The following is a 112,032-nucleotide window of genomic DNA, read 5'->3' as shown; positions in this document are numbered from 1 at the left end:
CCGCCCCCGCCGGCTGCTGCTGGCCAGCGGGTACTGGTGGGGCGAGGGCGTCAAGCGGGCCCGCGGCCCGTCGGTGTTTCTGGAGGAGATCCGTGCGCGCTGCCTGGCCGGCGCCGGGGTGGTCGACGGGTGGGCGCCGCAGCCGGAGGCCGACGCGCAGAACCCGACCGCGGCCGACGTGTCCGGCGCGAGCTGGCCGGCCGACCCGCTCGGCCCGCGCCGGCCGCTGCTGGAGGCGGCCGCCGCCCTGGTCCGCGCCGCCCCGGCGTACGACGTCCCGGCCTCCGGTGCCCCCGCCCACGGCGCCCCGGCCGACGACGTCCGGGCTGACGTCCCGGCGCCCGACGCGCCGGAGGCGGCCGATCCGGTGGTGGCGCGCTGGGTCGCGGAGACCGGGCTGCTCCTGGCCGAGCGGGCGCGGCTCGGCCCCCGTGCGGGCGCCGCGGTCGAGGTGTCGCTGCCCGGGCACCTGTCGGTGTCGCAGCTCGTGGCGCTGCGCCGCGACCCGCAGCGGCTGGCCCGCTCGCTGCGCCGCCCGCTGCCGGCCCGCCCCGACCCGTACGCCCGCCGCGGCACGGCCTTCCACCACTGGCTGGAGCAGCGCTTCCGGGCGGAGCGGCTGCTGGACCTCGACGAGCTGCCCGGCGCCGCGGACGAGGGCGCCGCACCGGACGCCGCCCTGAGCGACCTGCAGGCGCGCTTCCTGGCCAGCGAGTGGGCCGACCGGGTGCCGGTCGACGTGGAGGTACCGTTCGCGTCGGTCGTCGCGGGCGTCGTGGTCCGCGGCCGGATGGACGCCGTGTACCGCTACCCGGACGGCCGCTACGACGTCGTGGACTGGAAGACCGGCGGCCGCCCGGGCGGCGCTGACGCCACGGCCGCGGCGGTGCAGCTGGCCGCGTACCGGCTGGCCTGGGCCGAGCTGCGGGGCGTGCCCCTCGACACGGTGGGCGCCGCGTTCTTCTACGTCCGCAGCGGCGAGACGGTCCGCCCGGCCGACCTGCTCGACGAGGACGGCCTGCTCGCCCTGATCGCCGCGCTGCCCTCTCCCCGATAGCCGCAAGCCCGGTGACCGGAAAGCTCAATGAACTGGCAAGGTTCCGACAGCTCGCTGTCGGTGGAACCGGCTCCTCCTCGAAGCTGTCCAAGAGGGCATGCGAGGGGGAGTGCTCAGGATGCAGGCACCGCACGTTCGCGAGGTTGCCCTGGTGGTCGGGGTCGCCATCGCCGGGGTGCTCACCGTCGCGCTCATCGTCCTCGGGCCCGTCGCCGTGCCGGACGGGCCACGGTATCCGCAGGTCAGCCAGGTCCAAACGCCGCCGCAGCCGCAGCCCTGAGCCGCCTTGAGCAAACCCTGATCCGGCCGCCGGCGGGGGTTGCTGGCCGTCGTCGCGTCCGGCTGCGACACTTGGGCGTGAGATGACCGAGCAGCGTTCGCCCTGGGCCGTGCCGGACACGCAGACCGTGATCGAACCGGTCCCGAGCGAGTCCGCTCCGCCGCCTCCGACCCGGCCGATCACCGGCGGACCGGGCGGTTCTCCGCGTGTCGCGCCAGGGTACGCCGCCGGGCGCGTCTCGCGACTGGGCGCGCCGCCGGTCGGGCCGCCGCCGGACGTGATCAGCTCAGGGCCGCACGATGACGACGACCCGGTCCGGCGCAACCAGCGGATCATGAAGTGGCTCGGCGGGGGCGCCGTCCTGATCGTCGCGATCGGGCTGATCGTGATCCTGGTGTCGGTGCTGACGAACAACGCGACGACGCCGGGCGGCCTGTTCAACCGGCATGCGCAGGGGCCCAGCGACACGCGGCCCGAGCTGGCGCGGCGCTGCCCGCCGCCGAGCATCCCGCCGGACAACCCCAACCGGGGCGGCGGCGAGGTCCCGCCGGGGCCGCGGACCGTCGACAGTGAGTCGGGGATCAGCTACAAGGAGTACGGATCACCCTGGCGGCCGCTCCAGGAGAACTGGCAGGAGCAGGGCGAACTCAGGATCACATACCGGATCGGGCAGGACTTCGTCACCGAGCCGAACTACGACGGCAACGGCAACGACTACCACGCGACGATCCTGTCCGGGCACGTGCCGGCCGCGGTCAACGACGGTATGGTGCTCGACCTGCACTGCGTCGGCGACCAGATCGCCGCGGACGTGCGGGTCAGCTTCTACCCCAAGGGCAACCAGCTCGAGCAGATCGAGGCCAAGGACCTCACGCTCGGCGGGCGCCCGGCCCGGCTGCTGAAGTTCCGGCTGCACTTCAACCAGGCCGGGCTGCGGGCCAGGAGCGAGCTGGTGTCGATCGCGCTGGTCGACCTCGGCAAGCCCGACGCGGCAATCCTCTACGTATCGATCCCCGACACGCACCGCCAGTACGACTACGTCGCCGACGAGGTCCCCGCCAGCATCCGCCCGGCATAAGCATCGCTCAGTTGGCGCGGGTTGCGCCCATCCGGCACGCTATCGCCCATGAAGCAGCGGCTCGCCCTCGCCGTCGCCCTCGGATTCGCCGTGGCCGCCGTGCCGGCCCTCCCCGCCCGGGCGGACGTCATCCGTGACGACGAATGGCACCTGCGGTACCTCAACGTCGCCGAGGCCAACCAGAGCACCCGCGGCGAGGGCGTCACCGTCGCGATCGTCGACCGCGGCGTCGACCCCACCCACGACGACCTGGCCGGCGCCGTGCTCGACCCGGTCTTCGTCGCCCGGGGCGACCAGCCCTCGCCCAGCGGCGCGCCGACGCCGGGCGAGGTCCTCGCCGCCGACCCCGACGGCCACGGCACCGCGCTGGCGGGCACCATCGCCGGGCACGGCCATGGCGACGGCCGCGGCGACGGCGTGATCGGCGTGGCGCCTGGCGCCAAGGTACTGCCGGTGGTGCTCGACACGCCGGTCGATCGCCGGCCCGGCCCGGACGACCTGGCCGCCGGCATCGAGTTGGCGATCTCGCATCGGGCCGCCGTGATCGTGGTCGGGTATTCGGTCGCCGCCAGTGATCGGCTCGCCCAGGCGATCCGCGACGCGCGGGCCGCCGACGCGATCGTGGTGGCCGCCGACGGCGACCAGCCCAGCCGGGAGTTCGAGCCCTACCCGGCCTCCTACGACGGGGTGCTCGCCGCGATCCCGCTCACCCGGGCGGGCGACGTACGCGTGCAGTCGACCAGCGGCCGGCGGCTCGGCCTGGGCGTGCCCGGATTCCAGATCATGACCACCAACAGCGGCAACCGGTATCGGGTCGACGACGGCAGCGCCTCGCCCGGGCTGCTCGCCGGCGCGGTCGCGCTGGTGCGCTCGGCGTATCCGGACGCCCGGGCGGGCGAGATCGTCCGCCGGCTGGCGCTGACCGCGGTCGACGCCGGGGCGAAGGGGGTCGACCCGGAGTACGGCCTCGGTCGTCTCGACCTGGTCCAGGCCCTCACCCGGCGGCTGCCGGTACCCTCGCCATCACCCTCGGTGAGCGTGCCGTCCGCCAGCGCGTCGCCGTCCGCCGCGCCGGTAGCGACGCCGCTGCGCCACCGTTCGCGGGGCGAGTACGGCTGGCTGCTCGGCCTGCCGCTACTGGCCGTGATCGCGGGGCTGGCCTGCTACGCCGGCCTGGCCGAACGCCGAATCCGGCTTTCCTCGCGGGACGAAGTAGATTCGGTGGGTGTCCAGTCGTAGCCCCGCTGTGCGGATCCCGGCTTCCAAGTACCCCGTCGAGCGCTTCACCCTGCCCAACGGCCTGCGGGTGGTGCTGACCCCAGACCGCGCCGCCCCGGTCGTCGGTGTGGCGGTCGTCTATGACGTCGGCATCAGATCCGAGCCGCAAGGGCGCACGGGCTTCGCTCACCTGTTCGAGCACCTGATGTTCCAGGGCTCGGAAAATCTCGAGAAGCTCGCGCACTTCCGGCACGTGCAGGGCTCGGGCGGCACGTTCAACGGCTCGACGCACTTCGACTACACCGACTATTACGAGACGCTGCCCGCCAACGCGCTGGAGCGCGCGCTGTTCCTCGAGGCCGACCGCATGCGCGCGCCCCGGCTCAACGAGGAAAACCTCCGCAACCAGATCGACGTGGTCAAGGAGGAGATCCGGGTCAACGTCCTCAACCGGCCGTATGGCGGGTTCCCCTGGCTGCGCGTGCCCCCGGTCATGTTCGACACGTTCGCCAACGCGCACGACGGCTACGGCTCCTTCGAGGACCTCGAGTCGGCCACCGTCGCGGACGCCGCGGACTTCTTCGACCGGTACTACGCCTGCGGCAACGCGGTGCTCGCGGTCTCCGGCGACTTCGACGTGGCCATCGCGACCGAGCTCGTCGAGCGGCACTTCGGCGATGTGCCGGCCCGGCCCGCCCCGCAGCGGCCGGACTTCGCCGAGCCCGACCTGACCGCGGAGCGCCGCTCCTCGTACACCGACCGCCTGGCGCCCATGCCGGCGGTCGCGGCCGCGTGGCGGGTGCCCGATCCGATCAGCGATCTCTCCGCGTATCTGCCGTATGTGGTACTCGCCGAGGTGCTCACCGACGGAGACGCCTCCCGCCTCGTCGAGCGGCTGGTGCTGCGCGACCGGTCGGTGACGAGCATCGGCGGGTACATCGGGTTCATGGGGGAGCCGTTCGCCGTACGGGATCCGACGGCCCTGGTCCTGCAGGCGTTCCTCCCGCCGGGCGGGGACGTGGACAAGGTCCTGCGCAGCGTCGAGGAGGAGTGCGCGCGCATCGCGAGCGACGGCCTGAGCCCCGACGAGCTCAGCCGCACGCAGGCGCGCATGGCGACCCACCTGCTGCGCGACACCGACGCGGTGCTGGGCCGCGCGCTGCAGATGGCCGTGCTGGAGCAGCAGCGCGGCGAGCCGGAGCTGCTCAACCGGCTGCATACGCTGATCGGTGAGGTCACCGAGGAGCAGGTCGTCGCGGCCGCGGGGCAGCTGGTCCCGTCGCGCCGCGCCGCGGTCGAGGTCATCGCCGGAGGAGCCAAGTGACTGTGACAATCCCGCCGCGCGCCCTGCCGGTGCTCGGGCCCAACCGCCCGATGAAGCTGCCCACCACCGTCGAGCAGACCCTGGACAACGGCCTGACCGTGATCGCGCTGCGCCGCGCGTCGGTGCCGCTGGTGGAGGTACGGCTGCGGGTGCCGTTCGCGCAGGCGGACCTGGCGCGGGCCGCGCTGCTGACCCAGACGGTGCTGTCCGGCACCTCGACCATGTCGACCGTCGACATCGCCGCCGAGCTGCAGAAGGTCGGCGGCGGGCTGTCGGCCGGCGCCGACCCCGACCGCCTGCTGGTCTCCGGCAACGCCCTCGTCGACGGCCTCGACCGGCTGCTGGACATCCTCGCCGAGGTGCTGACCGACGCGGCGTACCCGGCCGAGGAGGTCGACACCGAGCGGTCCCGGCTGGTCGACCGGATCCGGGTGGCGCAGAGCCAGCCCAGCCACCTGGCCCGGGTGGCGCTGCTCAAGCGGATGTACGACACCCACCCGTACGCCGTGCAGACGCCCTCGCCCGAGCAGGTCGAGGCGGTCGTTCCCGACGAGCTGCGCGCGCTGCACGCCGATCGCCTGCACCCTGCCGGCGCCACGCTCGTGGTCGTCGGCGACCTCGAGCCGGAGCAGGCGATCGCCGCCGCCGAGCGGATGCTCGGCAAGTGGAACGGCGGCGGCGTCGCGGCCGAGCTGCCGCCCGTCCCCGCGCTGGAGCCCGGGCCGCTGACCCTGGTCGACCGGCCCGACTCGGTGCAGTCCTCGCTGCGCGTGGCCCTGCCGGCGGTGACGCGCAAGCACCCGGACCACGCCGCGCTGCAGCTGGCCAACCTGGTCTTCGGCGGCTACTTCTCCTCCCGGTGGGTCGAGAACATCCGCGAGGACAAGGGGTACACCTACGGCCCGCACTCGCTCATCGAGCACGCGGCCGCCGGCTCGGCGCTGGTGCTCTCCGCCGAGGTGGCCACCGAGGTGACCGGCCCCGCGCTGCTGGAGACGCTCTACGAGCTCGGGCGGATCGCCAGCCTGCCGCCGAAGGACGAGGAGCTGGAGCAGGCCCGGCAATACGCGCTCGGCACGCTGCAGCTGGGCATGTCCACGCAGGCCGGGCTCGCCGGCCTGGTCTCCACCTACGCCGGCTTCGGCCTGCGGCTGGACTACCTGGCCGAGCACGCGGCGCGGCTGGCCCGGGCGGGCAAGGACGAGGTGGCCGCGGCCGCCGCGCGGTACCTCGCCCCGACCGGGGCCGCCGCGGTGGTCCTCGGTGACGCCGCCAAGGTCGAGGGTTCGCTGGCCGCCCTGACGCCGGTCGTCCGGGCCGAAGCGTCGTGACGGCCGTGCGGCCGGGCGCCGTCGGCGCGCGGGCCCGGCCCGGCCCGCCGCTCGCGCGCGGGCCGCTGGACCGGGCGGCGCACCGGCGTAGCGACGAGGCTTGGCTCTCGGCCGCATGGGACCGGTCCCGGGTCGTGGTCGTCGACGACGGCCACGTGCTGGTCCGCCCGGGCGATCCGCCGGAGCTGGTGCTGATCGACCCGGCCGGCGCGCCGGCCGGGGAGCGCTTCTTCCTCGGCGAGGAGGAGGACGGGACCGTGTACTTCGCGGTCGCCGCCGACGCCGCGCCGATCGACGGCACCAGCCGGGTCAACCTGCGCCAGGTCGGGCACTCGCTGCCCGACCTGGCGGCGGGGCTGTTCATCACCGCGGTCGGGCTCGCCAACTGGCACGCCCGGCACCCGTACAGCCCGCTGAGCGGCAAGCTGACCGTCGCGGCGCAGGGCGGCTGGGTCCGGATGACGCAGGACGGCGAGGAGACGCTCTGGCCGCGCACCGATCCGGCGGTGATCATGCTGGTGCACGACGGCGTGGCCGGACCCGACGGGCGCTGCCTGCTCGGCTTCAACGCGCAGTGGAAGGCGCTTGGCGCCACGGTCCCGCGCTTCTCGACGCTGGCCGGGTTCGTCGAGCCCGGCGAGTCGGCCGAGATGGCGGTCGCCCGGGAGGTGCTCGAGGAGGTCGGGGTCCGCGTCGGCGAGGTCAGCTATGTGGCGAGCCAGCCGTGGCCGTTTCCCGGCTCGCTGATGCTCGGCTTCCACGCGCTCGCCCCGGCCGGCGCCGCGATCACGGTCGACGTCGAGGAGATCGTCGAGGCACGCTGGCTGACCCGCACCGAGATCGCCGCGGTGCTCGACGGCGAGTCAAAGGAGTTCGGGCTGCCGTTCCCCGCGTCGATTGCGCACTATCTGATCACCGAGTGGCTGCACGGCTGAGCGCCTCGGCGTGCCACGCGGCGCACCACAGGTCCAGCACGGCGGCGGCCCGCGCGGGCTCGACCTCGCGCAGCTCGTCGTCGATGCGCTGGCTGACGAAGGCGTTGGTCGGGTGCCACGCCAGGTCCCGCCACACCGCCTCCTCGGTCACCCCGCCCGTCGGGGTGACCGTGCGGCGCAGCAGCGACAGCGGCCGTTCGGCCGTGGTCTCCGCGTCGACGCGCACGAAGTAGGTGACGAGCAGCCGTGGGTCCCGTGGCGGCCCGGTCCGCCACGCCCGCAGCGCTTCGTCGGTGAGCCGCTCGCCGGGCGCCGGCGCGGGGGCCCGGTAGGCGTGTGCGTGCATGCGCGCGAGCAGGTCCGGCTCGGGCGCGAGGCCCGACTCGAGGATTTCGCCCACGAACCGCTCGGGCCACAGCCACAGCCCGTCGGTGTGCAGCACCGAGGGGCCGTGGCCGCGTCCGATGGTGGTGCCGCCGGCGAGGTAGTCCGCGATCCGGCGGCGACGCTCGGGATCAGCCACCCTCGGTCGCTCCGGCGCGTTGCGCACGGCGGCGTACAGACGAGCGACCCGCATGGTGGCCGGCCTCCCCAGGCATCCCGGCTTTCTCGCCAGCCACCGTAACGGATTTGCGCCTGTTCAGCTACTGACAGTTTCCAGATGCTTCTTGACCTGCACGATCGACGGGTTCGTCATGGCCGTCCCGTCGTCGAAGCGCAGCGTGGGGACGGTCTGGTTGCCGCCGTTGACGCTCTCGACGAACTTGGCCGCCTCCGGGTCCCGCTCGATGTCGACGACCTGGTACTGGATGCCCTCGCGGTCCATCTGGGTCTTGAGGCGGTGGCAGTAGCCGCACCAGGTGGTCGAGTACATGGTCAGCATGGGGTTTCCTCCAAGAAGCATCGGCGGGGTCACAGAACGCAAAACCGCATAACGTCACACCCGGCTGGAATGATGTCCAGCTGTGGCGGACTCCTCAGAGATTCTCGCTGGGCCCATCTTGGACGGCTTGGACCCGGACCAGTCGGTCGCGGTGACCGCCCCGGCGGGGCCGCTGTGCATCCTGGCCGGCGCGGGCACCGGCAAGACCCGGGCGATCACCCACCGCATCGCCCATCGCGTCCGGGCCGGGCAGGTCCGCGCCCAGCACGTCCTCGCCGTGACGTTTACCGCCCGGGCCGCGGCCGAGATGCGCGAGCGGCTCGGCCGCCTCGGCGCCGAGGGCGTGCAGGCGCGCACGTTCCACGCGGCGGCGCTGCGGCAGGTGCGGTACTTCGCGCCCCGCCTCTTCTCCGGCCGCGACATGCCCGAGCTGCTGGACAGCAAGGCCCGGCTGGTCGCCCTCGCCGCCACCCGGGCCGGGCTGAAGACCGACCGCGAGGCCTCCCGCGACCTGGCGAGCGAGATCGAGTGGGCCAAGGCCTCGCTGATCGAGCCCGACGACTACGCGGCCGCGGCGGCCAAGGCTATGCGCGAGCCGCCGTTCGACGCGGCCAAGGTCGCCCAGGTGTACGCGCACTACGAGCGGGTCAAGCGCGCCCAGGGCGTGATCGACTTCGAGGACATGATCCGCGCCGCGATCTGGGCCGTCGAGGAGCACCCGGACGTGGCCGAGCAGGTCCGGGCGCAGTATCGGCACTTCGTCGTCGACGAGTACCAGGACGTCAACCCGATGCAGCAGCGGCTGCTGGAGGCCTGGCTCGGCGACCGCGACGACCTGACCGTGGTCGGCGACGCCAGCCAGACGATCTACTCGTTCACCGGCGCCAGCGCGTCGTACCTCGTCGACTTCAAGCGCCGCCACCCGGCGGCCACGGTGGTCCGGCTGGTCCGCGACTACCGCTCCACCCCGCAGGTGGTCGGCCTGGCCAACGCGGTCATCTCGCGCGCCCGCGGCGACCTGTCCCGGCTGCGCCTGGAGCTCGTCGGCCAGCGCCCGGCCGGCCCGGAGCCGACCGTGCACACGTTCGCCGACGAGCCGGAGGAGGCCGCCGCGGTGGCCGCCCGGTGCGCGGAGCTGATCGCCGCCGGCACCCCGGCCCGCGAGATCGCCGTGCTGTTCCGGGTCAACGCCCAGTCCGAGGTCTATCAGGAGGCCCTCGCCGAGGCGGGCGTCCCCTACGTGCTGCACGGCACCGAGCGCTTCTTCGACCGGGTCGAGGTCCGCGAGGCCATGATCGCCCTGCGCTCCTACCGCGGCGAGGCCGGCGACGGCCTGGTGGAGACCGTGCACACGGCGTTGGAGCGGGTCGGCTGGCGGCCTGACGTCCCGCCCGCCGGCGGCGCGCAGCGCGAGCGCTGGGAGGCGGTCGCCGCGCTGGTCAACCTGGCCGAGGGCAGGCCCGCACTGTCGCTGGAGGACTTCAACGCCGAGCTGTCCCGGCGCGCGGCGCTGCAGCACGTGCCGACCGTCGAGGGCGTCACGCTGTCCTCGCTGCACTCGGCCAAGGGCCTGGAGTGGGACGCGGTGTTCCTGGTCGGCCTCGCCGAGGGCACGCTGCCGGTCATCCACGCCCGCACGCCCGACGCGGTGGAGGAGGAGCGGCGGCTGCTGTACGTCGGCGTCACCCGGGCCCGGCACACGCTGTGGCTCTCCCACGCCGCCGCCCGCACGCCCGGCGGCCGCCCGCGGCGCCCGAGCCGCTTCGTGCCCACCACCCGGGACCAATCCGCCGCGTCCGGCGCCGACGCCCGCTACCCGCGCCGCCCGCTCGACAAGGCCGCCGTGGCCGGCCGGGCCCGCCGGGTCATGGCCGTCTCCTGCCGGGTGTGCGGCACCGGGCTGTTCAACGGCGCCGACCGCAAGCTCGGCCGCTGCGCCACCTGCCCGTCGGACCTCGACGAGGAGCTGCTCGCCCGGCTCGTCGACTGGCGCGCCCGGCTGGCCGCGATCCAGAAGGTCCCGGCGTTCGTCATCTTCACCGACGTCACCCTCTCGGCGATCGCCGAGCGCCGCCCCGGCCGCCGCGAGGAACTCGCGGCGATCGCCGGCATCGGCCCGCGCAAGCTGACGTTGTACGGCGACGACGTCCTCGCATTGATCGGCGGCGCCACCGTCGACGCCCTCGCCGACGGGCACGCGTAGCTCTCCCCGCCCCCGCCGCGCTCCGGCCCCGGCTCCGGCAGGTCACCCGGACGTGCCGGCTTTCGCGGCCCGCGTAACGACCGCCGGGCGCCCCGCTCCGCCGTCGCGGTGCCCTCTCGGCGCCGTTGAGCTGCGCGAACGCGGCGGACCACGAAGCGGTTCGACCGGTTGCCGGGCAGGTGGAAATGTGACAAGGACTTTCTCCGGAAATTCGATTGCCCTACCGTTGAGGCACGGCATAGCCTGCGAACACGACGCCGGAAGACCGGCGACGACCCACCACGAGTCTGCGGAGAGAAGGTGGCACCCGTGAAGCTCTATTCAACCTTGGAGCGGCACTCGCTGCCGCCTGCCGTCTGCCCGCCGGCCGTGTCGGCCCGTCGTGTCTCGCCGCCGTCCGTCTCGCTGCAATGGCAGGAGTCCGCCCTGGCTCAGGACCCGGTCCTGATTCCGGCTGCAGTCGAGGCTCTCGTTCCGGCCGCCGTCAAGGCTGCCCCGGCGCCGTCCGCGCTCGTCGCGGCGGTCGCTACCGGGTCGGTCCGGGTGGACCTGACGGTTCGGGGCACCGAGCCGAGAGGCACAGAGGAGACCCGCACCGACGTCACCAATATCGATGAGATCCACGTCGCTTCGGCGGCTCAGCTCGACCAGCGCGAAATCCGGGTTCAGGGGACCACTGGGTTCAGCGCGAAGCACGACATGACGGCTCCGAAGCCCAATGGCGGAGTCCGCGGCATACCACCTCGAGGCAGGCCGGTCTAACAAGACCGACTCACCGGCTCACCTCGAGGCCGCGGAACCCGACACCGGGATCCGCGGCCTCATTCATTTGCACCTGACGATCACACCAAACGATCGACAAACAGAAAGGGGTGACCGGGATGAGCCTGGCCTTGGCATCGATCGACGTGCGCGTCGAGTCGGCCGTGGACGAGCGCCTCCGCGTCGCTGCGCGAGGCGTCAAGTCCGACCTGCCGTGCCGCACCTTCGACCCGGACCTGTGGTTCGCCGACTCGCCGGCGGAGCTCGAGCTCGCGAAGTCGCTCTGCGTGGAGTGCCCGCTCCGCGCCGAGTGCCTGGCGGGCGCGATCGAGCGCGCCGAGCCCTGGGGTGTCTGGGGTGGCGAGATCTTCGAGCGCGGCGCAGTCGTGCCGCGCAAGCGTCCGCGGGGCCGCCCGCGCAAGGAGGACGTCGCTCGCGACGCCGTCCTGCGGGTCGAGGTCGCTGCTCGCACCGCGGCGGTCACCGCCGGGGTGGCGGCCTGACATGAACGCACATCGCCTGCCGGCCAGCCGAGCGTCGCGCGCCGCGCGACCGACCCGGCTTCGTCACACCGAGATCAGCACCGATGTACGCACCAACCGACCCAGGAGTTTCGCAATGTCCTTGCAACTACTTCATGAAGCACTATCGCGCGCGCGAATGCGTGGGCCTCAGGCTGTGGGGCGCTCTGAGGCTTACCCGTCCGCTCGTCAGGTCGCGATGCGCGCCAAGCGCGAGCAGGAGCAGCACCTGACCCGACACTGAGATCGGCAAACGGGCCCCTCGCCGCGAGGGGCCCGTTTCCGCGTCTCTGTTGTTCTCCGTGCGATCTTTGGCCGCTACTTGCGGCGCCGGGCCTTCTTCGCCGCCGGCTTTGCCTCCGGATCGGCGAAGCCCGGCAGCCACTCGGTCAGGATCGCCCGGTAGCCGGCCCGCGCCTGCAGCTGGCACAGCACGCCGATCGAGCCCAGCGTCACGCGGTGCACCATCATGTACGACGGCGGCAGGTTGAGCTGGCGGCTCAGCGCATAGGCCGGGCTCTTCGGGTTGGCCAGCCGCCCCGCCTCGGCGCGCAGCCAGGCGCGGGTGAACTGGAACTCTTCCTCGGCGATCGGGTCGAGCATCGGCCGGATGTAGCTGAGCACCGCCGGCGCGTCGACCTTCGCGTCGTTCTTGATGAACCCCTCCTGCTGCAGCCCCTCGAGCACGGCCTGCGAGTCGCCGGCCAGGGCCAGCCGGGTCAGCCGGCCGATCACCTCGGGGTGACCGCCGGGCAGGTGGGCGACCGCGCCGAAGTCGAGCACGCCGAGCCTGCCGTCGGCGAGGAGGCGGTAGTTGCCCGGGTGCGGGTCGGCGTGCAGCATCTCGGTCCGGGCCGGCGCCGAGAAGTGCAGCAGCGCCATGAGGTGCCCGGCGCGGTCGCGTTCCTCTTCGGTACCCCCGGAGATGATGGCCGACAGCGGCTTGCCCTCGACCCATTCGGTCACCAGCACCCGCGGCGACGTGGCGAGCACCGGCGGCACGTAGATGTCCGGGTCGCCGTCGAACGCCTCGGCGAACGTGGTCTGCGACCGGGCCTCGAGCTCGTAGTCGAGCTCTTCGGTCACGCGGTCGCGGATCTCCTGCACCAGCGGCTTGACGTCGAGGCCCGGCTGGATCGCCTTGAACAGCCCGGCGAAGCGGGCCAGCTGGTTGAGGTCGGCGCGCAGCGCTTCGCCGGCGCCCGGGTACTGCACCTTGACGGCCACCAGCCGCCCGTCGGCCCAGACCGCCCGGTGCACCTGCCCGATGCTGGCCGCGGCGGCCGGCTTGTCGTCGAACTCCGTGAACATCGAGCGCCAGTCCGCGCCCAGCGACTCGGACAGCACCTTGTGCACGCTGGCGGCCGGCAGCGGCGGGGCGGCCTCCTGCAGCTTCGTCAGGGCCGCCCGGTAGGGCCCGGCGAGCTCCTCGGGCAGGGCGGCCTCAAACACGGAGAGCGCCTGCCCCATCTTCATCGCGCCGCCCTTGAGCTGCCCGAGGACGCTGAAGAGGTGCTCGGCGGTGCGGCGCTGGACGTCGGCGGAGACCACGTCGGCGGCCATGCCCGTGACGCGCTTGCCAAGGCCGAGCGCGGCCCGGCCGGCCAGCCCGAGGGGCAGCGACGCCAGCCGTGCGGTGCGGGCGACTGCGCCCCTAGGGATCTCGGTCACAAGTCATTCTTACCCGGTCGGCGCACCTCGACGACGGCGACGGCAGTCACAACGTGGATGGGCGCCCCATTCGCGACGGCGGAACTCGCCGGGACGGGCTATCTCGACGATCGCCGCCTCGGTACGTGGCGACGCCCCGTCGAGATACGAGAGCACCTCGTCGGCGGCGAATGCGGCCCCGGCCATCGCCGTCGTGAGCGTGCACGGCTCGCCGACGCCGGGCGGCGCGGTGGCCAGCTGGGCGGCCAGCACGGGCCACGCCGGGTCCCGGTCGCGCCGGTGCAGATCCAGGCAGAGCCGGCAGGGGGAGCCGGCCGGGCGGACCAGCGGGCCGACGAGGACGGTGCCCAGCCGTACGGTGACCTCCAGCCGCGGCAGCGTGTGCAGCCGGATGCCGCGGCGGGCCAGCGCGGGCGGGTGCCGGTCGCCGACCCTGACGACGAAGTCGACGTTGTCCGACCGTACCGATGAAACATCCACGCCCGGCGCGAACCGCACGATCGCCGTGCATGTCGCGATCGCCCGCGATGCGGCGACGTCCTCACAGGCGAGCCCGCCGACGGCCACGTCCGCGTGGGTCGCGGTGCCCTCGACGACCGGGTGTACGTGCCCGACGCCGGCCCCGGCCAGCGCCGTGGCCAGCGGCGCGACCAGCGGTCCGTCCCCGGCCACCACGACCCGCGAGGCGGTGCGCCGGCGCAGCACGTCGGCCGGGGTCCGGGCCTCGTCGCCGGCGCGCAGCCGTAGCCCGATCGCGGCCGCCTCGACGGCGAGCCGGGCGCCGACCGGCCCCGGCAGGCCGGTGGGCACCAGCGCGTGCGCGCCCACCACCAGCCCCGCCGAGCGCAGGGCCTGCACCAGATCGAGGACGTCGGCGCCGTCGAGCCCGAGCGACTCCGCGGCGGTGAGCAGCGCCTGCAGCGTGTGCGAGCCGTCGAGCAGGTCGAGCACGCGGGCCAGCTCCGGCCGGCGTAGCTCCAGCACGATGGCGGCGGAGGGGTCGGTGCCCAGCTGGACCGTGCGCTCGTCCCGCCAGAGGCGCCGCAGTCCGGGTAGCAACGTCGGTCGCATGCCGGAACGCTCGCACGCCCGGCCCCCGCCCGCGTCGGTTATCCACAGGACGATCCACCGTCGGCCGGGGTTATCCACAGCAGGTGGCGGGTTTATCCACAGGATGGGGGCGTAAAGGCCACATTTCCACACATCGGGCGTGGGCGGGCGCCCACCGGGCCGGGCGGCCCGGTGGGCGGCAGCGCAAGCGCGCCGTTGCGCTGGGGGTCCGCGCGACGATTCTGGGGGCTCACGGGCAATGCCGCATAACCGAAATGTCGGATATGTCCGTCACGAAGTGGCGGACATATCCGGGCCGAACGGCCGGGCGGGGAGGTGGGTCCTCCCGGGCGGGGCTTCCGGCGTGCTCTGCGCCGTGCGGCCCGGTTCGGGGCTTGCCAGGGACGCCGGGCCGGGAACTCCGGGTCCGGGCACCGCCGAGGACGCTGAGCTCAGGCCTTGCCGAGAATCCGGTTGACCGTGGTGCCGCAGACCGGGCAGGCGCCCTTCGCCATCTTCATGCCGGTCTTCGAGATGGCGATCTCGCCCTCGAAGTCCCGCTTCTCCTTGCACTTGACGCAGTAGCCGTTGTAAGTCTCGGCCACGATGCCCTCCTCATCTCGGTCCGGCACGTCCCGCGCACCGGTGCTGACCAGCTAGGCCAACGTGGTGAGTGTGCCTTGTCGGACACTCGGGGAAAGTGCGGTTAGACGGGACACGCCGAGCGTAATCGGAAGATCTTCCTCCAACCGCACCGTACACACTATGCACAGCCTGGGGATAACCGTGTGGGCAACGGTGTGGGTTGCTGTGGATGAAATCCGCTCGGGGGCCCTCGCGGCCCCGGAACAGCCCGGTCATCCGGTGGAATCTTTCCGACGAGCTACCACGAATGGGTGACTTACGGGCGCGCTCCGCGAGATTGGCCCTTGCGAAGGGATGGCCGCGTCCGGCTAGCGTTCCCCCGTGAGCGGTACCCGAGGGGGGCCGGCATGACGCGCAAGCCGGTCATCGAGGTGCGGCGCAGCAAGCGCCGCCGACGCACGGTTTCTGCCTACCGCGACGGCGAGCGGGTGGTCGTGCTGATACCGGCCCAGTTCTCCCGTGCGGAGGAGCGCGAATGGGTCGACCGCATGCTGGAGCGCCTCGCCGTCCGTGAGCAGCGCGCCCGCCGGACCGACACGGAGCTCGCCACCCGCGCGCAGCGCCTCGCCGCCCGCTACCTGCCCGATCACCCCGCGGCCGCCCGCCCGGCGAGCGTTCGGTGGGTGCAGAACCAGAACGGTCGCTGGGGATCTTGCACGCCGGCAGACGGTAGCATCCGGATCTCGCACCGCGTGCAGGAGATGCCGGACTGGGTGATCGACTACGTATTGCTGCACGAGCTGTCACACCTGGTGATCCCGAGCCACAGCAGCTCGTTCTGGGCGCTCGTGGCCCGCTATCCGAAGGCGGAGCGGGCCCGGGGGTATCTTGAGGGGGTGTCAGCGGCGGCCGGTCTCGGGATCACTGAATGACGGTTGCCGCAGTCGTCGCCCTGCTCGCTCCGGTCGCCTGGTCCCCGCCGGGCACCGACCTGGACTCGTGGCGCGCCGCGATGGCCGAGGACCTCGTCGACCTGCTGACCCCGCTGCCGCGCGTCCAGACGGCCATCGCCGCCGTCGCGGCGGACCTTCCGCTGGCCGCCAAGATTGCCTGGCCGACGACCCGGATCTACGAGGTCGAGGCCCCCACGATCCGCGCCGCGCTCGCCGCGGCGGCCGCCGACGGCCACGACAAGGCCGCGGTGGTGCTCGCCGACGCGCCCGACCTGCCGAGCATGCTCATCGGCAAGCTGCTGCGACCCCTGTCGACCCGCGCGGTCGCGATCGCGCCCGCCCACGACGGCGGGCTGCTGGGCGCCGCCGCCCGCCTGCCGCTGCCGGAGTGGCTGCCCGAGCTGGACGCGGAGACGGGCGACGTGGTCACGGCCCGCCGCCCGGCCCCGGAGCCCACGCTGGTCGCCGCGGCGCCCGGCTGGCACCGCCTGCGCGGCCCGTCCGACCTGCGCCGCCTGGACCCCGCACTGGACGGCTGGGAAGCCACCAGAGCGATCCTGACCTGACCGCGACCTCGCCACTGGCGACGTCCCGGTCTGACCCGGCCCGATCGTGACCCGAGCCTGGGCTCGGGGTCCTCGCTACTCCTTCGGCTCCTCGCCCGGCTCGTCGCCGAAGCCGAGGTCGCTCAGGTCGAGCTGGGTGCGGGCGAACATGTCCGGGTCGGCGAACGCCTCCTCGTCCGGCAGCAGGTCGGGGTGGCCCCACAGGGCGTCCCGGCCGCTGATGCCGCGGTGCTCGGCCAGCGCGTTCCACAGCGCGGTGGCCTCGCGCAGCCGCCGCGGGCGCAGCTCCAGGCCGACCAGCGCGGCGAAGGTCTGCTCCGCCGGGCCGCCCGCGGCGCGCCGGCGCCGGAACGCCTCGGAGAGCCGCACGACGTCGGGCAGCCGATCGCCGGCCGCGCGGTCGACCACGTGGCAGACCCAGCCCTCGACCAGCGCGAGCGCGGTCTCGAGCCGGGCCAGCGCGGCCCGCTGCTGCGGGGTGTCCTCGGGCGTGAAGATGCCCTCGAGCACGAGCTCCTGCGGGTCGCTGCCCAGCGTGGACGGGTCGATGCGGCTCATCGCCTCCTCGATCGCGTCCCGGTCGACGTGGATGCCGGCCGCATAGGCCTCGACCGCGGCGAACACGTGGCCGCGCAGCCACGGGACGTGGCCGAAGAGGCGCTGGTGGGCGGCCTCGCGCAGGGCTACGTAGAGGCGGACCTGGTCGTCGGGGATCTCCAGGCCTTTGCCGTATTCCGCGATGTTCGCCGGCACCATCGCGGCGGTGCCGGCCGGACCCAGCGGCAGGCCGATGTCGCCGGCGGAGAGCACCTCCGCGGCGAGCGAGCCGAGCGCGGTGCCCAGCTGGCCGCCGAGCAGCGCGCCGCCGAGCGAGGCGACCATCGAGGTCATCGGGCCCATCTGGGCGCGCATCTCCTCGGGGACCAGCTCGGTCATCGCGGAGACCATCCGCGCCGCGACCGGGTCGCAGAGCTTGCGCCAGACGGGCAGGGTCTGGTTGAGCCACTCGCCGCGGCTCCAGGCGGCGGTCGCGTGCACGCCGGAGGGGAGCGAGGACTCCGGTTCGAGCCAAAGATCGGCCAGGCGCAGCGCCTCGATGACCGTGGCGCGCTCAACGGCGGTGACCGCCGGGTCGCCGACCGGTTTGGCCGCATCGGTGTCGGCGTCATCGCCGGCCGTCGGCACGGGCGCGCCGGGCATCGCGAAGCCGACCGGGAACTGCGACATGCCGGCCGCCGGACCGCCGCCGGTCAGGTGGGCCTGGGCCAGCTGCCGAGCCAGATCCCAGTTGACCGGACCGCCGCCGGGGGTGGCGAACAGCTGCTGCAGCTGGCTCAGAAATTGCTGCATCTGGCGCGGATCGTTGGGATCCGGCACGTCGCCGCCGGACGGACCAAAGCCGAACGGGATATCTGCGGGCATTCCACAACGGTACTCGCTTCCAGGTGCACTGGGCCGGGAGCGCTAGGCTCGCCGCCATGAGACGTCGTGGGCTCACCGTGCTGTTCGGCGCGTTGCTGCTATTGGTGTTGGCCTGGCAGGCGACTGTGGTCCAAGTGCCGTATGTCGAAATGGGTCCTGGCCCGACGTACGACACCCTCGGAACAGACACGGGCAAGCCCGGCGGCCGTCCGATCATCAGCGTCGAGGGCGCGGAGGTCACGAAGTCCAAGGGCCAGCTGCGCATGACGACCGTCTCGGTACAGCCGGAGCTGACCCTCTTCGACGCGATGCTCGGCTGGTGGCAGAGCGACCACGCGGTCGTACCGCGCGAACTGATCTACCCGCCCGACCGTTCCCAGCAGCAGGTCGACGAGGACAACGCCCGCGACTTCCAGCAGTCCCAGACCTCGGCGGAGACCGTGGCGCTGCGCAAGCTCGGCTACCCGGTCCTGGTGACGGTCGGCGAGGTCTCCGCCGGTTTCCCCGCCGAGGGCAAGCTGCAGAAGGACGACGTCATCAAGGCCGTCGACGGCACCGCGGTCGACTCGCCGGACAAGCTCACCGAGCTGGTGCGGGCGAAGCCGGCCGGCACCGCGCGCCAGGTTGAGATCGTCCGCAGCGGCCAGACGCAGACGGTCGAGATCGCCACCAAGGCCGGCGACGACGGCAACCCGCGCCTCGGGGTGCAGGTGACCACGACCCAGCCGCACCCGTTCAAGCTGAGCATCCAGCTGGACAAGATCGGCGGCCCGTCGGCGGGCCTGATGTTCACGCTCGGCATCATCGACACGATCGAGCCCGAAGACCTGACCGGCGGGATGATCATCGCCGGCACCGGCACGATCGACGACGCCGGCAACGTCGGGCCGATCGGCGGCATCCCGCAGAAGCTGGTCGCCGCGAAGGCCGCCGGGGCCAAGGTGTTCCTGACGCCCGCGAGCAACTGCGCCGAGGCGATGGCCAACCCGCAGCCCGGCCTGCCATTGATCAAGGTGAACAACGTGGACGATGCGCTGGCCGCGCTGGATGCGCTGCGGGCTGGTCGGACACCGACGCTATGTAGCCGATGACTAGGCTGGACGAGTTTCTGGTGGCGCGCGCGGCGCGGCATCGGGGGTTCGGGGAGGGGACCCTCGCCATGCCTCGCGGAGCGGCGCAGACCAGAAACAGTTGTTTCCATACGCGAACGGGCGGAGCCGACCGTGGTAATGCGTAATCCGATGACCAGGGTGAGCCGGCGTGGCCGGGTCACGATCGCCGTGCTGGTGGTCGTCTTCCTGCTGTTCACGCTGTTCGACCGGGTGGTCGGGGCGTGGGCGGACTACCTGTGGTTCTCCGAGGTCAAGTACCCTCAGGTCTTCACCGGGGTGCTCACGACCCGGATCTGGATGTTCCTGATCTTCGGCGTGGCGGTCGGGCTGGTCATCGCCAGCAACCTGTACCTCGCCTATCGCACCCGCCCGCTGCTGCGGCCGCACTCGGCCGAGCAGCACGCGCTGGACCGCTACCGGCTCTTCCTCCTGCCGCACATGACCGGCTGGATCATCCTGGTGGCCGGCCTGATCGGGCTGTTCTCCGGCCTCTCGGCGCAGGGGCACTGGCAGGAGTGGATGCTGTTCAGCAACAGCACCCCGTTCGGCCAGACCGACCCGCAGTTCCACGTCGACCTGTCGTTCTACGTCTTCGAGTACCCGTTCTGGCGGTACCTGCTCGGCGTCGCCTTCACGGCCGTGGTCTTCTCCCTGATCGGCGCGCTGGCGCTGCACTACCTGTTCGGCGGGGTCCGGCTGCAGGGCGCCGGCGAGCGGATGACCGCCGCGGCCCGCGCCCACCTCACCTCCCTGGTCGCGGTCTTCGTGCTGCTCAAGGCGGCCGCCTACTTCCTCGACCGGCGTGGCCTGCTGCTGGACAAGTTCCCCACCCAGGAGCTCTACGGCGCGGGGTACACCAACGTCAACGCCCTGCTGCCGGCCAAGGAGATCCTGGCCTGGATCTCGATCGTCGTGGCGATCGCGATCCTGGTCTTCTCCAACGCCTTCATGCGCAACCTGGTCTGGCCCGGCATGGCGCTGGGCCTGCTCGCGCTGTCCGCGGTCGCGGTCGGCGGCATCTACCCGGCGGCGGTGCAGTCCTTCACGGTCAAGCCGAGCCAGTTGCAGAAGGAGTCGCTGTACTTCCAGCGGGCGATCGACGCCACGCGTGAGGCGTACGGGCTGCGTGACGTCAAGATCCAGCCGTACGCGGGGGACAACACCAACCCGCCGAGCAGCCTGGTCGACGGCAAGGATGCCACGGTCAACAACATCCGGCTGCTCGACCCGGCCGTCGTCGGCGACACGTACACCCAGCAGCAGCAGGTCCGCGGCTTCTACGAGTTCAACCCGAAGCTCGACATCGACCGCTACACGATCAACGGCAAGACGCAGGACTACGTCGTCGGCGTCCGGGAGATCCGCTACGACCAGTTGCAGCAGAACAACTGGCAGAACCGGCACAGCGTGTACACGCACGGCTACGGCTTCGTCGCCGCGCCGGCCAACCAGGTGGTTTGCAGCGGCCAGCCGTTCTATGTCTCAGGCTTCCTGAGCGAGGCCAGCAAGCCGGACAACAAGGCCGGTGAGCGGTGCTCCTCCGACGTCGACGAGATCCCCGTCCAGCGCCCGCAGATCTACTACGGCGAGCAGACGGGCGACGTCTACGCGATCGTCGGCAAGTCCAAGCCCGGCGACCGCAACGCCGAGTTCGACCGGCCGACGGGCGGCAACGGCAACGAGGACCAGTACTCGACGTACGACGGCAGCGGCGGCGTGGCGGTGAACAACTTCTGGCGCCGGCTGCTCTACGCCGCCTACTTCCGCGAGACGAACTTCCTGCTCTCGGGCGTGCTCAACGACCAGTCGAAGGTGCTGTACGTGCGTGACCCGGAGACCCGGGTGCGCAACGTCGCGCCGTTCCTGACGCTGGACAGCGACCCGTACCCGGCGGTCGTGGACGGCAAGATCCTGTGGATCATCGACGGCTACACCACGTCGGCGACCTACCCGTATGCGCAGAAGCTCGACTGGAACACGGCGATCCAGGACTCCTCGACCGCCGGGCGGGTGTTCCCGGAGCCCCGCCAGGACGTGAACTACCTGCGCAACTCGGTCAAGGCCACGGTCGACGCCTACACCGGCGAGGTCAACCTCTACGCGTTCGACGAGTCCGACCCGGTGCTGAAGACCTGGAACAAGGCGTTCGGCGGCAAGCTGGTCAAGCCGCGCTCGGCGATCTCCCAGAGTCTGATGGACCACCTGCGCTACCCGGAGGACCAGTTCAAGGTCCAGCGCGACCTGCTGAGCCGGTTCCACGTCACCACGCCGGAGGGTTTCTTCTCCGGGCAGGACTTCTGGGAGGTACCGAAGGACCCGGCGAACTCGACGGCCGACCAGCCGCCGTACTACCTCGTCGCCCAGCTGCCCGGTCAGGAATCGGCCCGCTTCCAGCTCACGGCCGCGGTGGCGCCGCGCAAGCGGGGCAATCTGGCGGCGCTCATGTCCGCCTCGTACGTGGACGGCAAGCCGACCTTCACGGTGCTCGAACTCCCGGCCAACACCGCGACCCCAGGCCCGAACCAGATCCACAGCGGCATGACCTCGATCGCCGACGCCAGACGCGACCTGACCCAGTTCGCGTCGCAGAACTCCGACGTCATCTACGGCAACCTGCTGTCGCTGCCGGTCGGCAACGGCATGCTGTACGTCGAGCCGATCTACCTGCGCACGAAGAACGACAAGGCGTTCCCGCAGTTGCAGAAGGTACTGGTGGCGTACGGCACGACGTACAAGGCGTATGCCGACAGCCTCGAGTCGGGCCTGGAGCAACTGGTGAAACAGGTCACCGGCCAGGCGCCGGTGCCGCCGACGGACAACAACCAGAACGGGGACCCGGGCCAGACCGGCAACCAGCCGAGCACGCCGCAGGTCCAGGAGGCGATCGCCGCCATGAACAAGGCGATCGCGGACCTCAAGGCCGCCCAGCAGTCCGGCGACTTCGACGCGTACGGCAAGGCGCTCAAGGCCCTGCAGGACGCCATCGGCAGGTACGAGGACGCGGTGAAGGCGGCCGGCGCGACCCCGACGGCGGGCGCCTCCCCGAGCGCGACGGCATCGGCCGGGGCCTCCCCGTCGGTGTCCCCGCAGCCGTCCTCCGGCTGACCGGCTACCGTTTCACCCGGGCCGGCCGCCCGCCGGCCGGCCCAGGGTGACGCCCGACACGATCACACGCTGGCGATTTGGAAGTCGGGACGAGAGTGCGCTAATGTAAACAAGTCGACGCGGGGTGGAGCAGCTCGGTAGCTCGCTGGGCTCATAACCCAGAGGTCGCAGGTTCAAATCCTGTCCCCGCTACAAGGAAAAACGCCCCCTCAGGGATCACCTGAGGGGGCGTTTTCGCGTCTTGTGTAGCCAGATATGTAGCCAGGAGGTACAGCTACGCCGCTTCGTCGTCCTCCTCGTCCGGCGTCGGTGGCATCGCCCAGTCCTCTCCGAAGATCAGTCCGGCGATGCGCTCGGCCGAATCACGGTCCCTGCCGACCGACCGGTGCGTGTAGATCTGGGCGGTGACGGTCACGTTGGCGTGGCCGAGCCGGTCGCTGACCACCTTGAGGTCTTCGCCGTTGTCGAGCGCCACCGTGGCGTAGGTGTGCCGTACGTCATGCAGCCTGATCCGGGGCACTCCGGCGAGGTCGACCAGCCGATTGAACCGGCGGGTGATCGTGTCGGGATGGAGTAGGCGCCCGTCCGGGTGGCAGAACAGCTTGCCGTGGTCCTGGTAGCCGGTCCCGAAGTCCTTCCGCTCCTTGTCCAGCATGGCCAGGTGCCTGCGCAGGTAGGCCACCGTCACCGGGTCGAGCGAGACGGTGCGGCCGTAGCTGCTGTCCGTCTTGCCGTCCGAATCCTCGGCCTTGCCGCCAACCACAACGCGGGTGTCCTCCATCGTCAGCGTCGCCTTGTCGAGGTCGACCAGGGCGCGGGTCGCGCCGGCCAGCTCTGAACGGCGCATGCCGGTCGTTGCCACCAGTACCCACATGCCCGCGTCGCGATCCTTGGTGGCGACGGTCAGCCATGCGGAGAGTTGCTCGGCCGTCCACGTCGCGCCGGTCTTCACGCGTCGCTGCCTGCGCTCGCGCGGCAGGCTGGCATGAGCGGCCGGGTTGTAAGTCAGGTACTGCCAGGCGACGGCGTCGCTCAGCGCCCTGTGCAGCATCCGATGGACGTTCTTGACCGTCTTGGGCGCGAGTCCGGCGGCCCTTGCCACCGGCACCCGGCCGCGCCGGTATCGCAGCACTGCGCTTCGCGCGGCGTAGATGGTCACCTTGCAGTTGCGGGCGATCTCTGCCGGTGTCGGCTCGACACCCGCCAGGCGCCGCGTTTTCCAGTATTCGTACATGGTCGTGTTGTTGTCGGGCTTGCACCGACCAGCGGTGAGCAGGTGTCGATACAGGGCGTTGAGCGTCGGCACATCGATGTCTTGGAGCCGCCGCTTTCCGATGGTGGGCACCACGTACGCGTCGCGATAGTCGGCGTAGTTGACGTGGGTGGAGGGCTTGAGCGATTCCCGCACGGCGGATAGCCACTCGTTGAGGAACTCCGCGACGGTCCGCTTGGAGGGTGCAACGCGCCGACCCGCTTCCACGGCGGCCTTCGCCTTCAGGGCAGCCGTCCACGCGTCCTCGTCCGTGGCGAAGCCGCCCTTGTACTCCCGCCGACGTTCTCCCGTAAGTGGGTCCGGCCCAAGGTCGACGTTGTACGCGAACCTCCTGCCGCGCGGATAGACCGTCACGCCAGGAACGGCCGGGCGTTGCTTCCTCGGCTTGCTCACGCTGCCAACTCCTCTGTGCCGTCGAGCAGGGGGCGGATCATGGCGGTGATGACGTAGACCCGTCCGCCGAGGCGCTTGATCGGCAGTTCACCGGCCGCCGCATAGCGGTACGCCGACGCCCTGCTGAGTCCAAGAATCTTGGCCGCGCGGGGCACCGTGAGCAGGGCGGGCAGGTCGTCGGTGGCGTGCGCGCTCACTTCGGCTCCTCTCGGATCGGTGCCGCTAACGGGCTGAGATTTGCGCTGGGCGCCCAGCACGCGCGGGAGGACCTCGGCGGGGGTGCGGAGGGTCGGTTCGCATGAGGGTGTTTGAGAGGGGGTCTGAGACGGCCGCAGCGGCAAGATCTTACGCATGTCGATGTCTTCCTTAGGGCCGATCGGTCTGAGGGGCTCTGAGGGGGTTGGGTCGTCGGTTTGGTGGGTCGTTGGCGCGGGCCGGAGTGCCACTGACAGAACTGACAGAACTGACAGAACCTCGGCGTTGAGGGGGTTGTGTCAGTTGTGTCAGTTCTGTCAGTGGCCTCACGCCGTTCTTCGTCCCGCGCCGATGGCGTGGACCGTGGCGGTGGGACGGTGCACCTCGGGGTGCACGAGGTAGCTCGGCGACGGTGGCCGTCCGCCCTTGGCAGTGCGGGCGGGTGGCTCCAACGGGCGCAGGTAGCCGTGCGCGTCGAGCACGTCAAGCGCCGGGTCGAGATCGGCGACGGTGGCGAGCTGGGCGCTCTTGACCGCGCGGAACAGATCCCGCTTGGTGAACGCGGTGGCGCCGGTGCGTTCGATCCAGGCCAGGACGGTGCGGGCGTTGCGGGTGGCCGGGTCGGCGCCCATGTCGTCGAACGCGGCCAGGGCGTGCGCGGCGAAGTACTCGCCGAGCATGGCGGCCCGGTCGATGGTGTCAGCGCCGATCGGCTTGCCCCACCCGTCGCGCAGGTGCTCGGCGAGGTGGATCAGCCCGGCGAGCCGGACCACGGCGCCGGTGTACTTGCTGCCCCAATCCACGATGTGTCCCCACGCCCCGCCCGGCGCGAGGCGCGGCTCAACGGTCCGCTCGATGTCCAACACGCGCTTGTTGGCCTCGGCGGTGAGCAGCAGCACGGCCGGGTCGGTCCACTCCGCGAGGGACAGCACCAGCGCGGACAGGTTCTCCGCGTACGCGGTGGCCACCTTGGCGGGTACCGGGTCGGCACCGACCTTGCGACGCCCAACGGTGTTCTCCGGCAGGGAGAACAGGATGCGGGCGAGCAGGCCGAGGCCACGGAAGCCGGGCATGTTGGCGATGTCGCGCAGCACGTCAGGCTGTACGGCCAGGCCCAACGTGAGCGCTGGTTTCTCGACGTGTTCGGCGTCGCGGCTTTGCCGGCCGATGCGCATCATGTCCCCGGCGTGGCCTTTGAGGAACACCTCGAGGTTCGGGGTGCCGGAGTACCGCCCGGCGATGGTGGCGAAGATGCCGCCTTCCGGGGACAGCACCGCCAACCGGCCACCCTGCGCGGCGAGCAGGGACGCGGCGGCTTCACTGGTCACGTCGTCGGCGACCAACTGCGGCAGCACGGGCACGGTGACCGCCTCGGCTTGCATCGCGGCGGCGGTGGCTTCGGCCAGCAGCGTGTCACGGCCGGAGGCGTCGGCGTTGGCGGCGGCGTTCGCGGCCCGGTCGGCGGCCTTGCCCGCTACCCGCGCGGCGAGCTCGGCCTCCACGATGACCGGCTTAGTGCGCTCCACCAGCGCCCGCTCAGCGCCGAGCAGCGGCCCGGTCATCGCGGAGAACACCGCCGACTTGCGCGAGCCGGGCGGCAGCACGACGACCGTGAACAGGTTGGTTGGTTCCCGCCACGAGCCGCGTACCTCCACCTCGGCGCGGCCACCGGCGGCCGTGGACAGCGCGGCGAGCGCGATGCTGCCGGGCAGGTCGAGCGGCGTTTGGGTGAACTCCGCCACGGCGTACACCATCTCGGCGACCCAATCGGGCAGTACCTCGGCCGGGAACGCGGGCAGGTGCCGTCCCGTGCCGATCGGGATGAGCGTCGGCCACCCGCCTGCGGTGGCGGTGTCGAGCATCGCCCGCCCGGCGGCGACCACGTCGGTCACGTCGGCGCCGGAGGCGGCCAGGTTGGCGAGCTGGGCGCCGAGGTCGACCACCTGACGGCGCCGGGCGTGGTCGGCCACGATCGCGGCGTAGTGCCCGGCGTTGGCGACGCTGGGCACGGCCTGCATGAGGGTGTGCAGGTAGGCGGCGCCGCCGACCTTGGCCAGCTCGCCCACCTCGGCGAGGTGCGCGGCCACGGCCACGGCATCGATCGGGCGTCCGGCCGCGTGCAGGTTCAGCAGCGTTTCCCACAACGCGGCGTGGTCCGGGCGGTGGAAGTCGGTCGGCGCGAGCGTGACGGCCAGGTCGCCGAGCACGTCCGGGGCGAGCAGTACCGCACCGATCACGGCCTGCTCAGCGGCCAGATCGTGCGTCGTTCGACTCATGGATCGCTCCTCAGAGAACGGTCACGGATCATGCGATCCGGCGACGGGTAGACAGGTCGATGACCGGCGCGATGGGCAGGTCAACCACGACGGCCAGGCGGTCATCGCCGTTGCTGCCCTGGTCGGTCTGCGCGTCCGCTTCGGCTTGCGCGCACACCAGATGGCAGGGCACGTTGCGTTCGTCGCACATCAGCGCGGGACGTCCGCAGATCCGGCACGGCTTGGGGTTCCAGTTCACGTGGTTGCGGCGCCAGTCGAGCCGCTGCCCCATCAGGCATCCCTCCACTCAGAGGCGACGGCCAGCAGTACGTCGGCGTGGCATGGCTGGTCGAGCGGGCACCAGCAGGCCAGGTCGCGGCCGGTGAGCTGACGGCGGGCCGCCGCCATCAGGTCGGGACGCGCGGTGAGCCAGGTGGTGTACAGGGCCACGGCCGCCGCTCTGCCGTCCGGAGTTGGGAGAGCGGGGAATGGGTTGCCCCACCGGGTCGGCCGTCCGACGTAGATGGCTCCGGCGGGCATGCGCCAACCAGGGGTGCGGCGCCGCTGAATCCGCTGTGGCATCAGGCAGCCCTCCGAGCGTTGGCGCGGGTGGCCCTGCCCAGCAACGCCCGCAGGTCGGTGGCGACGCCGAGGAGCTGCACCCGCGCGTACGGCTCGACGTCGGCCAGGGCGACGGTGAGCCGCACCTCGGCGTGCTCCCGCCCGTCCGCGCCGCGCACCCGTGTGAGCGTGGCGCGGCCGTAGCCGGGGATGGCGATGGTCAGCGGGTCGGCGCGGTGCTCGCCGAGGCCGCAGCGGTGCCCGCGTGCGCACCAGTCGGGGTGGCGCTTCATCGGGCGTCCCGGCGGGTGTTGGACAGGTGGTTGTAGATCCAGCGACCGGCGCGCAGGCGGCGGCCGGTGCCGCCGCAGCGGCGGCAGAGGCGGAACGCGCGGCCGGACGGGGATCGGCGCTTGCCGGTGCCGTCGCAGCGCGGGCAGGCCTTGAACGGCCAGATCCAGCACGCGAACGCGTAACCGAGCGTGACGGCGATGGCAAGCAGGACGAGCGTGATAGTGACCTTCGTTTGGGGGTTCACAAGTGCCTCCAGGGCCGGTTTTCGGGCGTGAAGGGCCGTGGGCTGCTAGCTACTAGCGCCCAGGTGGGTGATCGGTTGTGGTGCTAGCGGGGGTGCTAGCGCTAGCAGGGCTGGCCGCTAGCGCTAGCACCCGGGCGGAGTCAGTCGGCGCGCTGCTTTCGGTCACGCTCCGCGATCGCGGTGAGGAGGTCGGCGTGTTTGATGCCGCGCCGGGTGGTGGCCTTGCCGTCGATGCGGCGGCCGACGTCGGCGACCTTCACCGCGCCGTGCGGCTTGAGCGCCGTGGACAACTGCGCGGGCTCCCATCCGGTGTAGACGTCGGGGCGCAGCTCGGCGAGCAGCGCGCACAGCGTCTCGTTCCACGCCGCCTTCTCCCCTGCCGGCCAAATGCGGGCGAGGTCGCCGAGCAGGTCGAACGCCGGGGCGGCGTCGCGGGTCTGCTCGTCGGGGTTGGGCAGCGTCCCGGCGCCGGTGCGCAGCGCGACCGCGCGGGCCACGATGCGGGCGGCGGCGGTGGTGTCGACGTAGAACGACCGCACCGGCGACGGCTTGCCGAACCCAGCCAGGATGCCCCACCCGGCCTCCACGACCGGCTGAAACACCGTGGCGCGGTGGCCGTTCTTGTAGGCCGACGTGCCGAGGATCATGTCATTGGCGGTCTGGTCGGCCACCGACAGGCAGAACCGGGAGTTGACGTTGCGGGTGATGCCGGTCGGCAGGCTGTCCTTATCCGGAATCTGCGTCCCGATGAGGATGATGACGCCCAGGGCACGGCCAAGCTTGATGACCTTCTCCAGGATCTCCCCGGCGTCCTTGCCGTACTTGGACGTCATCAGCTCTTGCAGCTCATCGAACCAAGCGACCAGCGGGTGCAGGCCGGAACCCTTGAGGGAAGCCAACTCCGGCGTCACCTTGTTCTCCGGGGCCTTGCCCAGCTTGGCGTAGTGCTCGATGCGCTTGGAGCGGCGGCGGCACTCCTCGTACAGCCACTCGATGAACGCGAAGCACCGGGCCAGGGTGTCGTCGTCGAAGCCGTTGCCATACTCCGCCATGACCGGCGCCAGGACGGCGAAGTCACCGACGCCCTTGAGTTCGTAGCCTCGGATCTCCACCCGGGGATCCAGGGCGGCGGCCAGGATCAGATCGCGAAGCGCGAACGTCTTGCCGCTGCCCGGCTGACCGCCGAAGAGGTAGTTGCGGAACATCAGGTCGATGCCGACCGCGTCGAGGCGCGGCGTGGTGGCGAACGGGAACGTCTTGAACACGTCGACCTTCGCCGACGCGGACAGCAGCGGCCATGCGGGCTGCTTCATCGCGGAGGCCGGTTCGTAGCCGACCCACAGCGCCAACCGGCCGGTGTGCCCCGGCGCCGGTTCCGGCCAGACCTGGTCGAGCGGGAGCCGCATCGCGGAGGCGAGCTTGCCCCGGCGGGCGACCACTTCGGACGCCTCCACGCCGTACGGGAGGTCGACCACGGCCAGGTGCCCGGGGCCGTCGCGGTGGATGTCGACCGGGAAGCTAATCGCCTTCGAGTCCTTAGCCACCGCGGAGTTGATGGCCGCGATCTGCAACGAGGTGAGCGCGCGGCGCACCAGCTCGGCGGTGAGCTTGCGGTAGCGGGTGCCTTCCGACACCCGGTCGGTGAGCGGCTTGTCCGCCGGGCGACCGACCCGCGCCAGCACGGGCACGACGACAGCGGCGGCGGCGTAGCGCCACCATTCGGGGCCGAGCGCGACCACGGTTGCCCCTGTGGCCATGGCGGCGGCCGCCGCGCCTAGCACCCACCAGCGCCACGTGGATTGACGCTGGCGGCGGGCGTCGAGCTTGAGCCACGCGTCGGCGTCTCCGCGCTGCGCGGCGGCCTGCCGAAGTGCCCAGTTGCCCTCTTCCGCGCTGGCCCAGCGAAGCGCCCGGCCGGTGCCCCGGAATAGGCCGACCGGCGCCCACACAGCGGTTTTGGCGGCGTACTTCGGCGTCCGCACCGCGTGATAGGCGGCGACGTAGCCGACGTCCTTGAGCTTGTGCCGCAGCGCGGCACGGAACGCCCGCCGCGAGCGTGCCCACTCGGCCAGGATCGGCCGGCGGTGCTGCTGGCGCTGCAACGCGTCAGCCGGGATGTCGTCGGCCTGGTCGACCGGCCCGCCGTCGCGGCCGGGGCCGTCGTCGACCGACTCGGCGTCGTAGTCGTCACCCTGGTCGTCGTCGGCCTGGTCGTCGTCGCGGCCGGGGTCGCCCGACGTCGGCGCGCCACGGCGGGCGCGGACCGCGCCCAGGTCGACCACGTCGGCGACGTCGGTCACCTCGTCTTCGTACTTGGACCAGTCGAACCCGTTCGGGTCATCGCGCTCGGGAACGTTGCTCGTCATGCTGGAGGTCTCCTGACTTCCTGATGGAGGGAAGGGGACCGGTGCGCGGCCGTGCTTTCTCAGGGCCGTTGGCCGCGCACCGGGCGGCGCTACTCGTGGTCGGCGTGGATCAGGTGCGCCAGGGCGGCACCCATGCCGAGCACGGCCACGGGCAAGCAAGCAACGGCGGTGGTGATCCACCACGGGGCATTGGTGATCCCTGCGGCGGTCATCAGGTGGTAGGCGACCTGCCCGGCCGCGCCGAAGATCAGGGAGCCGATCGCGGACCAGCGGGCGAACGCCCGCACCGACTTGCTGTAGGCGCCGGACAGCCACACGGCCAGGGCGTACGCGGCGTACGTCTCGACACCGATCGGCAGCGTGATCGCGGTGTTGATGCTGAACCCGTCCGCGATCCCGGGCAGCGGGTGGACCACCCCGAACCCGGTCAGCTCACCCAGGCCGACCCACCCGGACCAGATGGCCACGAACGCGGGCAACGCCAGGACCCACACCGGCCACGAGCGCGGCTTGCGCCGGGCGGGCGGCGCGGCCGGGGCGACGGTCGGAGTGATGTTGGTGTCCGGGTGTCCGTCACCCGTGGCCTGCGGCGTCGGCTCGGGCGCCTCAGCGACCAGCGGCGCCTCTACCGGGGCGGCGGACTCGGTGGGGTCGTCCTGCGGCGCCAGGTCCGGCACGACGTGCAGCGAGCGCGGCGCCGGGATCTCGGCGCGCTCGTCGGCGAGCGCCTCCAGGAGCGCCTTGGCCTTCGGTGCGCCGATCTTGAACTGCTTCATGAGCGTGTTGCGCGAGGGAATTTCGCCGAGGCGCTCGGCGAGCGCGCGGGCCTCGGGCAGCAGGGCCTCGATCGGGGCGGGGTAGGCGCTGGAGGCAATAGCGGTGGTCACATCAGTCTCCGTTCGGAGTGGCGGTCAGGTGTTCGCGGTGGATCAGCGCGCGGTGGACAGCGCTGGGCAGGTCGAGCGGTGGCGTGCACTCGTCCTCGGCGCAGATGCGGCACAGGGTCAGGCACGTCACGCCGACCAGGGTTTCCGCTTCGTAGACGTCGAGGTCGGTGGTGTCGTCGCAGGACTCGCACCGCTCGGCGAGCGGGCAGGTCAGCCGGAGCGTGCTCATCAGGCGGCCCGCGCAGGGGCCGAAGCAGTGCGGGTGTGCAGCTTGACCAGTTCCCGGCGCACGAGCGCCTCGGCCCGGCGCATCCGGCGCCAGTCCAGGGCGGTCGGCTCGGGTTCGGCGGTCATGACCCTGATCTCGGCGTCGAGCAGGGCCATCTCCGCCTCGATCAGCGGCATCTCCGTCTCGATCGCGGCCAGGTCGGCGGCGGTCGGTTCGTCACGTTCGTGGTTCACGGTCTCTCCTGCGAGATCGAGATGATCGCCCGGCCGAGAGATCCAGGGCGGGCGGAAAGCGTTGTGGTGTAAGCGATTCAGCGCGGCCATCCGGTCTTGCTCACCCGCTCGCCCGGGACCTACCGGGGTCATCGCAGGACATCTCACGCACGGCCTGGCACGCGCTGTCGTTCGTGTCGCTGTGGAGTTCTCAAGGCACGCGGACACGGTGGGCAGGTCCACGAGCGGCGCAGCCGTAGCCACCCCGCCGTGCCTGGTACCAGCCGGTCAAGCTGCCTGCGATCGCTCACTAGCAGCTCTACTGCGAAGGTAGTCGCAGCGTTTCTGCGAGTCAAGAATTTCTGCGATTGGCAGTAGCACTGCGGGTCTGGCAAGCTGAGTGTGACCACTACGAGAGGCAGGCAATGAGCAGGGGATTCGCACTCGTCGTCCACTTCCACCTCCACGACGAGAAGGCCGCAGAGGGGTTTGATGACCTGGTGTCGCGGACGACGCCCGAGATTGAGCGGCACGAACCGGACACGTTGGCGTATGTGGTGCATTCAGTGCCGGACCAGCCACTGACGCGCGTGTTCTACGAGCTGTACGCCGACCGCGCGGCGTTCGACTTCCACGAGGAGCAGCCGCACACCAAGCACTTCCTGGCCGAGCGGGTGCAGTACACGAGCGGCGTCGACGTCACGTTCATGCAGGCCGAATCCGGAAAGGGGCCGATGCGCCGGTGATCACCGAGGAGCAACGCGCGTTCGGAGCGCGGGTCGCCGAGCTGCGGAAGCAGCGCGGCATGACCCAGGGCGAGCTTGCCGCCGAGCTTGGACGTACGTCGAGCTGGCTCTCACAGGTGGAGCGGGGGGTTCAGCCGGTCGCGAGGCTGGACGTGCTCCGCCTCCTGGCCGACGGCCTCGGCGTGTCTGTCCAGGCGCTGCAACCTGACTCGCCCATCGCGCCGGAGACTCCGGTTCGTGATGAGGCCGTCCTCCCGGCGAACGATCTAGATCAGGCTCGGCTCGTGATCTCCGGGCATCCAGTGCCAGAGGTCCTACTCGCGGGGGAGGTCGTCGCCGCGCCGGTGAGCCTGGCCGAGTTGCAGGCAGCCGTTGACGAGATTTGGGCTCTGACACACGCGAACCAGCTCGCGGAACTGAGCGCCTCCATCGGTCCGCTGGTCCCGCGCTTGGAGCGGGCAGCCCGGACGGCACCGGATGACGAACGGCCGGCACTTTGGTCGCTGCTGAGCCGCACCTACCAGGCGTTGTCGGCGGCGTTCGTGCGGCAAGACGAGCCGGACGCGGCATGGATCGCGGCGGACCGGGCAATCAACGCTGCCGAGCGATCCGGTGAGGCGCTGCACGTGTTCGCTGGGGTGTTTCGGCTCGCTCAGGCGTTCGTCCGCCTCAAGCGCGTCGACCAGGCCGAACACGCGGCAACAACCGCCGTGAACGCACTGCACCAGCACACACCGGACGAATCCGCCGAGGCCGAGGCGCTTTCGGTGATGGGATCGCTCCATCTCGTCCTGGCGCTCGTCCATGCACGAGCCGGGAACCGTGCTGAGGCGCGCCGCGAGATCGACCACGCCCGACAGGTGGCGCGACGACTAGGAAGCGACCGGAACGACTTCAACCTTGAGTTCGGACCAACGAACGTGGAGATCCAGGCCGTCTCCATCGCCGTCGAACTTGGGGACGCTGGCGAAGCGATCGACATCGGGCAACAGGTAGACGCCGGAGCACTGTCCATCGAACGGCGCGCCCGGCTGGCCTTGGACATGGGACGCGCCTACGCCCAACGCAGACAGACGGGCGAGGCGCTCGTCTGTCTGCTGCAGGCTGAGGAACTCGCCCCCGAACTGATCCACACGCACGTAGCAGCACGGAGCGCCATCAGGGAATTGATCCTGATCGCCGGTCGCGCAACGTCCCCGGAACTGAGGGCGCTCGCCGAGCGCGCCGACGCTCAACCCTAGAAGAAAGGCACGGCGCGGACACCCACAAGCACGGTTCGCGGTAAGGGCGTGGCAATGGCCCTGGCGTACGGGGCGTTTATGCAGGTCAAAGCCGAAGTAATCTTACGAGTGTAATCCGTCGCGAAAGCTGCAGAATCGGTCGTCCCTACCGACCCAGCGTGTATGAAGCCGCATCCCGCGCCGATCCGGCAGGCGGCAGAAGCGCTCGCAGCCAACGTCGGAGCTTGCGTACTCGTCGGCGGCTCGCTGTCCGACATCGAGGGCGCCCGCGCCGCAGGCGCGCGCGCCCTCGGCTACGCCACCGGCCGTGAAAGTCGCGGCGTTCGGTGCGGCCGACGCCGTGGTGACCTCGATGGAGGAATTGCTCGGCGCGATCGCCGCCGCGCGATAGGCAGCCGCGAACAAGACCTGAGAGCCCCGTCTCGATGGACGGGGCTCTCTTGGTTCTCGGCGAGCCACTTCGAGTAGCCGGTGGCCGTTCCGTCCGGTTGAAGTACCCCGCACGGGGTCGGCAGGGTCACCAAGATTAGGCGCCGGCGTTACTTGGGTGGGCGGACCGGGCGCGAGCGGAGCATGCGGGCCGGAAACTCGTAGAGCGCCTCGATCAGGTGCCGTACAAGTTGCCCCGCAAGCTCCGCTTGCTCCTGGGACACCGGGGGCCACTCTTCTTGGTGAGTCCCAGCGTCACCGATCACTTTGATCGTGTCCGTGTGCTCGCCGAGTGCGACTAGGAGCGGGTTGCCCTCGTAGAGTCGCTTGAGCTTGCCGGTGAGGGTCCGCTCTGACTTGACGTCTTGCCCGCCCTTGTCGTCGGCGATGACAGCCAGAGCAGACCGGAAGCGGCCAGCAGCAGCATTCGGCGCTTGGACAGCCAGGCAGCGAAGGCCCTCCGCGTACGCGTCGCGTGCCTTATCGGGCAGCCCGGCATCAGGATCGATGCGTTCCGCTGCATTGGGTGTAGGCCACCAGAAGATCGGCTGCTCCAGCTTGTAGATTGTCGTGCCGCTGCTAACGCGCTCGCGCGTTCCGCGCTCGATGATCACTGTCCCTTCCTCGCATACCCCGCAGGTCGCGACCAGCGCCCAAGTGTGGTCATCCACGACGGTCTTGTTGGATTTGCTGAAGGCTGCCGCGACAGTGCCACATCGAGGGCAGTTCGCTCTCGCCTGGTCGCTCTGGGGCGGCCCAATGAAGGAAGTCATGATCCTACCTCGTTCCCTGATGTCTCCGGTCGGACAGCCTGCCACAGCGGTACGGCGATTAACCTCGTATTTTCCGGGCCGCCAGCTCGCCTTGTGTCACATCTGTGTCGCCGTATCCCTGTGAATCAGTGTTCGTCCTGGTCAGAGGCTCTTGAGTGTGGGCTCTGTAAATCTGTCGGTGTAGCAACGGCCCCGCACGACGGCAGCCGATCCTGGTCGACCGGGCACGGTCACCAGCGCGCCGCAGGGGCCAGCACACGGCCGGCACCCGGGCTTCACTACACCTGAAACGGAGACGGTGTGCCCGGGGCCGTTCGTGGAGTTGCGTCTCAGGCCCTACGCATCATCCGGTCTACTACGTCAAACGATCACCATGCCCTGCGGGGAGAACCACAAAGGCACTGGCAGTAGGAAGCCCAATAGGCGGAACCGACCAATCTCCTGCGCTGCCGAAGTCGACCTTGCCACCGGAAAACGTCGCGCCGACGAAATAAACCGTGCCACGAGAGAACATCGCGTTGTCGAATTGGACCATGCCGCCAGAGAACGTCGCGCCGACGAACCTGACCGTGCCGCCGGAGAACGTCGCACCGAAGAAGTAAACCGTGCTTTTGGAAAACCTCACATAGCCGAGGGAGACCGTGCCGCCGGAGAACGTCGCGACGCCAAAGTTGACCAAGCTGCCGGAGAATGTCGCGCGTTCGAATTGGACCATGCCGCCAGAGAACGTCGCGCCGACGAAGCCGACCATGCCGCCGGAGAACGTCGCATTGGCGAAGTTAACCATGCTGCCGGAGAACGTCGCGTGCATGAAGTCGACCGTACTGCCGGAGAATGTCGCGTGGTCGAAGTCGACCTCGCCGCCAGAGAAGGCCGTGCCGACGAAGTCGACCTCGCCACCAGAGAACGTCGCGCGGTTGAAGTCGATCGCGCCATCGGAGAACGTCGCAGCGCCGAAGCGGACCGTGCTGCCAGAGAACGTCGCGCCGGGGAAGTAGAGCGTGCCGCCGGAAAACGTCGCGAAGGTGAAGGAGACCGTGCCGCCGGAGAACTTCGCGCCGAGGAAGCGGAGCATGATATTGCCCAAGAACGTCGCGCCGCCGAAGTCGACATTTGTCTCGTCGGTGACCTCGATGTTGCTGAGGTCGCCTCCGTGGAACTCGGCGCGGGAGAAGTCGAAGTGGTGCCCGTGCCACCGGTCGACGTCGCCCGGTTTCCCTGGGCGAAGGCGGTCGCGGATGACTCGGATGATGGTGTGCCGCACCTGACGCTCTTCGGCGAACTCCCGTGTGGTCACGGCTGGCGTCTCGTTGGTACTCCCGTCCTCAGCCGGAGCTACAGCAGCATCCGGCGGTGACTGTGCGGGCAGTTCGGGCCACGGCATCCGCACGTAGGCGCACAGCACGTCGATGCAGGTCTGACGACCCTCCCGCCAGTCATCGGCAAGCCCTGCCATCGCGTATACACCGGCAAGCCGGACCGCAGCCTTGTCCGAGCCGAGCTGGTCGGCCGCCTTGCCAAACCGGTCGTTGAACAGCTTGGTTTCTTCTCGGTGCTCGGCCGCCTCGCCCTGGTCCTGCTTGCGGTACGCAACGGTCAACGCCACCACCGCTCCGATGCCGGCCACGATGGACAGCACGATCTTCATTGCTTCGAACGTGTTGGACACCGTCCACGTCGGAGCACCCTGAGCGGCTGTTGGCGTGGTTGGTAGTGCATTAACCGGCGGCTTTCCGAGAGCCCACCAGAGCAGCGCACCCATGCCGATGGCGACCGCGACCGACAGCAGTAGCAGTCCGCCGATATGCGCCGACAACGGCAGCCATACCGCGATCGGTTCCCGTCGACCCCGGCGCACCCGGCCCGGCCACCGGCGCCGACGCCGGGTCCCTGCTGTCCACGCCACGATCGCGGCAGCACCGACGCTAAACAGCAGCACCGATAGCCAATGTCGACCCGTACCGACCGCGACTGGCCAAACGTAGTGGTCCCACCAGCCCAGCAAGACGGAGGCAATGCCGGTGATGAGGAGGAACATGCCCACCGGCAATAGCAACCGCTGCCTGCGATCACGCAGCCAACTCCACAGGCCGCGCATCTGTGTGCCGCTTCTTGTCACGCGTCGACGCTTGGTCGTCATAGCGTCTATTGCATCGATGTCCCGCAAGAGGTGCTTCCTCCGATCGGGCTACGACACAGCGCCGATCCGTGTAGCAACGCGTGTAGCAACGGAGACGTACGAAGGCAGCCGATTATGGTCGGCAGAGCACGGTCATCAGCGCGTCGCAGGCCCACCACCCGGGCTTCACTACACCTGAAAAGCGGAAGGTCCGCGCTTCCAGCTCCACCGCCCTGCTGTCACGCCCGGAGCCGCAGGCTAGCGCCGGACACGAACCCGCGCAGGATGGCGACGATCATGCACGTTCGGTGACGCTGCCGCCGAGCGTCTAGGCTGTTCAGCGACTCGAAGTCGTAGCCAAATATGTAGCCGGGACGCTTTGGTACGGCCGAGGACCGACCGGCACGGGTGAGACGCTCGGAGTTGCTCGGCCAGGTCATGAGGAACCGGACGCGATCGGGTGCGAGCGCTGAGACGGTTCACGATCTGCTCATAACCCAGAGGTCGCAGGTTCAAATCCTGTCCCCGCTACTCATCTGAACGCCCCCTGCTCACGCAGGGGGCGTTCGCCGTTTGATGAGTAGCCTTGCCCGCTCGCTTCGCTCGCTCCTGGCAGTGGGGGAGCTTCGCTCCACCCACGCCCCCTCAAACCCGTGGCGGGTTGCGGTCCGTGCGTGCCTTGCGAATTCTTCACGCTCCCTTCGCTGGATCCACCCAGGCCCTCTCACGCGACGGCGGCCCAGGCGAAGGCTTGGCGCAGGTACGGCCCGAGCCCCGACGGTGGGCGGCCGGGCCGCGTCAGGCCGCTCGCGTGGCGGCTGCCCGAGCCTGGGCCCCGCGCACCGGTGGCGCCGCCCGTGTTTGACGACACCGGTCGAGGCTGCCGGTGCGGGTCACGGGCCCCAGACGGTCACGTTGAAGGTGATCTTCTCCGGCTGCGTCGGTACGCCGTCGATCGTCACGACCTCCAGCAGCGCCACGTTCTTCTCCGTGGTTCGTGCGCAGACGAGGGTCTTCGGCTGCAGCTGGCTGTACGGGACCGCTGCACTGAGCGCCTTTTCGGCGCGGCATCCTGCGAACGAGGCTTGCTCGCGTTGCACTACGGCGAGCTCCACCCCCTTACCCGCCCGCAGTCCCTGAAAGTCCTGTCCTAGCAGGACATCGCGGCCATTGCCGCAGTCCGTGTTCGTTACCAGCCAGTCCGGCGCGTCGGCGTCCAGGTCGGCGCAGTACAGGAACGAGAGGGTGAGCGTTCCGCTTCGACGCTGCTTCCCGACCTCCGGGGACGGGGATGAGTCGGGACTGGATGCGCTCGGGTCGGCCCGGCCGACGGGATTCGCGACCTGCGCGCGAAGCAAGCCGTTCTCGGCGCGCAGCTCATCGATCGTCGCTTGCTGATCAGCAATGGTTCGCTGCTTGGTGTCGTTCTCCGTGTTGGCCGCACCCAGGAGGTAGCCGAGGATCGGCGCGGCCAGCGTTCCGGCCAGCGCGATCAGGGCAAGAACAGTCTGGACCGATGCCCCAGCCGCCGCGGCCAGCCGGCCCCGACGCTGCCGACTCGACGCCCCCCGACGACCGCCGCAAGCACATGCGGCCGGCCCGGACGCGACGACGGCGTGGCTCTAGCCGTTGGTGGGAGGCATGCCCACGGCGCGCACGATGTGGCGCATCGTCATGTCCTACTCATCCGGGTCCCAGGTCGCGAGCAGGTCGAAATGACGTCGGTCGCCGTCGAGCTTCAGGAAGTCCAACGGAATACGGCCGTACAGAGCCAGGACCAGATCACCGGCCGTTCCCCGGGCGGAGGCGTCAGCCGCGTCCGGCATTGTGCCGGATTCGGGGAGGCGGGCGGTCCGTACGCCGTCGGCGGAGAGCCGCAGGCGCCAGGAACGGCCCTCGGTGGCGTGGTAATCGACGACAGCGGGCTCGTGCGGCCAGGCGGCCGTCGTTGCGCAGCAGGTGGACAGGAACTCCTCGACACCGTCGAGTGCCACCTCGCCCGGCAGCGGCTGCGGGGCGCCCAGGGTGACCTGAGCGTCGTAGGTGTGCACCGCGACCTCCTGGAGCTGGTGCCGGGCGACGGCACCGCAGGTCTGCGGCGACTGCGACCCGGCCCACCACGTCCAGCAACCGCGATCCGGGCCGGCCTCCCGCAGTGCGTCCAGCAGCTGCTGCGTCGATGCGGCCAACCAGGCCAGCAGGGCCTCGCGCTCCCGAGGGGCAACCGGGGCACCCTCCGATGCGGACCTGGCCGGGGGAGCGTCGGCAGGCCCTGCGCCGACGATGGCGGCCCACTTGCGGCGCCCCTCGCCCAGGTGCTGCACCAGATCGAACAGCGTCCACTCGGGGCAGGTCGGCACCCGCACCTCGAGGCTGGGCGCGGAGGCGACCGTGGCCCGGAACGCGACCGACCGTTCGTCGATCAGCCGCAGCAGATCGGGGAACTCCAGAGTCTGTGCCACGTTGGCTGTCTATCACCGTGCTCCGACAACCGGACAGCGATTTTCACAGCCGACGCGGCGAGCGCTGGACGGTGGCGCGCGACCCAGCGCAGACGGTGACACTGCACCGGCTCAGCTCCGACGGCACTTACGAAGTGACGGCCAAGATGCCGCTGGCCTGGCTGCTGCAGACCGTGCCGGCCGACCACATCGGCGGCTGACGGCGCCCCCTCAAGGCCCGCACGTGTGGGTGGAAGGGGGCCGAAGTGCCGTGCCTTCCACCCGCTGCGCCGGCGGGTGGTCGAGATCGGGGAGGCATCCGCCAGTTGCGTCGCCACATGAGCGACACCGTGGCCGTGGCCGCGGCGGCGAGCGCCAAACGCGCAGGGCCTCACCGGCCAGCCCCGTGATGCCGTCGTGCGTGCCGCGCAAATCCTGGTGGCCTGCCTCGCATACGAGGCGGAGCGCCGCGCACTCCTCGATTCGCCTCCGGCGGACGGTACCGTCGATGGGGCGCAATGCGGCGACGAGCCACAGCGGCGGGCACGCTGGGACGCCTGGCGCGGCGGGCTGCCGACCACCGACCGCCACTTGACGACCGGTACCAGCCAGATCGGGAGCAAGGCATGACCACAGCCGCGATGGACGCGCTGCTCGCGGACCCGCACGGGTTCTCCGCGACGCTGCGCGCCGGCGGACCCGCCCACCAGGTGACGCTGCCCGACGGTTCGCCGGTCTGGCTGCTGACCCGCTACGAGGACGTCCGCGCCGCGCTCGCCGACCCGCGGCTTTCGCTCGACAAGCGTAACTCCGCCGGCGGTTGGGCCGGTTTTTCGCTTCCGCCGAGGCTTGACGCCAACTTGCTCAACATGGACGCGCCGGACCACACGCGGATCCGCCGGCTGGTCGCACCGGCGTTCACCCCGCGCCGGGTCGAGGCCCTTCGCCCGCGTGTCGAGCGGACCGCGAACGACCTGCTCGACCGCCTTGCCGCAGACACCGACGTCGACCTGGTGAGCGGATATGCCACGCCACTGTCGATCGCGACGATCTGCGACATGCTGGGGCTGCCCGACGCCGACATGGACCAGATGCGCGCCTGGACCAACACCCTCATGAGCCCGCCGCCCGACGACCCGAAGGCCCCGGCCCGCGCGGTCATGGCGATCGAACAGTTCCTGGTGGACCTCATCCGCCGCAAACGCGCCGAGCCCACCGACGACCTGCTGACCGCGATGATCACGGCCCACGACGCCGACGACCGCCTCAGCGAGGAGGAGCTGACGTCGCTGGCCTTCCTGACGATCTTCGCCGGCTACGAGAACTCGATCAACCTGATCGGTAACTGCGTCCTGGCCCTGCTGCGGCACCCGCACCTGCTCGATGACGTCCGCGACGATGCCGACCTGCGCCGCGCCGCGATCGACGAGACCCTGCGGCACGAGCCTGCGGCGCAGCTGTCGATCCGCCGGTTCGCCCTGGAAGACCTGGCCTACGGTCCGGTGACGATCCCCAAAGGCGCCACGGTCCTGCTGAGCCTGGCCGCCGCGAACCGCGATCCGTCGGTCGTCGACGACCCGGACGTGTTCCGCCTGCGTCGCCCGAGCGCGCCGCACCTGGGCCTGGGCCACGGTCCGCACCACTGCCTCGGCACGGCTCTGGCGATCCTGGAGACCGACGTGGCCGTCCGCGAGCTGCTTCGACGCCACCCGCGTCTGACCTTGGCGGAGCCGTCTGACGGCCCCGCGTGGCGCCGCTCGTTCCGCAGCCGGTCCCTGTCGACGCTGCGCGTCGCGTTGCAGGGCTGAAAACGGGGCCGCAGCAAAAGGGGACCGGCATCCACGGGGGAAGATGCCGGTCCTACCGACGCACTTTACGGCATATGATCCTCATGTACCAAGGTCTATCGATCGGCAACTTGTCGCCGGCCGGGTGAGATTCCGATGTCGCCGGCGCCGCGAATCATCCGGCGGCCGCGATTCTTCCGCTGCGCGGCGGGCAGGGGTCCGGTCGTGGCTCACGTTCATCACCGCACCGCGCACGTCGACGGGCAGACCGTCTTCTATCGCGAGGCCGGCGACCCGGCCGCGCCGCACATCGTGCTGCTGCACGGCGCGCCGGCCAGCTCGCACATGTTCCGCGAGCTCATCCCGCGGCTGGCCGGCGACTACCACGTCATCGCGCCGGACCTGATCGGCTTCGGGCTGGGCAGCGCGCCGCCGGTGACCGAGTTCGAGTACACCTTCGACCGGCTGGCGGACGTGGTCGAGGCGTTCCTGACGCAGCGGGGCATCGCCGAGTACGCGATGTACGTGCAGGACTACGGCGCTCCGACCGGCTGGCGGCTCGCCCTGCGCCACCCGGAGCACGTCCGGGCGATCGTGTCGCAGAACGGCAACGCCTACGAGGAGGGCTTCGTCGACACGTTCTGGGAGCCGCTGTGGCGCTACTCCGAGAGCCGCGACCCGCAGGACGCCGAGCCCCTGCTGGAGGCGCTGAGCGAGCGCGGCATCCGGTGGCAGTACGTGCACGGGGTACCGAATCCGGATCTTGTGGACCCCGACTCGTGGCTGCACGACCACGCGCAGGTCAGCCGGCCCGGCAACCACGAGGTTCAGCTCGCGCTCTTCGCCGACTATCCGAGCAACGTCGTGATGTACCCGGCGGTCCACGACTACTTCCGAGCGTCGCAGGTGCCGCTGATGGCGGTGTGGGGGCGCAACGACCGCATCTTCGGGCCGGCCGGCGCGGAGGCGTTCCGTCGCGACCTGCCGGACGCCGAGATCCACCTGCTCGACGGCGGCCACTTCCTGCTCGAGTCCCACCTGGACGAGGCCGCGCCCCTGATCGCCGGGTTCCTGGATCGGACCATGGACCGCGGCATGCCGGCCCGGGCGAGCCGGTAGGCCGGTCCGGTCGGCGGTGGCCGCGGCCCCGCCGAGGGTGTCGACCAACCGTGCGCCGTGGACAATAAGGTATATGGCCACGAAGCGAGGACGGGTCCGCGTCGAGCCGGGGGCCAAGCGCGTTCGCACCTACCTGGGCGGCGTTCCGGTCGCCGACACGGTGGCCCCGCTGCTGGTGTGGGAGAAGCCGTACTACCCGACGTACTACTTCCCGGCCGCCGACGTGCGCACCGAGATGCTAGTCCCGGACGGCGAGGTCAGGCACTCGCCCAGCCGGGGTGACGCCGCGGTGCACACGGTCGCCGCCGGCGGGCGCACCGCGCCGGGTGGCGCGCTGTACTACGCGGACTCGCCGATGGAGGAGATCGGCGGTCACTACCGCTTCGAGTGGGGCGCGATGGACGCCTGGTTCGAGGAGGACGAGGAGGTCTTCGTCCACCCGCGCGACCCGTACACCCGCGTCGACATCCTGCCCAGTTCCCGCCGGGTCCGGGTGGAGATCGACGGCGTCACCGTGGCCGACTCCGACGCGCCGCGGCTGCTGTTCGAGACCGGGCTGCCGGTGCGGTACTACCTGCCGAAGCCCCATGTGCGGATGGACCTGCTGGAGCACACCGACTCCGCGACCGGCTGCCCGTACAAGGGCAAGGCGGAGTACTGGTCCGCCCGCATCGGCGGTGCGCTGCACTCTGACGTCGCGTGGTCGTACTCGACGCCGCTGCCGGAGAGCCGGTCGATCGCCGGCCTGGTGAGCTTCTACAACGAGAAGGTCGACACGTACGTCGAGGGCGCGCTGATGCCCCGGCCGAGCTCCGTCGGCGCTTCCAGCACCTAAGACACAGTTAAGGCTGGCGTGGCTATCGCCTGTTCGGTCAGCCATTTCTGCTGAATGGATTACTCCCCGTTTCTTGATGTTCATCTCGTGCATGTCTGGCGTGCGGTTTAGTACGCGCGGCCCGTCATCGCCGATATCGAATGTCAGCACGGTGGCCTGCGCGCCGGCATGCTACGAGCGTCCCGGCGTGCCGGTAACGAACATTCGGGGAGGAATGTCCACATGCTGCCGCCACGGTTCATTTTCCTGGCGATCGTCACACCCGACGATGACGAGTCTGTTGCGGACCGGCAACAACGGACTGCATGGATGCTGTGCTCGCCCAACAACCGGATCCTGGGCCGCGGAGAGCGCCCCTTCGACACCGAGGCGCAGTGCCGTGAGGCCGTGCTCGGCGTGGTGCGCGCGGCCGACCGCCTCAGCGCCGTGTCGACCGCGCTGGGCAGCAGCGGCCACTGGGTGTGGCGGGTCGAGCTCGACGGCGCGCCGGTCGCGGTCTCGCACCGCTCGTATTTGCGGGCGCGCGAGTGCCAGTACAACGTCGGGCGATTCCTGGCGGCGCTGCCCGCCGCGCTGCTGACCGAGGGCCGGCGGCTGCTGCGCGAGGCGCCCCGGGCGGTCGAGCGGATGAGCCACGGCGTGGTGGAGACGTCGTCGGCGCAGCGCGGCGCGCGGCGTGATCCGGCCTGGCGGGTCGCCTGACCTGGCCCGTTTCCGCCGAATATCTGAACAGCTTCATCCGATCGCGGTGGCCGAAATGGTGACCGCGACGGTCGCGCCTGCCCTTCCCGAAGACGCGAAAAATGCTTCATTCGTCGTTCATGATTCAACCTCCGATATTTGGTTCGAGAATGCCAGCGTTCTCTTCCGCATCCATTCGTGGGTGCGGCGAAATGTCAGGGAACTCCGGCAAGGCGGAAGGGCTCTTCAATGAGAAGACTCAGCAAGGCCGGCCTCGGGATCCTGGGGGTCACGGCCCTCATGCTTACCCAGGCCACCCCGGCGCACGCCGACCACGCCCCCGAGGCTGTGGACGTCGTCGGCGTCGGATCGGACACGATCCAGTTCGCCGTGAACTTCCTCGCCGACGGCGACTACCTCGGCAACCCGGGTGTCAACTCGTCCGGCGCTCGCGTCATCAACTTCGACGCGACCGGCGACGCGAACGGCAAGCTGACCAACGGCGCCGGCGTGGTGCTGCGCGCGGGCACCGTGCCGGTCACTCGGCCCAACGGCACCGGTGGCGGCATCAACTACATGAACAACAGCGACAAGGGCGCGGTGCACAAGGTGCAGTTCGCGCGCATGTCGCGTCCGCCGTCGAAGGCCGAGGACGACGCCGCCGCCGCGAACGGCTGGGGCGGCCTGCACTGCTACCAGATGGCGCTGGATGGCCTGAAGATCGCCGTGTCGAACCAGGTGACGACCAACGCCGGCACCAACGGCATCAGCAAGGCCGACCTGGTGCAGATCTTCTCGGCGACCGGCACCATCCGCAACTGGGGCCAGGTCAGCGGCTGGAACGGCCCGGGCGCGGCGGCCAACACGCCGATCGTGCCGATCCTGCCGCCGTCCACCTCGGGCACCGAGCAGTTCTTCATCCAGCAGCTGGGCCTGACCGAGGCCCAGGTGCGCGCGGACGTGGTCCGGGCCGAGGAGCACGACCCGTCGGCGATCCAGGGCAACGCGAACGCCATCGCGCCGTTCTCGACCGCTCGGATCGTCATGATCCACAACGGGTACTTCAACAACGGCACCCCGCTCAGCTCCGACCCGGTGAAGCTGCTCAACGCCGGCTTCAGCACGACGCGCCCGGTGTACATCGTCGTGCGCCAGAGCGAGGTCAACCAGAAGTGGAACAAGGACCTGTTCGCCCCGGGCGGGTTCATGTCGACGTCGTTCCTGGCGCAGCCGCTGATCGGTGACGCGGCGGGCTTCAACTACCAGTACGCCGACGCGGGCCTGTGCCACACGGCCTGACGCCGGTCGCACCACCAGCTCCATCGCACGTTCGCAATCCCGGTCGGCGCCGCCGGCCGGTCCCACAGGAAGGGAGCCCCAAGTGGGCATTCGCTCGAGGTCGTTGATGGTCGGGGCAGCCGCCCTGGTCGTCGCGGCCGGCGTTCTCGTGAGCGGGGGCAGCGCGTTCGCGGCGACGATCACGCCGCCGTTCGAGCCGGACCCGAGCGCGGCTGGCGCGCTCAAGCTCTACAACGCGTCCGGTCAGGTCATCACCGGCGGCAGCGTGAACGACAGCCCGATCGTCGCCTACGCGGAGGCGGACGGGTCTGGCCGCCCCGGTGACAACCGCGCGTTCCTGCGGTTGGCCACGCCGAAGGCCGGCACCACGCCGGACCTGTTCGCCAGCGCCACGATCACGGGCTCGTCGAACTACCCGAACGCGGCCGCTCCGGCGCCGCTGAACACCTCCACCAACGCGGTGGTGTCGCCCACCGCCAGCACCACGCTGGCGAGCTACATCGCGTCGAACCCGAACACCGAGACGGCGCAGAACCTGGCGAACATCTACCAGCTGCGGCTCTTCACCACGGCGGCGGGCCAGCCGACGAACACGCAGTACTACCGGGCTGACATCCAGGTCGACCCGGCGGCCGGCACCTGGTCGGTGGTGTACCCGGGCACGAAGACGTCCACCACCACCAACCTGACGGCCAGCCCGAACAGCCCGGCGCCCGCTGGCAGCCAGGTCACCCTGACCGCCAACGTCACGCCGGCCGGCACCGCCGGTTCGGTGCGCATCTTCGACGGCGCCACGGACCTCGGCGCCGCCAGCTACAACGCCGCGACGGGCGTCGCCACCCTGAAGATCAACCCGTCGTCCGGCAACCACTCGTTCACCGCGCAGTTCACGCCGGCCAACACGGACGCGTTCAACGCTTCGACGTCGACGGCGCTGTCCTACACGGTGAACCAGCCCGGCATCCCCACCACGACCGCCCTCTCGGTGAACCCGCCGAGCGGCACGACCGCCGGTAGCGATGGCAAGGTCGCCGTCACCATGTCGGCGTCCGTCGCCCCGGTCGGCACGGCCGGCTCGGTGCACTTCTTCGATGGTGCGACCGACCTCGGTGCGGGCAGCTACAACGCCGCGACCGGTGCCGCGACCCTGACCGCGAGCCTCGGTATCGGTAACCACCTGCTCATCGCCACCTTCACGCCGAGCGACAACGGCTACCAGGCGTCGTCCTCGTCGATCATCAACTACGCCGTTGTGGGCAGCAACTCGTCCGCCGTGCCGGTCGACGCCCAGAACGACACCCAGCCCTTCGCGGGCGCCCTGTCGCTGCAGGTCGCGTCCGGCACGGCCGTGCACCTGACCCAGATTCCGGTCAACGACCCGAACGGCCACCCGGCGCAGGCGACCGACCCGACGGGTCACCGCCACGCGTGGGTGTTCACCGGTTCGCTGACCGGCGTGTCCGTGAACGACACCCGTCCGTCGCAGGATGGCTGGACGCTCAACGGCCAGGCCAGCGACTTCGTCAACGGCTCCACCACGGTGACGGCCAGCAACCTCGGCTGGGCGCCCGCTCTCGCCACCGGCGGCGACGCCGAGGGCACGCTGGCGGCCGGCTCCGCGGTCGACTCCAAGCTCAAGACGGCCGGCAGCGACGGTCTGCACACCAGCAGCCTGTTCGCCAAGGCCGCCCCGGGCAACGGTCTGGGCACCCAGAACCTCAGCGCCTCCGTGGAGCTGCGGATTCCGGACACGTCCCCGACCGGTCTGTACCAGAGCACCCTGACGCTGACCCTGGTCAGCCCGTAACCCGCGGCGCAAACCGCGACAGCACCACAAAGTGCCAGGTCGACCGGTCCCCCCGGTCGGCCTGGCTCCCAGCATCTACGGTCCCATCTCGCCAGCGCCGGAACGGAACCATCATGAAATCAGCCCGCACGAGCCAGCCGTACCTCCGTCTGGCCAGCCTGTTCGCGACGGCGTTCGCGGTCGTGGCTGCGCTGCTGCTGGCTGGCGCCCCCGCGGGCGCTGAGCCCGACGACGGCAATCGCGCGTGGTCCGTGCGGCCCGCGACCGCCGACGGCCTGCCCGACAAGCGCACGCACTACACGCTGCAGGGCGCCCTGGGTGGCAAGGTCGAGGAGCATGTGCTGATCACCAATTCCAGCAAGGTCCGCGCCTCGTTCGTCGTCTACGGCACCGACGCGTTCAACACGGACACCGGCGCGTTCGACCTGCTTCCCGCCGCGACGAAGCCGACCGATATCGGCTCGTGGATGAAGTTCCCGAGCCAGACCGTCGACATCGACGCCGGCGCCAGCATCTCGGTGCCGTTCCTCATCGACGTGCCGGAGACCGCCACGCCGGGGGACCACGCCGGCGGCGTCGTGGTCTCCCTGGCCACCAACGGCACCGACGTGAAGCTGGACACCCGCGTGGCGGTCCGGTTGTACCTCAGGATCGCCGGGCTGCTGCGTCCCACGCTCGAGGCGCAGAAGGTCCTGGCGACGTACAACGGCGTCGGCAACCCGATCGGCAAGGGCGGCGTCGACGTCACCTACACGGTCGTCAACACCGGCAACATCCGGCTGTCGAGCCACGCCCGGATCACCGTGACCTCCGCGATCTTCGGCACCCGCCTGGGCGGCGAGGCCCGCAAGGACCTCGCCGAGCTGCTGCCCGGCCAGCGCGTGACGTACACCGCGCACGTCGACGGCGTCTTCCCGGCCGGTCCGATCGACGCCAACGTCGAGCTCGAGCCCTACCCGGACCCGGCGCAGCCCGTCGGCCAGCAGATCGCGACGACCAAGACGTCGGTGACCATCTGGGCCGTGCCGTGGCTGCTGACGCTCGTGATCGTGGCCGTGCTCATCGGCCTGGCCGTGCTCATCGGCCTGCGCTTCGGCCGGCCGCGCCCCGGCAAGGGCAAGGGCAAGGGTGGCGACCCCAAGAAGCCGACCCCGCCGACCCCGCCCCGGCCGAGCGCCGGCGGCCCCAAGCGGCCCGCGCGGACCGTCCGCGACATGCCCTCCGTCAGCAAGTCTCCCGCCAGCAAGTCCGCTGTCAGCAAGCCCACTGTCGGCGCGGCCGACAAGGCCGGAGCGAGCGCCGGAGCCGCCAAATGAGCCGCCGTATCCCGACCGGCGCGGCCCTGCTGGCCGTCGCCGCCGCCCTCGCCCTGCTGACCGCGTGCGGCAAGAAGGAGGAGCGCGTGCCCTACCACGACGAGCGCTCCACCGGCGCGATCGTGCTCTACGGCGCCGACGGCAAGGCCAAGACGTCCGGCAAGCTGTCCGACAAGCCGTTCGTGGCCAAGGCCGTCAGCCAGGCCGCCGCGCCCGCCCCGTACGACGGGGAGGGGCGCAAGGCGACCCTGCTGGCCTACCAGCCGCGCGAGAACGTCAGCCCGGAGCTGTGGGCGGGCACGTTCCTGACCGGCGCGAACGCCTACTCCGATGCCGCCCACCCGACCGTGGAGGCGCCGGAGCAGGGGTTCTCGCTGGGGGAGTTCATCAAGCAGTACCCCACCCGCTGGAACGGCCTCGTCCAGCTGCGGATCTACCTCGGCGTGCCCAACGAGCCGACGCTGAACAGCTCGTACGCCACCGCGGACCTGAAGGTCGAGGGCGACACCTGGACGCTGCTCAGCGCCCGGTCCGACGCCGCCGCGAGACCCCGCCCCGCGGACGGCCTCCGGCTGGCGCTCGGCGCGCCGGCCCGCGACGAGGGGGTACCGATCATGGTCAACGTGAGCGGCAGCCCCATGCCGTCGACCACGCCGACCGGCCCGCCCGGCGGCGGCGACCTGCCCCGGACCGGCCTCAACATCCTGTTCATCGTCGGCGTCGGCATCGGCCTCGTGGCGCTCGGCGCCGCAGTGCTCGTCGCCGCCCGCCGGCGCAACGCCCGCATCGGGAGTCGGTCATGACCCAGACGGTCCAATTCGCCGAGGTGCCGTACGCGGACGTGCCGCCGCCGGCCACGCTCGACGCCAAATACATCTCGGCCTGGTTCGGCACGCGCAAGGTGCTCGACCGGGTGTCGCTGACCATGCAAGCCGGGCAGGTCACCGCGCTGATCGGCCCGTCCGGCTGCGGCAAGTCGACGTTCCTGCGCATCCTCAACCGGATGCACGAGCTGGTGCCCTCGGCGCAGCTCGCGGGCGAGGTGCTGCTCGACGGCGAGGACATCTACGCGGCCGGCCGGCGCATCACCGAGGCCCGCCAGGACATCGGCATGGTGTTCCAGAAGCCCAACCCGTTCCCGACGATGAGCATCTACGACAACGTCGTCGCCGGGCTCAAGCTCACCGGCAAGCGGGTCCGCCGCGCCGAGAAGGACGACCTCGTCGAGGAGTGCCTGGTCAAGGCCGGCCTGTGGCGCGAGGTCGCGGACCGGCTGCACCAGCCCGGCGGCGCGCTCTCCGGCGGCCAGCAGCAGCGGCTGTGCATCGCCCGGTCGCTCGCCGTACGCCCGCGGGTGCTGCTCATGGACGAGCCCTGCTCGGCGCTGGACCCGACCTCGACGAGGGTCATCGAGGAGACCATCGCGGAGCTCGCCGCCGAGGTCACGATCATCATCGTCACGCACAACATGCAGCAGGCCAACCGGGTCTCCGACCAGTGCGCGTTCTTCCTGGCCGAGCAGGGCCAGCCCGGCGTCATCGTCGAGCACGGCCCGACCGACGAGATGTTCGGCAACCCGCAGGACCCGCGCACCGCCGACTACGTGCACGGCAGGTTCGGATGAGCGACCCGCAGGCAATCGAGGACCTCCACAGCGGGCCGGACGCGGCGGACGTGCCGCGCCGGCTCGTCAGCCGGCCGGCGCTCGCCGACCGGATCTTCCGCACCGGCAGCACCGGCATCGGCGCGTTCGTGCTCGTGATCTTCGGCGCGATCGGGTTCATGCTCGCCATCTCGGCGGTGCCGACCCTGCGCCGGTACGGCTGGCACTTCTTCGTCGAGAACGAGTGGCAGCCCCAGCGCGACCAGGTCGGCATGTCCGAGGTCCTGCTCGGCACGTTTCTCGTCGCCGCGGTGGCCCTGATCGTGGCCTTCCCGCTGGCGCTGACGAGCGCCCTCTACATCAGCGAGTACGCCCCGGCGAAGCTGCGCGGCGCGCTCGTGGCCCTCGTCGATCTCATGGCGGCGGTGCCCAGCATCGTCTACGGGCTCTGGGGCCTGTTCATGCTGCAGCCCTACCTGCTCGACGTCGCGCACTGGATCCACCAGAACTTCGGGTTCATCCCGCTGTTCGAGGTGAACACGGACCCCGACGCGCCGATGTGGGCGCAGGCGCGGTACACCGGCTCCATCTTCATCGCCGGGGTGTGCGTGGCGATGATGGCGATCCCGATCGGCTGCTCGGTCATGCGCGAGGTCTTCTCGCAGGCCCCCATGGGCGAGCGCGAGGCGGCGCTGGCCCTGGGCGCGACCCGGTGGGGCATGGTCCGCGCCGTCGTGCTGCCGTTCGGCCGCGGCGGCATCATCGGCGGCACGATGCTCAGCCTGGGCCGGGCGCTCGGCGAGACCGTGGCGGTGCTGCTCATCATCGCCCCGATCTTCGACCTCAAGGCGCGAATCCTGGAGAACGGCGGCATCACCGTCTCCTCGCTGATCGCCAACCGGTTCGGCGAGGCCACCGCGGTCCAGTTGTCGGCGCTGCTCACGGCCGGGTTCGTGCTGTTCGTTATCACCGTGATCGTCAACACGATCGCCGCCGTCATCGTCAGCCGCAGCCGCAGCGGCGCGGCGACCGAGATCTGAGCCGGGGGAGCGCCATGACGGCCGTCATGCCACAGAACCAATCGACGGACCCGGGGCCGGGCCCGGACCCGGCGCCGCGGGTGAGCCCGCCGGCGCCGGCGCCGGCGCTCCCGCCGGACGTGCCGCGGAAGCTGCAGAGCAAGACCATCGACGACCGGGCCAGCGTCATCGGCGCCGCGACCGGCTCGCTCGCCCTGGCCTGGCTGTTCTACACGCAGGTGCTGCTGCTGTCCGGCCTCACCGGCTTCCTCATCTGCTGGTACCTGGCCTTCGTCGTGCTCTACGCCGTCGTCACGGCGGTCGGCAACCCGCGCCCCGTGGTCGCCGACCGGGTCGCGTCGGCCGCGCTGCACGCCGGCGCCGGGCTCGTCGGCCTGAGCCTGGCCCTGACCTTGTTCTACACGCTGTACCGGGGCGCGCCGGCCCTGCCGCACGTGAACTTCTACACCAAGGACATGGCCGGCGTTCCCGGCGACGCGCCGCTGGAGCAGGGCGGCATCCTGCACGCGATCGTCGGCTCGTTCATCGAGGTCGGCATCGCCGTGGTCATCTCGCTGCCGCTGGGCGTCGCGACCGCCGTCTACATGACGGAGGTGGGCGGCCGGTTCTCCCGGATCGTGCGCACGTTGGTCGAGGCGATGACCGCCGTGCCGGACATCCTCGCCGGCCTGTTCATCTACACGACGCTCATCGTGGCGTTCAATTTCCCCAAGAGCGGCTTCGCGGCCGGGCTGGCGATCTCGGTGACGATGGTGCCGATCATCGCCCGCGCCGCCGACGTGGTGCTGCGGGTCGTGCCGGGCGGCCTGCGCGAGGCCGGCCTGGCGCTCGGCGCGTCGCAGTGGCAGGTGGTCCGCCGGGTCGTCCTGCCGACCGCCCGCCCGGGCCTGGCCACCGCGCTGATCCTGGCGATCGCCCGCGGCGTCGGCGAGACGGCACCGGTCCTGCTCACCTCCGGCGCCTCGACGTTCCTGAACTGGGACCCCTTCCACTACACGATGAACTCCCTGCCGCTGTACATCTTCGCGGCGGTGCGCAGCGGCCAGCCGAACAACATCACCCGGGGCTTCGGCGCCGCGGTGGTGCTGCTCGTGCTCGTGCTGCTGCTGTTCGCGATCACCCGCTGGCTCGCCAGGCCGCGGGTCGGCCGCCGCTAGCCCCTGTCATGACGATGCCGGACCATCCCGATTTTGCGAGGAAGATCAGCATGAAGCCCACCATCCCCGCCTTCCGGCCCGGAAGGCGTGCCGGCTCGGCCGTGCGGCGCGCGGCCGTGTTCAGTGCCGTCGTGGCGTTGCTGCTGGTGGCCACGGGACGGCCGGTCGCCGCCGCGGCCCACGTCCGCATCGAGGGCACCGGATCGTCGTGGAGCTCCAACGCGCTCGCCCAGTGGATCAGCGACGTGACGCCGCAGGGCCTCCAGGTCGTGTTCACCGCGCTGGGCTCGGCGAGCGGCCGCAAGGACTTCGCGTACCAGACCAACGACTTCGCGATCACCGACATCCCGTTCCAGGGCTCGGACCCGCTGACCGGCGAGGACGACACCCCGAAGGGCCGGCCGTACGCGTACCTGCCGCTCGTCGCCGGTGGCACCTCGTTCCCGTACCACGTCGAGGTCGGTGGCAAGCTCGTGCGCGACCTGCGGCTGTCCGGGGAGACGCTCGCGAAGATCTTCACCAACCAGATCACGAACTGGAACGACCCGCAGATCACCGCGGACAACAACGGGCGCAAGCTGCCGTCGCTGCCGATCATCCCGGTGCTGCACGCCGAGGGCTCCGGCTCCACCGCCCAGTTCACGCGGTACCTCGTGAAGCAGCACCCGAGCATCTGGGGCAGCTTCGCCGGCAAGAACGTGCCGACCGAGTACTACCCGCACCACGGCAACGCCGTGCCGCAGACCGGCTCCGACGGCGTCATGAACTTCATCGTGTCGAAGGCCGGCAACGGCTCCATCGGCTACGACGAGTACTCCTACGCGCTGAACATCAACTACCCGGTCGCCAAGATCGGCAACTCGGCCGGCTACTTCACCGAGCCCACGGAGTACAACGTCGCCGTGTCGCTGACCTCGGCGAAGATCAACACCGATCCGAACTCGTCGGAGTACCTGATCCAGAACCTCGACGACGTCTACACCAAGAACGACGCGCGCACGTACCCGCTGTCGTCGTACTCGTACATGATCCTGCCGACCGCCGCCGCCACCGACAAGGCGGAGAAGCGCCTGACCACGGCGAAGCGCCAGACCCTCGCCGACTTCGTGAGCTACTCCATCTGCGCCGGCCAGCAGAGCATCGGCACCAAGGGCTACTCGCCGCTGCCGCTCAACCTGGTGCAGGCGGGCTTCGAGCAGGTCAAGAAGCTCAAGACGGCCGACCCGGGGGTGGAGCTGCGGGACCAGCCGGTCACCAGTTGCAACAACCCGACGTTCGTGCCCGGCGACCTCAACCGCAACCACCTGGCGGAGATCGCGCCGATGCCGCAGCCCTGCGACAAGATCGGCGCCGGCCCGTGCCCGCCGAAGGGGTCCAACAACGGCGGCTCGAACAACGGCGGCAACGGCAATGGCAACGGCAACGGGAACGGCAACGGCGGCGGCAACGGCGGCACGAACGGCGGCGGCACGAACGGCGGGACCGACGGCAGCGGCGGCACGAACGGCGGGACCGACGGCGGCACGCAGGTCGACCCGGACACGGGCGAGGTGATCGGCGGCGGCGGTAACGGTGGCAGTGGTGGCAGCGGCGGCAGCGGCGGGAACGTCAGCGACGCCAACGCGATCGGCACGCCGACCGACCTCGCCGCCTTCCGCGCCAACCGGTACGCCTCCGTGCTCGGGCCGGTCGCGGCCGGCCTGCTGCTGCTCGTGCTGTTCGTACCGGCGCTGTTCGCCCGCCGCCTCACGGCCCGCAAGGACGAGCGGTGAACCGCCGCCGCCGCGCCGCGGCGCTGACCCTGCTGATCCTGGCGCTGCTGCTGCCCGCGGCCACGTTCAGCGCGCCGGCGGCGAGCGCCGACAACCCGGCGTACAGCCAGACCAAGACGTTCGTCCGCAGCCATTTCAACGCGAACCGGACCGAGACCGTCGCCGACACCCGCACCGTGACCGTGCAGGTGAGCCAGGTCGACCGGCTCAAGGCCCGGCAGCAGATCGAGGTCAAGTGGAGCGGCGCCCACCCCAGCCTCGGGGTGGTCGACAACCAGAACGCGGCCGACGCGCTCTACCAGGAATACCCGGTCATGATCATGCAGTGCTGGGGCGACGAGCAGAGCGGCACGCTCAACCCGAGCAGGTGCTGGACGCAAGGCTTCGACCAGCGCAAGGACAGCTACAACATCCCGTACATGTTCCCGCCGTGGCGGCTGGACCGCGACGCGACCGCGGCCCAGCGCAAGCAGGTGGTCGGCTTCCCCGACCCGGCGCCGGCCGACTGCCCCGGCCCGGTCGACCAGGTGGCGCACTACGAGCCGTTCGTGGCCTCGGACGGCACCGTCTATCGGCCGCTGACCAGCTACGACAAGACCGACGTCTGCGGCAAGGTGCTCGCGCCGGACATGGTCAACGTCGAGGACAAGGCCGCGCCGCCGGGGAACACGACGTACGCCAGCACCGACAAGGACGGCAACGGCAGCGCCAAGTTCGTCGTCTGGACCGGGCTGGAGAACGCCTCGCTCGGCTGCTCGGCGACGGTCTCGTGCTCGCTCGTGATCCTGCCGATCATGGGCATGAGCTGCGACGAGACTTACGCCGACATGCCCGCCAACGACCGGCCCGCCCCCGGGTGGCAGTCCAACGACGTCCAGGCGGCCTGCCGCGCGACCGGCCAGCACGAGGTCAACGAGTTCCTGCCCTCGCCCATCCAACGCTTCCAGGTCGACACCGCCGTGACCGCGGCCGACTGGTGGAGCCCGTCGATCTGGAAGAACCACTTCAGCGTCAAGCTCGGCTTCGGCAGCGCGGCGAACATCTGCGACATCGGCGACACCCGGCTGCCGGTGGAGCTCTTCGGCTCCGAGCTCATGCAGGAGGCCACCACCCAGTGGGCTCCCGTGTTCTGCTCCGACCCGTCGCGGTTCAAGTTCCGCCAGGTGCAGATGGGCGAGCCGTTGGCCAAGAGCAACCTCGGCGACGGCAAGATCAGTGCGGCGCTCGTCAGCCGGCCACCGGACGACGGTTACGACAGACCCGTGGTCAACGCGCCGATAGCCGTCACCGGCTTCGCCATCAGCTACGTGATGGACGACAAGAACCACAACGAGTACAAGAGCCTCAAGCTCAACCCGCGGCTCATCGCGAAGCTGCTCAGCGAGTCCTACCCCGGGCGGCCCGACCTGACGGAGCTGTTCAAGGCCGAAAAGAAGCTGCCGAAGGACCATCCGTACCGCGTGATGGCGAACAACCCGACCTTCATCTCGGTCGACCCCGAGTTCAAGGCGCTCAACCCGGACGTCGGCGACTCGCTCTACGAGGCGCTGTCGGCCAGCGCCCTCATCGCGCTGTCCGGCAACTCCGACGTGATGTGGGCGCTGACGTCGTACCTCAACGCCGACCCCGACGCCCGCGCGTTCCTCAACGGCGAGCCCGACCCGTGGGGCATGATGGTGAACCCCGGCTACAAGGGCATCGAGCTGCCGCAGGAGTTCTGGCCGCTGCTGGACACGTTCACCGACCCGAGCTTCACGCCGTACAGCGCCTGCGGCCTGCCCGAGGAGTTCATCAAGCAGTTCCCGAAGCAGCCGTACGGCCCGCTGCTCGCCTCGCCGGTAACCACGATGATGCAGACGGTGGACCGGCTGCAGTTCGGCCAGTCCAACGCGCGCATCCGGTGCAACGTCCTCTACGACACCAGCAACACGCCCGTGAACGCGAACCTCAGCCCGTACGGGCGGCAGCGCCGCGGCGACCGGTTCGTGCTCGGCATCACCTCGCTGGCGCAGGCGCAGTACTACCAGCTCAACATGGCGGCCCTGCAGACGACGTCGACCGTGGGCAAGTCGGCGAAGTTCACCGACACCACGGGCCGCACGTTCGCCGGCCCCAGCGACGAGTCTCTCAAGGCCGCGATGAAGCTGGCCAAGGCGGACGCCAAGGCCAACGCCTGGATCATGCCGTACGACACCATGCGCACCCCGGCGGGCGCCGCCGCCTACCCGGGCACGCTGCCCGTCTACGCCGCGGTCGCGACCAGCGACGTGCCCGGCGAAGACCCGAGCCGGCTGGCGCAGCTGCTGCGCTTCGCCGTCGGCGACGGGCAGGTCCAGGGCACCGAGAACGGGCAGCTCCCGCCCGGCTACCTGCCCCTGACCGCGGCGAACGGGTTCGGCGACTACGTGCAGTACACGCTGAAGGCCGCCGACGCCGTGGCGCACCAGCAGGGCGAGGTGCCGAAGGTGATACCGGAGAACACCCCCACCCCGAGCAACCCCGGCGGCTCGAACGGCGGCTCCAACGGCGGCGGCTCCGGTTCCGGTTCGGGCGGCGGCACGACGGTGCCCAACCCCGGCACCCGCCCGTCGGCCGCCCCGAGCGCGTCGGCGAGCCCGTCGGCCCCGCCGGTGGCCCAGCCGGTCGGCACGACCGCGCTGCTCTCCTCGGTCCTGGCCTCGTGGGGCCTGCCGATGATCCTGCTGGTCGGCCTGTGCGCCGGATGCGCGGGCTCGATCATGCGCATGATCACCGGCTTCAACGACTGGCGACGGAGTCTGCGATGAAGGTGCTCTCCCGCGGCCTGCTCACCCTGGCCGTCCTCTGCGCCTGGCTGCTCACCTACCTGCTGGGCGCCAGCGCCCTGCGGCAGGAGCACGACCAGCGCGAGCTGTACAACGAGCTGCGCCAGAAGCTGTCCTCGGCGGAGGCCCCGCTGGGCGGCCCGATCGACCCCGGCACGCCGGTCGCCCTGATCGTGGCCCCGGCCATCGGCATGAGCCAGGTGATCGTCGAGGGCACCGACGGCGACGTGATGCGCTCGGCCCCCGGCCACCGCCGCGACACGCCGCTGCCCGGCCAGCCCGGCACGAGCGTCGTCTACGGCCACGCCGCCGCGTACGGCGCCCCGTTCGGCGACCTCACCGCCCTGGCCCCCGGCGACCACTTCACCGTCACCACGGGCCTGGGCGAGTTCGACTACGAGGTACAACGGATTCGCCACGCCAACGACCCGACCCCGGCGCCCCTGCAGAAGGGCGGCAGCCGCCTGATCCTGGCCACGGCCGAGGGCCAGGGCTGGCGCACGGGCTGGGCGACGGACCGGGTGGTGTACGTGGACTCGGTGCTGAAGGGCGATCCCAAACTCGGCCCGCCCGGCCGCCCCTCGATGATCGACGTCCGCGAGAAGGCGATGCAGGCCAACCCCGACGCCCTGGTACCCCTGGTGCTGTGGCTGCAGCTGCTGGCCGCGGCGGCGTTCGGCGGCACGTGGGCCGCCCGGCGCTGGGGCGCCCTGCAGACGTGGATCGTCGGCGTGCCGGCGATCCTGGCCACGATCTGGGGCGTGACCGACGCCCTGGGCCAGCTCCTGCCCAACCTCATCTAAGTGGCCGTGTAAAACGATGGCCGCCGTCGGCGCGCGGCGGCCATCGGTTCCATCTATTTGGGCTATTTGGGCAGCAGCGCCATGTGTACCGCGTGGGCGACCCCGAGCACCACGGCGCACAGCGCCAGCGCGAGCCCGGCCGCGCCGAAGCCGGTCAGGTGCGGCGCCGGGCTGCCGGTGCCGGGCTTCGTGATGAGCATCAGCGCGACGACCGCGGCCAGGGCCGCCGACGCGCCGGGCAGCACCGGGCCGCGCACCCGGAACGCCGCGACCGTCAGGCAGGCGACGAGCGCGGCGAGCAGCACGACGCCGATCTGCGCAGGCCCGCCGCCCGGGCGGCCGGCCATCTCGAACACGGTGCCGTAGTCGGCGCGGTACCGCTCCGCGCCGGAGGCGTCGAGCACCACGACCCGGTCGAAGAGCGGTGCGAAGGCGAGCGCGAGCATGCCGAGGGCGAGCGGCGCGTAGAACCGCGCGTAGCGGTCCGACACCGAGCCGCGCACCGCGGCCACGTACTGCGACCACGACACCAGCACGTGCGGTTCGGGCTCCTGGGCGGCCATGAGCCGCATTCTTGCACGCTGGTCGATCCGGGCTCGCGCGCTTCGGGCAGCGACTGCGGCTGGCCGCGGCCGCGAATATCGATTCCAGCAGGGCATCTTGCGCTGTTACGGTGGCCCGCGTGAGTGGCCGGCTGCGGGAGATCGCCCGCCAGACCGTGGCGATCGCCGAGCGTGGCGAATACGCCGACGCGGCCGGCGCGCCGGTCTCCATCGCCGCCGCGGTGGCGGAGGCGATGGCGGGCACCCGCCTGTACGAGCCGCACGACGAGCTCCCCGCCGGCCGCCCCGCCGCCGGACCGCCCGCGATCGAGGTGACCCGCGAGTCGACGCTCGCGGCCGCCCGCCGCGCCGCCGAGGACGCCGCGACGCTCGTCTTCGCCTCGGCCAAGAATCCCGGCGGCGGCTTCCTCGGCGGCGCGCAGGCGCAGGAGGAGGGCCTGGCGCGCGCGTCGGCCTTGTACGCCTGCCAGCGCACCGCACCCGCGTTCTACGACTTCCACCGGGGTCAGCGCGACCTGCGCTACAGCGACCGGGTCATCTACTCGCCGGGCGTGCCCGTCTTCCGCGACGACAAGGGACGGCTGCTCGACTCGCCGTACCGCACCTCGTTCCTGACCGCCGCGGCCCCCAACCTCGGCGCGATCCTGCGCAACCAGCCCGCCGACGCCGGCGAGGTGCCCGCCGTGCTGCGCGCCCGGGCCGCCCGGGTGCTGCGGGTCGCGGCCGCCCACGGCCACCGCACCCTGGTCCTGGGCGCGTGGGGCTGCGGCGTCTTCCGCAACGTGCCCGCCGAGGTGGCCCGGGCCTTCGCCGAGGCGCTGCGTGAGGTGCCCTGCTTCGACCGGGTGGTCTTCGCGATCTACGACCGCCTGCCCCGGACCCCGGTCCACGAGGCGTTCACCGCGGCCTTCCCGGCGGCGCCCGCCGGGCTCTGAGGCGGCGACCGCGACTCCATCAGATGGGACGGCCGTGCCAGCGGGACAGCGCGGTCAGGGCGGCCTGGCGGCCGACGGCGGCGCCGATCTCGTCGGTGTGGCGGAAGTGCACGCCCTCCCAGACGCGCGCGTCGACGTTGTCGCGGGTGAGCTCCGACCAGGCCGAGTACCGTAGCGTCACGTCGGCGGCGGCCGCGCTCGTCAGCGTGAACGGCGCCCGCGGCGGGCCGGCCAGCGTGTCCAGCACGGTCTGCGCCGCGGCCGCGTAGGTGGTGTGGCCGCTGGGGTACTCCGGATGCGCCGGCGTCGCGATGAGCGGCGTCCACGCCGGGTCGGGCGAGACCGCGCCGGTGCGGATCGCGGTCACCGGGCGCCAGAACAGGTAGCGGTACTTCGCGCGGTAGGTCGTGATCTGTGCGTCGATCGTCGCGGCGTGGAACAGCGCGACGAGCCCGATGCGCCGCTCGAGCGGGCGCCGGTCCGCGGCGTGTGACCCGTGCGGCGCGAGCGTCGTGCGCAGCGCCCCGGTGAAGCCGTTGAGCGACGTCTGCGACCAGAACCGCGCGACCGCGGTCTGCGCCGGCGTTCGGACGGCGCTGTCCACCGCGCCGACGGTCCGCGACTCGGCCAGGTCCCGCAGGTACACCGCGCTGTCCAGGGCCGGCGGCGGGCCCGGCAGCAGCGGCTCCACGTCGCGCACCAGGAACGGCCGGCCGTCGCCCTGGCCGGACTGCACCGCCGCGGCGAACGCGGGCGGCGTCGGCTGCCACACCCCGGGCGCGGCGGGCGGCGGGGTGAACGGCCGGTTCACCGAGGCGAGGTCGAGCCCGTCGCCGGCCCGCTCGGCCAGCACCGCCCGGGCGGCCTCGGCGCCGGCGGCGACCGCCCGGCCGGCGTGGCGGCCGCCGGTGCGCGCGACGGCCGCGGCGAGCGCGGCGTCCAGGGCCGGCGCGGCGGCCGGGTACAGGGTCGCCAGCGCCTCGTGTACGGCGCCGGCGAGGGCCAGCTCCGAGCGGGTCGCGGCGACCGCCCGCCACGCGGCGATCCAGGCCACCGCCCAGGCGCGGGTGCTGGTGACCTGCTGGGGGCCGGTGATGACGCCGATGGTCGAGGCCGTGAGGTCGTACCACTCGAGCACCGGGTCCAACCGGGGCGCGGCGGCACCGGCGACGCCGGACGGGGCGGCCAGGGCCGCGAGGGCGCCCGCGCCGGCGGCGGCGAGCACGGTACGGCGAGACATGAGCTTCGATGGCTGCACGCCGCGAACGCTAGTAGATATTTCAGATCGGATCAATGGGAAAGGCCGCGTACGATCGGCGCACGTACTTCGATCCGCAGGGAGGAGCCGGCGGTGCCGCGCACGTTTGACGGTTCGGTGGGCTGGGCGGTGCTGCGCGAGCGGTTCGCCGACCGGCTCGACACCGGCACGCTCGCCGCGCTCGACGACGCCGTCGCGTTCGCCGTCGAGCGCCACGGAGACCAGCGGCGCCCGGCCGGGGAGCCCTACCTCGAGCACCTGCTCGAGGCCCTGGAGGTGCTCGTTGACGGGGCCGGCGAGCGCGACCCCGACACGCTGCGCGCCGCGGTGCTGCACGACGTGGTCGAGGACACCCCGACCACCGTCGGCGAGGTGCGGGAGCGCTTCGGCGACCGGGTCGCGGAGCTGGTCGGCTGGGTGACCAAGACCGGCGACCGGGACGCCTACTTGGCGCGGCTGCGGGACGCGCCCGACGCGGCGATCGCGGTGAAGCTCGCCGATCGGGTCAGCAACGTCCAGCGGCTGCGCACGCACCCGCGCCCGGCCAAGCGCGCTTCTTATTTCCGCGAGACCGTGGCCACCATCGTGCCCCTCGCGGCCGGGCGGCCGTGGTTCGAGGCGTGGTACCGCGACTGGCAGGCCGCGCACGCCGATCTGGAGCCAGACCGGCCCGGGTGAGGGGCGCAGTGTCACCGCGCCGGGTGAGGGTTGAGCGGCGCTCGGCGGGCAGTGGCCGCGCATGCCAGGGAAGAAGAAGGGCAGCCAGCCTTGGCTGCATCAGCAGGGCCACGAGATTCAGCATTTCGGCGCGATCCGGCAGTTTCCGGTCGCGCTGTCGGCCGAAGCCCGCATGTACTCCTGCGAGCGGCTCAACCAGGTGCTCGCCGACACCCAGATCCTCTATGCGCTGTACAAGAAGCATCACTGGTTGATGCGCGGCCCGACCTTCTACCAGCTGCACCTGCTGCTCGACAAGCACGCGGGGGAGCAGTTGGAGCTCGTCGACGCGGTGGCCGAGCGGGTGCAGACGCTGGGCGGCATCGCGGTGGGGGACCCGCGCCACGTCGCCGAGCTGACCCGCGTGCCGCGGCCGCCGGACGGGGCGGAGGAGGTGCCCGCCATGCTCTCCCGCCTGCTGGAAGCCCACGAGATGATCCTGCAGGATTGCCACGACGCCGCCGCCAGGGTGCAGGACAACGGCGACGACGGCACCAACGACCTGCTGGTCTCCGAGGTGATCCGCACCGGCGAGCTGGAGGCGTGGTTCCTCGCCGAGCACCTCGTGGACACCCCGCTGGTCCGCACCGAGGAGGAGGTAAGGGCAGCCAGCAACGGCCGCCGTTGAACGGAGGCGCTACGGTGTCGGCGTGACGAGGCATATCGAGTCGCAGCTGGGCGTCGACCTTGGCACCACCCACACGGTCGCCGCGCTGACCGCCGCCGACGGTCGCAGCCAGCCGCTGCTGTTCGACGCCAGCTTCCTGCTGCCGTCGTCGGTCTACGCCGAGGTCGACGGGCACTTGCTCGTCGGCAGGGATGCCGAGCGCAGCGCGCGCCTCGACCCGTCCCGCTACGAGCCCAACCCGAAGCGCCGCGTCGACGACGGCACGGTGCTGCTGGGCCAGCGCGAGTACGCCGTGTCCGACCTGCTCGCGGCCGTGCTGCGGCGCACCGCCGACGAGGCGTCCCGGGTGCTGGGGATCATGCCGGTGCGCACCGTGCTGACATACCCGGCGAACTGGGCGACCCACCGCCGCTCGGTGCTGGCCGACGCGGCGGCCCGGGCCGGCATGCCGGCGCCGATCCTGGTGCCCGAGCCGATCGCGGCGGCCGCGTACTTCACCACGGTCCTCGGGCGCAACATCGCCCCCGGCGGCGTCCTGGTGGTGTACGACTTCGGCGGTGGCACGTTCGACACGACGATCCTGCGCCGCCGCCCCGACGGCGGCTGGGACGTGCTGGCCAGCGACGGCCTGCCCGACGTCGGCGGCGTCGACCTCGACGCGGCGATCATCGGCCACCTCGGGCAGTCGATGACGGTGAGCGACCCGGAGCGCTGGCGGCAGCTCGTCGAGCCCGCCGACGACGCCGGCCGTCGCCGCAGCCACCTGCTGCGCGAGGACGTGCGGGCCGCGAAGGAGCAGCTTTCGCGCAGCTCCACCGCGAGCGTGCACCTGCCGCTGTTCGAGACCGACGTGCACGTCACGCGCTCGGAGTTCGAGCAGCTGTCCCGCTCCTACCTGGAGCGCACCGTCGATCTGACCGTGACCACGCTGCAGCGCGCGGGCGTGCGGGTCGACCAGATCGGCGGGCTGTTCCTGGTCGGCGGCTCCAGCCGCATCCCCCTGGTGAGCACCCTGCTGCACCAGCGGCTCGGGGTCGCGCCGACGCTCATCGAGCAGCCGGAGCTCGTCGTCGCGCTCGGCAGCGTGCTGGCCGCGATGCCGTCCCGCCCGGCGCCGTTCCCGTCCACGCCGCCGCCGGTCGGGCCGCGCCCGCCGATGATCGCCGCGCCCGGCGGCATCCCGGCCCCGCCCGCCATGGGCGGCGCGCCGTCGAACGCGCCCGTCTCGGCGCCGACCGGAGTGCCCGTCTCGGGCATGCCGGTCACCGGCGTGGGCATGCCGCCGACCGCGCCCATCTCGGCGCCCGTGCCCGGCCCCGTCTCGCCGGCCGCCTTCCACTCCGCGGCCACCCCGCAGTCGCCGCCTGTGCTCGGCGGCAACCCCCCGAACAGCGCGCCGCCGAGCTCCGGCCCACCGAACGTCACAGCCGCGTTCGGCGCGCCGCCGAGCTCCGGTCCGCCGAACGTCACGGCCGCGTTCGGCGCCGCGCCGCCGGCCCCGGTGACGCCGCAGGCCCCGCCGCCGTACGGGCCGCCGGTGCCGCCGCCGCGCTCCGGTGGCTCCGGCGGCAAGCTCGCCCTGCTCGTCGGTGTCGTGGCGGTCCTCGTCCTGCTGCTCGGCGCCGGCGGCGTCGCCGCCTGGAAAGCGGTCAGCGACAACAAGCCGAGTAACCCGCGTACCGGCGGCGGTAGCGCCGGGCGCACCAGCGGCTCGGGCGGCGACGCCGGCTCGGGCGCGCTGCCGGCCGACACGAAGAACGCCAAGCCGGGCGCGGACCAGCAAACGGTGCAGGTGGACAAGTCGGTCTGGTACACCCAGTACAAGATCACCGTGGGTAAGCTGACCTACGACGCGACGGCCGACTCGAAGAAGCTCACCGCCGAGGTGGTGGTCGAGAACCTCGGCCGACGCAACGACACGCCGTACTTTCCCATGGTCTTCTCGGTCGGCGGCCAGCAGTACACCGGCTCGTTCCGCGAGACCACGTCGGTCGCGGCCGGCCAGAAGAGCAACTACAACCTGGACTTCTCGGTGTACGACCCGCTCAAGGCGAGCATCTCCACCGGCGAGTTCATCTTCGGCGACGGCGACCGGGAGCAGCCGAAGATCCCGCTCGGCGGCGGCGACGTGGTCGCCTACGAGCCGGTGAACCTCGTCAAGGACAAGAAGGTCACCGTCCACGACGTCACGGCCACCTTCACCACGTGCGACCTGCGCGGCGGCTTCTTCGACTACAACGGCCAGGCGAAGAAGGGCTATCGCGTGGTCATGTGCAAGGTCGACATCCAGTACACCGGCAAGAGCAGCGAGTACGTCGGCGAGGAGCACTTCCGGCTCGGGGCGGTCGACGGCACCGAGCTGGGGCCGGTCACCGCGCCGAACGAGGGGCTGTACGGCGGTCAGGTCGCCGTCGGCACCGACCTGGCGTTCCAGGTGAAGGCGGACGCGCCGGGCACCTACAAGCTGCGCCTGGTCGACCTCGGCGATCACAAGGACCGCCAGGCGGGCGATGTCGCCGAGGTCGACCTGGTCCTGAAGTAGCGGTCAGTCGCGGCTGTACGTCAGCGGGCGCCGCCGTTGACGTACAGCGTCTGGCCGGAGACGTAGGAGGCCTCGTCGCTGGCGAGGAAGGCGATCACGGCGGCGACCTCCTCCGGCTGCCCCACCCGGCGCAGCGGCGTGCGCTCGGCGGCCAGCGTCTGGTGCTCCTCGGCGGTGCTGCCGACGCGGGCGGCGGTGGCGGCCGTCATCGGCGTGGCGATGTAGCCGGGGGCGACCGCGTTGACGGTGATGCCGTACGGTCCGAGCTCGATCGCGAGCGTGGCGGTGAGCCCCTGGACGCCGGCCTTCGCGGCGGCGTAGTTGGCCTGGCCGCGGTTGCCGAGCGCGGAGCGGCTGCTGAGGTTGACGATCCGGCCGTACCGCGCGGGGACCATGACCCGCTGTGCCGCCTGGCAGCACAGGAACATGCTGGTCAGGTTGGTGTTGAGCACCGCGTTCCACTCGTCGACCGGCATCTTGAACAGCAGGTTGTCGCGGGTGATCCCGGCGTTGTTGACGAGGATGTCGATCCGGCCGATCCCGGCGAAGACCTCGTCGACCTGGCCCTTGTCGGTCACGTCGCACTGCACGACGCCCTCGCCGGGCTGCAGGTCGAGCACCACGACCTCGGCGCCCTGCTCGCGCAGCAGCCTGGCGGTGGCCGCGCCGATGCCCTGTGCGGCGCCGGTCACCACGGCCGTCCTGCCCTCGAATCGCATGCTCGTCACCTTTCCACCAGTACCGCTGAACCCTGACCCACTCCCACGCACATGGTCGCGAGGCCGCGCGTGTCCCCGGTGCGCCGCATCCGGTGCAGCAGCGTGGTGAGGATCCGCGCGCCCGAGCAGCCCAGCGGGTGCCCCATCGCGATGGCCCCGCCGTCCGGATTGATCATCTCCGGATCGAGCCCGAGCTGGTCGGCGCAGGCGAGCACCTGCGCGGCGAACGCCTCGTTGAGCTCGGCCTGCTGCACGTCGCCGAGCTTCCAGCCGGCGCGCTCGAGCGCCTTGCGGGTCGCCGGCACCGGGCCGATGCCCATCACGTCCGGGTGTACGCCCGCCGAGGCGCCGGCGACGTAGCGCCCGAGCGGCTCCAAGCCGAACTCGCGCAGCGCGTCCTCGCTGACCAGCAGCAGCCCGGCGGCGCCGTCGTTGAGCGGCGAGGAGTTGCCGGCGGTCACCGTGCCGCCGTCGCGGAACACCGGCTTGAGCTTGGCGAGCTTCTCGAGGCTGGTGTCGGCCCGGATGCCCTCGTCGGCGCTCACCCCGTCGATCGGCAGCACCTCGCCGGCGAAGTGCCCATTCTTCGTCGCCGCGTCGGCGTTGCGGTGGCTGCGCAGCGCGAACGCGTCCTGGCGCTCACGGGTGATGCCGTACCGCGCGGCAACCTCCTCGGCCGTCTCGCCCATGCTCAGCAGGCCGTGCAGCTCGCGCATGCGCGGGTTGACCAGGCGCCAGCCGAGCCGCGTGTCGGCGATCGATATCGCGTTGGGCAGCGCGTCGTCGGGGCGGGGCAGCACGAACGGCGCCCGGCTCATCGACTCCGACCCGCCCGCGACGACCACGTCGGCCTCGCCCGCGGCGATGGTGCGGGCGGCGACGGTCACCGCCTCCATCCCGGACGCGCACAGCCGGTTGACGGTCGCCCCCGGCACGCTCTCCGGCAGCCCGGCGAGCAGGACCACCATCCGGGCGACGTTGCGGTTGTCCTCGCCGGCCTGGTTGGCCGCGCCCCAGTAGACCTCGTCGACGCGGGCCGGGTCGATCCCGGTGACCAGCTCCCTGACCACGGCCGCCGCGAGGTCGTCGGGCCGCGCGTGGGAGAGCGCGCCACGCAGCTTCCCGATCGGCGTGCGCCGCGCGGCGGCAAAGTACACGGTTCGCATGGCCTAAAACTAACACTGTAAGTCGCTGCACGGAGACGTCGGCTCGGAGCCCTGAACCGCGCGCCAGAGCCAGGCGCCCGACGAGCGGCGCGACAGCAGGCCGGTGATGCGGTACGGGAACGGCTCGATCGTCCCGTCCGCGGTGTGCTCGGCGCCGTCCGCCTCCGCGATCACGAACGCGGCGCCCGGCAGGGTGTGGACCGTTGCCGAGGTGGCCTGCCACGTGTACGCCGAAGGGCGCGCGAACAGGCCCGACAGGAGTTCCCGCACGGCCTCGCGGCCCGTTGCCGACTCGCCGGCCTCGGACCCGGCGTAGGTGATGTCGTCGTCGGGCACGAAGCAGGCGAGCGCCTCCTCCAGGTCGCGGGTCAGGAACGCGTGCCCCAGCCGGTCCACCAGCTCCACGATGTCACTCAACTCGTCACCGTCACCAGTCGCCTCGGCGAGCGCATGCCCGGCAGGTACAGGAACGCGAACGTCACGGCCGCGCCGAGGACGCCCGCGCCGATCAGGGTGCTTCGCACGCCGATCGCGTGTGCGACCGGGGCGGCCATCGCGTAGCTCAGCGGCACGAGCGCGATCGAGATGAACCAGTCGACCGACGACACGCGGCCCATCAGCTCCCCCGGGACGAGCCGCTGCTTGGCGGTCGCCCAGGCGATCGTTCCGTCCGCCTCCAGGGCGTTGACCAGCGCGCACGAGATCGCCAGCTGCCACGAGGCGGTGGCCAGGCCATAGCCCGCCACGGCGAGCGTGGCGAGCGTCCAGGTGACGTAGATGAAGCGCATGTACTCCCTCGGTACCCCGCGCTGGCCCACGACCGCGGCGGCGATGGCGCCGACGCCGGCGAGCACCAGGCCCAGGTCCCCGGCAGTGCCGTGCAGCTCGTTCTTGACCACGAACGGCAGGAGCACCTCGGTCGGGCCGATGAACAGCAGGTACGCGAAGGTCGCCGCGACGAACGTGCCCCAGAGCCACACGTTGCCCCGGACGTGGCTCATGCCCGCCTTGAACTCCTCCCAAACCGAACCCTCCGAGGCATCCGAACCCTCCGAGGCATCCGAACCCTCCGAGGCGTCCGAGGCCCGGCGGGGTGGACGGTCATGTGGTGATTGCCTTCCTTGGTGAGGTCTCCTTACGCCATCGCGGCGAACGGCGCGGTCTTCGGGATGAGTGCGAACGCGTCGGGCTCCGACAGCGGGCGGGCGAACAGGTAGCCCTGCCCGTACGGGCAGTCGATCTGGTGCAGGGCCTCGCGCTGCTCCTGGTCCTCGACACCCTCGGCCACGACCGAGAGGTTGAAGGTCTGGGCCAGCTGCACGATCGCCTTCACGACCGCGCGCTGCTGCGTCGAGGAGAGCATGTCGTCGATGAACGACTTGTCGATCTTCAGCACGTCGATCGGCATGTGCTGCAGGTCGACGCCCGAGGAGTGCAGCATCTGCCGCACCTCCTCGACGAAGCCGGGGTGCGGAACTGCCGGGCCGAGACGTTGACGCTCATGTACCGCAGCGCCCCGGGCGCGGACGAGCGCTGCCAGCGGCCGGCGGTGGCCAGCGCCTGCTGCAGCACCATGCGTCCCATCGGCACGATGAGCCCGCTCTCCTCGGCCACCTCGATGAAGTGGCCGGGCGCGATCATGCCGCGGGTCGGGTGGTTCCAGCGCACGAGCGCCTCGAAGCCCAGCGGGACGCCGGTCTCCAGGTCGACGATCGGCTGGTAATGCAGGACGAACTGGTGCTCCTTGACCGCCTGGTCCAGCGCGGTACGCAGCTCCAGCCGCTCCAGCACGGCCGTGTGCAGGTCAGACTGGTACCGCCGCCACTACTCCTTGCCGGCGCCCTTGGCGACGTACAGCGCGAGGTCGGCCTGGCGCATGAGCTCCTCGGCCGAGCCCGCGTCGACGGTCGTGGACAGTCCGACGCTGCTGGTGCCGTTGACCGTCTCGCCGGCCACCGCGAAGGGCTCGGCGAGCGCGATGACGATCCGCCCGGCGGCGAGCTCGAGGTCGGCCATCGAGTCGGCCTCGATGAGCGCGGCGAATTCGTCGCCGCCGAGGCGGGCGACGGTGTCGGTCGGGCACAGCTCCCCGCTGATGCGCCGGGCGACCGCCTGCAGCAGGCCGGCCGCGACCAGCGGGTACATGGCCAGGTACAGCCCGTCCGGGAACGATGGGAACGGGTTTTCGAGGCCGAGCACGTCGGTGAGGACGTTGTACAGGAAGTCCCCGAGGCCGAAGCAGGCCAGCGCGGCGGCGAGCAGCAGCCACGGCCAGCGGCGGTTGGGCCGGTGCACGAGGACGCCGACGACCACGCCGACGGTGCTGGACAGGCCGATCGCGCCCCACCACAGCATGTGCATGTGGGGCCAGCGGTAGAACGCCACGGTCAGCAGCGCCATCCAGATCGCGAACCAGGCGCTGAGCTTGCTCTTGAGCAACTCCGTTCGCCTCCCTCCAGCTCACGATCGGGCTTGCGACCTCCCTGATCGGTCGGGCTGAGGGACTCTGAACGAGAACCCGGGTGCGGCTGGGGGTCCTCCGGGTTGCCGGACGGGTTTTGTCCTTGGCACCGCGGATCTAGCAGGGAGGCGCCCCGGCGCCGACCGGTGTCTCGTGGGAAGAACGGTCTTCTTGTGACGCGGACCCGAGTAGATGATGAAATATCACGAAAAATCGGGCAGGAACCGTGCGGGACCGACGGCCTGGCGGCGGGCGGCCTGGCGGTTGGGCGGTTGGGCGGCCTAGCGGCCGGCGCGCCGCGTGGTGGGGGGACCGCTGAACGCCAGGCCGTGCGGCAGCCGCTCGGCCTCCGGCGCGATCTTGTGATGGTGCTGTGGCTCAGCGTAGAAGCTCAGTCCGATCACGCCGGCCAGGGTGACCACGAACCCGATCGCCACCAGCCACTCGCGGTGCGGCCACACGCCGTCGCCGAGGAACAGCAGGCCCACCAGCGCGGCCGGGACGGCCCCGGCGGCGTCCATGGCGGCCACCGCGGCCGTCGTCGAGCCGCGCTGCATCGCCAGGCCCAGCAGGAGCTGGCCGACGAGCGAGTGGGCGATCAGGAGGTACGACAGCGGATCCGTGAGGAACTGCCCGAACGAGTCCGCGGAGGCGAGCGGCCGCGAGGCCACGGCGGCGGCGCCGAACGCGATGCCGGAGAGCGCGCCGAGCACGACCGAGCCGGGCGCGCCGTGCAGGCGGCTCGCGAAGAAGCCGACCACTGCCAGGGCGATGAGCACGCAGATCAGGCCGACGACGCCGCCGATGCCGAGCTGGCGCGACGGAGCCGGCTTGGCCGCGAGCACGAGCGCGGCGATGCCCACGGTCAGGGCCACCAGCAGCGCGATCTCGGTGCGCGGCAGCTTCCACTTGAGGATCAGCACGCCCAGGAGCGTCGTCACGCCGAGGCCGGCGGCCATGGCCGATTGCACGAGGAAGAGCGGAAGGTCGCGCCGGGCGAAGAAGGCGAGCGTGAACCCGGCACACTGGCAGGCCACGCCCACGAGGTAGGACTTGTGGCGGCCCAGGCGCAGCAGCAGCATCGGCTGGAAGCCATGGTGCAGGTCGGTGCGTGCGGCGGCCATGGATTGCAGCAGGTTGGCGACGCCATAGGCGGCGATCATCGCGCCGAGGAACAGCCAACTCCAAGATGCCACCCGGGCAGGATAGACCCCGTGGCCACCCTGAGCATAAGGACCTTTCGCTTTACCCGGACAATCCGGACAGTCGGGTATTGCCCAAACGGGTGAGCACGTCCTCGTGCAGGTGTCCGTTCGTGGCCACGGCGCTGCCGCCGCCCGGGCCGGGCTGGCCCTGCAGGTCGGTGAACGTGCCGCCGGCCTCGGTGACGATCGGCACCAGCGCCGCCAGGTCCCACAGCGACAGCTCCGGCTCGACCATGATGTCCACGGCGCCCTCGGCCAGCAGCATGTACCCATAGAAGTCGCCGTACGCCCGCTGCCGCCACGTCCTGCGGCTGATGTCCAGGATGGCGCCCAGCCGCCCGGCCTCCTCCCAGCCGCCCAGCGACGAGTAGCAGAACGACGCGTCGGCGAGCCGGTTCACGCCCGACACGCGGATCGGGGTCGCGGCGGCCGTGTGGCGTCCGGCGTACGCCCCATGGCCGAGCGCCCCCCACCAGCGGCGCCCGAGCGCGGGCGCCGACACCAGGCCCACGACCGGCTGGCTGCCCTCCATCAGGGCGATGAGCGTGGCCCAGATCGGCACCCCGCGCACGAAGTTCTTCGTCCCGTCGATCGGGTCGATGACCCACTGCCGGCTGCCCGGCCCGGCGGCGGCCTCGGTCGCGCCGTACTCCTCGCCCAGCACGCCGTCGCGCGGCCGCGCGCGCCCGAGCGTGGCCCGCAGCGCCTTCTCCACCGCGGTGTCGGCGTCGGTGACCGGCGTCAGGTCGGGCTTCTCGGTGACGTGGAGATCCTGCGCCCGGAACCGCGGCACGGCGATCGCGTCCGCGGTGTCGGCGAGAAGATGAGCAAGGGCCAGGTCGTCCGCGTAGCGCGCCATGCGCGGAAACTTAGCCGACGATCGCCACCTTCTGGCAGTACTGTCGCCGTTTGTGACTCCCACAGCCCTGTGCGGCCTGCTCGCCGAGTCCGATCGTCTCCGCGTTTTCGCCGCAGTGGTGCTCGGCGCGCGGACTCCCAGCACCGTCGAGGCCGCCACCGGCCTGCCCGCGCGGCTGGTCGAGCCGGCCATCCGGCGGCTGCAGCAGGGCGGCCTGCTCGCCGTCGCCGACAGCGGCCTGGTCGCCGCGCAGGAGGCGTTCAAGGACGCCGTGCGCGCGAGCGCCACGCCGGCCGCGCCGCCGCTGCAGTTGGACGAGGACCGCCAGCGCGACCTCGTCCTGCGCACGTTCATCACCGACGGGCGGCTGACGCAGATCCCGGCCGCCCGCGGCAAGCGCGTCGTCGTGCTGGAGCACATCGCCTCGTCGTTCGAGCCCGGCATCCGGTACCCCGAGCGCGAGGTCGACGCGATCCTGCGCGCCTGGCACGACGACCACGCGGCCCTTCGGCGGCACCTGGTGGACGCCGGCCTGCTGTCCCGGGACCGGAACGTCTACTGGCGCTCAGGCGGGCCCGTCGTCGTCTGAGACGGTGCCCTCCTTCGACGCCAGCAGCCGGCGGAACGACGCGAGCCGGCGCGGGTCGGCGCCGCCCTCGGCGACGAGCTTGTCCAGCCCGCAGTCGCCGCCCGCCCCCGTGTGGTCGCAGTTGGGCGGGCAGCGCGTCGAGGCCTCCACGAGGTCGGGGAAGCCGTGCAGCACGCTGTCGGCCGACACGTGCGCCAGCCCGAACGAGCGGATCCCGGGCGTGTCGATGATCCAGCCCGGCTCGTCGCCGGGTAGCTGCAGGGCCAGGGCGCTGGTCGACGTGTGCCGGCCCTTGCCAACCGCGCTGACCGAGCCCACCGCCCGGTCGGTGCCCGGCACCAGGCGGTTGACCAGTGTGGACTTGCCCACTCCGGAGTGGCCGATCATGACCGAAACCCGGCCGCGCAGCTCCGCGACGAGGTCGTCCAGCGGCCGGTCCGGGCGGCACAGCACGTAGGGCAGGTCGAGCTCCGCGTAGTAGCCCAGGACCGCGTCCGGCGCGGCGAGGTCGCCCTTGGTCAGGCACAGCAGCGGGTCGATCTCGGCGTCGTACGCCGCGACCAGGCACCGGTCGATGAACCCGGTCCGCGGCGGCGGGTCCTGCAGCGAGTTGACGATCACCAGTTGCTCGGCGTTGGCCACCACGACCCGCTCGAAGCGGCCCTCGGTGCCGCCCTCCTCGTCGTCGGCGGTGCGCATGAGGACCGAGTTACGCTCGTCGATGCGCACGATCCGGGCCAGGGTGTCCGGGCGGCCGCTGACGTCGCCGACGATCTGGACGTGGTCGCCGACCACCACGCCGTGCCGGCCGAGCTCGCGGGCGCGCATCGCGGTGACCGTGACGCCGCCGCGCTGGCCGGGAACGGTGACATGGCACGTGTACCGCCCGCGGTCGACGGCGACCACGAAGCCCTCGACGGCGTCGCTGTGCTTCGGGCGCTGGCGCGTGCGCGGTCGCGAGGACCGGCTCGGGCGCACCCGCACGTCATCCTCGTCGTACTCGCGCTTCCGCCTCAGCCGACCCTCCTTCGTAGCCGTGCACCATGGTCGACCATAGCCGGGGGAAGTCGGGCAGCGTCTTCGCGGTGCATGCCACGTCGTCCAGGCGTACACCCTCGACCGCCAGCCCGAGCACGGCGCCGGCGTGCGCGAGGTGGCGGTCGCCGTGGGTGCGCAGCGTGCCGCCGCGCAGCGGGCGCGGCCGGACGCGCAGGCCGTCCGGCTCCAGGGTGACGTCGGCGCCCAGGCCGGCCAGCGCCGCGGCGAGGCGGCCGAGCTCGTCGGCGCCCTCGTGGCCGCGCAGGTCGCCCATCCCGAATAGGTGCGAGGGCGAGTCGGCCACCGTGGCCAGCGCCGCGAGGATCGCCGCGAACTCCGGGATGCCGGCGAGGTCGGCGCTCAGCCCGTGCACCGCGCCCGTGCCGCGCATCACGAGCCCCCGCGGGGTCATCGCCGGCCGGCCGCCCATGCGCTCCAGCAGGTGCAGCAGCCGGCGCGCGGGCTGGCTGGTCGCCGGCGGCCAGCCCTGGACGGTCACCGTCCCGCCGGTGACCAGCGCCGCGGCGAGGAAGGGCGCCGCGCTGGACAGGTCGGGCTCGATGTCCCAGGCGCGTCCCTTGAGCCGGCCGGGCTCCACCGACCACACGTCCGGGCGGCTGTCGTCCACGCCGGCGCCCGCGGCGCGCAGCATGTGCACGGTCAGGTCCAGGTGCGGCCGCGGTACGGGCGAGCCGACGTGCCGCACCACCACCCCGCGGTCGAAGCCGGAGGCGGACAGCAGCAGCCCGGTGACGAGCTGGCTGGACGCGGAGGCGTCCATGGTCACCTCACCACCGGTGATCCGCCCGGCGCCGTGCACGGTGAACGGGAGCCCGTTCTCGGTGTCGATCCGCGCGCCGAGCGAGCGCAGCGCGCCGATCAGCGGCGCCATCGGGCGGCGCCGGGACTGCGGGTGGCCGTCGAACGACACCGCCCCGGTCGCCAGGCCGGCCACCGGGGGCAGGAAGCGCAGCACGGTGCCGGCCAGGCCGACGTCGACCCGGGCCGGGCCCTGCAGCGGGCGGGACCGCAGCACCCACAGGTTGTCATCGACGGTCGACACGTGGCAGCCCATCGCGCGCAGCCCGGCGGCCATGAGCTCGGTGTCGCGGGCACGCAGCGGCGCGCGCAGCGTGCTGGAGCCCAGCGAGTTGGCGGCGAGGACGAGGGCCCGCGCCGTCATGGACTTCGAACCGGGCAGCCGCAGCGAGGCGTCGAGGGGGCCGGGGGCGGTCGGCGCGGGCCACGGTAAGTGCGTCTCCACGCGCTCAGTGTGCGGTCAGTCTCGATATGTAGCGACGGCCGGGTCTTGCTCGGCGTTTTTTGTCATACCCCGTCGGTACGGTGGGCGGCATGTGTGGCAGGTACGCGACCTCGCGCAGCAACGCCGACCTGAGCGCCCTGTTCGAGGCGGCGGACGAGAGCGACGGGCTCGAGCCCGACTACAACGTGGCACCGACCGACCCGGTGCCGATCGTGCGCGTCTCGCGCTCGGCGGGCGGCCGGGTGCTCTCCACCGCCCGCTGGGGCCTCGTCCCGGCGTGGGCGAAGGACCCGAGGGCCGGCGCCCGCATGATCAACGCGCGGGTCGAGACCGTCACGACCTCCAATGCGTTCGCCCAGTCATTCGCCAAGCGCCGATGCCTGGTTCCGGCGGACGGGTGGTTCGAGTGGGTCCCGAGGACTCAGAGGACTCCGGGCACGGAAAAGACGAAACCGATGAAGCAGCCGTACTTCATGACGCTCGGCGACGCCGAGCCGTGCGTATTCGCCGGGCTGTGGACGGTGTGGGGTCAGGACGAGGGTCGGCTCCTTACCTGCAGCATCATCACCGCGCCGGCCGTCGATGACTTGGCGCTCATCCACGACCGCATGCCGTTACTATTGCCGGTCGATCGGTGGGACGCCTGGCTCTCCGCCGAGCCGGATCCCGCCCTGCTCGCCCCGACGCCGTCGTCGCACGTCGCACGCCTGGAACTACGCCCCGTAGGCCCTCGCGTCGGCGATGTCCACAACGACGGCCCCGATCTGGTCGCGAAAGTTCCGGCTCCGCCGCTGCGATCGAGTGACGTCGAGCCGATCGATCTGACCCTTTTTTAGGCTGTAAGTCCAGATAAATATCCGGCCGATTTTGCGAATCGGCTTGAAAACTCTTGTATTTGCCGTCGTTTGTGCGATACAACACAGCGCCGGTGGGTCTATGTCGGATGGGGGCATCCCGACGTTCACCCGCCTTGCGTTCGTTTGACCCACGGGGGAGGTGGGTGTAATGACCCGGGCGAGGATGCCACGCCCTCACGAAGTCGCAGCCGCGCGGCGAGACCCGCGACTGTTGCGAGCCGTCAAGGAGCAGCAAGGCGACGGAGCCTGGCGCATCCGCGGCGCATGCCAGACGGTTGACCCAGAGACGTTCTTCCCGGCTCCGAGCGAGCCGGCCGATGCCGCCGTGGCGCTGTGCCGCACGTGCGACGTCCAGGGCGCCTGCCTCGCGTGGGCCCTGGACGTCGGCGACTGCCACGGTGTGTGGGGAGCGACCACTCCACGCGAGCGCCGTGCGATGCTCGTTGCATGGCGCAGCGAGGTGCCGGGCCAGGTGATGCCTACCACGCCCGGCGCGACCGAACCGAGGCTGGGCCCCGTGACGTGCCTGCCGACCCTGCCGTTGCAGCGGGTGGGGCGCGCTCAGGACCGCCAGGAGAGTCCGGACCCGGTGGGCGCGGGCGCGACATAACACCGGAGCCGGCACCTCGGCCGGCGCCGAGGCCGGCAAGAGGACTGCAGACACCGCCCGCGGCGGGCCAACCCGCCGCGGGCCGGTCGGCGGCGTCGTCGGGCCGGTCGGCGAAGGCTGCGGCGGGAGCGGCAATGGCGGCGTCGGCGGAGGCTGCACCGGCCAACGCTGCCGGCGAGAAGGCCGCGCCGGGAAAGGCGACGGCCGCGTCGGCGAAGGCTGCCCAGGGCAAGGCTGCGGCCGGGAAGACTGCGCCGGCAAAAGCTGCCGCGGGGAAGGTCGCGCCTGCGAAGGCTGCCGGGGCCGCGAAGGTCGCTGCGGGGAAAGCCGCTGCGGGGAGGGCTGCGCCCGCGAAGGCTGCCCGGTCCGGGAAGGCCGCGGCGACGAAAGCCGCCGCGAAGGCGAAGGCCGGGAAGGTCGCGCCTGCAAAGGCTGCCGGGGCCGCGAAAGTCGCGGCGGGGAAAGCTGCTGCGAGGAAGATCGCGCCGGCAAAGGCCGATGACGCCGGGCGGGAGGTGGCGACGCCGCACGGTGTCGTGCGGTACCGGCTCGACGTTCCCGCCGATCACGGTGGCACGCTGCTCGTCCTCGGTCACGGCGCCGGGGGTGACGTCGACGCGCCCGACCTGGTCGCCGTGCACGACGCGGCCCTGGCGCGGGGCGTGGCCGTGGCGCTGGTGACGCAGCCGTACCGGGTGGCGGGCCGCCGCGCGCCCGCGCCGGCCACGCAGCTGGACGCGGCCTGGCTCGCCGTCATCGTCGAGCTCCGCGGCGCCCTGGACTTCACCACCCTCGTCGTGGGCGGGCGCTCCAGCGGCGCCCGGGTCGCCTGCCGCACGGCCCAGGAGGCGGGCGCCGCCCGCATTCTGGCGCTGGCGTTCCCGCTCCACCCGCCGGGGAAGCCGGAGAAGTCGCGCGCGGAGGAGCTGGAGACGGGCGTGCCGACCCTGGTCCTCAACGGCGACCGCGACGCGTTCGGCGTGCCGGGGGAGCGGCCGCACGTCCGCGTCCACGTGCTCCCGGGCGAGACGCACGCCCTGTCGAAGAACACGGCGGCGCTGGCCGCGGCGGCGGTGGACTTCGTCGTGGGGGCTGAGGGCGTCACCGGGGTGGCGTAAGCTCGTTGGGGCTGGTGTGACCGGTGCAAATCGGACACACTCCACAACCTCCCAGGCCCATCCTGTTCCCGGCGGCCGGTCCGGTCCCAAGTGTGGCCGGTCGCCGGGGCAGGCCGGGTGGTTTCCCGGACGATCTTGGGGGCGGGGCGTAATCCCCGTCACGCGGAATGGGCGCGCGCGGTCCGTTGTTACACGGGGGGTGCGGCGCTGCCGACGGCGCCGTCTGCGGAGGGAAACCCAGCGTGGCCACACTTGAGCGTGACGATCTGCGGATCCGCGAGCTGCTGTTCAGCCCGGCCTGGCCGGTGACGACCGACGCGGAGCCCGATCCGTCCTGGCAGCCGATCGCCCGGGAGCGCTTGACCGGCGCCACAAACTCAGAACTCGCACAGCAACTCGGCGTATCCTCGGCGGGACGGTCGAGGGTGGGGGTCGCACGAGTGGTCAGCAGCGAGAGCGCGGAGCAGCAGCGCATCCGGTTCGAGCATGATGCGCTGCCCTTCATCGATCAGTTGTATGCGGCCGCCCTGCGGATGACGCGCAACCCCTCGGACGCCGAAGACCTGGTGCAGGAGACGTTCCTGAAGGCGTTCGCCGCGTTCCACCAGTTCGAGACGGGCACCAACCTCAAGGCCTGGCTGTACCGCATTCTGACCAACACCTACATCAACTCCTACCGGCGCCGGCAGCGCCAGCCCGTCCAGGCGCCGACGGAGGAGATCACCGACTGGCAGCTCGCCGAGGCGGAGTCGCACACCTCCAGCGGCCTGCGTTCGGCCGAGACCGAGGCCCTGGACCGGCTCCCCGACTCCGACGTCAAGGAGGCGCTGCAGTCGCTTCCCGAGGAGTTCCGCCTCGCCGTTTACCTGGCCGACGTCGAGGGCTTCTCGTACAAGGAGATCGCCGACATCATGAACACGCCGATCGGCACCGTGATGTCACGCCTGCACCGCGGACGGCGCAACCTGCGCCGGCAGCTCGAGGCTTATGCTGCCGACCGAGGGTTCACCCGCACCCCGTCCGCTGAGCCGAGCGAGGTCTGAAAACCGATGAGCTGTGGAGACCCGCACGAAACCGACTGCAGTGACGTCCTTGCCGAGGTCTATCTCTACCTCGACCTGGAGTGCGCCGACGACCGGCGCTCGCTGATCCGGGAGCACCTCGACGAGTGCTCGCCGTGCCTGCGGGAGTTCGGCATCGAGCAGGAGGTCAAGGCCCTCGTGGCCCGCTGCTGCGGCTCCGAGCTGGCCCCGGTCGAGCTCAAGGCCCGCCTCCGCGCGAAGCTGTCCGAGCTCGTCGTCAACGCCGACTCGCGAGAATTGCGCCCCGATTAGACCGTCGCCGGCACCGGGTCCGGACGGAGACCCCGGTCGCTCCCGCGCGAACGCGGCTCGCACCGATATGCTGCGAGCGCAAGCAGGAGCCGCGAAGGAGACCGGGATGGCCGACGAGATCCGCGCCGAGATGGTGGCGAACGTATGGAAGATCACCACCGAGGTCGGCGCCGAGGTCACCGAGGGCGACACCCTCATGATCCTCGAATCGATGAAGATGGAGATCCCGGTCGTGGCTGAGTCCGACGGCACGGTCAGCCAGATCGCCGTCAACGAGGGCGACGTGGTGCAGGAGGGCGACCTCATCGCCGTGATCGGGTGACGGCACCGGCAATCGTCGTCCGGCCGATCGAGCCGGGCGACCATGACGACGTCTCGCGGCTGTCCGTCGACGCCTACCGCGCCGACGGCCAGCTCGAGGCGGCCCCCGAATACGCCACCGTCCTCGCCGACGTGGCCGGCCGGGCGGCGGCAGCCGAAGTACTGGTGGCCACCGACGGCGGGGCCGTGCTCGGCGCGGTCACGTTCGCCCTGCCCGGCGGGGCGTATGCGGAGATCTCCCGGCCCGGCGAGGCCGAGTTCCGCACACTGGCGGTCGACCCGGCCGCCCAGCGCCGCGGCGTGGCCCGGGCGCTGGTGCAGGCGTGCATCGACCGGGCGGCCGCGCTCGGGTGCCACGCCGTCGTGATCTGCGTGCGCCAGGGCAACGACGCCGCGCTCGGGCTCTACGGCGGGTTCGGCTTCGAGCGCGACCCGGCCCTCGACTGGTCACCGGTGCCGGGCGTCGAGCTCCTCGGCCTGCGCCTGCCGCTTCCCGTCCTCGCCAAGTAGCGCCTCGCTCAGCTCGTCGACCAGGGCGTCCTCGAGACCGCCGGCGAGGCCGGCCCCGCCCTCGGCCCCGCCGTCCGTCGCGTCCTTGCCGTGTGTCGCGTCGCGGCCGCCGGCCGCGTCTTCGCCGCTGGTCGCGCCGCGGTCGTCCGCCGCGGCCGCCGAAGCCGTCGGTGACGAAGCCGTCGGTGCGGAGGCCGGCGGGGAACCGATCCGGTCCGCGGAGCCCATCAGCTCGGTCGCCACCTCCAGCGCCGCCTCGCGTCGCTGCTCCGGCGTGCCCGGCCGCTCCCGCAGCAGGAACCAGCTCGCGTGGATGGAGAACAGCGCCATCGCCCGCCGCAGCTGCTGGCCCAGCGACTCGTCCGGGTCGGTGAGCAGCTCGAACACCCGCGTCATCTGCTCGCGCAGCCGCTGGCCCGCCGGGAGCGTGTTGATCAGCGTCTGGTTGCGCTCGAAGAACCGGATCACCTTCTCATGCACGAACTGGTCGTGCAGGGTCGCGTAGCGCCGGATGAACTCCAGCCGCGTGCGCGAGTCGCGCGGCCGCGCGGCCGCCCACTCCAGCAGCCCGTCGACGGCGGCGATGCGCTGCTCGATGAGGCTGGCGACGATGTCGTCCTTGGTGGGGAAGTGGTAATACAGCGCCGCCTTCGTCACGCCCAGCTTCTCGGCGATCTCGCGCAGCGACGTCTTGTCGTACCCCTCCTCGATGAACAGGTCGAGCGCCACCCGCTGGATGTGCGCGCGCACGTCCTCGCCATCGGACTCGCCCGTGCGGATGCGGTTGCGGCCGCGGACGATCCGGGCGGCGGTCTGATCGATCTGTTCCATCGCTCTTCATCCTACTTGACGCTCGGCTAGTAATCAGCTTACCGTGCGGCTAGTAAGTTAACTAGCCGGTCGACAGGTAAGTTCGGGGGCAGGGGAGAAATGTCCGAAACATCCGAAACGGCAGCGCAAAGCCCCGATGCGGCGGCGCGGGCCACAGTCAAGGCCGTCCTACCGGGCCTGCTCATGGCCATGCTGCTGGCGATGCTCGACAACGTCATCGTCGGCACCGCGATGCCGCGCATCGTTGGCGACCTCGGCGGCGTCGACCACCTGTCCTGGGTGGTCACCGCGTACGTGCTCGGCACGACCGTCTCGACCCCGCTGTGGGGCAAGCTCGGCGACCTTTACGGCCGCAAGACGGTCTTCATCACCTCGATCGCGCTGTTCCTGATCGGCTCGATGCTGTGCGGCGTCGCCCAGAGCATGCCCGAGCTCATCGGCTTCCGCGCGTTCCAGGGCCTCGGCGCCGGTGGGCTCATCGTCGGCGCGATGTCGGTCATCGGCGACCTGGTCCCGCCGCGCGACCGCGGGAAGTACCAGGGCCAGTTCGCCGCCGTGATGGCGGTCGCGATGGTCGGCGGCCCGCTCGTCGGCGGCTTCATCACCGACCACGCGAACTGGCGCTGGGCGTTCTTCGTCAACGTGCCCCTGGGCGGCGCGGCGCTGATCCTGCTCGCGCTGCGGCTGCGCCTGCCGAAGCGGCGCACCGAGCACCGCATCGACTGGCTGGGCGCGTCGCTGCTGTCCATCGGCGTGACGGCGTTGGTGCTCATCACGACCTGGGGCGGCAACCAGTACGCCTGGGGCTCGGCGCAGATCCGCGGCCTCGCCGTGCTGGCGGTGCTCGCGCTGGTCTCGTTCGTGCTGGTCGAGCGCCGGCACCCGGAGCCGATCGTGCCGCTGGGCATCTTCGCCAACCGCAACTTCACGCTGGTGGCGCTCGTCGGCTTCCTGGTCGGCTTCGCGCTCTTCGGCGCGATCACCTTCCTGCCGCTGTACCAGCAGATCGTCCAGGGCGCCTCGGCGACCAACTCCGGGCTGCTCCTGCTGCCGATGATGGGCGGCATGCTGGTGACGTCGCTGGCGGTCGGGCGGATCATCACCCAGACCGGGCGGTACCGCATGTTCCCGATCATCGGCGGCGTGGTGCTGGTCGGCGCGATGCTCCTGCTGGCGCAGCTCGACGCGCACAGCTCGAAGCTCGAGTCCGGCGCGTTCATGGCCGTGCTCGGCCTGGGCCTGGGCTTTCTGATGCAGACGACGATGCTGATCGCGCAGAACAGCGTCGAGATCAAGGACCTGGGCGTGGCCAGCAGCACCGCCACGTTCGCCCGCTCGATCGGCGGCGCGTTCGGCGTCTCCGCGTTCGGCGCGATCTTCAACAACCGGCTGCACGCGCTGCTCGGCGAACGGCTCGGCACCGCGGCCGCGGACCGCATGGCCAGCGGCGGCGGGGGCGCCCGGATCGATCCCGCGTCGATGTCGCAGCTGCCCGCCCCGGTGCGCACGGCGGTCGTCGACGCGATCGCCGGCGCCACGTCGAGCGTGTTCCTGTGGTCCACGGTGGCCGCCGCGCTCATCCCGGTGCTGGCGTTGTTCATCCGCGAGGTCGCACTGCGCGGCGGGCCGGCCGAGCAGCCCGAGCGCACACTGGTTGCGCAGGAGGGCTAGTTTCGCGCAGCCCCTGCGCGAAGTTGCCCCCGAATCTGGCGTTCGGTGCGCGAAACTGCCAAACTATGAGCAGGATCGCGCACCGAACGACGGTTTCGCATGAACTGAGGGGTATCCAGTGACCGAGCAGCCCGGCGCCGGGATGAAGGCCGACATCGCCGAACAGCCGGAGGTGTTCGCTCGCCTGCTCGACGAGCGCGCCGGCCAGATCGCCGAGGTCGCGGCGAAGATCGCGCAGTGGCGCCCGCGCAGCGTCGTCTTCACCGCGCGCGGCACCTCCGACCACGCGGCGCTCTATGCCGCCTATCTCACCGAGATCCGGCTCGGCATCCCCGCCGGCCTGGCCAGCCCGTCGGCGATGACGGTGTACGGCGCCCGCCCCGACCTGCGCGACACGCTCGTCGTGGGGGTCAGCCAGAGCGGCGGCTCGCCCGACCTGCACGAGGTGCTGAGGGTCGCGCGCGAGCAGGGCGCGCACACCCTGGCCGTCACGAACAACCCCGAATCGCCCCTGGCCCAGGTGGCCGAGCTGCACGTCGACGTCGTCGCCGGGCACGAGGTGGCGGTCGCCGCGACGAAGACGTACACCGCCGAGCTGCTCGCCCTGCTCATGCTCGTGGAGAGCGTGCGCGGCGGGGGAGCCCTGCCCGCGGAGGAGCTCGCCGAGCTGCGCAAGCTGCCCGGGCACGCGCAGCAGCTGCTGGCCGACGACGCCGTGGTGGACCTCGCCGCGCGGTACCGCTTCGCCGCCCGCCTGGTCACCACCGGCCGCGGCTACGCCTACCCGACCGCCCGCGAGACCGCGCTCAAGCTCATGGAGACGTGCTACCTCGCCGGCCTCGCGTTCTCCGGCGCCGACCTGCTGCACGGCCCGCTCGCGATGGCCGACCCCGACGTGCCGGTGCTCGCCGTGGTCGGCAACGGCCCGGCCGGAGCGTCGATGCGCGACGTGGTGGCCCGCCTCGGCGAGCGCCGTGCCGACACGGTCGTGTTCGGCCCGAGCGCGGTCGAAGGTGCCAAGGGCTGGGTTCGTACTCCCGATGTCGACGAGCGCTACGCCCCGCTGCTGGACATCCTGCCGCTGCAGCGCCTGGCGCTGTCGCTGGCCCTGCTGCGCGGTGAGGACCCCGACGCGCCGCGCGGGCTCAAGAAGGTGACGACGACGCTGTGACCGGCGACACCGGGATCACCGCCGGACTGCCCTCGCGCAGCGCCTTGGTCTGAAACGACGCGGCCGGGCGGTCGCCGACCATGATCACGTAGGCCGCCCGGCCGCCGGAGAGGTTGCGCAGCTCGAAGGCGAAGTTGCACCGGTACGCGTCCGCCTGCTGCGCCAGCACGCCGCCGGCCAGCGTGGTGGCGGCGATCAGGTGGCCGTCGGTGTCCGCGACGCGGACCGTGCCGCCCTGCACGATGTCCGGGACCGAGGCCGGCGCCTCGCAAGGGGTGCCGGCCACGCCCGCGGCGGCGCCGGACACGCTGACGTAGCCGTGCAGCAGGAACCCGTCGGGCTTGCTCGTCTCGTCGTGGCGGCCCACCCAGCCGCAACCGCCGAGCGAGAGCACCAACAGCAGGGGAAGTACAGATCGCCGCACCCGGCAACCTTAGTCTTGTCAGCGTGTCGACCCTGCGAGACCTCGTCGAGGAGCACACCAGCCTCGAGCCCGACGACATCGAACACCTGCACCGACTGGCCGGCGACTGGCAGATCGTGTCGGACCTCAGCTTCGCCGACCTGCTGATGTGGGTCCCCGTCGAGGCGCGCGGCGAGTGGGTGTGCGTCGCCCAGGTGCGCCCGACCACCGCGCCGACGGCCTACCAGGACGACCAGGTCGGGCGAATCGCCGGCGGTCCCGAGGTCGCGCACCTGGCGATCGTGCGCCAGCAGGGCCGGATCTGGCGGGAGGGAGACCCCGTCTGGTACGGCGACATGCCCGCCCGCCACGAGGCGATCCCGGTGCGCCGGCGGGGGCACGCCAAGGTCATCGCCGTGCTCGGCCGCGACACCAACCTGAGCACCGCCCGCACCCCGGCGCAGCTGGAGCTCAACTACCTGACCACGGCCGACGACCTGGCCCAGATGATCGCCGACGGCAGCTGGCCGCCGCCGCGCCACCCGGGCGAGACCACCAGCGCCCCGCGCATCGGCGACGGGCTGGTGCGCCTGGACGCCACGGGCAAGGTCACCTACGCCAGCCCGAACGCGCAGTCGGCGTACCGCAGGCTGGGACTCGCCGCCCACCTCGTGGGCGAGAGCCTGGCGGAGATCACCGGCCGGCTCGTCGACGACCCGCTCGAGGGCGCCGACGCGACGGAGCGGATCCAGTCCGCCCTGCACGGCGAGGCGCCGGCCCGCAAGGAGCTGGAGGCCCGCGGCGCCACCGTGCTCATGCGCGCCCTGCCGCTGATGCCGGCCGGCGTGCCGATCGGCGCGCTCGTGCTGGTGCGGGACATCACCGAGGTACGCCGGCGGGACCGGCAGCTGATGACCAAGGACGCGACGATCCGCGAGATCCACCACCGGGTCAAGAACAACCTGCAGACGGTCGCCGCGCTGCTGCGGCTGCAGGCCCGCCGGGTCGGGGTGCCGGCCGCGCGCCACGCCCTGGAGGAGTCGGTACGCCGCGTGGCGTCCATCGCCCTCGTGCACGAGACGCTGTCCATGTCGTCGGAGTCCTCCGACGAGGCCGTGGAGTTCGACGGCATCGTCGACCGCGTCGCCGCGGCGGCCGTCGAGGTCGGCGCGACCGGGTTCCACGTCGCGGTGCGCCGCGAGGGCGACTTCGGGGTGCTGCCGGCCGAGATCGCCACGCCGCTGGTCATGGTGCTCAACGAGCTGCTGCAGAACGCGGTCGAACACGCGTTCGAGGCATCCGCGCCGGAGTCGCCCGAGGTCGTCGTGTCCGTGCACCGGTTCCGCAAGCAGCTGCACGTGACCGTCGCCGACAACGGCCGCGGGCTGCCCGAGGGCTTCGACCTGGACGCGAGCGAGCGACTGGGCCTGCAGATCGTGCGCACGCTGGCGACGGGGGAGCTGCGCGGCACGATCGAGCTCCTGGCGCGGGCGGGCGGCGGCACCGAGGCGGTCATGGTGGTACCGCTGGCGAAGCGATGAAACCAACCGGAGTGTGGGACGGCGGCGCAAACGCGCCTGCCGGTCCGCGCAATCCTGGCCTCCAATCCCTATCGGCTGAGTCTTATTTCCGTTACCGCCTTGTGAAATCGCGTTGAGACAACCCTCACGCGGGCGTGGCGTAAGGACCGCTCTCCGTGGAAGACTGCACACCATGCACGCTGCTTCTCTGCGGCTCGTCAGCCGCCGACACGTCGACTACGGTCGCGTGCGCAGCGCCATCTGTCCGGCTTGCTGAACGCCGCCCGCCGAATTTTTTCCCGGGTGCGCGACTTCGCGCCGGATCTTTTTATGACATCGACGTCATCCGTTATCGGTAGCTCCGACGACGGCCGGCGCTTGGTCGCGTGCTCTCGATCCTGAGAGGACGCCGACATGTCGGTGAACACCGCCCGCGGACGTGGTGCGGCCGGTGGGCGCCCTCGTGGTGAAGGGCAGTGGGCCCTCGGCCACCGCGAGCCGCTCAACCCGAACGAGCGCAGCAAAAAGGACGACAACCCGCTCAACGTGCGGGCCCGCATCGAGAACATCTATGCGCACCGGGGCTTCGACTCCATCGACCCCGCCGACCTGCGCGGGCGGTTCCGCTGGTACGGGCTGTACACGCAGCGCCGCCCCGGCATCGACGGCGGGCGGACCGCCGTGCTCGAGCCGGAGGAGCTCGACGACCGCTACTTCATGCTGCGCATCCGCAGCGACGGCGGGCAGCTCTCGCTGGCCCAGCTGCGCACGATCGCCTCGATCTCGCAGCGCTTCGGCCGCGACACCGCCGACGTCACCGACCGGCAGAACATCCAGCTGCACTGGATCGAGATCGAGAACGTGCCGACCATCTGGTCGGAGCTCGAGGCGGTCGGCCTGTCCACCACCGAGGCCTGCGGCGACACCCTGCGCGTGATCCTCGGCAGCCCGATCGCCGGCGTCGCGGAGAGCGAGGTGCTCGACCCGACCGAGGCGATCACCGAGATCAACCGGCGCTTCGTCGGCGATCCGGAGCTGTCGAACCTGCCGCGCAAGTTCAAGTCGTCGATCTCGTGGCTCGCCGACACGCCGTACGAGGCGAACGACATCTCGTTCGTCGGCGTCATCCACCCGGAGCACGGCCCGGGCTTCGACGTGTGGGTCGGCGGCGGCCTGTCCACCAACCCGATGCTCGCCCAGCGGCTCGGCGCCTGGGTGCCGCTGCACGAGGTGGCGGACGTCTGGCAGGGCGTCGCGAAGGTCTTCCGCGACTACGGCTACCGCCGGCTGCGCAGCCGCGCGCGGCTGAAGTTCCTGGTCGCCGACTGGGGCGTGGGGCAGTTCCGGCAGATCCTGGAGAACGAGTACCTCGGCCGCCGCCTCATCGACGGCCCGGCGCCGGAGCTGCCGGAGAAGCCGGTCGACCACATCGGCGTGCACAAGCAGTGGGACGGCAAGTACTTCGTCGGGGCCGCCCCGATCGCCGGGCGCAGCTCGGGCACGCAGCTGGCGAAGGTCGCGGACCTGGCCGAACAGCACGGGTCGGACCGGGTGCGGCTCACGCCGTACCAGAAGATCCTGATCCTCGACATCGACGAGTCGCGCACCGAGTCGCTCGTGCGCAGCCTGCAGGAGATCGGCCTCGAGCCGCGCCCCTCGACCTGGCGGCGCAGCACGATGGCCTGCACCGGCATCGAGTTCTGCAAGCTCGCGATCGTGGAGACCAAGGCGCGCGCCGCCGAGCTCGTCGAGCACCTCGAGAAGAAGGTCGCCGAGCTCGACGCCGACATCTCGATCCACCTCAACGGCTGCCCCAACGCCTGCGCCCGCACGCAGGTCGCCGACATCGGCCTCAAGGGCATGCTGGTGCGCGACGACACCGGCGAGATGGTCGAGGGCTTCCAGATCCACCTGGGCGGCGGCCTGGGTATGGCCGAGGGGCAGACCGCCGGCTTCGGCCGGAAGCTGCGCGGCCTCAAGACCACCGCCGCCGACCTGCCCGCCTACGTCGAGCGGGTCGCGAACCACTACCTGGCCGGGCGCGAGTCCGGCGAGTCCTTCGCCCGCTGGGTCATGCGCGCTCCCGAGGAGGAGCTGCGATGAGCGAACGGAGTGAGCGAATCATGACTCAGCGCGACTTGGAGCCTCGTGCCGCCGGGGAGCGAAGCGAGTCGGCGGCATGAGCGAACGGATGGCGCCGCTGTACTGCCCGTACTGCGGCGAGGAGGACCTCAGACCACACGAGGACTCGCACGGCGCATGGGAGTGCCGCGGCTGCGCGCGGGTCTTCTCACTGAAATTCCTGGGACTGGCGGCGAAGGCGTTGGAGGCCAAGCGATGAGCACAGCCACGGTCGGAAGTGCTGCCCGAAGTACGCAAGAGTCCATCGAACTGGCGAAGGCCGCCTCGGCCCGCCTGGAGAACCAGCCGGCCGAGAAGATCGTCGAGTGGGCCGCCGCGCAGTTCGGCGACCGGTTCTGCGTGACGAGCTCGTTCGCCGACGCGGTGCTCGCGCACGTGGTGTCGCGGGTCGTGCCCGGCGTGCCGGTCATCTTCCTCGACACCGGCCTGCACTTCGCCGAGACGCTGCGGGTGCGCGAGATCGTCCAGCGCACGCTGCCTGTGACGGTCCGCTCGATCCGTCCCCGCCAGACGGTCGCCGAGCAGGACGCCGAGCACGGCCCGCGGCTGTACGCCCGGGACCCCGACGAGTGCTGCTTCATGCGCAAGATCGAGCCGCTGGAGCGGGCGCTGGAGGACTACGACGCGTGGGCCGCGGGCCTGCGCCGCGACGAGTCGCCGAGCCGCGCGAACACGCCGATCGTGAGCTTCGAGCAGGCCCGCGGCAAGTTCAAGGTCTCCCCGCTGGTGCAGTGGACGCAGGCCGACGTCGACGCGTACATCTCGCGTCACAACGTGCCGGTGAACGCGCTCATGCGCCAGGGGTACGCCTCGGTCGGCTGCTGGCCGTGCACCCGGCGCACGCCACCGGGCAGCGACCCGCGCGGCGGCCGCTGGCCGATGTTCGACAAGACCGAGTGCGGCCTGCACACCTCCGGATGACCGCGGTACTCCTCGTTGCCCACGGTTCCTCGGACCCCAGGGCGGCCGCGGCCACCCGCGCCCTGACGCGGGCGGTCGCGGCCCAGCGGCCCGGCCTGGACGTGCGCTGCGCGTTTCTGGACCACGCCGGCCCGCGCCCCGGCGAGCAGCTCTTCGCCTTCTCGGCGCTCGGCCATGCCCGGGCCGTCGTCGTGCCGCTGCTGCTGACCTCCGCCTACCACGGCCGCGTCGACCTGCCGGCCGTGCTCGACCGCGCCCGCGCCGACGGCCTGCGCATGAGCGTGACGACCACCGCCGTGCTCGGCGACGGCACGCCGCCGCTGCTGCTGGCCGCGCTGCGCCGCCTGCTGCCCCCGATCGCGTACGACGGGGTCGTGCTCGCCGCCGCCGGCACCCGCGACGACCTGGCCCGCCACTCCGTGGACGTGGCGGCGGGGGCCCTAGGGGCGTCGCTGGGCGTTGCGTGCCACGCGGCCTATGCCTCGGGGTCCCCCGTGACCGGCGCGGTCGCCGTGGAGGCGCTGCGGGCCCGCGGGTGCTCGCGGATCGTGATCTCGTCGTACTTCCTCGCCCCCGGCCGGCTGCACGACACCGTCGTGGACTCGGCGCTGGCGGCCGGCGCGCTGTCGCCGGTCGCTCCGCCGCTGGGCGGCAACCTGGACCTTGCCCGCCTGGTGATGTCCCGGATCGACTCGTTCGGGCTCGTACGAGCCGCCTGAGGGCGTTTCCGGGCCTGTTCCGCCGCGCCGGGGCAACCATCACGTGGCACGTTACGGTTACCGTTGACGGATGATGACATGCCCGAAATGCCGCGGCGAGATGCGCCAGTACGAGCGCAGCGGCGTCACCGTCGATCAGTGCCTGGAGTGCCGCGGCATCTTCCTCGACCGAGGCGAACTGGAGCGCCTCGTCGACGCCGAGCAGGCCTGGCACGGCAGTCGCCAGCAGCACCAGCAGCCGTCACACGGCTATCCGCAACAGCCCTACCAGCAACCGTACCCCGCCGCGCACGGTGGCTACGGGCACTACGGCCACCACAAGAAGCACCGGCGGCACCACCGGGAGAGCTTCTTCGGCGAGCTGTTCGACTGATGCATTCTTGGTCGGCCCGCTCTTTGCCGGGCCGTAGACGCAGCGACGCCCCGGCCGGTTCGGCCGGGGCGTTCGTCGTCTTTGTTCGGGAAGGCTTTTCGGCTCAGGCGGAGTGAGCGCGGACCCGGAGGCCGCCGCGCCGCTTCATCAGGCGACGCTCGTCTTCGCTCATCCCGCCCCAGACGCCTGCGTCCTGACCGGAGTCGAGCGCCCACTGCAGGCACTCGCTGGTCACGGAGCAGCGCTGGCAGACTGCCTTCGCCTGCTCAACCTGCAGCAACGCCGGTCCGGAGGTCCCAATGGGGAAGAACAGCTCCGGGTCCTCGTCGCGGCAGAGGGCATGGTGGCGCCAGTCCGACATGGCGGCAACACTCCTTGTTTTTTCGCGGATCGTTGTTGGTGATTCCCTATATGCATCTCATGCACGGTTCGGCTAGGCGGAGCCTGAAGATCCGTAACATGTGTGCGGGCAACGCTCAGTGGTCGTTTCGCTTGTGAATGCTTTCACGAACTACCGCGATGTCAAGGGGTCCAAACCAAAAAAATCCAAATCGGTGAGCAAGCTCACGCGCCTTTTGTCCGGTTTTGTGGTGATTCGTAACCCTGGATCGCAACAGTCAGTGACGAATGTAGTACGTTTTGGTCAACGACCGAGGGGCTTTCGGGGATGCGGCCGCGGTGTCCCTGTCGCGACTCTCTGCAACTTTCTCCCCCTTCGGTGGCTGATCGCCGGGGGTGACTCAACACACTACGCGCAACGCCCCCGGTACGGACGCGAAATCCAACTTGTCGACCTCCCCGAGGTACTCCCCATCGACCTGGAAAGCGATCGGTTTGGCAGCGGTCAGAGTGAACCCTGGCAGATCGTGCAGCCGCACGACCTGTTTCCCCTTCGGCTCGTGGCGGTTCGACAGGATCTGCGCGACGGTCCGCGTCGTGCCGGCGACCTGCAGCACCTGGAGGCCGAGCACGTCTAGACCCGTGTCGAACGAGGCGCGGGGACTCGGATTCACGGGCCGTTCGCCGATGTAGGTCCACGGCGCCGTGTTCTGGACCAACATCCACGTTAGCCCGGACTGGACCGATTCGCCCGGCAACTCGAGCGTGAGCAGCGGCACGCGCCGATTCGTCGCGACGAACTGCCCCACCATGGCGCGGAAGTACAGCCACGGCGTGGAGGTCGAGCCCTTGTGCCGCGCCTGGTCGACGCGGCGCACGATCTCGGCGTCGATGCCGAGGCCCGCGCAGAACGTGAAGTACCGGTCGTCGGCCCGGCCGAGCCCGATGAACCGTTCGCGCCGGTCCCGCAGCGCCTCGAGGATCGCGCCGGTGCCCTCGGCCCAGTCGCTCGGCAGCCCCAGCGCCCGGGCGAAGACGTTGGTGGAGCCGCCGGGCACGACGGCCAGGGCGGGCCGGTCCTGGGCGCGGTCCGCGGCCGGCCCGGAGTCGAACGTCATCAGGCCGTTGACGGCCTCGTTCACGGTGCCGTCGCCGCCCAGGGTGACCACGAGGTCCAGGCCCTCCCGGGCGGCCTCCCGGGCGAGGTCGGCGGCGTGGCCCCGGCGCTGCGTGTAGGCGACGTCCAGGTCGACCTGGCTGCGCAGGGCCCGCACCAGGATGTCCCGGCCGCGTTCGGTGGTGGTCGTGGCGTTGGGGTTGACCACCAAGAGCGCTCGCATGGGCGGCACTGTACCCGCTTCCCAGCGCGATAAGGTTGTAGCCGCGAAACCCCGTGAGATGTACCTCGACCAGGAAGGACGTGCAGGTGAGCGGGACGGCGGCGGCCGACGCAGCGCCCGAGCGGACCCCGGCGACCCTGCGCTGGGCGGTCCGGCTGCTACTGCTGGAGGGGGCCGGCCTCGCCGCGCTGACGCTCCTGTTCGTGTATCTCGACCTGACGTCGAAGTGGACCTCCGCCGGCGGCGCGGTGTCCTCGACGGTCTACCTGGGGCTGATGGCCGTGCTGTTCATCGGCATCGGCGTCGCCCTGCACCGCCGCCAGCGCTGGGCCCGCGGCCCGGGGATCGTCACGCAGATGCTGCAGATGCCGATCGGCTGGACCATGCTGAGCCAGGGCCAGCCGTGGATCGGCGCCCCGCTCTTCGTGCTCGGCCTGACCGGCGCGGTGCTCCTCTTCGCACCGTCGACCCGCATCGCACTCGGAGTGCGCTGACCCCGCGTTGCCCGGTCACAGACCGCTCTCGTTGCTCTACGCTCAGGTACCGTGACGGTCGCTCCCGCCTACCAGGTCCTCGCCGAGCGCATCCGCGACGACATCATCTCCGGCCAACTGCGCCCCGGCGAGCGCCTGCCGACCGAGCCGCAGCTGTGCGAGCAGTCGGGCCTGAGCCGCTCGACGGTCCGCGAGGCGCTGCGCCTGCTCAGCAGCCAGCACCTGATCGTCACCATGCGCGGCGTCAACGGCGGCAGTTTCGTCGCCGAGCCCGACGCCCGCGCGCTCGGCGAGACCCTCTCCGGCGGCGTCGGCCTGCTGCTCGCCAGCGGCGCGGTGACCAGCGACCATTTCCTGGAGATACGCCGGATGCTTGAGGTGCCGGCGGCCGGCCTCGCCGCGTCCAGGCGCAAGTCGCACCACCTGGCCGACCTCGAGCGCGCGATGTTCGACCCCGACCTCGACGACCTCGAGCGCCGCATCGAGGCGCACTCGGCGTTCCACCTCGCGATCGCCGCGGCGACGGGCAACCCGCTGCTGAGCCTGGTGGTGCGCCCGCTCTACAACATGGCGGGCCGGCGTGCGGTGGAGGCGTCGGCGCCGCCCCCGTTCTGGTGGGCGGTGGACCGCGACCACCGGGCCCTGCTGGCCGCGATCCGCGAAGGCGACGTGGCACGGGCGATGGAGCTGGCCCGCTCGCACATCGACAACGCACGCCCGGCGGAACGCGTCACGGTCCCGCTGTGACACCTCCGCGGCGAGGCGAGGGCGAGCGTCAAGAGGGGCGGCGCTTCGTCAGGCGGATGCCGGCCTGATGCCCGTCGACCGTCGCCGAGACCTCGTCGGCCAGCGCGCTCAGCACCTGCCACGCGAAGGACTCGCCGGCCGGCAGGCGCTCGTCCGGAGAGGCCAGCGGCACCGTCGTGTAGACGGTCAGCGCGTCGTTCGTGACGGTGAAGCGGCACGAGAGCTCGACCGTGTCGCCCAGTTGGGGCGTGTCCGCGGCGATCGCCAGCAGCATCGCGCACGCCTCGTCGACCGCGATCCGCAGGTCTTCGATCTCGTCCAGCGTGAACTGCAGGCGCGCGGCCAGGCCGGCCGTGGCCGTGCGCAGCACGCCCAGGTACGCGGGCGACGCCGGCACCGCGAGCAGCACCACGTCGTCGCCGTCGGCGCCGGACCTCTTCGATACGACCTGAGTCACGCGACTGAACCCCCTCGCAGGCGACTCTACGACGTCAGCGCATCCGATGACGCGGCGAGTTCGGCCAGGGGCGCTCCGGAGAGGCGGTACGGCACCCACCCGGCATTCGGCGCGGCGCCCAGGGCCTCGTAGAACTGCCGGGCCGGGTTCCAGTCCAGCACCGCCCACTCGAGCCGCCGGAAGCCTCGCTCGACGCAGACCGTGGCCAGCGCGGCCATCAGCGCCTTGCCGGTGCCGGTGCCGCGGGCGGACGGGCGCACGTAGAGGTCCTCGAGGTAGATGCCGTGCACGCCCTCCCAGGTGGAGTACGTCAGGAACCACAGCGCCATGCCCACCGGCGCCCCGGCGTCCTCGGCGACGTGGCAGAACACCGCCGGCGACGGGCCGAACAGCGCGGCGGTCAGCCGTTCGGGCGTGAGGTGGCACTCGTCGCGGGCGCGCTCGAACTCGGCGAGCTCGTACACCATGTCGACGAGGTGGGGCACGTCGGAGAGGCGGGCGGGGCGGATGGTCAAGGAACTCTCCCGGAGAAAGCGTGACCCCCACCCCGCGGTGCGGGATGGGGGCGAGACGGGCGAACCAGGCTCAGGCCTGCTTGGTCTCCCAGAAGACCTTCGCGATCTCGTCGATCTTCGCCAGGAGCTGCTCGGCGACGCCCGGGTCGGCCGAGCCCTTCGCGCCGGAGGCGCCGGCGAGCTTGGTGGCCTCGTTGAACAAGCCGTGCAGTTGCGGGTACTTTTCGAAGTGCGCGGGCTTGAAGTAGTCGGTCCACAGCACCCACAGGTGGTGCTTGACCAGCTCGGCGCGCTGCTCCTTGATAATCAGGGCGCGGGTGCGGAACTCCGCGTTGTCGTTCGCCTGGTACTTCTCACAGATTGCCTTGACGGACTCGGCCTCGATTCGGGCCTGCGCCGGGTCGTAGACACCACACGGCAGGTCGCAGTGGGCGCTCACCACGGTGCGCGGGGTGAAAAGCCGCGACAGTCGCATCGAACCCTCCAGGGTGATTTGCGATGATCCTCAGTGCTGACCCTACTCCTATCCACGTTCGGGGATTTCATGCGCCTGCCGTGGTTTACGGCACTCGTGTCGGGCCCTTCCATGGTGCCGACGCTGCGCGCGGGGGACCGGATTCTGGTGCGGCGCACCCGAACCGCCCGTGTGGGTGACCTCGTGGTGGCGGTCTTCCGCAGCCGGCCCGATCTGCTCGTGGTCAAGCGGGTGGAACGGGTGGACGGCGACGGGTGGTGGGTCGTGGGGGACAACCCCTTCGGCAGTGATGATTCTGCGCGGTATGGTCCGGCGGACGTCGTCGGCCGTGTGACATTTCGATGGTGGCCACAACCGGTGCGCTTCCGGCGGGTGCCAGGCTAAGGTGTTGCGGATACGGGAGACCCCCGCCGCATTCGCAGATTCTCTCGCGCTTTCACCCCGCGCCGCGCGTACTTCCTGTATGACAAGCCGTGGCAAAGGAGCCCCCGTGCTTACATCCGTGTCCGATTCCGTGTCCCATCCCGTGTCCGATCCCGTCTTCGATCTGCACACCGGCGGCAAGCTGTCGGTGCAGTCGACCGTTCCGCTGGCCACCCGCGAAGACCTCTCGATGGCCTACACGCCGGGCGTGGCCCGGGTGTGCGAGGCGATCGCCGCCGATGAGTCCCTCGTCCACGAGCTCACCTGGGTCGGCAAGGCCGTCGCCGTGGTGACCGACGGGTCGGCCGTGCTCGGCCTGGGCAACATCGGCCCGCGCGCCGCGATGCCGGTGATGGAGGGCAAGGCGGTCCTCTTCAAGCAGTTCGGCGGCGTCGACGCGGTGCCGATCTGCCTGGACACCCAGGACCCCGACGAGATCGTGCGAATCGTGACCGCGCTGGCGCCGTCGTTCGGCGGCATCAACCTGGAGGACATCTCCGCACCGCGCTGCTTCGACATCGAGCGGCGGCTCGAGGACACGCTGCCGATTCCCGTGTTCCACGACGACCAGCACGGCACCGCGATCGTGGTGCTCGCGGCGCTGCGCAACGCCGCCGCGGTGCTCGGCCGCAACATCGGCGACATGCGCATCGTGGTGAGCGGCGCGGGCGCGGCCGGCGTCGCCGTGACCCGGATGCTCATCACCGGCGGGGCGAAAGCCGGCGAGATCATCGTGCTCGACTCGCGCGGCTGCCTGCACGCCGGTCGCACCGACCTCAACCCGGTCAAGGCCGCGCTCGCCGCCGAGACCAACGCCTGCGGCGTGACCGGCGACATCGCCTCCGCGCTGCGCGGCGCCGACGTGCTCATCGGCGTCTCGGGCGGCACGATCGGCGAGGCCGCGCTGGCCGGCATGGCGCCCGACGGGGCGATCTTCGCGCTGGCCAACCCGACGCCCGAGGTGCACCCGGAGATCGCCGCGCGGTACGCCAGCATCGTCGCGACCGGCCGCAGCGACTTCCCCAACCAGATCAACAACGTGCTGGCGTTCCCGGGCATCTTCCGCGGCGCGCTGGAGTCCGGCGCGACCCGGATCAGCAACGGCATGAAGGTCGCCGCGGCGACGGCGATCGCCAAGGTGCTCGACGCGAGCGAGCTCGCGCCGGACGCGATCGTGCCGAGCGCGCTCGACCCGCGGGTGGCCCCGGCCGTGTCGGCCGCGGTCGCGGAGGCGGCCCGGCGCGACGGCGTCACGCGTTAACGAGGGTTAAGGTCACGGACATGCGTGCCGCATTCGCAACCGCGTTCGATGATGCCGACCCGCTCTCCGTGCTCGAGATCGGCGATGCCCCGGAGCCGGCGCTCCTGGACGGCTGGGCCGTGGTGGAGGTGCGCGCCAGCGCGCTCAACCACCACGACCTGTGGTCGTTGCGGGGCGTCGGCCTCCATGAGGGGCAGCTGCCGATGATCCTCGGCTGCGACGCCGCCGGGATCGGCCCGGACGGCGCCGAGGTCGTGGTATACCCCGTCGTCTATACCGAGAAGGGCGACTTCTCGATCCTGTCCGAGTACTACCCGGGGACGGTGGCCGAGCGGGTCGCCGTCCCGGCGTCCAACCTCGTGCCCAAGCCCGCCGAGCTCTCCTTCGCCGAGGCGGCCTGCCTGCCCACGGCGTGGCTGACCGCGTTCCGGATGCTCACCACCAAGGGGCGCCTGGAGGAGGGCGGCTCCGTGCTGGTGCAGGGGGCCGGTGGCGGGGTCGCCACGGCGGCCGTGCTGCTCGGCACGGCGCTGGGCGCCCGGGTGTACGCCACGGGCCGCAACCCCGCCAAGCGCGAGCGGATCGCGGCGCTCGGGGCGATCGCGGTCGAGCCCGGCGCCCGGCTGCCGGAGCGGGTCGACGTGGTCATCGAGACGGTCGGCGAGGCCACCTTCGAGCACTCGATGAAGTGCGCGAAGGTGGGTGGCCGGATCGTCGTGTCGGGCGCGACCAGCGGGTACCTGCCGCGGGTGAACCTGCGTCGGCTGTTCGCGCTGCAGCTGGAGATCCTGGGCACCAGCATGGGCACGCCGGAGGAACTCGCCGACCTCATGGCGCTGCTGGCCCGCACCGGCGTCCGCCCGGTGATCGACACGATCGTGCCGTTCTCGGAGGCCCGCAAGGCGTTCGAGCTGCTGCACTCCGGCGACGTATTCGGAAAGGTCGTCATCGACCATTCCCGCTGAGAAAATGTTAAATCGTGGAATGTCCGAAGAGTCCGGCGCCGGAGGTGCCGGACTTTTCGTTGGTCACAGGTGCGAATCCAGGTCCGCCGAGGGCTTGAACGCGGACCGGGCGGCCTGGTCGCCGTACAACTCCAGGCGCAGGAACTGCAGGGTGCTGTCGGCGACCGTCTGGAACGACGGTGAGTCTGGATTCAGATACGGATCGTCGTGGTTCCCGCCGGGGATGGTGAGCATCGCCTTCGCCCACGGTACGTCGTTGTAGGTCGCCTTGCCGCTGGCGTAGGAGACGAGCGGATCGGCGTCACCGTGGACGAAGAACAACGCCGCGGGTGTACCGCTGAAATCCGTGCCCACCCCGAGCCCGCTGCCGGCGAGGATGACCCCGGCCCGCAGCCGCGGATCGCGCCCGACGGTGAACAGCCCGACGGTCGTGATGGCCCCCGCGGAGTGTCCGGCCGCGGCCAGCCGCTTGGCGTCGATGCGCTGGCCGATCGGCCCGGCGAGCACCCGGCCGAGCACGAAGCTCGCGTCCGCCGGCTGGTTGAGCACGTCGTACACGTCGAAGCTCGGGGCGCCGCGGGTGGTGTTCGGGTAGGCCGGAGCGATCACCACGAACCCGGCCTGCGCCCAGCCCTTGAGCAGCGGCGCGAACTCCTCGGGCGTGCCGTTCAACCCGTGGCTGAACAGCACGGCGGGGTAGTGGCCGGGCCGGTCCGGCGCCCAGACGAGCGTCCGCAGCGTCCTTCCTTCCCGGGTGTACGTCACCTGCTGGGACGACACCGAGAGGGGATCGGGGGGCAGCGCCAGCGGCGGGGGCAGCTCGACCGCGGCGAGCCGGGACATCGCCGTGCCCGTCGGGGTGGGGGTCGGTGTGGCCTGGTGCTCGGGGGCCGTGCCGACCGAGCAACCGGCCGTCAGCGCGGCGGACAGGGCGACGTTGGCGATCGCGATGCGCGGGCGCATGCCACCAACGGTACGGGCGGCACGGCGGATCGCCGCTTCCCCGGAGGGCGAAATCCCGCTAGGTTCCGCGCATGACTGTCGTGTTCCGCGGCCTGACGGCAGTGTGCGCCGTCGCCGGGATCGTGTTCCTGCTGACGTGGAGCCACGGCGACTGGGGCGTGTTCGTGTACTTCACGGTGCAGAGCAGCGTCATCATCGCCCTGGTGTCGGCGGTGGCGGTGTTCCGCGCGGTGCCGGCGCCGGTCCGCGGCGCGGCGACGCTCTACAGCTGCATCACCGGCACGGTGTACCACGCGTTGCTGGCCAACCCGTCGAGCCCGTTCTACCAGGAGGACTCCGGTGCGCACTCGGTGCACAACCTCCTGCTGCACACGGTCACCCCGATCCTCGCCGCGGTGACCTGGCTGCTGGTCGAGCGGGAGCGGGTGCGCTGGTGGTACGCCACCGTGTGGCTCGCCTACCCGCTGGCGTACCTCGTCTTCGCGCTGATCCGGGGCGTGTTCGTGCACGAGTACCCGTACCCGTTCATCGACGTCAACACCCAGCACGCGGGCGGCGTGACGGTCAACTCGCTCGGCTTCACGGTCGCGTTCTTCCTGCTCGGGATGCTGCTCATCGGCCTCGGCACGCTGCTGCGCCGGGCGCTGCCGGGCCGGGCGGCGGCCTCAGACCAGGACGCCCGGGTTGAGGATCCCGCGCGGATCTAGCGTGCGCTTGGCGGCCCGCAGCGCGTCGCGGTAGAGCGGCGAGCGCTCGTCGTCGTACCAGGGCCGATGGTCGCGCCCGACGGCGTGGTGGTGCGTGATGGTACCGCCGTTCTCCGCGATCGCGTCGCTCACCGCGGCCTTGATCTCGTCCCAGATCGCCACCTCGGCGCCGCGCCGGCCGGGGGTGATGATGGTGAAGTACGGCGCCGGGCCGTCCGGGTAAACGTGGGTGAACCGGCAGGTCACCACGGCGACCCGGGTCGGCGCCGCGGCCTGTGCGGCGGCCAGCACCGCGGCGTGCAGCGCCTCGAAGCGGCTCCACGTGCACGCCGTCTCGACGGTCTCGACGATCAGCCCGAGCCGGATCAGGGCGTCGCGCGTGTAGGGCGCCTTGAGGAAGGCCTCCCGGAAGCCTCCGGAGCGTTCCGATTCGGTGCCGCCATACGCCGCGCAGATCTCCAGCGCCCGCCCCAGCAGTGGCGCGTCGGGCCCCTCGAAGCCCAGCATCAGGCGCGCCTGCCCGTCCGTGGCGCCGGCGTTGAGCATCGCCTCGACGGGGTCGAGCAGCCGGCAGTTCGCGGGGCGCAGCCCGGCCTGCACGATGTCGCGGGTGGCGGCCACCCCCTGGGGGTACACCGGAAACCGGACGGCGGCGGAGGCCTTCTCCGTAGGACGTCGCTGCACCCGCAGCCACGCCTCCACGATCACCCCCAGGGCGCCCTCCGAGCCGAGGAACAGCGCGTTGGCGGCGGGCCCGGCGCCGCTGGCGGGCACGCGCGGCGACTCGACCGGGCCCTGCGGCGTGACCACGCGCAGCGCCTCGACGAAGTCGTCGATGCGCGTCGGGCCGGTCGCGTAGTGCCCGCCGGAGCGCGTCGCGAGCCAGCCGCCGACCGTGGAGAACTCGAAGCTCTGCGGGAAGTGGCGCAGGGTCAGGTCGTGCGGGCGCAGCGCCTCCTCCAGCGCCGGGCCGAACACGCCCGCCTGCACCCGTACGGCGCGGTTGACCTCGTCGACCTCGGCGATCCGGTTGAGCCGGCTCAGGTCCAGCGAGATCCAGGGCGCGTCGCCGCGGTACTCCACCCCGCCGACGACGGACGTGCCGCCGCCGTAGGGCACGACCGCGGCCCCGGCGGCCTCGGCCCAGTCCAGCACGGCCACGACGTCGTGCACCGTGCGTGGCAGGCACACGAGGTCGGGCGGGTTGTCCAACTCGCCGTGCAGGGCCCGCACCACGTCCCGGAACGCCTTGCCGTAGGCGTGCGAGGCCCGGCTCATCGAGTCGGAGAGAAACGCCTCCTCCATGATCGAGGGCGGGATCAGCCGCGGCGGCCCGAGCAGCGGGTCGAACGGCAGCGGCAGCACCGAGCCGTCGATCGGCATCCAGGGGCGAAGGGCTCGCTCCGCGAGGCGGCGGCAGGCCGCATCGTCGAGGGCCTCGTCGGTATAGCCCCAGCCCCACCAGGAACGCTCGCGGTAGCCCACGCGGGGGAGAGTGCCACAATCCGACACAGTTCGGCCACTCTCGGAAGTCGCCGTCTCGGTATTCTGTCGGCCATGCCCGATGAGCACATCGACCCGAGTCAGAACACTCAGGCGTTTCAGGCGTGGGTGGACAAAAGCCAGAATCAGCCGACAGAACCCGCCAGATCCAAGGTCTTACTCTGGGTGGGCGTCGGCGTCGCGGTCGTCGTGGTCGCGCTGGTGCTGTTCGTGGCGCTGGGATAGATCCCCGACGACTCGAAGCGCGTGATTCCGGCGAGCGTCGCGTCGTTCGTCAGCCGCATCCGGGCCTCATCGTCGTCGTTGAGCGCCCAGTTGAGGAAGTCCAGCAGCGTGGCCACCGCCTGCACATGGCCGCGCTCGGGGTCGTTGGTGCCGGCGCCGTGCTCGCCGCCCACGATCGTCAGGAACGCCTTGGGCCAGGGATCCCTGCCGTACGACTCCCGCCCCTGGCTGTAGGCCACCACCGGGTCCTTGTCGCCGTGGATGAACAGCAGCGGGACCGGGGTGCCCTTGTATGCCGTGGTAGGCCGCCCGGCGAAGATGACGCCCACCTTGAGCCGAAGGTCGCGGCGGCCGGTGAACAGCCAGTCGGTGGTCGTGCCGCCGCCGGAGTGCCCGATCGCGCCGAGCCGATCGGGGTCGATGCTCGCCGCGAGCCGGTTGGCCGGCTTGAGCAGCTGCGTGATGACGTACGACGCGTCGAGGGCCTGGTTGGGCACGTCGGTCTTGTCGAACCTGGGCCCGTCCTTCTTCGTGAACGGGTACGCCGGTGCCGCCACGATGTATCCGGCCTCGGCCAGCAGCTTCGTCATGCCCTCCTGCAGCTGCGGGTTGCTGTAGAAGCCGTGGCTCCACAGCAGCAGGGGGAACTCGCCGGGCAGCGGCGTCGCGTCAAGCTGGGTGCGGCCGCGGGTCTGGCGGGCGGAGCCGCGCACCGGGTACCACACCGTCGTGGGCAGCGGCCGATCCTTGCCGCGCGCGAACGTGAAGTGCCGGACGCCGACCGCGTGCGGAACCGGCGGCGCGGACTCGATGGCGGCGGCGCCGGCGGGCATGCTGAACGGGGTGCCGCTGTCGTCGGAGCCGGACGCCGCAACGGCGCCGCCCACGATGAAGAGGGCGGCGGTCAACAGGGACGCGGTTGCGGTCCGGGTGCGGCGCGCAGGCACGTCAAGAATGTAAGGGCGCGGCGTGGTAGGCCGTTATCGCCCGAGCGGGGACAATCGATTGGCTTGCCGGACTACACCTGGTTGTCGGTGGATGACCCATTTGGCGAACAAGGCTACCCTCGCGAAGATCGCCCCTTCACACTGCGTCGACATTGTTTGACCGACATATCCGATTTTTCCGGACATAGGCCAGCGAAGGGTCTCACCTCGGGAGCGGCCTGACCTGGGCCGGTCTCGCCTGGCGGTCGGCCTCGACCTGGCGGTCGGCCTCGCCCGGGATCGGAAATGTCCGCCACTCCGTGACGGACATTTCCGATTTTTCGGTTATGCGCGATTGGCTCGGTGGTGGCGGTGAGCGGCGCGAGTCAGTCCTCGTCGTCCTCGTCGTCGAGGCGGGCCAGGTAGACGGCCAGGCGCTCGATCGGGGTCTCGAACTCCGGGTTGAGGTCGACGAAGTCGCGCAGCCGCTCGGCCAGCCACTCGATCGTGACCTCCTCCTCGCCGCGGCGTTCGGCCAGCTCCTCGATGCCGCGATCGGTGAAGTACATGTGCGGAAACCTCCACGGAAGCAGGGGGCACGGCGTCGCCGCCGTGCCCCCGGGAAAAGCAGTCGCCGTCAGCGCTTCGGCAGCGCGGCCTCGATCAGGGCCTGCTGCTCGGCGTCGTGCAGCTTGGTCGAGCCGACCGCCGGGGCGGCCGCGGCGGGGCGGGAGATGCGGCGCAGGCCGACGCCCTGCAGGTGCTCGAGCAGGTTGAGCGCGATGAACGACCAGGCGCCCTGGTTGGCCGGCTCCTCCTGGACCCAGGCGAAGTCCACCGCGTTCGGGTACAGCTCCAGCGCCGCCCGCAGCTCGTCGATCGGCATCGGGTAGAGCTGCTCGACGCGGATGATCGCGGTGTCGGTGATGCCGCGGTCGGTGCGCGCCTGGAGCAGGTCGTAGAAAACCTTGCCCGAGCACAGCAGGACCCGCTTCACGGCGGCCGGGTCGAGCGCGGTGCCCTTGATCCCCGGGTCGCCGAGCACGGTCTGGAAGGTGCCGGTGGTGAAGTCCTCCACGCCCGACACGCACAGCCGGTGCCGCAGCAGCGACTTCGGCGTGAAGACCACCAGCGGCTTCTTCTTCGGCGACAGCGCCTGGCGGCGCAGCAGGTGGAAGTGGTTGGCCGGGGTGGTCGGCACGGCGACGCGCATGTTGTCCTCGGCGCACAGCTGCAGGTAACGCTCCAGGCGCCCCGAGGTGTGGTCCGGGCCCTGGCCCTCGTGCGAGTGCGGCAGCAGCAGGGTGACGGAGGCCAGCTGGCCCCACTTCACCTCGCCGGAGGAGATGAACTCGTCCACGATCGACTGCGCGCCGTTGACGAAGTCGCCGAACTGCGCCTCCCACATGACCAGCGCGTCCGGGTTTTCGACCGAGTACCCGTACTCGAAGCCCATCGCCGCGAACTCCGACAGCAGGGAGTCGTAGATGAAGAGCTTGGCGTTGTCCCGCACCAGGGCGGACATCGGCATGTAGTCGGCGCCGGTCTCGGCGTCGACGATCCCGGCGTGGCGCTGGACGAACGTGCCGCGGCGCGAGTCCTGGCCGGACAGGCGGACCGTGACGCCGTCGTTGACCAGCGCGCCGAAGGCGATGATCTCGCCGAAGCCCCAGTCGATGTCGCCCTCGACGGCCATCTTGGCCCGCCGGTCGAGCAGCTGCTGCACGCGCTTGTGCGGCGTGAAGCCCTCGGGGAGCTTCACGTTGGCCTCGCCGATCGCCCGGAGTACCGACTCATCGATCTTGGTTTCGACCACCGGCTCGGGCTCCGGCTTCCGCAGCCGGGTGAGCCGCGCGGCCGGCGAGGACGACGCGTCGCGGGTGGCCTTGAAGACGGTCTCCAGCTGCTCGTGGTAGTCCTTGAGCAGGGCCTCCGCCTCGGTGATCGGGATGTCGCCGCGGCCGATGAGCTCCTCGGTGTAGATCTTACGGACCGAGCGCTTCTGGTCGATGATCGCGTACATCAGCGGGTTGGTCATCGACGGGTCGTCGCCCTCGTTGTGGCCGCGCCGGCGGTAGCAGACGAGGTCGATGACGACGTCCTTGTTGAACGCCTGGCGGTATTCGAACGCGAGCCGCGCCACGCGCACGACGGCCTCGGGGTCGTCGCCGTTGACGTGGAAGATCGGCGCCTGGATCATCCGGGCGACGTCGGTGGAGTACAGCGAGGAGCGCGAGTACTCCGGCGCGGTGGTGAACCCGACCTGGTTGTTGACGACGACGTGGACCGTGCCGCCGGTGCGGTAGCCGCGCAGCTGCGACAGGTTCAGCGTCTCGGCGACCACGCCCTGGCCGGCGAACGCGGCGTCGCCGTGCACCAGCAGCGGCAGGACCGTGTAGCCCTCGAGCTTGAGGTCGATCTTGTCCTGCTTGGCCCGCACGATGCCTTCCAGCACCGGGTTGACCGCCTCCAGGTGCGACGGGTTGGCGACGACCGACACCGTGGTGGCGTGCTCGCCGTCCGGGTGCGTGTACTTGCCCGTCATGCCCAGGTGGTACTTCACGTCGCCGGAGCCGTGCGCCGACTTGAGGTCGAGGTGCCCCTCGAACTCGGAGAAGATCTTCTCGTAGGGCTTGCCGACGATGTTGGCCAGCACGTTGAGCCGGCCGCGGTGGGCCATGCCGATGACGACCTCGTCCAGCCCGCTCTCGGCGGAGTTCTGCAGGATCTCGTCCAGCAGCGGGATCAGCGACTCGCCGCCCTCCAGCGAGAAGCGGCGCTGGCCGACGTACTTGGTCTGCAGGAACGTCTCGAACGCCTCGGCCGCGTTGAGCCGGTTGAGGATGTGCTTCTGCTCCTCGGGGGTCGGCTTCTCGTACGGCTTCTCGACCCGCTCGGCGATCCAGCGCCGCTCCTCCGGGTCCATGATGTGCATGTACTCCACGCCGACGCGGCGGCAGTAGGAGTCGCGCAGGACGCCGAGGACGGCCCGCAGCTTCATCTTCTGCTTGCCCGCGAACCCGCCGACCGGGAACATGCGGTCGAGGTCCCACAGCGTGAGCCCGTGTTCGAGCACGTCCAGGTCGGGGTGGCGGCGGATGCGGAACTCCAGCGGGTCGGTGTCCGCCATCATGTGGCCGCGCACACGGTACGCGTGGATGAGTTCCACGACCCGGGCCGCCTTGTCGATCTGGCCCTCGGAGGTGCGGGCGACGTCGCGCACCCAGCGCACCGGCTCGTACGGGATGCGCAGCGCGGTGAAGATCTGGTCGTAGAACCCGTGCTCGCCGAGCAGCAGCTCGTGCATGACCTTGAGGAACTCGCCGGACTGGGCGCCCTGGATGATCCTGTGGTCGTAGGTGCTGGTCAGCGTGATGATTTTGCTGATGCCGAGGTCGGCGAGGGTCTCGTCGGACATGCCGGCATAGGGCGCCGGGTATTCCATCGCGCCGACGCCGATGATCGCGCCCTGGCCGGTCATGAGCCGCGGCATCGAGTGCACGGTGCCGATGCCGCCCGGGTTGGTCAGCGAAATGGTGGTGCCGGCGTAGTCGTCCATGGTGAGCTCGTTGCGCCGGGCGCGGCGCACGGTGTCCTCGTAGGAGGACCAGAACTGGCGGAAGTCCATGGTGTCGGCGGCCTTGATGCTCGGCACGACCAGCGTGCGCGACCCGTCCGGCTTGGCCAGGTCGATCGCGATGCCGAGGTTGATGCGCTCGGGCTGCACCAGGTTGGGCTTGCCGTCGACCTCGGCGAAGCTGTTGTTCATCTCCGGGTGCGCGGCCAGAGCCCGGACCAGCGCGTATCCGATCAGGTGCGTGAAGCTCACCTTGCCCCCGCGTCCGCGGGCGAGGTGGTTGTTGATCACGATGCGGTTGTCGGACAGCAGCTTGGCCGGCACGGCGCGCACGCTCGTGGCGGTCGGCACCTCCAGCGAGGCGTCCATGTTCTGCACGATGCGGGCGGCCACACCGCGCAGGGGTACGTGCTTCGCACCGCCGGCGGGGGCGGGCGCTTCCTTGGTCGGCGCGGGCTTGGTGGCGGGGACGGCCTTCTTCTCGACCTTCTCAACCGGCTTCTCGACAGGCTTCGCGACCGCGGGCTTCGCGGGCGCGGGAGCGGGGGCCGGCTCAGCCGCGACGGCGGACGCCTGGACGACGTCCGGGGTGGGCTTGTAGTCGGCGAAGAAGTCGTGCCACGCGGAGTCTACGCTGGTCGGGTCGGCGAGGTACCGCTGGTACATGTCCTCGACGATCCACTCGTTCGGGCCAAACCCCGCCAGCGGATTCTCCTGCGAGTTGGTCGCTTGGGTCGACACGGTTCTTGATCGCCTCTTCCAAACGCGAGTTGCTAGGGGTTACGGATGTCCGGGTCCAGGCTACGCGCTGCCTAACGCTCGTTCGTCGCCGACGCCGCCGGGAGTGACCGTGTCGACGACGCCGGTTTGTCCACCCTTACAACTGTGGCCGCCATTCGGCGGCCACAACTGTCCTAGATCTTGCACCCACATCTTGCCGAAGTCTTGATCGTCGCCGATCAGGCGATGTCGCGCTTGCGCGTGATCAACGTGCCAATCGTGCCCAGGACGACCGCGTAGCCGACGAGGATCACCACGCCGACCCAGCGCGCCGGCAGGTGGGTGCCGCCGAGCTGCCCCGACAGCGTCCCGATCACGTGCTCGGAGGCCAACGGCGGGATGTACACCGCGGCCTGCATGACCCAGTCCTTCTTGATCAGGAACTCGTGGATCAGCGTCAGCACGGCCATGGCCGCGTAGGTGCCGACGGTGTACAGCACCGCCGCGGTGACCGTGGCCCCGATCTGGCTGCGCAGCAGCACGCCGACGCCGACGCCGAAGATCGCCCATAGCACGTACACCAGCAGATTGAGCAGCATCGCCTGTTGCGCGGCCCAGTTGCCCAGGCTGTTGGTGTAGCCCTCGTCGGCGAAGAAGATCACCCCGACGACGAGGTCGATCGCGGTGGCGATCAGCCAGAAGGCGACCGCCATCGCGGCCCCGGTGATCAGCTTGGCCACGATGACCTTGGTCCGCTTCGGCGTCGCCAGGAACGTCGCCGTCGCGGTCTGGTGGTAGTACTCGTTCGTGATCAGCAGGATGGCCAGCAGCATCACCATCAGCAGCCCGAAGAACTGCCCCGACGTATAGATGTTGGCGGCGTGCCTGGCCAGACCGGCCGCGCTGCGGGCCGCCAGCACCCGGGCCCGCTCGGCCTGCTGGTCGGCCAGGAACTGCGCCTGGTCCTCCTGGGAGAGCTCCGGCGGCGGCTGCTGGTTGAGCCAGCCGGGCATGTGCAGCTCCTGGTGCGCTTGCGCGGTGTTGAACAGCAGCGCGAGGCCGGTGAACACCAGGGAGCAGAGCAGCAAGATCCACCACATGTGGGTGGTGCGCAGCTTGAGCAGCTCGCTGCGGATGAGCCGGATCATCGGATGGCCGCCCTTCCCTGGGTCAGTTCGAGGAACACGTGCTCCAGGTCGGGGCGCTCGGCGACCAGCTCGTGCAGCTCAACGCCCGCCTGCAGGGCCAGCTTGCCGACGGCGGCCGCGTCCAGGCCGGTGACCACGTGCGCGCCGTTGCCGTTGGGGTTGATCGCGCCACCCGCGTCGCGCACCGCCGTGACCAGCTCCTCGATGTTGGGCGTGCGGACCCGCACGGTGGCCTGGGTCGAGCCCTGCCCGATGATCTGGTCGACCGGGCCCTGGGTGACCAGCTTGCCGGCCGCGATGATGACGACGTCGTCGGCGAGGATCTCCATCTCCGACAGCAGGTGGCTGGAGACCAGCACCGTGCGCCCCTGCTGGGCCAGGCCCTGCAGCAGCCCGCGCATCCAGCGGATGCCCTCGGGGTCGAGGCCGTTGGCCGGCTCGTCGAGGATCAGCACCTGCGGGTCGCCCAGCAGCGCCTGGGCGATGCCGAGGCGCTGCTTCATGCCCAGCGAGTATCCCTTGAATTTGCGCTTGGCGGCCGGGGTGAGCCCGACCAGCTCCAGGACCTCGTCGACGCGGGAGACCGGGAAGCCGCCGGCGGCCGCGACGCAGCGCAGGTGGTTGCGCGCGGAGCGGCCCTTGTGCGCGGCGGAGGCCTCCAGGATCGCTCCGACCAGCTGCAGCGGCTCGGCCACGTCGGCATACCGCTGGCCGCCGATGGTCGCGGTGCCGGCGGTCGGGGTGACCAGGTTGAGCACCATGCGCAGGGTGGTGGTCTTGCCGGCGCCGTTCGGCCCGAGGAACCCCGTCACGCGGCCCGGCTCGACCGCGAACGACAAATTGTCGACGGCTCTGACGTTGCGGTACTGCTTCGTCAGGCCGGAGACGACGATCTGCCCGTTGGACAACGCGCCGCTCCCTCCATGAGACAAGTAAGGCGTCAATATGGCATGTCCGGACCAGTCCGGCGGCCCCGGCCCACGTGTCTCAGGGGAAGATCCGGGTTTGGCTATGCAGGCCGATCCGCCACTCGTATGACGTGCTTGAGGCCCGACCACGTTTCGTCGATGGCGCACACCTTGACGTCGACCCGGCCGTTGGCCAGCGCATACTCGCGCACAGCGTTCTCGTCCAGGTCGGTGGTCAGCCCCGAGGCGCGCTTCGGCCACGCCACCCACAGCGCGCCGGCGGGCGGGGTGAGCCGGTGCAGCACCCGCCAGCGCCGGCGCAGGCGGGCCTGATCCGGGCAGAAGAGCACGATGACGTCGTACAGCCCCGGCGTGGGGCGGCGATGCAGTACCACATCCTCGGGCAGGTCATGCAGCTCGAACCCGGGCGGAGCGCCGTCGAGCAGGACGCGATGCCCCGCACTGACACCCAGCTTCTTCGGCAACGGTGTGCCTGAATATCCCGCCATGGTTGACCACGGTAACCACAGTTCACCAGCACGCCATCAGGGAAACCAGTCAGCGTCAGCCATCCGCAGGGGTCGACGCTTACACCGAACGCATGACGATTCTCGCCGTCGCCGCCGGCCCGCAAGAGCTGGGCGACTTGCAGCGCTACACCCTGCTGGTGGCCACCGACGGCGCCCAGGTCCGGGCCGCACAACGGCTCCGCCACGAGGTCTTCGCCGGTGAGCTGGGCGCCACCCTGCACAGCTCCGAGCCGGGCCTCGACGCCGACCCGTTCGACGAGTACTGCGACCACCTGATCATCCGCGAGGAGCTTACCGGCGAGGTCGTCGGCACCTACCGGATGCTCCCGCCGGACCGCGCCATCGCGGCCGGGGGCCTCTACGCGGACACCGAGTTCGACCTGGCCGGCCTCGCGCAGCTGCGCGGCGGGCTGGTGGAGACCGGCCGCTCCTGCGTGCACCCCGACCACCGCAGCGGCGCCGTCATCAACCTGATGTGGGCGGGCATCGCGCGGTACATGCACCTGCACGGCCACCGCTGGCTCGGCGGCTGCGCGTCGGTGCCGCTGGCCGACGGCGGCGCGACCGCCGCGGGCGTGTGGGACCTGGCGCAGCGCAAGCACCTGGTGCCGCCGGCCTGGCGGGTGCGGCCGCGCAATCCTTGGCCAGCCGACGTCGAGCTGCCCGCCAAGGTCGACGTGCCGCCGCTGCTCAAGGGCTACCTGCGCCTGGGCGCCTGGGTGGGCGGCGCGCCGGCCCACGACCCCGACTTCGACTGCGCCGACTTCTACGTGCTGCTGTCGCTGGACCGGGTCAACCCGCGGTACATGCGCCACTTCCTCGGGCAGGAGTGAGCTCCATGGCCGTCCTGGACAGCCTCTGGCTGCCCCGCTCGACGTGCGGCACCGACTGCCTGCCCGAGCCCTCGGCCCGCGTCGTGCCGCGGCTGATCATGGCAAAGCGCATCGTCGTCACCGGCGCCGTGCTCGTCTTCGCCGCCCTCTCGGTGCCGGTCCTGGCCCTGCTGCCCCAGCGCCACCTGGTCCGCGCCCAGCGCGGCCTCGCCCGCGCGGTGCTGGCGGGCCTCGGCATCAAGCACTCCGCCAGCGGCCGGATCCCGCAGGCCGGCGCCCTGCTCGTGGCCAACCACGTGTCGTGGCTCGACGTCATCGTGATCCTCGCCCATGCGCCGGCCCGCCTGCTGGCCAAGCGCGAGGTGCGGTCGTGGCCGCTCATCGGCCGCCTGGCCGCCACCCTGGGCACGGTCTTCGTCGACCGGTCCCGCCCGAAGAGCCTTCCGGCCACGGTCGCCGAGGTGAGCCGCAACATCGCCGCCGGCGGCGTCGTGGCGGTCTTTCCGGAGGGCACCACGTGGTGCGGCCGGATGGGCGGCACCTTCCGCCCGGCGATGTTCCAGGCCGCGGTGGATGCGGGTGTACCGGTGGTGCCGGTCCGCCTGACCTTCGCCCAGTCGGGCGTGGTGTCGACGGTGGCCGCGTTCATCGGCGACGAGACCCTGCTGGCCTCGCTCAAGCGGGTGGTGGCCGCCCGCGACCTGTCGATCAGCCTGCGTGCCCACCCGAAGCTGCACCCGGCCCCGTGTGACCCGGACACCCACCCCCGCCGCGTTCTGGCCCGCGCTGCGACGGCCGTGGTCGCCGCCTGACACCCCGACTTCTCATTTCTCCTTCTCATCCCTCCCACCCGCATGAGCGGCCCGGTTCGTCCGTGGCCGCTCTCTCGCGTTGAGGGGCCGTACACGCGACTGTGTGTCGTGATTGACAGTCGCGATGTATCGCGTCTTGCGCTACGCTCGCGGGCAGGAGCGAGCGAGGAGTGCGCGATGACCGCGTGGAAGATCGCCGAGCCCGAGCGGCTCGTGTTGGAGGAGGGCGTCACCGCCCTCAGCGTGTCGCTGGTGTCCGGGAGGCTCAACGTCGTCGGGGCCGACGGGCCGGCCCGCGTCGAGGTGTCGAGCATCAGCGACCGGCCCGTCACCGTGACGCTCGAGGGCGGCGTGCTCACGATCGCGCACGAGTTTCCCAAGGGTTGGCCGGGGTTTCTCGGGTGGCTGTTCGGCTCGCGGTTCAAGGTCGACGTCTCGGTCGTCGTGCCGATGGAGGCGGCGGTCCGGCTCAACCTCGCGTCGGGGACGATCATCGCGTCCTCGTTGCGCAACGGGGCGACCGTCGGCGTCACCAGCGGGCGGATCACGCTGCTCGGCATCGACGGGCGGGTGAACGGCAAGGTGGTGTCTGGGTCGATCGAGGGGCTGACGCTCGGGGGCGAGGTCGACCTGGAGACGGTCTCGGGCGAGATCGTGGTGGCGGACTCGACGGCGGGGAAGGTCAGTGCGCGCAGCATCTCCGGCTCCGTGACGTGCGACCTGGACAACCCGTCCGCGGGCACGGAGGTCCGCCTGGACACGGTGTCGGGGGAGATCACCGCCCGGGTGCGCGAGGACAGCGACCTGCGGGTGAGCCTCAACGCGATCTCCGGCCACGTCGTGAACGCGTTTTCCGAGCTCGACCAGCACAGCAGGAACACGGTCACCGGGCGGCTCGGCACGGGGACCGGCGGGCATCTGGCCGCCAACGCGACATCTGGCACGATCTCGTTGTTGCGGCGGCCCGTTGACGACGAGGAAGCGGTAGAAGCATGAGTGCCGTGTTTAGCCATGGGAGGCTGCGGCTGTACCTGCTGAAGCTCCTCAACGAGGGCCCGCGCCACGGCTACGAGCTCATCCGGTTGCTGGAGAACCGGTTCCACGGCCTCTACGCGCCCTCGGCCGGCACGATCTACCCGCGCCTGCAGCGCATGGAGGCCGACGGCCTCATCACGCACACGGCGGAGGGCGGGCGCAAGGTCTACGAGATCACCGAGGCCGGCGTCGAGGAGCTGCAGCGCCGGGCGCGGGAGCTCGAGTCGCTCGAGGCCGACATCAACGCCTCGCTCGCCGATCTCTCGACGCTGGCCGACGAGGTCGAGCAGGGGGTGCGCGGCTCGGTGCGCGACCTCAAGCGGGAGCTCAAGGAGGCCAGCCGCCAGGTGCGCAGCGCGCCGCCGGGGCCGACCTCGTTCGGCTGGGGGTATCCGCCCCGGCCGGGCTCGGCGAGCACCCGCCCGCCGCAGCCGCCCTCCGACGTGGTCGGTGAGCTGGAGGACAAGGCCGCGCAGCTGCTCGCCGAGGTGCGCCGGCTTGCCCGCACCGGCCGGGCGAGCCAGGAGACGATGCGGGCCACCCTCGTGGTGTTGGACGGTGCGATCGACCAGGTGAGACGCTTGCTGCGGTAGGTGAGAACGTTGCCCAGGAACTTCCCAGGCAACCACCAGCCCTACTCCAGCGGAGGGCGGAAAGATATGCGCATGGGGGTACGAGGCGGCGTCGCACAATCCGGGGGTGCATCGTCGCCAGGCGTGGCGCAGGCTGAGGCGAGGCTGCTCGTGGTCGAGGACGACCCGAATATCCGCGAGCTCCTCTCCGCCAGCCTGCGCTTTGCCGGTTTTGCGGTTGACGCGGTGACCACCGGTAGTGAGGCGGTCACCGCGGCCCGCGAGAGCAAGCCCGACCTCGTCGTGCTCGACGTGATGCTGCCCGACCTCGACGGGTTCGAGGTCATCCGGCGGCTCCGCGAGGGCGGTGTGCGGCTCCCGGTGGTCTTCCTGACCGCGCGCGACGGCACCGAGGACAAGGTCCGCGGCCTCACGCTCGGCGGCGACGACTACGTGACGAAGCCGTTCAGCCTCGAGGAGCTCACCGCACGCATCCGCGCCGTGCTGCGCCGCACCGCGGGCGACCCGGGGCCCAACCGGCTCGTCTTCCACGACCTGGAGCTGGACGAGGAGACCCACGAGGTCAGCCGTGCCGGACAGACGATCGCGCTGTCCCCGACGGAGTTCAAGCTCCTGCGGTATCTCATGCTCAACGCCGGCCGCGTGTTGTCCAAGGCCCAGATCCTCGACTTCGTGTGGAACTACGACTTCCGCGGCGACGACAGCATCGTCGAGTCCTACATCTCGTATCTGCGCCGCAAGGTCGACATCGCCGAGCCGCGGCTGATCCACACGCTGCGCGGCGTGGGCTACGTCCTGCGCCTGCCTGTCTGACCCGGGGCCGTCGGTGCGGTTCATCTCCGACGTACCGCTGCGCGTCAAACTGATCGCGGCGGTGCTCACCCTCGTCACCATGGCGCTGCTCGTCATCGGCGTCGCCAGCGCGCTCGTCATGCGCAGCTCGATGATCGACAAGGTCGACAACCAGCTGCGCACGCTCGCGGGCACGGTCGACATCAACCGGCTGCGCCAGCAGACCGAGTCGGTGGTACCGAGCAACTACTTCTTCTTCTGGCTGGCCGACAACAACGGCACCCCGGTCCTGGCCTCGGTCGGCGTCCCGGACGACGGCGCCCGGCCGCCCCTGCCCACCACCGGGCAGGAACTGCTGGACCGCCTCGGCGAGCCGTACACCGTCCGCGCGTCGGGCACCCACGAGCGCTGGCGTGTCTTCATCACTCAGCGCGACCACACCGTGCTTGGCGTCGCCGAAAACCTCTCGATGATCGACAACGCGGTGGACGAGCTCGTCGCCGCGGAGCTGTTCATCGGCGCGGGCGTGCTGGTCGTCATCGCCGCCGTGGGCGTGACCATCGTGCGGACCAGCCTGCAGCCGCTGCGCGAGATCGAGCGCACCGCCGCGGCCATCGCCGCCGGCGACCTGACCAAGCGCGTGCCCGAGAGCCCGCCCGAGACCGAGATGGGCCACCTGGCCGCCGCGCTCAACACGATGCTCGGCCAGATCGAAGGGGCGTTCCGTATTCGCGAGGCCTCCGAGGACCGGATGCGCCAGTTCATCGCGGACGCCTCCCACGAGCTGCGCACGCCCCTCACCACGATCAGGGGATTCGCCGAGCTGTACCGCCAGGGCGCCGCCCGCGAGCCCGAGGAGACCGGCGCGCTGCTGCGCCGCATCGAGGACGAGGCGTCCCGGATGGGGTTGCTCGTTGAAGACCTGCTGCTGCTCGCCCGGCTGGACCAGGAGCGCCCGCTCAGCCTGGCCGACATGGACCTGCGCGTGATCGCCAGCGACGCCGTCGCCGCGGCCCGCGCGGTCGGGCCCGACCGGGAGATCGCCCTCGACATCGAGCGCGACGAGCCGATCGAGGTCAACGGCGACGAGGCCCGGCTGCGGCAGGTGGTCGGCAACCTGATGACCAACGCGCTCACGCACACCCCGCCCGGGACGCCGGTCGAGCTGCGGCTGCGTCGCGACGGTACCGATGCCCTGATCGAGGTCTGCGACCACGGCCCCGGCCTGACCGACGAGCAGGCCGCCCGGGTCTTCGAGCGGTTCTACCGCGTCGACAAGGCGCGCACCCGGCGCCAGGCCGGCGGCGCTCACAGCGGCAGCGGGCTGGGCCTGGCGATCGTCGCCGCGCTGGTCGCCGTGCACAGCGGCACCGTCTCGGTCTTCGTCACGCCCGGTGGCGGGGCCACCTTCCAGGTTCGCCTTCCCCTCACAGCCGCTTCCCAGGCCGCTCCCGGTAGCTCGCAAGCTGCCGTCGGCAAGCTCAAATCATGAGCGAACAGCAGGGATGGGCGCCGAAGCCGGCCGAGGAACCGCACCAGCACATGCCGTCGAACCATGTGCCCTCGCACGTGCCGCACATGCAACACCCGCCGCAGTGGTACCCCCCGTCCTCACCGTACGTGACGCCGGTCACGGCGGTTCCCGCGCTCGGCAGCCGCCGGCTCGGAAAGGGCATCGCCGCCGTGGTGGCCGCCGTCGCGCTCTCCGTCACCTCGGCGATCGGCGGCGGGGTCGCGGCCCTGGAACTGCGCCCGGCCGCGGGCAGCAGCACGGTCATCAGCGCGCAGAACTCCAGCACGCAGTCGTCCGGCTCGGTCAACCTCGCCAACGTCGCCGCCCAGGTCCTGCCGAGCGTCGTGTCGATCAACACCGGCACGGCCGTCGGCTCCGGCGTGATCATCACCCAGGACGGCGCGATCCTGACGAACAACCACGTTGTCGCGACCGCCCGCGGCAACACGGTGCAGATCACCTTCTCCGACGGCAAGTCCGCGACGGCGCAGATCGTCGGCACCGACGCGACCTCGGACCTCGCCATCGTCAAGATCACTGGCGGTGGCAGCTACACGCCGCTGGCCTTCGCCGACAGCTCCACCGTCCACGTCGGCGACACCGTCCTCGCCGTCGGCAGCCCGCTGGGCCTGGACAGCTCGGTGACGTCGGGCATCGTCAGCGCCCTCAACCGCACGATCGACGAGGGCGAGGAGAACCGCACCGCCGCCACGAAGATCCCCGGCGCCATCCAGACCGACGCCGCGATCAACCCGGGCAACTCGGGCGGCGCGCTGGTCAACACCGCCGGTCAGCTGATCGGCATCAACACCGCGATCGCCACGTCGGGCTCGACGGCCGGCAGCATCGGCGTGGGCTTCGCGATCTCGAGCAACACCGCAAAGGCCGTGGCGCAGCAACTGCTGGGCTGACCCACGGCGTTTCCAAAGCTGGTTTCCCCTCCCAGAAGAGTGGGGGGGGGGGGGGGGGGGGGGGGGGGGGGGGGGGGGGGGGGGGGGGGGGGGGGCGGGGGGGGGGGGGGGGGGGGGGGGGGGGGGGGGGCGGGCGGG

At 71.2% G+C, this 112,032-nt stretch carries 112 protein-coding genes, 1 tRNA gene and 2 pseudogenes (1 of these 115 only partly in view); 66 read left to right on the top strand and 49 right to left on the bottom strand.

The annotated features are described in order from the left end of the window. From ACGFI8_RS04540 to nudC, 7 genes are all read left to right on the top strand, one after another. Positions 1 to 1,057 carry the 3' end of a UvrD-helicase domain-containing protein gene (locus tag ACGFI8_RS04540; RefSeq protein WP_392799940.1) on the top strand. The gene continues 2,264 nt to the left of window position 1, outside the view, so the window shows 1,057 of its 3,321 coding nt (coding positions 2,265-3,321); its start codon lies beyond the left edge, outside the window; the stop codon is at positions 1,055 to 1,057. Positions 1,058 to 1,175: 118 nt separating this feature from the next. Further along, on the top strand, positions 1,176 to 1,337 hold the full coding sequence (locus tag ACGFI8_RS04535) for a hypothetical protein (RefSeq protein WP_392799937.1): 162 nt from the start codon (positions 1,176 to 1,178) through the stop codon (positions 1,335 to 1,337). An 82-nt stretch (positions 1,338 to 1,419) separates the two neighbouring features. After that, positions 1,420 to 2,415 carry a hypothetical protein gene (locus ACGFI8_RS04530; RefSeq protein ID WP_392799934.1) on the top strand — a complete coding sequence of 332 codons (996 nt, stop codon included), beginning with the start codon at positions 1,420 to 1,422 and terminating at the stop codon, positions 2,413 to 2,415. A gap of 48 nt (positions 2,416 to 2,463) precedes the next feature. Then, positions 2,464 to 3,654, top strand: coding sequence for a S8 family serine peptidase (locus ACGFI8_RS04525; RefSeq protein ID WP_392799931.1), 1,191 nt, complete (start codon positions 2,464 to 2,466; stop codon positions 3,652 to 3,654). A gap of 7 nt (positions 3,655 to 3,661) precedes the next feature. After that, positions 3,662 to 4,957, top strand: a complete 1,296-nt coding sequence (locus tag ACGFI8_RS04520; RefSeq protein ID WP_392801168.1) for a M16 family metallopeptidase — start codon at positions 3,662 to 3,664, stop codon at positions 4,955 to 4,957. Between the two features lie 50 nt (positions 4,958 to 5,007). Further along, on the top strand, positions 5,008 to 6,288 hold the full coding sequence (locus ACGFI8_RS04515) for a M16 family metallopeptidase (protein ID WP_392801165.1): 1,281 nt from the start codon (positions 5,008 to 5,010) through the stop codon (positions 6,286 to 6,288). Continuing rightward, positions 6,285 to 7,223: an NAD(+) diphosphatase gene (gene nudC / locus ACGFI8_RS04510; RefSeq protein WP_392799928.1), complete on the top strand. Its 939-nt coding sequence runs from the start codon at positions 6,285 to 6,287 to the stop codon at positions 7,221 to 7,223. The genes ACGFI8_RS04515 and nudC overlap by 4 nt, the downstream gene beginning before the upstream one ends. Here nudC and ACGFI8_RS04505 read toward each other — a convergent pair. Further along, on the bottom strand, positions 7,201 to 7,800 hold the full coding sequence (locus ACGFI8_RS04505) for a hypothetical protein (RefSeq protein ID WP_392799926.1): 600 nt from the start codon (positions 7,798 to 7,800) through the stop codon (positions 7,201 to 7,203). The two genes, nudC and ACGFI8_RS04505, sit on opposite strands and share 23 nt — an antisense overlap. Before the next feature lie 63 nt (positions 7,801 to 7,863). Further along, entirely contained in the window at positions 7,864 to 8,106 is a 243-nt protein-coding gene (locus tag ACGFI8_RS04500) for a mycoredoxin (protein ID WP_392799923.1), read from the bottom strand. A gap of 115 nt (positions 8,107 to 8,221) precedes the next feature. Here ACGFI8_RS04500 and ACGFI8_RS04495 point away from each other — a divergent pair, with 115 nt between their 5' ends. The 3 genes from ACGFI8_RS04495 (at position 8,222) to ACGFI8_RS04485 (ending at position 11,574) form a co-directional block, all read left to right on the top strand. Then, positions 8,222 to 10,309 (top strand): ATP-dependent DNA helicase UvrD2, encoded by a 2,088-nt coding sequence (locus ACGFI8_RS04495; RefSeq protein WP_392801163.1) that lies wholly within the window; start codon positions 8,222 to 8,224, stop codon positions 10,307 to 10,309. A gap of 309 nt (positions 10,310 to 10,618) precedes the next feature. Beyond that, entirely contained in the window at positions 10,619 to 11,071 is a 453-nt protein-coding gene (locus ACGFI8_RS04490; protein ID WP_392799920.1) for a hypothetical protein, read from the top strand. A 119-nt stretch (positions 11,072 to 11,190) separates the two neighbouring features. After that, positions 11,191 to 11,574: a WhiB family transcriptional regulator gene (locus ACGFI8_RS04485; protein ID WP_350551110.1), complete on the top strand. Its 384-nt coding sequence runs from the start codon at positions 11,191 to 11,193 to the stop codon at positions 11,572 to 11,574. A 336-nt stretch (positions 11,575 to 11,910) separates the two neighbouring features. Here the strand turns inward: ACGFI8_RS04485 and ACGFI8_RS04480 are convergent, their stop codons facing one another. From ACGFI8_RS04480 to ACGFI8_RS04470, 3 genes are all read right to left on the bottom strand, one after another. Next, a complete protein-coding gene (locus ACGFI8_RS04480; protein WP_392799917.1) occupies positions 11,911 to 13,263 on the bottom strand; it encodes an ABC1 kinase family protein in 1,353 nt (450 codons plus the stop codon). Positions 13,264 to 13,272: 9 nt separating this feature from the next. Continuing rightward, positions 13,273 to 14,334: a hypothetical protein gene (locus tag ACGFI8_RS04475; RefSeq protein WP_392799914.1), complete on the bottom strand. Its 1,062-nt coding sequence runs from the start codon at positions 14,332 to 14,334 to the stop codon at positions 13,273 to 13,275. A 431-nt stretch (positions 14,335 to 14,765) separates the two neighbouring features. Continuing rightward, positions 14,766 to 14,918 carry a DUF5679 domain-containing protein gene (locus tag ACGFI8_RS04470; protein WP_190251171.1) on the bottom strand — a complete coding sequence of 51 codons (153 nt, stop codon included), beginning with the start codon at positions 14,916 to 14,918 and terminating at the stop codon, positions 14,766 to 14,768. A 387-nt stretch (positions 14,919 to 15,305) separates the two neighbouring features. On the opposite strand from ACGFI8_RS04470, the gene ACGFI8_RS04465 reads away from it, so the two are divergent. Then, positions 15,306 to 15,830 carry a M48 family metallopeptidase gene (locus ACGFI8_RS04465; RefSeq protein ID WP_392799910.1) on the top strand — a complete coding sequence of 175 codons (525 nt, stop codon included), beginning with the start codon at positions 15,306 to 15,308 and terminating at the stop codon, positions 15,828 to 15,830. Continuing rightward, on the top strand, positions 15,827 to 16,417 hold the full coding sequence (locus ACGFI8_RS04460) for a hypothetical protein (protein WP_392799907.1): 591 nt from the start codon (positions 15,827 to 15,829) through the stop codon (positions 16,415 to 16,417). The genes ACGFI8_RS04465 and ACGFI8_RS04460 overlap by 4 nt, the downstream gene beginning before the upstream one ends. A gap of 75 nt (positions 16,418 to 16,492) precedes the next feature. On the opposite strand, the gene ACGFI8_RS04455 is transcribed toward ACGFI8_RS04460, so the two are convergent. Continuing rightward, complete coding sequence (locus tag ACGFI8_RS04455) at positions 16,493 to 17,839, bottom strand: zinc-dependent metalloprotease (RefSeq protein ID WP_392799904.1); 1,347 nt, start codon at positions 17,837 to 17,839, stop codon at positions 16,493 to 16,495. Positions 17,840 to 17,895: 56 nt separating this feature from the next. On the opposite strand from ACGFI8_RS04455, the gene ACGFI8_RS04450 reads away from it, so the two are divergent. The 3 genes from ACGFI8_RS04450 to ACGFI8_RS04440 all read left to right on the top strand — a co-directional run bounded on the left by ACGFI8_RS04450 (position 17,896) and on the right by ACGFI8_RS04440 (position 22,248). Beyond that, positions 17,896 to 18,930, top strand: a complete 1,035-nt coding sequence (locus ACGFI8_RS04450; RefSeq protein ID WP_392799902.1) for a PDZ domain-containing protein — start codon at positions 17,896 to 17,898, stop codon at positions 18,928 to 18,930. Positions 18,931 to 19,062: 132 nt separating this feature from the next. Beyond that, positions 19,063 to 22,056 carry a UPF0182 family protein gene (locus ACGFI8_RS04445; RefSeq protein WP_392799899.1) on the top strand — a complete coding sequence of 998 codons (2,994 nt, stop codon included), beginning with the start codon at positions 19,063 to 19,065 and terminating at the stop codon, positions 22,054 to 22,056. Positions 22,057 to 22,174: 118 nt separating this feature from the next. Beyond that, positions 22,175 to 22,248, top strand: a tRNA-Met gene (locus ACGFI8_RS04440). Positions 22,249 to 22,330: 82 nt separating this feature from the next. Here ACGFI8_RS04440 and ACGFI8_RS04435 read toward each other — a convergent pair. From ACGFI8_RS04435 to ACGFI8_RS04385, 11 genes are all read right to left on the bottom strand, one after another. After that, positions 22,331 to 23,722 (bottom strand): tyrosine-type recombinase/integrase, encoded by a 1,392-nt coding sequence (locus ACGFI8_RS04435; RefSeq protein ID WP_392799897.1) that lies wholly within the window; start codon positions 23,720 to 23,722, stop codon positions 22,331 to 22,333. After that, positions 23,719 to 23,919 (bottom strand): helix-turn-helix domain-containing protein, encoded by a 201-nt coding sequence (locus ACGFI8_RS04430; protein ID WP_392799894.1) that lies wholly within the window; start codon positions 23,917 to 23,919, stop codon positions 23,719 to 23,721. Before ACGFI8_RS04430 ends, ACGFI8_RS04435 begins: the two co-directional genes overlap by 4 nt. Positions 23,920 to 24,243: 324 nt before the next feature. Further along, positions 24,244 to 26,193 (bottom strand): DUF3987 domain-containing protein, encoded by a 1,950-nt coding sequence (locus tag ACGFI8_RS04425; protein ID WP_392799891.1) that lies wholly within the window; start codon positions 26,191 to 26,193, stop codon positions 24,244 to 24,246. A 28-nt stretch (positions 26,194 to 26,221) separates the two neighbouring features. Further along, positions 26,222 to 26,464, bottom strand: coding sequence for a hypothetical protein (locus tag ACGFI8_RS04420; RefSeq protein ID WP_392799888.1), 243 nt, complete (start codon positions 26,462 to 26,464; stop codon positions 26,222 to 26,224). Beyond that, positions 26,464 to 26,754 carry a DUF4326 domain-containing protein gene (locus tag ACGFI8_RS04415; RefSeq protein ID WP_392799885.1) on the bottom strand — a complete coding sequence of 97 codons (291 nt, stop codon included), beginning with the start codon at positions 26,752 to 26,754 and terminating at the stop codon, positions 26,464 to 26,466. Before ACGFI8_RS04415 ends, ACGFI8_RS04420 begins: the two co-directional genes overlap by 1 nt. Continuing rightward, positions 26,754 to 27,026, bottom strand: a complete 273-nt coding sequence (locus tag ACGFI8_RS04410; RefSeq protein ID WP_392799882.1) for a hypothetical protein — start codon at positions 27,024 to 27,026, stop codon at positions 26,754 to 26,756. The genes ACGFI8_RS04415 and ACGFI8_RS04410 overlap by 1 nt, the downstream gene beginning before the upstream one ends. Then, a complete protein-coding gene (locus ACGFI8_RS04405) occupies positions 27,023 to 27,271 on the bottom strand; it encodes a hypothetical protein (protein WP_392799880.1) in 249 nt (82 codons plus the stop codon). The genes ACGFI8_RS04410 and ACGFI8_RS04405 overlap by 4 nt, the downstream gene beginning before the upstream one ends. A gap of 140 nt (positions 27,272 to 27,411) precedes the next feature. Continuing rightward, the gene (locus tag ACGFI8_RS04400; protein WP_392799877.1) at positions 27,412 to 29,637 is read right to left on the bottom strand and encodes a cell division protein FtsK; all 2,226 of its coding nucleotides are present in this window, start codon (positions 29,635 to 29,637) and stop codon (positions 27,412 to 27,414) included. Positions 29,638 to 29,726: 89 nt separating this feature from the next. Then, the gene (locus ACGFI8_RS04395) at positions 29,727 to 30,524 is read right to left on the bottom strand and encodes an ABC transporter permease (protein ID WP_392799874.1); all 798 of its coding nucleotides are present in this window, start codon (positions 30,522 to 30,524) and stop codon (positions 29,727 to 29,729) included. Between the two features lies 1 nt (position 30,525). Continuing rightward, positions 30,526 to 30,753 (bottom strand): hypothetical protein, encoded by a 228-nt coding sequence (locus ACGFI8_RS04390; RefSeq protein WP_392799871.1) that lies wholly within the window; start codon positions 30,751 to 30,753, stop codon positions 30,526 to 30,528. Beyond that, on the bottom strand, positions 30,753 to 30,986 hold the full coding sequence (locus ACGFI8_RS04385) for a DUF6284 family protein (protein ID WP_392799869.1): 234 nt from the start codon (positions 30,984 to 30,986) through the stop codon (positions 30,753 to 30,755). The genes ACGFI8_RS04390 and ACGFI8_RS04385 overlap by 1 nt, the downstream gene beginning before the upstream one ends. A gap of 404 nt (positions 30,987 to 31,390) precedes the next feature. Here ACGFI8_RS04385 and ACGFI8_RS04380 point away from each other — a divergent pair, with 404 nt between their 5' ends. The 3 genes and pseudogenes from ACGFI8_RS04380 to ACGFI8_RS04370 form a co-directional block, all read left to right on the top strand. Next, entirely contained in the window at positions 31,391 to 31,711 is a 321-nt protein-coding gene (locus ACGFI8_RS04380; protein WP_392799866.1) for a putative quinol monooxygenase, read from the top strand. Then, complete coding sequence (locus ACGFI8_RS04375; protein ID WP_392799864.1) at positions 31,708 to 32,952, top strand: helix-turn-helix domain-containing protein; 1,245 nt, start codon at positions 31,708 to 31,710, stop codon at positions 32,950 to 32,952. Before ACGFI8_RS04380 ends, ACGFI8_RS04375 begins: the two co-directional genes overlap by 4 nt. Positions 32,953 to 33,111: 159 nt before the next feature. Next, positions 33,112 to 33,420: pseudogene (locus tag ACGFI8_RS04370) on the top strand (HAD hydrolase-like protein); the annotation flags it as partial. Positions 33,421 to 33,491: 71 nt separating this feature from the next. Here the strand turns inward: ACGFI8_RS04370 and ACGFI8_RS04365 are convergent. The 4 genes from ACGFI8_RS04365 to ACGFI8_RS04350 form a co-directional block, all read right to left on the bottom strand. After that, on the bottom strand, positions 33,492 to 33,995 hold the full coding sequence (locus ACGFI8_RS04365; protein ID WP_392799861.1) for a DUF4145 domain-containing protein: 504 nt from the start codon (positions 33,993 to 33,995) through the stop codon (positions 33,492 to 33,494). Between the two features lie 514 nt (positions 33,996 to 34,509). Beyond that, positions 34,510 to 36,294: a pentapeptide repeat-containing protein gene (locus ACGFI8_RS04360; RefSeq protein WP_392799859.1), complete on the bottom strand. Its 1,785-nt coding sequence runs from the start codon at positions 36,292 to 36,294 to the stop codon at positions 34,510 to 34,512. Positions 36,295 to 37,166: 872 nt separating this feature from the next. Continuing rightward, a complete protein-coding gene (locus ACGFI8_RS04355) occupies positions 37,167 to 37,631 on the bottom strand; it encodes a hypothetical protein (protein WP_392799857.1) in 465 nt (154 codons plus the stop codon). A 321-nt stretch (positions 37,632 to 37,952) separates the two neighbouring features. Next, complete coding sequence (locus ACGFI8_RS04350) at positions 37,953 to 38,735, bottom strand: maleylpyruvate isomerase family mycothiol-dependent enzyme (protein WP_392799854.1); 783 nt, start codon at positions 38,733 to 38,735, stop codon at positions 37,953 to 37,955. Between the two features lie 71 nt (positions 38,736 to 38,806). Between ACGFI8_RS04350 and ACGFI8_RS04345 the strand changes: the two genes are divergently transcribed. From ACGFI8_RS04345 to ACGFI8_RS04275, 15 genes are all read left to right on the top strand, one after another. Next, complete coding sequence (locus tag ACGFI8_RS04345; protein ID WP_392799852.1) at positions 38,807 to 38,935, top strand: hypothetical protein; 129 nt, start codon at positions 38,807 to 38,809, stop codon at positions 38,933 to 38,935. Between the two features lie 405 nt (positions 38,936 to 39,340). Beyond that, positions 39,341 to 40,522 carry a cytochrome P450 gene (locus ACGFI8_RS04340; protein ID WP_392799849.1) on the top strand — a complete coding sequence of 394 codons (1,182 nt, stop codon included), beginning with the start codon at positions 39,341 to 39,343 and terminating at the stop codon, positions 40,520 to 40,522. A 204-nt stretch (positions 40,523 to 40,726) separates the two neighbouring features. Then, complete coding sequence (locus ACGFI8_RS04335) at positions 40,727 to 41,620, top strand: alpha/beta fold hydrolase (protein ID WP_392799847.1); 894 nt, start codon at positions 40,727 to 40,729, stop codon at positions 41,618 to 41,620. 73 nt (positions 41,621 to 41,693) lie between these two features. Continuing rightward, complete coding sequence (locus ACGFI8_RS04330; RefSeq protein WP_392799845.1) at positions 41,694 to 42,455, top strand: DUF427 domain-containing protein; 762 nt, start codon at positions 41,694 to 41,696, stop codon at positions 42,453 to 42,455. A gap of 222 nt (positions 42,456 to 42,677) precedes the next feature. Next, positions 42,678 to 43,157, top strand: coding sequence for a hypothetical protein (locus tag ACGFI8_RS04325; RefSeq protein WP_392799843.1), 480 nt, complete (start codon positions 42,678 to 42,680; stop codon positions 43,155 to 43,157). A 228-nt stretch (positions 43,158 to 43,385) separates the two neighbouring features. Next, positions 43,386 to 44,435, top strand: a complete 1,050-nt coding sequence (locus tag ACGFI8_RS04320) for a PstS family phosphate ABC transporter substrate-binding protein (protein ID WP_392799840.1) — start codon at positions 43,386 to 43,388, stop codon at positions 44,433 to 44,435. Positions 44,436 to 44,517: 82 nt separating this feature from the next. Beyond that, complete coding sequence (locus ACGFI8_RS04315) at positions 44,518 to 46,242, top strand: Ig-like domain repeat protein (protein ID WP_392799838.1); 1,725 nt, start codon at positions 44,518 to 44,520, stop codon at positions 46,240 to 46,242. A gap of 113 nt (positions 46,243 to 46,355) precedes the next feature. Then, positions 46,356 to 47,558 carry a WxL protein peptidoglycan domain-containing protein gene (locus ACGFI8_RS04310; RefSeq protein ID WP_392799835.1) on the top strand — a complete coding sequence of 401 codons (1,203 nt, stop codon included), beginning with the start codon at positions 46,356 to 46,358 and terminating at the stop codon, positions 47,556 to 47,558. Then, positions 47,555 to 48,361: an LPXTG cell wall anchor domain-containing protein gene (locus ACGFI8_RS04305; RefSeq protein WP_392799833.1), complete on the top strand. Its 807-nt coding sequence runs from the start codon at positions 47,555 to 47,557 to the stop codon at positions 48,359 to 48,361. The genes ACGFI8_RS04310 and ACGFI8_RS04305 overlap by 4 nt, the downstream gene beginning before the upstream one ends. Further along, positions 48,358 to 49,182, top strand: a complete 825-nt coding sequence (locus ACGFI8_RS04300; RefSeq protein WP_392799830.1) for a phosphate ABC transporter ATP-binding protein — start codon at positions 48,358 to 48,360, stop codon at positions 49,180 to 49,182. Before ACGFI8_RS04305 ends, ACGFI8_RS04300 begins: the two co-directional genes overlap by 4 nt. After that, entirely contained in the window at positions 49,179 to 50,201 is a 1,023-nt protein-coding gene (gene pstC, locus ACGFI8_RS04295) for a phosphate ABC transporter permease subunit PstC (RefSeq protein ID WP_392799827.1), read from the top strand. The genes ACGFI8_RS04300 and pstC overlap by 4 nt, the downstream gene beginning before the upstream one ends. Before the next feature lie 26 nt (positions 50,202 to 50,227). Further along, the gene (gene pstA, locus ACGFI8_RS04290; RefSeq protein WP_392799824.1) at positions 50,228 to 51,358 is read left to right on the top strand and encodes a phosphate ABC transporter permease PstA; all 1,131 of its coding nucleotides are present in this window, start codon (positions 50,228 to 50,230) and stop codon (positions 51,356 to 51,358) included. Between the two features lie 50 nt (positions 51,359 to 51,408). After that, positions 51,409 to 53,130: a substrate-binding domain-containing protein gene (locus ACGFI8_RS04285; protein ID WP_392799821.1), complete on the top strand. Its 1,722-nt coding sequence runs from the start codon at positions 51,409 to 51,411 to the stop codon at positions 53,128 to 53,130. Next, positions 53,127 to 55,916, top strand: coding sequence for a hypothetical protein (locus tag ACGFI8_RS04280; RefSeq protein ID WP_392799818.1), 2,790 nt, complete (start codon positions 53,127 to 53,129; stop codon positions 55,914 to 55,916). The genes ACGFI8_RS04285 and ACGFI8_RS04280 overlap by 4 nt, the downstream gene beginning before the upstream one ends. Beyond that, positions 55,913 to 56,737 (top strand): sortase domain-bontaining protein, encoded by an 825-nt coding sequence (locus tag ACGFI8_RS04275; RefSeq protein WP_392799815.1) that lies wholly within the window; start codon positions 55,913 to 55,915, stop codon positions 56,735 to 56,737. Before ACGFI8_RS04280 ends, ACGFI8_RS04275 begins: the two co-directional genes overlap by 4 nt. A gap of 62 nt (positions 56,738 to 56,799) precedes the next feature. On the opposite strand, the gene ACGFI8_RS04270 is transcribed toward ACGFI8_RS04275, so the two are convergent. Continuing rightward, on the bottom strand, positions 56,800 to 57,300 hold the full coding sequence (locus ACGFI8_RS04270; RefSeq protein ID WP_392799813.1) for a hypothetical protein: 501 nt from the start codon (positions 57,298 to 57,300) through the stop codon (positions 56,800 to 56,802). 119 nt (positions 57,301 to 57,419) lie between these two features. Here ACGFI8_RS04270 and ACGFI8_RS04265 point away from each other — a divergent pair, with 119 nt between their 5' ends. Beyond that, positions 57,420 to 58,235 carry a TIGR02452 family protein gene (locus ACGFI8_RS04265; protein ID WP_392799810.1) on the top strand — a complete coding sequence of 272 codons (816 nt, stop codon included), beginning with the start codon at positions 57,420 to 57,422 and terminating at the stop codon, positions 58,233 to 58,235. A gap of 19 nt (positions 58,236 to 58,254) precedes the next feature. Here ACGFI8_RS04265 and ACGFI8_RS04260 read toward each other — a convergent pair whose 3' ends face one another. Continuing rightward, positions 58,255 to 59,493, bottom strand: a complete 1,239-nt coding sequence (locus ACGFI8_RS04260) for a vanadium-dependent haloperoxidase (RefSeq protein WP_392799807.1) — start codon at positions 59,491 to 59,493, stop codon at positions 58,255 to 58,257. Between the two features lie 93 nt (positions 59,494 to 59,586). Between ACGFI8_RS04260 and ACGFI8_RS04255 the strand changes: the two genes are divergently transcribed. From ACGFI8_RS04255 to ACGFI8_RS04245, 3 genes are all read left to right on the top strand, one after another. Then, complete coding sequence (locus tag ACGFI8_RS04255; RefSeq protein ID WP_392799804.1) at positions 59,587 to 60,171, top strand: HD domain-containing protein; 585 nt, start codon at positions 59,587 to 59,589, stop codon at positions 60,169 to 60,171. A gap of 61 nt (positions 60,172 to 60,232) precedes the next feature. Then, complete coding sequence (locus ACGFI8_RS04250) at positions 60,233 to 60,838, top strand: Dps family protein (RefSeq protein WP_392799801.1); 606 nt, start codon at positions 60,233 to 60,235, stop codon at positions 60,836 to 60,838. Between the two features lie 22 nt (positions 60,839 to 60,860). Beyond that, positions 60,861 to 63,380, top strand: a complete 2,520-nt coding sequence (locus tag ACGFI8_RS04245) for an Hsp70 family protein (RefSeq protein ID WP_392799799.1) — start codon at positions 60,861 to 60,863, stop codon at positions 63,378 to 63,380. 20 nt (positions 63,381 to 63,400) lie between these two features. Here ACGFI8_RS04245 and fabG read toward each other — a convergent pair whose 3' ends face one another. The 9 genes from fabG to hisN form a co-directional block, all read right to left on the bottom strand. Further along, positions 63,401 to 64,099 (bottom strand): 3-oxoacyl-ACP reductase FabG, encoded by a 699-nt coding sequence (gene fabG / locus ACGFI8_RS04240; RefSeq protein ID WP_392799796.1) that lies wholly within the window; start codon positions 64,097 to 64,099, stop codon positions 63,401 to 63,403. Between the two features lie 5 nt (positions 64,100 to 64,104). Next, positions 64,105 to 65,265, bottom strand: a complete 1,161-nt coding sequence (locus tag ACGFI8_RS04235) for a thiolase family protein (protein WP_392799793.1) — start codon at positions 65,263 to 65,265, stop codon at positions 64,105 to 64,107. 9 nt (positions 65,266 to 65,274) lie between these two features. Next, complete coding sequence (locus ACGFI8_RS04230) at positions 65,275 to 65,682, bottom strand: YybH family protein (RefSeq protein ID WP_392799791.1); 408 nt, start codon at positions 65,680 to 65,682, stop codon at positions 65,275 to 65,277. Further along, positions 65,679 to 66,266 carry a hypothetical protein gene (locus ACGFI8_RS04225; protein WP_392799789.1) on the bottom strand — a complete coding sequence of 196 codons (588 nt, stop codon included), beginning with the start codon at positions 66,264 to 66,266 and terminating at the stop codon, positions 65,679 to 65,681. Before ACGFI8_RS04225 ends, ACGFI8_RS04230 begins: the two co-directional genes overlap by 4 nt. 134 nt (positions 66,267 to 66,400) lie before the next feature. Then, positions 66,401 to 66,706, bottom strand: a complete 306-nt coding sequence (locus ACGFI8_RS04220; protein ID WP_392799786.1) for an EAL domain-containing protein — start codon at positions 66,704 to 66,706, stop codon at positions 66,401 to 66,403. Beyond that, positions 66,655 to 67,056, bottom strand: a complete 402-nt coding sequence (locus ACGFI8_RS04215) for an EAL domain-containing protein (RefSeq protein ID WP_392799784.1) — start codon at positions 67,054 to 67,056, stop codon at positions 66,655 to 66,657. The genes ACGFI8_RS04220 and ACGFI8_RS04215 overlap by 52 nt, the downstream gene beginning before the upstream one ends. Before the next feature lie 33 nt (positions 67,057 to 67,089). After that, on the bottom strand, positions 67,090 to 67,704 hold the full coding sequence (locus ACGFI8_RS04210; RefSeq protein ID WP_392799781.1) for a diguanylate cyclase domain-containing protein: 615 nt from the start codon (positions 67,702 to 67,704) through the stop codon (positions 67,090 to 67,092). Positions 67,705 to 68,007: 303 nt separating this feature from the next. After that, positions 68,008 to 68,889, bottom strand: a complete 882-nt coding sequence (locus ACGFI8_RS04205) for a hypothetical protein (protein WP_392801160.1) — start codon at positions 68,887 to 68,889, stop codon at positions 68,008 to 68,010. Positions 68,890 to 68,971: 82 nt separating this feature from the next. Then, positions 68,972 to 69,790: a histidinol-phosphatase gene (gene hisN, locus ACGFI8_RS04200; protein ID WP_392799778.1), complete on the bottom strand. Its 819-nt coding sequence runs from the start codon at positions 69,788 to 69,790 to the stop codon at positions 68,972 to 68,974. A 52-nt stretch (positions 69,791 to 69,842) separates the two neighbouring features. Between hisN and ACGFI8_RS04195 the strand changes: the two genes are divergently transcribed. Further along, positions 69,843 to 70,379, top strand: a complete 537-nt coding sequence (locus tag ACGFI8_RS04195) for a DUF2087 domain-containing protein (RefSeq protein ID WP_392799775.1) — start codon at positions 69,843 to 69,845, stop codon at positions 70,377 to 70,379. On the opposite strand, the gene rsgA is transcribed toward ACGFI8_RS04195, so the two are convergent. Both rsgA and aroA read right to left on the bottom strand, forming a co-directional pair. After that, entirely contained in the window at positions 70,356 to 71,357 is a 1,002-nt protein-coding gene (gene rsgA / locus ACGFI8_RS04190) for a ribosome small subunit-dependent GTPase A (RefSeq protein ID WP_392801157.1), read from the bottom strand. The two genes, ACGFI8_RS04195 and rsgA, sit on opposite strands and share 24 nt — an antisense overlap. A gap of 7 nt (positions 71,358 to 71,364) precedes the next feature. Next, on the bottom strand, positions 71,365 to 72,681 hold the full coding sequence (gene aroA / locus ACGFI8_RS04185) for a 3-phosphoshikimate 1-carboxyvinyltransferase (protein ID WP_392799772.1): 1,317 nt from the start codon (positions 72,679 to 72,681) through the stop codon (positions 71,365 to 71,367). 89 nt (positions 72,682 to 72,770) lie between these two features. Between aroA and ACGFI8_RS04180 the strand changes: the two genes are divergently transcribed. The 7 genes and pseudogenes from ACGFI8_RS04180 to ACGFI8_RS04150 all read left to right on the top strand — a co-directional run bounded on the left by ACGFI8_RS04180 (position 72,771) and on the right by ACGFI8_RS04150 (position 77,431). After that, positions 72,771 to 73,517, top strand: a complete 747-nt coding sequence (locus tag ACGFI8_RS04180) for an SOS response-associated peptidase (protein ID WP_392799770.1) — start codon at positions 72,771 to 72,773, stop codon at positions 73,515 to 73,517. Between the two features lie 169 nt (positions 73,518 to 73,686). Continuing rightward, positions 73,687 to 73,996 (top strand): annotated as a pseudogene (locus ACGFI8_RS04175) (WhiB family transcriptional regulator); the annotation flags it as partial. Positions 73,997 to 74,663: 667 nt separating this feature from the next. Then, entirely contained in the window at positions 74,664 to 75,266 is a 603-nt protein-coding gene (locus tag ACGFI8_RS04170) for an alpha/beta family hydrolase (protein WP_392799768.1), read from the top strand. Positions 75,267 to 75,508: 242 nt separating this feature from the next. After that, entirely contained in the window at positions 75,509 to 76,309 is an 801-nt protein-coding gene (locus tag ACGFI8_RS04165) for a sigma-70 family RNA polymerase sigma factor (protein WP_392799766.1), read from the top strand. 6 nt (positions 76,310 to 76,315) lie between these two features. Continuing rightward, the gene (rsrA, locus tag ACGFI8_RS04160; RefSeq protein ID WP_392799763.1) at positions 76,316 to 76,600 is read left to right on the top strand and encodes a mycothiol system anti-sigma-R factor; all 285 of its coding nucleotides are present in this window, start codon (positions 76,316 to 76,318) and stop codon (positions 76,598 to 76,600) included. Positions 76,601 to 76,706: 106 nt separating this feature from the next. After that, complete coding sequence (locus ACGFI8_RS04155; protein ID WP_392799760.1) at positions 76,707 to 76,922, top strand: biotin/lipoyl-binding carrier protein; 216 nt, start codon at positions 76,707 to 76,709, stop codon at positions 76,920 to 76,922. Beyond that, a complete protein-coding gene (locus ACGFI8_RS04150; protein ID WP_392799757.1) occupies positions 76,919 to 77,431 on the top strand; it encodes a GNAT family N-acetyltransferase in 513 nt (170 codons plus the stop codon). Before ACGFI8_RS04155 ends, ACGFI8_RS04150 begins: the two co-directional genes overlap by 4 nt. On the opposite strand, the gene ACGFI8_RS04145 is transcribed toward ACGFI8_RS04150, so the two are convergent. After that, entirely contained in the window at positions 77,369 to 78,262 is an 894-nt protein-coding gene (locus ACGFI8_RS04145) for a TetR/AcrR family transcriptional regulator (protein ID WP_392799754.1), read from the bottom strand. The two genes, ACGFI8_RS04150 and ACGFI8_RS04145, sit on opposite strands and share 63 nt — an antisense overlap. 99 nt (positions 78,263 to 78,361) lie before the next feature. On the opposite strand from ACGFI8_RS04145, the gene ACGFI8_RS04140 reads away from it, so the two are divergent. Both ACGFI8_RS04140 and ACGFI8_RS04135 read left to right on the top strand, forming a co-directional pair. Continuing rightward, positions 78,362 to 79,933, top strand: a complete 1,572-nt coding sequence (locus ACGFI8_RS04140; protein ID WP_392799751.1) for an MDR family MFS transporter — start codon at positions 78,362 to 78,364, stop codon at positions 79,931 to 79,933. 142 nt (positions 79,934 to 80,075) lie between these two features. Beyond that, positions 80,076 to 81,104 carry an SIS domain-containing protein gene (locus ACGFI8_RS04135; RefSeq protein ID WP_392801154.1) on the top strand — a complete coding sequence of 343 codons (1,029 nt, stop codon included), beginning with the start codon at positions 80,076 to 80,078 and terminating at the stop codon, positions 81,102 to 81,104. On the opposite strand, the gene ACGFI8_RS04130 is transcribed toward ACGFI8_RS04135, so the two are convergent. Beyond that, positions 81,079 to 81,528, bottom strand: coding sequence for a hypothetical protein (locus ACGFI8_RS04130; protein ID WP_392799749.1), 450 nt, complete (start codon positions 81,526 to 81,528; stop codon positions 81,079 to 81,081). The genes ACGFI8_RS04135 and ACGFI8_RS04130 overlap by 26 nt on opposite strands. Before the next feature lie 23 nt (positions 81,529 to 81,551). On the opposite strand from ACGFI8_RS04130, the gene ACGFI8_RS04125 reads away from it, so the two are divergent. From ACGFI8_RS04125 to ACGFI8_RS04100, 6 genes are all read left to right on the top strand, one after another. After that, entirely contained in the window at positions 81,552 to 83,048 is a 1,497-nt protein-coding gene (locus ACGFI8_RS04125; protein WP_392799746.1) for a sensor histidine kinase, read from the top strand. A gap of 393 nt (positions 83,049 to 83,441) precedes the next feature. Next, on the top strand, positions 83,442 to 85,130 hold the full coding sequence (locus ACGFI8_RS04120) for a nitrite/sulfite reductase (RefSeq protein ID WP_392799744.1): 1,689 nt from the start codon (positions 83,442 to 83,444) through the stop codon (positions 85,128 to 85,130). 76 nt (positions 85,131 to 85,206) lie between these two features. Continuing rightward, positions 85,207 to 85,368: a hypothetical protein gene (locus tag ACGFI8_RS04115; protein WP_366227286.1), complete on the top strand. Its 162-nt coding sequence runs from the start codon at positions 85,207 to 85,209 to the stop codon at positions 85,366 to 85,368. Then, entirely contained in the window at positions 85,365 to 86,090 is a 726-nt protein-coding gene (locus ACGFI8_RS04110) for a phosphoadenylyl-sulfate reductase (protein WP_392799741.1), read from the top strand. Before ACGFI8_RS04115 ends, ACGFI8_RS04110 begins: the two co-directional genes overlap by 4 nt. Then, positions 86,066 to 86,809: a sirohydrochlorin chelatase gene (locus ACGFI8_RS04105; RefSeq protein WP_392799739.1), complete on the top strand. Its 744-nt coding sequence runs from the start codon at positions 86,066 to 86,068 to the stop codon at positions 86,807 to 86,809. The genes ACGFI8_RS04110 and ACGFI8_RS04105 overlap by 25 nt, the downstream gene beginning before the upstream one ends. Positions 86,810 to 86,882: 73 nt before the next feature. Beyond that, positions 86,883 to 87,182 carry a zf-TFIIB domain-containing protein gene (locus tag ACGFI8_RS04100; protein ID WP_392801152.1) on the top strand — a complete coding sequence of 100 codons (300 nt, stop codon included), beginning with the start codon at positions 86,883 to 86,885 and terminating at the stop codon, positions 87,180 to 87,182. Positions 87,183 to 87,285: 103 nt separating this feature from the next. On the opposite strand, the gene ACGFI8_RS04095 is transcribed toward ACGFI8_RS04100, so the two are convergent. Then, on the bottom strand, positions 87,286 to 87,543 hold the full coding sequence (locus ACGFI8_RS04095) for a WhiB family transcriptional regulator (RefSeq protein WP_190257048.1): 258 nt from the start codon (positions 87,541 to 87,543) through the stop codon (positions 87,286 to 87,288). 379 nt (positions 87,544 to 87,922) lie between these two features. Continuing rightward, positions 87,923 to 88,861: a diacylglycerol/lipid kinase family protein gene (locus tag ACGFI8_RS04090; protein WP_392799737.1), complete on the bottom strand. Its 939-nt coding sequence runs from the start codon at positions 88,859 to 88,861 to the stop codon at positions 87,923 to 87,925. A gap of 86 nt (positions 88,862 to 88,947) precedes the next feature. On the opposite strand from ACGFI8_RS04090, the gene ACGFI8_RS04085 reads away from it, so the two are divergent. Both ACGFI8_RS04085 and ACGFI8_RS04080 read left to right on the top strand, forming a co-directional pair. Continuing rightward, complete coding sequence (locus ACGFI8_RS04085; RefSeq protein WP_392799735.1) at positions 88,948 to 89,355, top strand: hypothetical protein; 408 nt, start codon at positions 88,948 to 88,950, stop codon at positions 89,353 to 89,355. A 51-nt stretch (positions 89,356 to 89,406) separates the two neighbouring features. Continuing rightward, positions 89,407 to 90,102, top strand: a complete 696-nt coding sequence (locus tag ACGFI8_RS04080; RefSeq protein ID WP_392799733.1) for a FadR/GntR family transcriptional regulator — start codon at positions 89,407 to 89,409, stop codon at positions 90,100 to 90,102. A 28-nt stretch (positions 90,103 to 90,130) separates the two neighbouring features. Here the strand turns inward: ACGFI8_RS04080 and ACGFI8_RS04075 are convergent, their stop codons facing one another. The 3 genes from ACGFI8_RS04075 to sodN form a co-directional block, all read right to left on the bottom strand. Further along, entirely contained in the window at positions 90,131 to 90,559 is a 429-nt protein-coding gene (locus tag ACGFI8_RS04075; RefSeq protein ID WP_392799731.1) for an ATP-binding protein, read from the bottom strand. 26 nt (positions 90,560 to 90,585) lie between these two features. Continuing rightward, the gene (locus ACGFI8_RS04070) at positions 90,586 to 91,026 is read right to left on the bottom strand and encodes a GNAT family N-acetyltransferase (protein ID WP_392801149.1); all 441 of its coding nucleotides are present in this window, start codon (positions 91,024 to 91,026) and stop codon (positions 90,586 to 90,588) included. A gap of 118 nt (positions 91,027 to 91,144) precedes the next feature. Further along, the gene (gene sodN / locus ACGFI8_RS04065) at positions 91,145 to 91,549 is read right to left on the bottom strand and encodes a superoxide dismutase, Ni (RefSeq protein ID WP_392799729.1); all 405 of its coding nucleotides are present in this window, start codon (positions 91,547 to 91,549) and stop codon (positions 91,145 to 91,147) included. 69 nt (positions 91,550 to 91,618) lie between these two features. Here sodN and ACGFI8_RS04060 point away from each other — a divergent pair, with 69 nt between their 5' ends. The 3 genes from ACGFI8_RS04060 (at position 91,619) to ACGFI8_RS04050 (ending at position 94,198) form a co-directional block, all read left to right on the top strand. After that, the gene (locus tag ACGFI8_RS04060; RefSeq protein WP_392801146.1) at positions 91,619 to 91,933 is read left to right on the top strand and encodes a S24/S26 family peptidase; all 315 of its coding nucleotides are present in this window, start codon (positions 91,619 to 91,621) and stop codon (positions 91,931 to 91,933) included. A 79-nt stretch (positions 91,934 to 92,012) separates the two neighbouring features. Further along, positions 92,013 to 93,233, top strand: coding sequence for an NADP-dependent malic enzyme (locus ACGFI8_RS04055; protein ID WP_392799727.1), 1,221 nt, complete (start codon positions 92,013 to 92,015; stop codon positions 93,231 to 93,233). A gap of 20 nt (positions 93,234 to 93,253) precedes the next feature. Continuing rightward, positions 93,254 to 94,198, top strand: coding sequence for a zinc-binding dehydrogenase (locus ACGFI8_RS04050; RefSeq protein WP_392799724.1), 945 nt, complete (start codon positions 93,254 to 93,256; stop codon positions 94,196 to 94,198). 63 nt (positions 94,199 to 94,261) lie between these two features. Here ACGFI8_RS04050 and ACGFI8_RS04045 read toward each other — a convergent pair whose 3' ends face one another. Next, positions 94,262 to 95,161, bottom strand: a complete 900-nt coding sequence (locus ACGFI8_RS04045) for an alpha/beta hydrolase family protein (protein WP_392799722.1) — start codon at positions 95,159 to 95,161, stop codon at positions 94,262 to 94,264. A gap of 71 nt (positions 95,162 to 95,232) precedes the next feature. On the opposite strand from ACGFI8_RS04045, the gene ACGFI8_RS04040 reads away from it, so the two are divergent. Next, on the top strand, positions 95,233 to 95,868 hold the full coding sequence (locus ACGFI8_RS04040; protein ID WP_392799720.1) for a Pr6Pr family membrane protein: 636 nt from the start codon (positions 95,233 to 95,235) through the stop codon (positions 95,866 to 95,868). Here the strand turns inward: ACGFI8_RS04040 and ACGFI8_RS04035 are convergent. The 7 genes from ACGFI8_RS04035 to ACGFI8_RS04005 all read right to left on the bottom strand — a co-directional run bounded on the left by ACGFI8_RS04035 (position 95,827) and on the right by ACGFI8_RS04005 (position 105,384). Further along, positions 95,827 to 97,353, bottom strand: coding sequence for an FAD-binding oxidoreductase (locus tag ACGFI8_RS04035; protein ID WP_392799717.1), 1,527 nt, complete (start codon positions 97,351 to 97,353; stop codon positions 95,827 to 95,829). The genes ACGFI8_RS04040 and ACGFI8_RS04035 overlap by 42 nt on opposite strands. A gap of 143 nt (positions 97,354 to 97,496) precedes the next feature. Next, positions 97,497 to 98,543 carry an alpha/beta hydrolase family protein gene (locus tag ACGFI8_RS04030; RefSeq protein WP_392799715.1) on the bottom strand — a complete coding sequence of 349 codons (1,047 nt, stop codon included), beginning with the start codon at positions 98,541 to 98,543 and terminating at the stop codon, positions 97,497 to 97,499. A 365-nt stretch (positions 98,544 to 98,908) separates the two neighbouring features. Next, a complete protein-coding gene (locus ACGFI8_RS04025) occupies positions 98,909 to 99,091 on the bottom strand; it encodes a DUF6104 family protein (RefSeq protein ID WP_392799712.1) in 183 nt (60 codons plus the stop codon). Positions 99,092 to 99,159: 68 nt separating this feature from the next. After that, positions 99,160 to 102,840, bottom strand: a complete 3,681-nt coding sequence (locus ACGFI8_RS04020) for a multifunctional oxoglutarate decarboxylase/oxoglutarate dehydrogenase thiamine pyrophosphate-binding subunit/dihydrolipoyllysine-residue succinyltransferase subunit (RefSeq protein WP_392799710.1) — start codon at positions 102,838 to 102,840, stop codon at positions 99,160 to 99,162. A 218-nt stretch (positions 102,841 to 103,058) separates the two neighbouring features. After that, complete coding sequence (locus ACGFI8_RS04015) at positions 103,059 to 103,967, bottom strand: ABC transporter permease subunit (RefSeq protein WP_392799708.1); 909 nt, start codon at positions 103,965 to 103,967, stop codon at positions 103,059 to 103,061. Further along, entirely contained in the window at positions 103,964 to 104,899 is a 936-nt protein-coding gene (locus ACGFI8_RS04010) for an ABC transporter ATP-binding protein (protein WP_392799705.1), read from the bottom strand. Before ACGFI8_RS04010 ends, ACGFI8_RS04015 begins: the two co-directional genes overlap by 4 nt. Before the next feature lie 77 nt (positions 104,900 to 104,976). After that, on the bottom strand, positions 104,977 to 105,384 hold the full coding sequence (locus ACGFI8_RS04005) for a DUF3052 domain-containing protein (protein ID WP_392799703.1): 408 nt from the start codon (positions 105,382 to 105,384) through the stop codon (positions 104,977 to 104,979). 92 nt (positions 105,385 to 105,476) lie between these two features. On the opposite strand from ACGFI8_RS04005, the gene ACGFI8_RS04000 reads away from it, so the two are divergent. From ACGFI8_RS04000 to ACGFI8_RS03970, 7 genes are all read left to right on the top strand, one after another. Next, positions 105,477 to 106,238 carry a GNAT family N-acetyltransferase gene (locus ACGFI8_RS04000; RefSeq protein WP_392799700.1) on the top strand — a complete coding sequence of 254 codons (762 nt, stop codon included), beginning with the start codon at positions 105,477 to 105,479 and terminating at the stop codon, positions 106,236 to 106,238. A 5-nt stretch (positions 106,239 to 106,243) separates the two neighbouring features. Then, complete coding sequence (locus ACGFI8_RS03995; protein WP_392799698.1) at positions 106,244 to 107,050, top strand: lysophospholipid acyltransferase family protein; 807 nt, start codon at positions 106,244 to 106,246, stop codon at positions 107,048 to 107,050. Between the two features lie 177 nt (positions 107,051 to 107,227). After that, positions 107,228 to 108,046: a DUF4097 domain-containing protein gene (locus ACGFI8_RS03990; protein WP_392799696.1), complete on the top strand. Its 819-nt coding sequence runs from the start codon at positions 107,228 to 107,230 to the stop codon at positions 108,044 to 108,046. Then, entirely contained in the window at positions 108,043 to 108,678 is a 636-nt protein-coding gene (locus ACGFI8_RS03985) for a PadR family transcriptional regulator (protein WP_392799693.1), read from the top strand. Before ACGFI8_RS03990 ends, ACGFI8_RS03985 begins: the two co-directional genes overlap by 4 nt. Positions 108,679 to 108,801: 123 nt before the next feature. Continuing rightward, a complete protein-coding gene (locus ACGFI8_RS03980; RefSeq protein WP_344613221.1) occupies positions 108,802 to 109,491 on the top strand; it encodes a response regulator transcription factor in 690 nt (229 codons plus the stop codon). Positions 109,492 to 109,504: 13 nt separating this feature from the next. Further along, entirely contained in the window at positions 109,505 to 110,962 is a 1,458-nt protein-coding gene (locus ACGFI8_RS03975; protein WP_392799690.1) for a sensor histidine kinase, read from the top strand. Continuing rightward, the gene (locus ACGFI8_RS03970; RefSeq protein ID WP_392799687.1) at positions 110,959 to 111,894 is read left to right on the top strand and encodes a S1C family serine protease; all 936 of its coding nucleotides are present in this window, start codon (positions 110,959 to 110,961) and stop codon (positions 111,892 to 111,894) included. The genes ACGFI8_RS03975 and ACGFI8_RS03970 overlap by 4 nt, the downstream gene beginning before the upstream one ends. Positions 111,895 to 112,032: the final 138 nt, after the last annotated feature.

The organism is Dactylosporangium sp. NPDC048998, assembly GCF_043197855.1.
Classification (GTDB): Bacteria; Actinomycetota; Actinomycetes; order Mycobacteriales; family Micromonosporaceae; genus Dactylosporangium.
Note: the sequence above shows the minus strand (reverse complement) of the source record. Positions and strands in the feature narration are given on the sequence as shown.

Bases quoted from the DNA above. Each gene is read 5' to 3' on its own strand.
- hisN (WP_392799778.1), bottom strand. From the start codon at position 69,790: ATGGCGCGCTACGCGGACGACCTGGCCCTTGCTCATCTTCTCGCCGAC.
- ACGFI8_RS04330 (WP_392799845.1), top strand. From the start codon at position 41,694: ATGGCCACGAAGCGAGGACGGGTCCGCGTCGAGCCGGGGGCCAAGCGC.
- ACGFI8_RS04275 (WP_392799815.1), top strand. From the start codon at position 55,913: ATGAAGGTGCTCTCCCGCGGCCTGCTCACCCTGGCCGTCCTCTGCGCC.
- ACGFI8_RS04235 (WP_392799793.1), bottom strand. From the start codon at position 65,265: ATGCGAACCGTGTACTTTGCCGCCGCGCGGCGCACGCCGATCGGGAAG.
- ACGFI8_RS04100 (WP_392801152.1), top strand. From the start codon at position 86,883: ATGACATGCCCGAAATGCCGCGGCGAGATGCGCCAGTACGAGCGCAGC.
- pstA (WP_392799824.1), top strand. From the start codon at position 50,228: ATGCCACAGAACCAATCGACGGACCCGGGGCCGGGCCCGGACCCGGCG.
- ACGFI8_RS04400 (WP_392799877.1), bottom strand. From the start codon at position 29,637: ATGACGAGCAACGTTCCCGAGCGCGATGACCCGAACGGGTTCGACTGG.
- ACGFI8_RS04325 (WP_392799843.1), top strand. From the start codon at position 42,678: ATGCTGCCGCCACGGTTCATTTTCCTGGCGATCGTCACACCCGACGAT.
- ACGFI8_RS04055 (WP_392799727.1), top strand. From the start codon at position 92,013: ATGACAAGCCGTGGCAAAGGAGCCCCCGTGCTTACATCCGTGTCCGAT.
- ACGFI8_RS04270 (WP_392799813.1), bottom strand. From the start codon at position 57,300: ATGGCCGCCCAGGAGCCCGAACCGCACGTGCTGGTGTCGTGGTCGCAG.
- ACGFI8_RS04120 (WP_392799744.1), top strand. From the start codon at position 83,442: ATGTCGGTGAACACCGCCCGCGGACGTGGTGCGGCCGGTGGGCGCCCT.
- rsrA (WP_392799763.1), top strand. From the start codon at position 76,316: ATGAGCTGTGGAGACCCGCACGAAACCGACTGCAGTGACGTCCTTGCC.
- ACGFI8_RS04410 (WP_392799882.1), bottom strand. From the start codon at position 27,026: ATGAAGCGCCACCCCGACTGGTGCGCACGCGGGCACCGCTGCGGCCTC.
- ACGFI8_RS04115 (WP_366227286.1), top strand. From the start codon at position 85,207: ATGAGCGAACGGATGGCGCCGCTGTACTGCCCGTACTGCGGCGAGGAG.
- ACGFI8_RS04535 (WP_392799937.1), top strand. From the start codon at position 1,176: ATGCAGGCACCGCACGTTCGCGAGGTTGCCCTGGTGGTCGGGGTCGCC.
- ACGFI8_RS04485 (WP_350551110.1), top strand. From the start codon at position 11,191: ATGAGCCTGGCCTTGGCATCGATCGACGTGCGCGTCGAGTCGGCCGTG.
- ACGFI8_RS04110 (WP_392799741.1), top strand. From the start codon at position 85,365: ATGAGCACAGCCACGGTCGGAAGTGCTGCCCGAAGTACGCAAGAGTCC.
- ACGFI8_RS04465 (WP_392799910.1), top strand. From the start codon at position 15,306: ATGACGCGCAAGCCGGTCATCGAGGTGCGGCGCAGCAAGCGCCGCCGA.
- sodN (WP_392799729.1), bottom strand. From the start codon at position 91,549: ATGCGACTGTCGCGGCTTTTCACCCCGCGCACCGTGGTGAGCGCCCAC.
- ACGFI8_RS04475 (WP_392799914.1), bottom strand. From the start codon at position 14,334: ATGCGACCGACGTTGCTACCCGGACTGCGGCGCCTCTGGCGGGACGAG.
- ACGFI8_RS04140 (WP_392799751.1), top strand. From the start codon at position 78,362: ATGTCCGAAACATCCGAAACGGCAGCGCAAAGCCCCGATGCGGCGGCG.
- fabG (WP_392799796.1), bottom strand. From the start codon at position 64,099: ATGCGATTCGAGGGCAGGACGGCCGTGGTGACCGGCGCCGCACAGGGC.
- ACGFI8_RS04415 (WP_392799885.1), bottom strand. From the start codon at position 26,754: ATGCCACAGCGGATTCAGCGGCGCCGCACCCCTGGTTGGCGCATGCCC.
- ACGFI8_RS04060 (WP_392801146.1), top strand. From the start codon at position 91,619: ATGCGCCTGCCGTGGTTTACGGCACTCGTGTCGGGCCCTTCCATGGTG.
- ACGFI8_RS04455 (WP_392799904.1), bottom strand. From the start codon at position 17,839: ATGCCCGCAGATATCCCGTTCGGCTTTGGTCCGTCCGGCGGCGACGTG.
- ACGFI8_RS04390 (WP_392799871.1), bottom strand. From the start codon at position 30,753: ATGAGCACGCTCCGGCTGACCTGCCCGCTCGCCGAGCGGTGCGAGTCC.
- ACGFI8_RS04305 (WP_392799833.1), top strand. From the start codon at position 47,555: ATGAGCCGCCGTATCCCGACCGGCGCGGCCCTGCTGGCCGTCGCCGCC.
- ACGFI8_RS04015 (WP_392799708.1), bottom strand. From the start codon at position 103,967: ATGATCCGGCTCATCCGCAGCGAGCTGCTCAAGCTGCGCACCACCCAC.
- ACGFI8_RS04450 (WP_392799902.1), top strand. From the start codon at position 17,896: ATGAGACGTCGTGGGCTCACCGTGCTGTTCGGCGCGTTGCTGCTATTG.
- ACGFI8_RS04205 (WP_392801160.1), bottom strand. From the start codon at position 68,889: ATGATCGCCGCCTATGGCGTCGCCAACCTGCTGCAATCCATGGCCGCC.
- ACGFI8_RS04500 (WP_392799923.1), bottom strand. From the start codon at position 8,106: ATGCTGACCATGTACTCGACCACCTGGTGCGGCTACTGCCACCGCCTC.
- ACGFI8_RS04040 (WP_392799720.1), top strand. From the start codon at position 95,233: ATGACTGTCGTGTTCCGCGGCCTGACGGCAGTGTGCGCCGTCGCCGGG.
- ACGFI8_RS04420 (WP_392799888.1), bottom strand. From the start codon at position 26,464: ATGGGGCAGCGGCTCGACTGGCGCCGCAACCACGTGAACTGGAACCCC.
- ACGFI8_RS04530 (WP_392799934.1), top strand. From the start codon at position 1,420: ATGACCGAGCAGCGTTCGCCCTGGGCCGTGCCGGACACGCAGACCGTG.
- ACGFI8_RS04045 (WP_392799722.1), bottom strand. From the start codon at position 95,161: ATGCGCCCGCGCATCGCGATCGCCAACGTCGCCCTGTCCGCCGCGCTG.
- ACGFI8_RS04425 (WP_392799891.1), bottom strand. From the start codon at position 26,193: ATGAGTCGAACGACGCACGATCTGGCCGCTGAGCAGGCCGTGATCGGT.
- ACGFI8_RS04155 (WP_392799760.1), top strand. From the start codon at position 76,707: ATGGCCGACGAGATCCGCGCCGAGATGGTGGCGAACGTATGGAAGATC.
- ACGFI8_RS03985 (WP_392799693.1), top strand. From the start codon at position 108,043: ATGAGTGCCGTGTTTAGCCATGGGAGGCTGCGGCTGTACCTGCTGAAG.
- pstC (WP_392799827.1), top strand. From the start codon at position 49,179: ATGAGCGACCCGCAGGCAATCGAGGACCTCCACAGCGGGCCGGACGCG.
- ACGFI8_RS04070 (WP_392801149.1), bottom strand. From the start codon at position 91,026: ATGGTGTACGAGCTCGCCGAGTTCGAGCGCGCCCGCGACGAGTGCCAC.
- ACGFI8_RS04180 (WP_392799770.1), top strand. From the start codon at position 72,771: ATGTGTGGCAGGTACGCGACCTCGCGCAGCAACGCCGACCTGAGCGCC.
- ACGFI8_RS03970 (WP_392799687.1), top strand. From the start codon at position 110,959: ATGAGCGAACAGCAGGGATGGGCGCCGAAGCCGGCCGAGGAACCGCAC.
- ACGFI8_RS04220 (WP_392799786.1), bottom strand. From the start codon at position 66,706: ATGCTGCACTCCTCGGGCGTCGACCTGCAGCACATGCCGATCGACGTG.
- ACGFI8_RS04505 (WP_392799926.1), bottom strand. From the start codon at position 7,800: ATGCGGGTCGCTCGTCTGTACGCCGCCGTGCGCAACGCGCCGGAGCGA.
- ACGFI8_RS04025 (WP_392799712.1), bottom strand. From the start codon at position 99,091: ATGTACTTCACCGATCGCGGCATCGAGGAGCTGGCCGAACGCCGCGGC.
- ACGFI8_RS04525 (WP_392799931.1), top strand. From the start codon at position 2,464: ATGAAGCAGCGGCTCGCCCTCGCCGTCGCCCTCGGATTCGCCGTGGCC.
- ACGFI8_RS04225 (WP_392799789.1), bottom strand. From the start codon at position 66,266: ATGAGCCACGTCCGGGGCAACGTGTGGCTCTGGGGCACGTTCGTCGCG.
- ACGFI8_RS03990 (WP_392799696.1), top strand. From the start codon at position 107,228: ATGACCGCGTGGAAGATCGCCGAGCCCGAGCGGCTCGTGTTGGAGGAG.
- ACGFI8_RS04135 (WP_392801154.1), top strand. From the start codon at position 80,076: ATGAAGGCCGACATCGCCGAACAGCCGGAGGTGTTCGCTCGCCTGCTC.
- ACGFI8_RS04250 (WP_392799801.1), top strand. From the start codon at position 60,233: ATGCCAGGGAAGAAGAAGGGCAGCCAGCCTTGGCTGCATCAGCAGGGC.
- ACGFI8_RS04095 (WP_190257048.1), bottom strand. From the start codon at position 87,543: ATGTCGGACTGGCGCCACCATGCCCTCTGCCGCGACGAGGACCCGGAG.
- ACGFI8_RS04380 (WP_392799866.1), top strand. From the start codon at position 31,391: ATGAGCAGGGGATTCGCACTCGTCGTCCACTTCCACCTCCACGACGAG.
- ACGFI8_RS04145 (WP_392799754.1), bottom strand. From the start codon at position 78,262: ATGGAACAGATCGATCAGACCGCCGCCCGGATCGTCCGCGGCCGCAAC.
- ACGFI8_RS04050 (WP_392799724.1), top strand. From the start codon at position 93,254: ATGCGTGCCGCATTCGCAACCGCGTTCGATGATGCCGACCCGCTCTCC.
- ACGFI8_RS04515 (WP_392801165.1), top strand. From the start codon at position 5,008: ATGAAGCTGCCCACCACCGTCGAGCAGACCCTGGACAACGGCCTGACC.
- ACGFI8_RS04300 (WP_392799830.1), top strand. From the start codon at position 48,358: ATGACCCAGACGGTCCAATTCGCCGAGGTGCCGTACGCGGACGTGCCG.
- ACGFI8_RS04340 (WP_392799849.1), top strand. From the start codon at position 39,341: ATGACCACAGCCGCGATGGACGCGCTGCTCGCGGACCCGCACGGGTTC.
- ACGFI8_RS04285 (WP_392799821.1), top strand. From the start codon at position 51,409: ATGAAGCCCACCATCCCCGCCTTCCGGCCCGGAAGGCGTGCCGGCTCG.
- ACGFI8_RS03995 (WP_392799698.1), top strand. From the start codon at position 106,244: ATGGCCGTCCTGGACAGCCTCTGGCTGCCCCGCTCGACGTGCGGCACC.
- ACGFI8_RS04320 (WP_392799840.1), top strand. From the start codon at position 43,386: ATGAGAAGACTCAGCAAGGCCGGCCTCGGGATCCTGGGGGTCACGGCC.
- ACGFI8_RS04460 (WP_392799907.1), top strand. From the start codon at position 15,827: ATGACGGTTGCCGCAGTCGTCGCCCTGCTCGCTCCGGTCGCCTGGTCC.
- ACGFI8_RS04360 (WP_392799859.1), bottom strand. From the start codon at position 36,294: ATGACGACCAAGCGTCGACGCGTGACAAGAAGCGGCACACAGATGCGC.
- ACGFI8_RS04000 (WP_392799700.1), top strand. From the start codon at position 105,477: ATGACGATTCTCGCCGTCGCCGCCGGCCCGCAAGAGCTGGGCGACTTG.
- ACGFI8_RS04090 (WP_392799737.1), bottom strand. From the start codon at position 88,861: ATGCGAGCGCTCTTGGTGGTCAACCCCAACGCCACGACCACCACCGAA.
- ACGFI8_RS04310 (WP_392799835.1), top strand. From the start codon at position 46,356: ATGAAATCAGCCCGCACGAGCCAGCCGTACCTCCGTCTGGCCAGCCTG.
- ACGFI8_RS04005 (WP_392799703.1), bottom strand. From the start codon at position 105,384: ATGGCGGGATATTCAGGCACACCGTTGCCGAAGAAGCTGGGTGTCAGT.